Origin of the sequence: Pseudomonas sp. BSw22131 (assembly GCF_026810445.1) — a bacterium.
In the GTDB taxonomy this organism is placed as follows: Bacteria; Pseudomonadota; Gammaproteobacteria; order Pseudomonadales; family Pseudomonadaceae; genus Aquipseudomonas; species Aquipseudomonas huanghezhanensis.
Genome location: NZ_CP113949.1, coordinates 3,785,365 through 3,900,707, shown reverse-complemented (window position 1 = coordinate 3,900,707; position 115,343 = coordinate 3,785,365). Strand labels below are relative to the sequence as shown.

The window sequence follows — 115,343 nt, the reverse complement described above, 5'->3', positions numbered from 1 at the left end:
TCGGTCCGCAGTTTTTCATCACCAGAATGCTGTTGGCGTCGACGTCCAGCTCCGGGTCATTGATCCGCGCCTTATACATGTCGAAGTTCTCGAACACCACGGCGCGCCCACGGTGCTGCATCAATGCAGGCGTCGCGGCCGAGGGCTTGAGGACCGCACCCAGTGGCGCCAGATTGCCGCGCAGTACGCAAATGCCGCCGTCTGCGCGGATCGGATTGTCCAGCGCGCGGATCACTTCATCTTCGCCATAGATCGGCGAGTTCTTCACGTTTTCACGCAGGCTCTTGCCGTTGGCGGTCAACGCATTCGGGTGCGGCAGCAGATTGGCCTCGTCCATCCGGCGCAGCACCGCTGGCAGGCCGCCCGCGTAGTAAAACTCTTCCATCAGGAAACGCCCGGACGGTTGCAGGTCGACAATGGTCGGCATGCCGCGACCCATGCGCGTCCAGTCATCAAGCTCCAGATCGACACCGATTCGACCGGCGATGGCCTTCAAATGGATCACCGCATTGGTCGAGCCGCCGATGGCGGCGTTGACGCGAATGGCGTTTTCGAACGCTTCCTTGGTCAGGATTTTCGACAGGCGCAGATCCTGTTTGACCATCTCCACGGCGCGCATGCCCGACATATGCGCCAGCACATAACGGCGCGAATCCACTGCCGGAATGGCGGCGTTGTGTGGCAGCGAAGTGCCCAGTGCTTCAGCCATGCAGGCCATGGTCGAGGCTGTGCCCATGGTGTTGCAGGTGCCTGCCGAACGAGACATGCCGGCTTCTGCCGAGAGAAATTCATCCAGGCTGATCTGGCCGGCTTTATAGGATTCGTGCATTTGCCAGACGATCGTCCCGGCGCCGATGTCCTTGCCTTTGTGTTTGCCGTTGAGCATCGGCCCGCCGGTTACGACGATGGCCGGGATGTCGCAACTGGCCGCGCCCATCAGCAGGGCAGGGGTGGTTTTGTCGCAACCGGTGAGCAACACGACGCCGTCGATGGGGTTGCCACGAATCGCTTCCTCAACGTCCATGCTCGCCAGATTGCGGGTCAGCATGGCGGTAGGGCGCAGGTTGGATTCGCCGTTGGAAAAGACAGGGAATTCGACCGGAAAACCACCGGCTTCGATCACGCCTCGTTTGACGTGGTCGGCGATGGTGCGGAAGTGAGCATTGCAAGGGGTCAACTCAGACCAGGTGTTGCAGATGCCGATAATGGGTTTGCCGAACTGGTGGTCGGCGATGCCTTGGTTCTTCATCCAGCTGCGGTACATAAAGCCGTTTTTGTCGGCAGTGCCGAACCATTGGGCAGAACGCAGGTTAAGTTTTTTCTCGGAATCAGACATAAATCAGCACTCTTATTGTAAGACTAAAGGCTTTGTGTACTGACTAAAATAGGCTGAAATTCACTGAAGTGGAAGAGTTGTCACGTCAAATAGTAATACTATATAGTCGATCCCACTGAGGGACGACCCTGCTAGTCGGCAACGACATTCACACGCGCAGCAGAGGCGATCCCCGTAGCGTCCATAACAAAAACAAACATGGAGAACGCACACATGAGCCAGGAACTCAGGCTTATTCGACGCATTACCCTGAAACTTATTCCCTTTCTGATCCTGCTCTATCTCATCGCTTACGTGGACCGTTCGGCCGTCGGTTTCGCCAAACTGCACATGGGCGCCGACGTCGGCATCGGCGACGCTGCATACGGTCTGGGTGCGGGTCTGTTCTTCATTGGTTACTTCCTCCTTGAAATCCCCAGCAACCTGATGCTCGAACGCTTCGGCGCTCGACGCTGGTTTGCGCGAATCATGCTCACCTGGGGCGCGATCACCATGGGCATGGCCTTCATTTCCGGGCCGACCAGCTTCTACGTGATGCGCTTTTTGCTGGGCGCCGCCGAGGCGGGCTTCTTTCCCGGTGTTCTGTACTACATCACCCAGTGGTTTCCGGTGCGCCATCGCGGCAAGATCCTGGGGCTGTTCATCCTTTCGCAACCCATCGCCATGATGATCACCGGGCCGATTTCCGGTGGCCTGCTGGGCATGGAAGGGGTTGGTGGTCTGCATGGCTGGCAGTGGTTGTTCCTGTGCATCGGCGCCCCGGCGATTCTGCTGACCTGGCCGGTGCTGCGCTGGCTGCCGGACGGCCCCAAAAACGTCAAGTGGATGGACCCGGTAGAAAAGGAGTGGCTGGCTGGCGAGCTTAAAAAAGACCTCGAAGCCTACGGCCAGACCCGTCATGGCAACCCGCTGCACGCCTTGAAAGACAAACGCGTGTTGCTGCTCGCGCTCTTTTACCTGCCTGTGACGCTGAGCATTTACGGGTTGGGCCTGTGGTTGCCGACGCTGATCAAACAGTTCGGCGGTACGGATCTGGTGACAGGCTTCGTATCTTCGGTGCCGTACATTTTCGGGATCATCGGTTTGCTGATTGTGCCGCGCAGCTCTGATCGCCTGAACGACCGTTATGGGCATCTGGCGGTGCTGTATGTGATCGGCGCCATAGGTCTGTTTTTCAGTGCCTATTTGACGATGCCGGTGCTGCAACTGGGTGCTTTGTGCCTGGTGGCGTTTTCGCTGTTTTCCTGCACAGCTATTTTCTGGACCTTGCCGGGCCGCTTCTTTGCAGGCGCCAGTGCGGCGGCCGGCATTGCGTTGATCAACTCGGTGGGCAATCTGGGCGGTTACATCGGCCCGTTTGTAATCGGCTGGCTGAAAGAAATCACCGGCAATCTGGCAAGCGGCCTGTATTTCCTCTCATGCGTGATGGTGTTCGGACTGGTCCTGACCGGGATCGTGTACCGGGTGCTTGAGCGCAAGCATGTGTTGCCCGAGTCACAATTTGCCGCGAGTGCGCGTTCTCGCTGAAGAGCCTGCGTCGTTTTCCTGTAGGAGCGCGCTTGCCCGCGAAGGCGGTGCGTCAGACATGAAGAGGATTTAGATAGATCGTTATCGCGGGCAAGCGCGCTCCTACAAGGGGCGTGGATATTTTGGACATTGATGCAAAACCTGTAGGCGCGAATTCATTCGCGAAGCGTGCGCAATGACACTGCGCGATTTGCTGGCCAACAACTTGGCTCCTGCAGAGTCGTGGAAAATTTCAAAAAGGAGAACCCCATGCATTTAGTACAGTTCGAATTGAGCAGTGGTGAACGTCGCGTCGGTCTGGTGGACGGCGCGCTGGTGCGTGAGATACAGGGCGCAACCAGCACCCGTGAGCTGGCACTGGCAGCCATCGATAAAAAAATCTCCCTGGCCGAACAGGTCGACAGCCTCGGACTGGGCGACGATCACGACTACTCGCGACTGCGCGCAAACCTGCAGATTCTGCCACCGCTGGACCATCCCGACCCTGCCCATGTGTTGGTAAGCGGCACCGGTTTGACCCACCTCGGCAGCGCGTCGGCCCGCGACAAGATGCACCAGCACGCAGGTGACGAAGCGGGGATGACCGACACCATGCGCATCTTCAAATGGGGCCTTGAAGGCGGCAAGCCAGCGGCTGGTCACGCGGGCGTGCAGCCGGAGTGGTTCTATAAAGGTGACGGCAGCATCGTCATCCGCCCGGGAGAGTCCTTCCCGCAGCCGCCGTTTTCCGAAGACGCTGGCGAAGAGCCCGAGCTGAGCGGCCTGTACGTGATCGGCCATGACGGCAAGCCTTATCGACTGGGTTACGCCATCGGCAACGAGTTCTCTGACCACGTCATGGAGCGCAAGAATTACCTGTACCTGGCGCATTCAAAATTGCGCGCCTGCAGCTTTGGTCCGGAACTGCGCGTCGGCGATCTGCCGCAGCATCTGGCGGGCACCAGCCGCATCCTGCGCGACGGCGAAGTGCTGTGGGAAAAGGAATTCCTGAGCGGTGAGGGCAACATGTGCCACAGCCTGGAAAACCTCGAATATCACCACTTCAAGTACGCCCAGTTTCTGCGCGCAGGGGACGTGCATGTGCATTTCTTCGGCACCGCGACGCTGTCATTTGCTGATGGCATCAAAACTCAACCGGGCGATCGCTTCGAAATCAGTCAGGCCGAGTTTGGTGCGCCGCTGGTGAACGGTATTGCTGCGACCGAAGCCGTGTTCCAGCCAGGCGGGATCACCCAGCTTTAAGTCCCGGGTTTGTAGGAGCGCGCTTGCCCGCGATTGCGGTCTCCCTGTGACACTTTTCGCCCGGAACATTGATCGCGGGCAAGCTCCTACAGGTTCAGTGCAGTTCTGATTCACCAGACACCCCATAAAAACAAACGAGGTGCGCCCATGACCACCACTGCCATCCCGATCGGACACGTCGATGCCGACGCGGTAGAAGCAGCCATTTATCGCAAGGTCAGTTGGCGCATCGTGCCGCTGTTTATCGCCTGCTTCCTGTTCGCCTACCTGGACCGCGTCAATATCAGCTTCGCCAAACTGCAAATGGCGAGCGACCTGGGGTTCAGCGAAACGGTCTACGGCCTGGGTGCGAGCCTGTTCTTTGTGGGTTACTTCCTCTTTGAAGTGCCCAGCAACATCCTCCTGCACAAGATCGGCGCGCGCATCTGGATAGCACGGATCATGGTGTCCTGGGGCATTGCATCGGCCTGCATGATGTTCGTGCAGACCGAGTTCTGGTTCTACACGCTGCGGTTTTTGATTGGTGTGATGGAGGCCGGCTTCGTCCCTGGCGTGCTGTACTTCTTCACCCAGTGGTACCCGAGCACACGACGTGCGCGGGTCAACTCCTATTTCAAGAGTTCGATCTGCCTGTGCGGCATCGTCGGCGGGCCGATTGCCGGCCTGATCCTCGGTCATTTCGACGGTGTGATGGGCATGGCCGGCTGGCGTTGGTTGTTTCTGCTGGAAGGCGTCCCTTCGGTGTTGTTGGGCGGCGTGGTGTTCTGGCTGGTCAAAGACCGCATTCAGGATGCAACCTGGCTCAGCACCCAGGAAAAACAAGTGGTGCTGGACCGCATGGCCAAGGAGTCCAGCCCCGAGACCCCGCAAACCTTCAAAGACGTCTGGAAGGAACCGACCACCTACGTGATGTCCGGCATTTACCTGTGCCTGGTGATGGCCCTGACAGGTTTACTGTTCTGGATGCCGCAACTGATCAAAAGCGCAGGGGTGGCCGACACGCTGGACATTGGTCTGTTGACCGTTATTCCGTACGTCGGCGCGGTGATCGGCAACCTGCTGATTGGCGCCAGCTCCGACCGTCACGGCGAGCGGCGCTGGCACATGGCAAGTTGCGCCACGCTGACAGCGGCGGGGTATCTGGTGTGTGCGCTGTTTCCGGGGCAGTTGCTGCCGTTGATGATCGGCATGACCATGATCATGACCGGGATCATCGCCTGGATGCCGATCTTCTGGACCATCCCGCCGCGCTTTCTGACAGGTCTTGCGGCAGCGGCGGGCATCGCCCTGATCAACTCGCTGGGCCAGCTCGGCGGCATCATTGCGCCGTTCATGGTGGGCCGCATCAAAGACCTCACCGGGACTGCAACGCCTGCGCTGTTTGCGCTGTGCGCCGTGAGCGTGCTGGCGGTTGCGCTGATCGTCTGGGGCATTCCCAAGCGTTTTTACGTGCGCGAAACCACCCACGACTGATCGTCCGAAACCTGCACGACCGACGCCTGCGGCCACATGCAGGCGTCTTTTCGCCTATCATTCGCTCTTTCACTTACTCGAATGACTGCCATGACCACAACGCCTGAAAATCTGCTCGCTGCGCTGCAAACGTCCGACATGCTGGAAATCGACGGCCTGCACGCCTTCGAGTTCACCCTGACAGAGGAGCAGTTGAACATCGAAAGCATGGACGGCCGCGAACGCAAGGTCTGGCGCTTTACCCAGGCGCAAATCGGCGCATCCCGCTTCGATGAGGCCCTGCAAAGCTGGGTCATCAACGACGGTAATGCCGATCACCGGATTGTCACCATGAGCGCGTTCGCGGCCCGTGATGAGGATGATGAAGAGCAGGATTGAGTAGCTCTCATTGTAGGAGCGCGCTTGCCTGCGATGGCGCCGTGTCGGAACCAGCCATGTCGTTTGACACACTGAGATTCGCGGGCAAGCGCGCTCCTGTAACGTACCGAAACACCTCAGGCAACTCCGGGCCGCTATAGGCTGTCATACCCAAGATCTCCGTGTTCAGCGATGAAGTTCAGCGATGAATCAACGGCAAACAATCGACAAAGAGAACTGCCCATGACTCGTAAAATTCTGCCTTGGCTGCTGATGGCCAGCAGCATCAGCGCATTTCCTCTTCAGGCCAAAACGATGACCGAATACGACCTGTTGGTGGGGTCTTACACGGCGGGTGCCAGCGAAGGCATTTATCGTTTCGGCTTCGACGCTACTACCGGCAAGCTTGACGCCACGCCGCGTCAGGTGATCAAAAGCGAGAACCCTTCGTGGCTCACGCTTTCCAAAGACCAGCGCCGCTTGTACGCCGTGAACGAAAACGGCCCCGGTCAGACCGATGTGGTGGGCAGGGTCAGCAGTTTCTCGATTGATCCCAAAACCCACGTTGTGTCCTTCATCAATCAGGTCGAGAGCAAGGGCGAAGAGCCTACGCATTCGAGCCTGAGCAACGACGGTCGTTTCCTGTTCATCGCCAACTACGCCGTCAAACCCGATCCGGGTGGCGTGTTCGCTGTCATGCCAGTGGGCAAGGACGGCACGTTGTCTGAGGTCGTCCAGACCAGCACTCATCCTGCCAGCAACGTGAATCCTGAGCGTCAGGCCTCATCCCATGTTCACTCGGCTGTTTCTTCACCGGATGGCAAGTACGTGATCGCCAGCGATCTGGGCGCCGACAAGTTGTTCGTGTACGCCTACGACGGCAAGAAAACGCAGCCATTGCAGCCAGCGACGATTCCTTCGGTGGACTTGCCAGCGGGCAGCGGCCCCCGGCATCTGCTGTTCAGCAAAGACGGCAAACACGCCTGGCTGACCACTGAAATGAATGCGCAAGTGGCGGTGTTCGATTACCGCGATGGCACCTTCAAACGCACGCAACTGGTTGATCTGGCCAAGGGCGAAGGTCAGCAACAGCGTGCCGCAGGTGGCTTGCACACTTCACCTGACGGCAAGTTTCTCTATGTCGCCAACCGGGGCGCTGTGAACGAACTGCTGGTGTTCAGCATCAATCAGTCCACCGGACAGTTGAAAGAAATCCAGCGCCGCTCGGTTGAAGGCAAGGAGCCCAGGGAGTTCAGCTTTGACCCGAGTGGGCATTTCGTGCTGATCGCCAATCAGAAAAGCAACCAGATCGTGACGGTCCGCGTGGACCCGAAAACTGGCCTTTTGGGCGAAACGGTTCAGACCCTGGACTTCGACTCACCCTCAGACCTGCACTTTCTGACCTCCAAGTGAGTGCCTGAAAAATCCTCCAGCCCTTCATTTGTACGGGCTGGAGCGATGTATTAATTAAATTGATAAGGGCTAGTGCTACAAAACATTTCTGCTGTAAGTGCCTCGGGCGTACTTTCAATTCACGGCCAAGACGGTCAAGACTTGAATCGACACACTGCACCGGGGTACACAGCATGAATTTCAATATCTTCTCCATCATCGCCGCGTCTGCCATCTCCGCCACTGTTGCTTTGCCTGCCAATGCCAGTGTTGATGTGGCCGATAAAAAAATCAGCTCGACCCAGACTTACACGCCGAAGTATCTGCAACAAAGTGCCAACTTCTACGCCGCGCTGGATCATAAGACTCAGTAATGAATGGAACTTTCGACGTAAATTCATTCCCCGTTAGCGTGACTGACGATACCGGGGAATGAATTTTCCGAATCATGTGTTTAGTTTCAAACACCACTGATGTTTAAACGCTTTCGCGAGCAACTTCGTCTTTAGCAGGTTGGTACGACCTCTGACCCGTACGTGTCAGGCCATGTGCCAAATGCAAGACGAGCTTGTTCGCGAAAGCGTTGATTCCCTCCCCTTGATCCCCGTCTGCTGAATAAGCGATGGGGATTTTTTTGCACGGGTTTTGAGAGTGGTGGTCAGGTGCAGGTAGTGATCGGCCTTATCGGTTATCGGCAGGCTCGCTCGCTTTTGCTTTTGGTTCTGCCAAGGTCTGTAGGCGTGAACGTGTTCGCGATCTGGCGGATACCGGCAGTAAATCCTGCATATGCGGTGTGTCAGGTTTTCCGGGGGTGTCTGGTTTTAGGGCCGCTGCGCAGCCCATCGCGGCCTCGCGTTGCTCGTGCGCTCCTACAGGGGGGCGGGGTTTTAGCTTACGAGGCGGGGTGTTTCTGCATCGTTTCAATAAACAGTGCGGACTCCAGAAACCTGGTTAACCACTCGCGCAGCTTCGGATATGGGCTCTGCCAGAACCACTGGGGATCAACCGAGCAAAACTGCCGAACGAACGGCGCCAACGCAACATCCGCCAGCGTCAGGCGGTCGGTGACAAGAAAGGGATGTAACTCAAGCCGACGTTCCAGGTCACTCAGAAATACTTCGCCTCGCGCTCGGTATTCATCCTGGGAACACTCCGGGTATCTCACCGCGTATTTATAGCGATCAAGGTTAACTTTGAAGTCCTCATCGTTTTGCGCGATGAGTTCGGCGATCTGCCGTTGTGCATCGGGGTTGCCGTGTAGCAGCCAGTCCTCGGGATCCTGTTGCGCCAATGCCCAGTGCATGATGTCCAGGCTTTGTTCCAGCACTTGGTCGGCGAGTACCAGCACGGGGACCGTGCCCTTTGGCGAGCGCTTGAGCATCTCGGCCGGCTTGTCTTTCAGACTGACTTCGACGGTCTGCACCTCGCACCCCGAAACCCTTATCGCCATGCGCGCTCGCATGGCGTAAGGGCAACGACGAAACGAGTAGAGCGTCGGTGCCGCGCGGTCAGCAGCGATCACCGACACTGAATCAGGCTTCGGTCAGCTCGCCGCAATCGGCGATGGTGACTTTCTTGCTGGTGCGGCCGGACTGCGAGCCCAAGGCTTCGATGGCGCGGACGACTTCCATGCCTTCGACGACTTTACCGAACACCACGTGTTTGCCATCCAGCCAGCTGGTGACGATGGTGGTGATGAAGAATTGGCTGCCGTTGGTGTTTGGGCCGGCGTTGGCCATGGACAGGTCGCCTGGCTCGGTGTGCTTGAGATCGAAGTTTTCGTCTTTGAATTTTTCGCCGTAGATCGACTTGCCGCCAGTACCGTTGTGGTTGGTGAAATCACCGCCTTGCAGCATGAAGTCGTTGATCACACGGTGGAAAGACGAGCCTTTGTAGGTCAGGCCGTCCACTTCGCCAGTGCACAGGGCACGGAAGTTTTCAGCGGTTTTCGGCACCACGTCGTTGCGCAGTTCCATGACGATGCGGCCCATAGGCTCGTCGTTGGCAGTGATGTCGAAAAATACTTTTGAGTTGGACATGAAATTACCTTTCTCTTTGGTTCTGCGCGACGAATCGCGCGGTGGGTATTGCGTTGCACCCGTCACATTGAGGCGTCGGGTGCCTGACAAAAATCCGGATTATCCGTTATTGACCTCAACAGTGCTAAGGCCGTTGCCTTGGCGACGCACCTGAATCTGCACCGGGATGCGTTCATGCATTTCCTGCACGTGGGAAATCACCCCGACTTTACGGCCTTGAGCCTGCAAACCGTCCAGCGCATCCATCGCCAGTTGCAGTGATTCCGGGTCGAGGCTGCCAAAGCCTTCGTCGATGAACAGCGATTCGATTTTCAGCGTGCTGGACGCCATCGAGGCCAGCCCGAGGGCCAGCGCCAGCGATACCAGAAACGTCTCGCCACCGGACAACGAATGCACCGAGCGCAGTTCGTCGCCCATTTCGGTGTCCATCACCAGCAGGCCGAGCATGCTGCCCCCGCGTTTCAGACGATAGCGGCGCACCAGTTGCTTGAGTTGCGTGTTGGCATGGTGCACCAGCAGGTCGAGGTTATAGGCCTGCGCGATTTTGCGGAATGTGTCGCCAGTGGCCGAGCCAATCAGGGCGTTGAGACGTCCCCAGCGCTGATATTCGGCTGTCGCCTGCGTGATGCGCGCCTGCAATTCGCTGTTGGCAGTGCGTCGACGGTCGTCTTCGCTCAATTGCGCGCGCAGTTGCGCACACTGTTGTTCGTGCATGGCTGCCTGCGTCTGCGCGTCTTGCAGCGCCGCCGCCAATTGCTCGGCATCGCCAACATCACTGTGCTGCGCCTGATGCTGCTGCACCTGCGCTTCACGTTCCTGCACCAGCACACGGGATTGTTCGAGGGCTTTCTCGCTGTGCTGCAATTGCTGGCGCAACTGGCTGACGGCGTCCTCGTCACACCCGAGCAAGGTGTCCAGCGCCGCATCGTCCAGCTCGGGGTGAGCGCTGCGCCACGCCAGGACTTGCTGATCGAGTTCGGACACTTCCCGCTCAATGCCTTGCAGCCGCTGGCGCTCGGCGTCCAGTTCGGCGGCCAGTTTGATCAACTCGCCACGCGCCTGCTGCAATTGCTCGCTCGCCGTACCCTGCGCCGTGCGGGCCTGTTCCACCGCGCGCTCAAGCTGCTGCTGCCAGTGATCGGCGCTGGCCTGTTCGCCCAGCAACTCACTCAAACGTTGCTGGCCGGCCAGTTGCTGAGCCTGGCTGCTTTCAAGGCGCTGTTTGAGCTGCTCGTGCACTTGCTGACGATTGAGCTGGGCGAGCTGCTCCATCTCGATCTTCTTGGCGCGGTCGCTGTGTTCCTGCTGCTCGTCCTTTTGCTGATCAAGCTGCTGAAGTCGCAGGGCGATGTCGTTGTCCAGTTGCATGAAGCTTTCAGTGGCCGACTCGCGCCACAGCGGCAGACTCTCGGCGGGCAGTAACGCTTCAAACTCTTGCAGCTCGGCTTCGAAGGCCTGGTTGTCGAGGGCGATGTTGCGCTGTTGGTCGTCGAGCAACTTCATCGCCTGAGCACTGGCGTCACGCGCCGTCTGCACGTGTTGCTGCAACGCTTCGGCCTGCTGCTGAACCTTGAGCAACCGGGTCTGACGCGTCTCGCTGGCCAGAATGTCCTGGGCCAGCGTGTGCAGCCGCTCGCTAAGCCAATCCCCGCGTTGTTGCTCCGGCTGCTCCTGCAAACGCGGATACAGCGCATGCGCCTCAAGCTGCGGGGTGAGGGCCTGCAACTGCTCGCCGAGCTGTTCGACTTGCGGTCTGGATTGCTTGAGCTGGTTATTCAGCTCGGTCACTTCGACCCGCAGTTCGGTGAGCTTGTCGCTCAACTGACTGACCTTGAGCCGCGCCGCGTTCTCCTCGTTGTCGTCATGCCCGGACAACGCTTGCATCAGCACGTCCGACTGGTGATACGGATGCTCTTGGCTGCCGCACACCGGGCAGGGTTGCTGGTCGACCAATTGATCACGCAGTTGCTCGACACTGGCGCTGCGGGCCAGGCGCTGGCGTTGCAGTAAATCGACAGTGACCTGCAGCGCCTGGGCTGCCGCGTCGTGTTCGGTCTTGAGTTGCAGCCCCTGGGCAATGCTCTGTGCTCGCCGTTCAGTGGCCTGATGCTGTTGAAGTTGAAGGTTTTGCAGTCGGCCATCGATGTCCTGATGCCGCTGCCATAACCGATCAAGCGCATCGCTGGCGCTGTGTTGCTGGCGGTTGTCTTGCAGCAACTGGCCCAGGCGCTGGATCTCTTCGTTGACGGCGTCGGCCTTGACCTCCGCCTCCCTGTACAGCGTGTCCAGGTCGCTACGGCGCTCGGTCAGCTGTTGCTCGGCACGGGTGGCGCTTTGCTCCAGCGCAGGCAGTTCGGCGCGTCCTTGTTTGAGCCGCGCGCTGAGCTTCACGGTTTGCTGCAAACGGGGGCGATACGCAGGCCAGGCCTGGCTCAACGGCGCCAGTACAGCGCTGTGTTCAAGCTGAGTGGCGATGGCGTGCAGGCGTTGATCACGCTGGCGCTGTTGCTCGCTCATCTGCTCAAGGGCGGCGGCGCCCTGAACGCTGGCCTGCTCGGCGGCATGCGCCTGCTGGCGGACATCCTGCAACGCGTCGTTCAGGTGAGTGAGGTTGCTTTGCTGATCAAATGCCTGACGCAGCAGGGGTGCGGCAGCCGTCTGTTGTTCCTGCGCGCTGACCAGTCCGCGTTGAGCCGCCTGTTGAGTCTCTTCCAGCGCTGCCTGATGGGTGTGCAATTCGGTTTGTCGCTGTGCGTGTTGCTCGATCAGCCCCTTGAGCGGCGTGATTTGCCCGTCTAGTCGCGTGCGCAGGGCAAACAGGTGGCGCTGCGGCGCCAGGCGCTCCAGTTGCCCGAGCATGTGGCGCTGCGTGGCGTGGTTGTCCCAGGTTTGTTGCGCGCTGTTCAGTTGCTCGGTGGCGCTCAGATGTTGATCGCGAAGACGCTGCAACTCAGTCAGCCATTGCTGTTTGAGCTCCAGCTGGCGCTGCTGCGTTTGATGAAGTTTCAGCTGTTGCTGTGCGTCGTTGAAGCGCTGTTCGAGGTCGGTGCGTTGCTCAGGCTCCATGGGAATGACGCCCGTTGCCAGCAGGTTCAGGTCGTCGCAGGCTTTCTTCGCTTCGCTGGCCTTGCTGTAGGCGCGGCGGCCAAGCTGGCTGTAGATCGCGGTGTCGGTGAGCTTTTCCAGCAGCTCGCTGCGCTCCCGGTCGTCAGCCCTGAGGAAAGCGCTGAACTCACTCTGCGCCAACATCACCGCGCGGGTGAACTGCTCGAAATTCAGCCCCAGCCGCGCTTCGAGCAACGGTTTGTAGTCGGTCTTGTTCTGGCTGAGGATTTGCTCGCTGTCCAGATCGGTCAGCGTCTGGCGGCTCGCTTGCAGCTTTTTGCTGGCGTTGTCGCGGGCGCGGTTGGTTTCCCAGCGCGCACGGTAACGGCGCTTGTCGATGCCGACAAAATCCACCTCGGCGTAACCGCTGCCAGTGCCACGACGCAGCAGATTGCGCGGGTCACTGGTGCCGATGTCGCCATCGATCTCCGGGACTTTCGATTGACCCACATTATTCAAGCGCGGAATCGCCCCGAACAGCGCCAGGCACAGCGCATCCAGCAGCGTACTTTTGCCTGCGCCGGTCGGCCCGGTAATCGCAAACAAGCCAGCGCTGGCCAAGGGCTCGGCGGTAAAGTCGAGTTCAAACGGCCCGGCCAGCGAGGCGAGGTTCTTCAGGCGGATGGCAAGAATTTTCATGGCTGTTCGCTCTCCAGCTGGACGTCCTGCAACAGCTCGGCAAAGTCCTTGAGCGTCTGCTCGTCGACCTCGTTGCCATAGCTGTCGAGCCAGGCGCGGCTGAACAATTCCTGAGGGCTGAGTTGATCCAGCTCGATCAAGCCCTCGCCATCGTCATCCCGGCCATTGGCGCCCTTGCCGGCGTATTCGGCGGCGATCCGCACCAGCCGGACGGCTTTGCCTTGCAGGGCCAGCTCGATCTGATTGCGCAGGTCTGGCTGCGGCTCGTCCAGACGCACGCGCACTTCCAGCCAGGGTTGGCGGTCGATGTCGGCGAGCAGGTCGATGTCCGGCAGGTCTTTGAGCTGCACCAGCAGTTCGGCCAAGGGCGCGGTGCCGACGCGTTGCAGGTTGACGGCACGCGGGATGAGCAGGGTGTCGACGCTGGTCAGCTTGTCGCCTTTGCAGTTGATCTCGAGGATCTGGTGCTGGTAGCCGATTTCCGAAAATGACAGTGGGATGGGCGACCCGCTGTAACGAATGCGATCTTCACCGTTCACCCGCTGCGGCTTGTGCAGATGGCCGAGGGCAACGTACGTGATGCTCTCGCCAAACAGGCTGGCGGGCAGGGCTTCGGCGTTGCCGATGATCAGGCTGCGCTCGGACTCTTCGGACACCGAGCCCCCGGCCATGTGCGCGTGGCTGATGGCGATCAGGGCCTGGCCCGGTTCACGCTTGAGGTTGGCCGCTTCTATCAGCATTTCGTGAACGCGACCGATGCCGCGCAGGTAGTTGTCGCCCAGGGCCAGGCCCGTGACTTCGGCAGGGCGCAAAAAGGGCAGGGCCAGGCACCATGCGCGGATTTTGCCTTTGGCATCGGGCAGCGGCAGCAACAGGCGCTCGACATCGAGGGTGCCGTCGTCCAGCCACAGCACACGGCCCAGGGCGTGGGTGCGCAAGCGGCGCATCAACGGCGCGGGCAGTTCGATGCGCGAGCCGGAGTCATGGTTGCCGGCGATCATGACGATGGTCAGTTTGGGCTGCTGCTCATGGGCGTTGACGATGAAATCATACAGGCGCTCCTGGGCTTTGACCGGCGGGTTGACGGTGTCGAAGATGTCACCCGCGATCAGCAGTACATCCGGCGTGCGTTCGGCCAGACGCGCCAGCAGCCAGGTGAGGAAGCTTGCGTGTTCAAAGTCTCGTTCCTGGCCATGAAGGTTCTGGCCGAGGTGCCAGTCGGAGGTGTGGAACAGACGCATCAGGGGTCCTTGTTTAAGTGCGATCAGGCAGCTGATTCTGTAGGAGCCAACTTGTTGGCGAGAAGGTCAGCGCGGTGTATCAGTCATATTGCATCGCGAACAAGTTCGCTCCTGCAGGGACCGCGATGATTCACGGACCACGTTTTCTTACTTCGGATACAACGGCGGCAGGCTGTTGTCGCCGCTGGGGTCATGAGGGCGTTCGATGGCAGGCAGCGCTTTGACGGCCCGCCACAGGTCTTCACCCAGCCATAGTTTTCCGGTTTCGCTGTACAGCGCGCCGTTCAGGCCATCCAGTGCGTCTGATAGCGGAATGAAGCGCGCGGCCATGTCGGCCAGGGTTTCCGGTTGCTGCCGCGCCCACGCGTCCAAGGCTTGACGGGTCGCGTGCGGATCGTTGGCAAGGCTGGCGCGTTTGAGGTCGTCCAGCACCGAACGCGGGCTGGGACCGGCTTGTGCCACTCGGGCCAGCGCCGGTTGCCAGCGTGCCCGCCACCACAGCCCGAACCCCAGCAGCGTTGTGAAACTGAGCAGCACGGTCGCCAGTTGCCACGGCCAGACCGGCGGCCCGATGACTACCAAGCCACCGTTGTCGTTGACAGGCATGTCCACTGCCAACGTCGGATTGTTGCTGATCTGCAAGGTGCGAGCGGGCAAAGAGCTGTGTTCGAGGTGATCTTCATGGGTGTTCCACCAGACGATGTCTACCGTTGGCAAATCAATGGAGCCGGCACGATTGGGCACCAGCGCTTCACGCTCCTCACGGGTGCCGATCAGGCCTCGTTCGCTGGCGAGATTGGCCAGTTGCGGCTGATCGGGGTAGCGCCGCAGCGCACTCACGTTTGTGGCGGGCAGCGGTGGCAATTGCGCGCTGGACAAGCCTTCGACCTTCAGCGTCAAGGTGCGGGTCAGCGAATCGCCTACCTGGCTGTGGCCGGGTTCCGGGCTCCAGCTTTCAGTCAGATTGACGCTGCGCGCCGGCAACCACGGGGTGTTCGCCGGGTAGTTGGCCGGCTGTGGCTTGACGGTCAGCGTCAGCGGCTCCGAGGTCACGCGTAGCAATTTGCCGGGTTTTGGGCCCAACGTATTGACGTCGCTGGTTTGCCCCTGACCTTGGCTCGCGGTTGGCGCGGGCAGGTCCTGAACCAACGTGGCACTGAAGGCCTGAGGCGGGATCACCAGATCGCCGCTCTTCTGGGGGTAAAGCGCATAGCGCATCTCGATCACACCGTGGCGAACGTTATTGATGAGCTTTTCGTAGGTGCGGGTATCGCCCAATTTTTCTATTCGCGTGTCGGGGATCTGTAGCGGGATCAGGTTGCTGTCATCGAACAGCGACACTGAATGGTAGATCCGTAGCGTCAGGATGGCCTGCGCCTGAACGTAGACAGTGGGTTGATCAAGGCTGACCTCGATGAACACTGGCGCCAGTTGCGCCTCTTGCGGGTTGCTGGCGGGCGCGACGTCCATCACTTGCAGGGTGATGGGTGTGCTTTTCATTTCGCCCAGTTGCAGTTCGGGGATCACCAGCGAGCCGCTGCGCCTGGGCATCAAGGTTATCTGCCAGCGAGTAGTGGCCTGGGCCGTCCCGTCCAGCGTGGTCGAGCGATTGACCTGACGGGTGCCCTGAACCTCGAAATCAGCATCAAGCACGCTGAGGTCCGGTTTGCCAAACAGCGTAGGGTCATTGGATTCGAGGGTCAGCTCGACGGTTTCCCCGCTATTGAGCCGCGTACGGTCCACGCTGGCAAGCAACGCAGGCGCTGGCGTTTCGGCCTGTGTCGACAACGCGAAGAGGCACAGCAGCCAAGCGATCACCAACCTGTGTAGACGACTCATCGGGTCTTTTCCTGATGCAGCTGTTGTTCGTACCAGAATTTACGCCGCAGCAATTCTCCGGGTTCGTCCGGGATCTGCCGCAGCCATTGCTCGAGGGCCTGTTTTTGCTCGCCGCTCAATGTGCCGTCGGCGGGCTTGCCGGGGGCGCGGGTGGTATCTTCATCGTCCAGCGGCGAACCGGGTGTCTCGTTGCCGCCTGAAACCTGTTGCTGGCTGCCGGGGCTGTTTTCCTCACCGGCCTGAGGCGGTGTCTGCTGGCTTTTGTGGTCGTCGACGGCTCCGCTGCGCGGGTTATCGCCATCGTCGTCACCTTCGGTCTTGCCCTGGTCGTTGTCTTCGACCGTGGGCTGTGTGTTCTGCTCACGCATTTTCTGCACCAGCGCGCGGTTGGCGATGGCGGCAGGAAAGTCAGGTTGCCGGTCCAGCGCCTGATCGTAGGCATCAAGTGCGGCGTCCAGTTCACCGCTTTTGGCCAGGGCGTTGGCGCGATTGTAGTGGTCGGTTGCACTGCTGCCCTGGGCGAAACGCTGGGCGGCGCCGGCATAGTCACCCGCTTCGTAAAGCGCGATGCCTTGCCATTGCGGGTCCTCGAAATGCCGTGCGGCCTCGAGCGGCCGGTGCCGCTCAAGCAAGCGCTGGCCCTGTTGATCGGGACGCTGCCAGAGGTCCCTGAAGTCGAACGCATAACTGTTTTGCGGCAGCATGAACAGGAGCGGCAGGCACAACACCCAGCCGCGCCGACCGGCGCACGCGGCCAGTAACAATAATGGCAACAACAGCCAGTAACCCTGATCGGCCCAGGTGTCGAGCTGTACTACCTGGCCGTCGCTGCGCAGCTTTTTCGGGCTGTCCAGCAGGCCAAGTTCGGCCAGGTCCTGATCGTCCATGCGCAAGGCGCTGTAGCGGCCGTTAAATTGCTCGGCGAAATCCTTGAGGCTGGCGCTGTCCAGGCGTGGCAGCAGGATGGCGCCTTGGGCGTCTTTGAGGAACCCGCCTTTTTCCTGGGCGACCGGTGCGCCTTCGGCCGTGCCTACGCCCAGAATGAGCAATGGTTGGGAGTGATCGCTCATGGCAAGACGAATGCCCTGACGTTCCTGCTCGGTCAGCGAGCCGCCAATCAGCAACAAACGGCCCTTGCCCAACGCGCCTTGTTTGAGCAACTGAAGGGCTTTCTTCACGGCCAGATCAGCCCGTTGACCGCTCTCGGGCATGATCGACGGTTTGATTGCATCCAGCAGGTTTTTACTGGTGGCCAGATCGTCTGAAAGCGGGACGAGCGTGTGCGCGCTGCCTGCGTAGACGATGATCGCGGTTTGCGAGTCGCTGCGTGCCTGCAGCAAGTCCATGATTTTTCGCCGGGCCTGTTCGAGCCGGGTGGGAGGGCTGTCGGTGGCGAGCATTTCCGGGGTCAGTTCCAGCATCACCACCAACGGGTCCACCGGTCTCTGGCTGGTCTGTTCGACGCGCTGCCAGCTTGGGCCGAGCAGCGCCAACAGCCCCAGCGCCCAGCCAAAACTCAAGGCGATCCAGGGCAATTTGCTGTCGCGCCCACTGCCGCCATTGAGCAGCACGGAGTGAAACGCCACGGGCAGAATCATCTGCCAGCGACCAATGCGTTTTTGTCGGTTCCACAGCCGCCAGAGCAGCCAGCCCAGCAGCGGCAAGATCACCAGCCAGCCCGGACGAAACCAATGTGGCCACAGCGCCATCATCGACGCCTCCACAGCAGCTTGAAGCGCTGTCGCCAGCTCGGCGAGACTTTCAGCGCAGGTCGGCGCGACAACAGCCGATAAAGCGCATTGTTCGGCCAGCGCTCGTGAATCACCAGCACCACGCTCAGCAGCAGGGCAGTGCCCAAAGGCCAGTGATACAAGGACAGCGCGGGGCGAGCCTGGGTAGGCTGTTGCGCCACAGGCTCCAGTTCGTCGAGCGCTTCGCCGATTTTTGCCAGTTGCACGCCATCGCGCGCCCGGAAGTACTGGCCACCGGAGATGTTGGCCAGTTCTTTGAGCGAGGCTTCGTCCAGGTCCAGCGTCGGATTGAGCCCAAGCACACTGGCGGCACCTTTGTCGGGGTCGGCGCCAATGCCGATCGGGTAGATCTTGACGCCTTCCTGGGCGGCCAATCGTGCTGCGGTGGCGGGATCGATCTGTCCCCCGTTGTTGGCGCCGTCGGTGATCAGGATCAGCACGCGGCTCTGCGCCGGACGCAGGCGCAGGCGTTTGAGGGCCAGGCCAATCGCGTCGCCAATCGCGGTGTTTTTACCGGCGATGCCGATACGTGCCTCGTCCAGCCAGACCCGCACCGTGTGCCGGTCGAAGGTCAACGGCGCTTGCAGATAAGCCTGGCTGCCAAACAGGATAAGTCCGACGCGGTCGCCCTCGCGATGTTCGAGAAAGTCGCCCATCAGCATTTTGACCAGCGTCAGGCGGCTGACTTCGTCGTTTTTCCAGGTCATGTCGGGATAGTCCATCGACCCTGAAACGTCCACGGCCACCAGCAAATCCCGGCCGCTGGCGGCAATCGGCAGTGGGTCTCCCAGCCATTGCGGGCGCGCGGCGGCCGCCAGCAGCAGTAGCCATAGGCAGATAAACGGCAATTGCCGACGCCAGCCCGGCAGATTGGCGCGGGCACGGCGTCCGGCCATGCCTTCGAGTTCATTGAGGAAGCTGACCTTGAGCGCGGCTTCTCCGCTGTCGGCGGGCGGCAGCAGCAAGCGCATGACCCACGGCAATGGCAGGGCCAGAAAGACCCAGGGCCAGGCGAACTCAAACATGCTTGCGAATCCAGGTCTCGACCGATTGCGTCAGACCGTTGATGGCTTTGTCATCGAGTTTGCACTCGGGCTTGTAGGCGCCTTCGACGAGGATCATCCACCGTGTCAGGCCGGCAGCCGGGCAGCGATTGTCCAGAAATGCCAGCCATTTGCGGCCGTTGAGGGTGTGGCTCTGGCTGTAGGGGTAGTGGTTGCGGCACAGGCGTTTGAGCAGGCCGTTGATTTGCTGCAACCAGGCACCGGCCGGCGCGCCGTCGTAGGGTTTGGGCATGCGTGCCAGTTCTTCGAGTGCGGCTTGACGCAGCGGATCGAGGGGCTGTTCGACTTTTGCAGTGCGGGCCTTGCTCGGCAGCAAATGCCGAGCGCGCCACACGCCATAGATCAGCGCTGGAATCAGCACCAGCAGCAGCCACCAGCCGGGAGCTGGGGGCCACGCGCTCACCGCCTGCGGAGGGACCAAGGGCTGTAGCTGATCCAGCGGGTTCATTTCTGCTTCACCGGATGCTGCGCATTAAGGTATTCGCGCAGTTGCTCGACCATCTCGCGCTGAGTGCTCAGCGGCATCATCAGTACCCGAAGTTTTTGGGCCAGCCGTTCCCAGCGCGCCACTCGGGCTTCACCCTGGGCACGGTATGTCTGTCGCAGCTCGGGGTTTAACGTGTCGAGTTCCAGTTGCGCGCCGCGCTCGGTAAAACGCAGCAGGCCCGCTGCGGGCAGGGCGTGATCGAGGGGGTCGGAAATGGGCAGTAACAGCAGGTCGCAGTGGCGTGACAGCAGCGACAGTTGTTGTTCGGCCGAATCGGACAACGCCCGCTCGTCGCACAAAATGATCGCCAGACTGCCCGGCCTCAGCACTTCGCGGGCACGCCGCAGGGCGATGCCGAACGTATCGCGGTCAGCCACCGCTTCGGTGTGCAACGACTGATTGACCCGCACCAGACGGTTGAGCAGCTGCAACAGGCTTTGTTTGCTGCGTCGGGGTTTTATCTCGTAATGCTCGTTGTCGCCAAACACCAGCCCGCCGACGCGGTCGTTGTGCCCCAGCGCCGCCCAGCCCACCAGTGCAGCAGCTTGTGCGGCCATGACCGATTTGAACACCAGCCCGGAGCCGAAAAACAGCCGGCGGCTTTGCTCGACCATGATGAAGATTGGCCGCTCGCGCTCCTCGTGAAACAATTTTGTGTGCGGCTCCTGAGTGCGTGCGGTGACGCGCCAGTCAATGGTGCGCACGTCGTCGCCGGCCTGGTACACGCGCACCTGATCAAAATCCACACCGCGCCCGCGCAGCTTGGAATGGTGCAGGCCGATCAGCGGGCTGCGGCGGCTGGGGGTCGAAAAAAGCTGAACCTCCCGCACGCGATGGCGCATTTCGATCAGCTCGGCGAGGCTGACGCGAATACCCGGTTGGGAGATCAGATAGGGCTGCATGGGTCAGGCGACGGCAACGACGTCGAGAATACGTTGAATCACTTTGTCCTGATCAACGCCCGCCGCTTCGGCTTCAAACGACAGGATCACCCGATGGCGCAGGACATCGAACAGCACTGCCTGAATGTCTTCGGGGCTTACGAAGTCTCGACCTGCCAGCCAGGCGTGAGCGCGGGCGCAGCGGTCCAGAGAGATTGAGCCGCGTGGGCTGGCGCCGTAGGCAATCCACTCGGCCAGCTCAGGGTCGAATTTGGCCGGGGTGCGGGTCGCCATCACTAGTTGCACCAGGTATTCCTCCACCGCATCGGCCATGTACAGACCGAGGATTTCCTTGCGTGCGGCAAAAATGGCTTGCTGGCTGACACGGCGTTCAGGCTTGGTCTCGCCATTGAGTGCCTCGCCGCGGGCCTGCGCGAGAATCTTGCGCTCCACCGATGCGTCCGGAAAGCCGATCTTGACGTGCATCAGGAAGCGGTCGAGCTGGGCTTCGGGCAGCGGATAGGTGCCTTCCTGCTCGATAGGGTTTTGCGTCGCCATCACCAGAAACAGCGGCGACAGGTCGTAGGTGCTGCGTCCGACACTCACCTGGCGCTCGGCCATGGCTTCGAGCAGCGCTGATTGCACTTTGGCTGGCGCACGGTTGATTTCGTCGGCGAGGACCAGATTGTGGAAGATCGGCCCTTGTTGGAAGACGAAGCTGCCGGTTTCCGGGCGGTAGATTTCAGTGCCGGTGATGTCGGCGGGGAGCAGGTCGGGAGTGAACTGAATGCGGTGGAACTGTGCCTCGATGCCTTCTGCCAGCTCTTTGATCGCTTTGGTCTTGGCCAGCCCCGGTGCACCCTCGACCAGCATGTGGCCATCTGCGAGCAGGGCGATCAGGAGTCGCTCAACCAGTTTCTCCTGCCCGAGAATCTGTGTTGAGAGAAAGGTTCGCAGCGCGATCAACGCTTCACGATGTTCCATCGGTGACGGTTCCTGGCAGGGTTCGCAGCAGCGCCAAAACGGCGCCGACGCTGGGGGCGTTACTTTAATCCATCCAGGGGCTGGCGACTAACGGGGAAGGGGACTTTTGCAGGAAATTCAGGGAATGGTGTCGCAAAGCTGTGAATTGTCTGACAGATATGAAACCTGTAGGCGCTGACGAGCCCGAGCGAGGCTGCGATCGCGGTGGGTCAGACAGACCGCATCGGTCGAGCGCGACCCCGGAGCCTCGTCGGGCTTGTCAGATCCTACAAGGAATGCGCGTAGCCCTTAACCCACTTCGCTCACAAATGTGCCTACGTCCTGGAGGATGATGCGCAGCGTTTGCGCCAGATCGGCCAGCTCGCTCTCCGGCGTGCTGTGGGTGATTTCGTAGATGCTGTCGCCGCCGAGCGCAGTCGCGTCTTTGGCAGATATTTCCAGCAGCAGGCGGGTGGCACTGAAGGTCACGATGATTTTCTCGTCGACGTGGACGGTGCCGTCGCGAAAGGTGATGTCGACTTCGTCCTCGTCGGGGAAGCGCGCCAGCATGAACAGGTCGCCGTTCAGGCCATGGCAGCATGCCAGCGCCATGTCATCTTCTTCCTCGTCGCAGGGGTTATAGATGAAGCTGTCGGTGGTCATCTGCATGATGCGGTTCCTGGTGAGCGCTGGGGTTGAACGCGATTTTGCCAGTGTTCAGAGATTTTTGCCTGTGCCTTGCAAAACGGACCGTGGCTATTGCGCATGATTGTTGGAGCGAGTGGGCATTCCGGTTTGCCCGCGAGGCTGTTGACGGTAGACGGGAGCATCCGGTGACCGAAATTGACTCTTCGCGGACAAGCCTCCAACAGGGTTTGGGGTTGGCAGTGCGATGGAGGTTGCGCTTTCAGCTCCTTTGCAACATTCGGTAGCAACGCGATGTCCGAATATGTCGCCGCACCGCAAGCACGCATTGCGCCGCTGTCGTTAAGCTGCGAAGCAGATGAACGGCTATACAGCCAAGCCTGCCTGGGTAACGCGGTACTGCAGTTCATTCAGTCAAACAGATGTGACGACGCACACACGACAAGCGTTAGTACTTAAGCAAAGCGATACGCATCGCTCGCTGTCACGTTTTGCTGACTATCATCGAACAGGCGCAAACGAGACACTCGACCCAGCACCACGCATCTCTCCTAAGACCGTATATAAAAGCCCAAGCGGAGTACCAAAGATGGCGTTCTTCACCGCAGCCAGCAAGTCTGACTTTCAGCACCAACTGCGAGCGGCACTGGCCCAGCACATCAACGAGCAGGCACTGCCACAAGTGGCGCTGTTCGCTGAGCAATTCTTCGGCATCATTTCACTGGACGAGCTGACCCAGCGTCGGCTCTCCGATCTGGCAGGCTGCACCCTTTCTGCCTGGCGTTTACTTGAGCGCTTTCAGCACGACACCCCGCAAGTGCGGGTCTACAACCCCGATTACGAACGCCATGGCTGGCAGTCCACCCACACCGCCGTGGAAGTCCTGCATCACGATTTGCCTTTTCTGGTCGACTCGGTACGCACCGAGCTCAACCGTCGCGGCTACAGCATCCACACCCTGCAAACCACCGTATTGAGTGTGCGTCGCGACGCCAACGGCCAACTGGTCGAGCTGCTGCCCAAGGGCACGGCTGGCGAAGATGTGCTGCAAGAATCCCTGATGTACCTGGAAATCGACCGTTGCGCGAAGGCCGCCGAGCTGAATGTGCTGGCCCGCGAACTGGAGCAGGTGCTGGGTGAAGTAAGGGTCGCGGTACAAGACTTCGGCCCCATGAAAGCCAAGCTCAACGAATTGCTGACCGGTGTCGACAGCACCGAATTCAACGTCGATGCCCAGGAAAAAGCCGAGATCAAGGCGTTCCTGGAATGGCTGGAAGACAACCACTTCACGTTCCTGGGCTACGAAGAGTTCACTGTCAGCGGCGATGGCGACGGCGGTCAGTTGACCTACGACCCTGCCTCGTTCCTGGGCCTGACCCGACTGCTGCGCGCCGGACTCACCGCTGAAGACCTGCAAATCGAAGGCTACGCGGTCAAATACCTGAACGAGCCGACGCTGCTGTCGTTCGCCAAGGCCGCCCATCCAAGTCGCGTTCACCGTCCGGCTTATCCGGATTACGTGTCGATTCGTCAGATCGACGCCAGCGGCAAGGTGATCAAGGAAAGCCGCTTCATGGGGCTTTACACCTCGTCGGTGTATGGCGAGAGCGTGCGGGAAATCCCGTACATCCGCCGCAAGGTCGCCGAGATCGAACACCGCTCCGGTTTCCATCCCAAGGCTCACCTGGGCAAGGAACTGGCTCAGGTGGTTGAAGTATTGCCGCGCGACGACCTGTTCCAGACACCGGTGGACGAGCTGTTCAGTACCGTGATGTCCATCGTGCAGATCCAGGAGCGCAACAAGATTCGCGTGTTCCTGCGCAAAGATCCTTACGGACGTTTCTGCTACTGCCTGGCCTATGTACCGCGCGACGTTTACTCGACCGAAGTGCGCCAGAAGATCCAGCAAGTTCTGACGGACCGCCTGAAGGCCAGCGATTGTGAGTTCTGGACCTTCTTCTCTGAGTCGGTGCTGGCCCGTGTGCAACTGATCCTGCGCGTGGACCCGAAAGTCGCACTGGACGTCGACGCGCAACAGCTGGAGAACGAAGTCATCCAGGCCTGCCGGTCGTGGAAAGACGACTACGCCAGCCTTGTCGTCGAGAGCTTCGGCGAAGCCCATGGCACCAGCGTTCTGGCTGACTTCCCGAAAGGGTTCCCGGCAGGTTATCGCGAGCGTTTCGCCGCGCATTCGGCCGTGGTCGACATGCAGCACTTGCTCAACCTGAGCGAAGCCAATCCGCTGGTCATGAGCTTCTATCAGCCGCTGTCGGGCGACAAGGCACAGCTGCATTGCAAGCTGTACCACGCCGACACGCCGCTGGCGCTGTCCGACGTGCTGCCGATTCTGGAAAACCTCGGCCTGCGCGTGCTGGGTGAATTCCCGTATCGTCTGCGTCACAAGAGCGGCCGCGAGTTCTGGATCCATGACTTTGCGTTCACGGCCGGCGAAGGCCTGAACCTGGACATCCAGCAACTCAACGACACGTTGCAGGACGCGTTTGTCCATATCGTCAGCGGCGATGCCGAGAATGACGCGTTCAACCGCCTGGTATTGACCGCAGGCTTGCCGTGGCGTGATGTGGCGCTGCTGCGTGCCTACGCGCGTTACCTCAAGCAGATTCGCCTGGGCTTCGATCTGGGTTACATCGCCAGCACGCTTAACAACCACACTGACATCGCCCGGGAGCTGACGCGTCTGTTCAAGACCCGTTTCTATCTGGCGCGCAAGTTGACCAGCGACGATCTGGAAGACAAGCAACAGCGTCTCGAACAGGCAATTCTGTCGGCCCTGGACGACGTTCAGGTCCTCAACGAAGACCGCATCCTGCGTCGTTACCTGGACCTGATCAAAGCCACCCAGCGCACCAACTTCTACCAGACCGACGCCAACGGGCAGAACAAGAGCTACTTCAGCTTCAAGTTCAACCCGCGTCAGATTCCCGAACTGCCCAAGCCGGTGCCGAAGTTTGAAATCTTCGTCTATTCACCGCGCGTCGAAGGCGTCCACCTGCGTTTCGGCAACGTTGCCCGTGGCGGCCTGCGCTGGTCCGACCGTGAAGAAGATTACCGCACCGAAGTGCTCGGCCTGGTTAAAGCCCAGCAAGTGAAAAACTCGGTCATCGTGCCGGTGGGTGCGAAGGGTGGCTTCCTGCCGCGTCGCCTGCCATTGGGCGGTGGACGCGACGAGATCCAGGCAGAAGGCATCGCCTGCTACCGCATCTTCATTTCCGGTCTGCTGGACATCACCGACAATCTGAAAGAAGGCGAGCTGGTGCCGCCGCTCAACGTGGTCCGTCACGATGATGATGACCCGTACCTGGTGGTCGCCGCCGACAAAGGCACCGCGACGTTCTCCGACATCGCCAACGGCATCGCCATCGACTACGGCTTCTGGCTGGGTGATGCATTTGCCTCGGGCGGCTCCGCCGGTTACGACCACAAGAAAATGGGCATCACTGCCAAAGGCGCGTGGGTGGGTGTGCAGCGTCACTTCCGCGAGCGCGGCATCAATGTCCAGCAAGACACCACAACGGTGATCGGCATTGGCGACATGGCGGGCGATGTGTTCGGTAACGGCTTGCTGATGTCCGACAAGCTGCAAATGGTGGCTGCGTTCAACCACCTGCATATCTTCATCGATCCGAATCCGGACCCGGCCAGCAGTTTTGCCGAGCGTCAGCGTCTGTTCGACCTGCCGCGCTCGTCGTGGACCGACTACGACATCGGTCTGATGTCCCCGGGCGGCGGTATCTTCCCGCGCAGCCTGAAAAGCATCAGCATCACGCCGCAGATGAAAGAGCGTTTCGACATCCAGGCCGACAAACTGACCCCGACCGAACTGATGCACGCGCTGCTCAAGGCGCCGGTGGATCTGTTGTGGAACGGCGGCATCGGCACGTACGTCAAGTCCAGTGACGAAACCCACGCTGATGTCGGCGACAAGGCCAACGACGCGTTGCGCGTCAACGGCAACCAGTTGCGCTGCAAAGTGGTGGGCGAGGGCGGCAACTTGGGCATGACGCAGTTGGGGCGTGTCGAGTTCGGCCTGAATGGCGGCGCGACCAACACCGACTTCATCGATAACGCCGGTGGTGTGGACTGCTCCGACCACGAAGTGAACATCAAGATCCTGCTCAACGAAGTGGTCCAGGCCGGCGACATGACCGAGAAGCAGCGCAACCTGCTGCTTGAAAGCATGACCGACGAAGTGGGCAGCCTGGTGCTGGGTAACAACTACAAGCAGACCCAGGCGCTGTCTGTGGCGGCGCGCCGTGCTTACGAGCGGATCGCCGAATACAAGCGCCTGATGAGCGATCTTGAGGCACGCGGCAAACTGGACCGTGCCATCGAGTTCCTCCCGGCCGAAGACCAGATCGCCGAGCGTGTAGCCGACAAGAAAGGCCTGACACGCGCCGAGCTGTCGGTGCTGATTTCCTACAGCAAGATCGACCTCAAAGAAGCGCTGCTGGAGTCCCGCGTACCGGACGACGATTACCTGGCTCGCGACATGGAAACTGCGTTTCCGCCTTCGCTGGGCGCGAAGTATTCTGAATCCATGCGTCGCCATCGCCTGAAGCGCGAAATCGTCAGCACTCAGATCGCCAACGATCTGGTCAACCACATGGGCATCACCTTCGTGCAGCGGCTCAAAGAGTCGACCGGCATGAGCGCAGCCAACGTGGCCGGTGCCTATGTGATCGTGCGGGACATCTTCCACCTGCCGCACTGGTTCCGTCAGATCGAGGCGCTGGACTACAAGGTTCCGGCTGAAATCCAGCTGACCTTGATGGACGAGCTGATGCGCCTGGGTCGCCGCGCAACCCGCTGGTTCCTGCGCAGCCGTCGCAACGAGCTGGATGCGGGGCGTGATGTGGCGCACTTCGGTCCACACATCGCGACGCTGGGCCTGAAGCTCGACGAGTTGCTCGAAGGCCCGACACGCGATCTCTGGCAGGCGCGCTACGAAGAGTACGTAGAAGCCGGTGTGCCTGAGTTGCTGGCACGCATGGTCGCGGGTACCAGCCATTTGTACACGCTGCTGCCCATCATCGAAGCCTCCGACGTCACCGGGCAGAATGCTGCCGACGTGGCCAAGGTTTACTTCGCCGTAGGCAGTTCGCTCGACGTGACCTGGTACTTGCAGCAGATCAGCTCACTGCCGGTGGAAAACAACTGGCAGGCGCTGGCACGTGAAGCGTTCCGTGACGATATCGACTGGCAACAGCGTGCGATCACGGTCTCGGTGCTGCAAATGGCCAACGGTCCGGCAGACGTAGAAGAACGCCTGAACCTGTGGCTGGAGCAACATCTGCCGATGGTCGAGCGCTGGCGTGCGATGCTGGTCGAGTTGCGTGCAGCGAGCGGTAATGATTACGCGATGTATGCGGTCGCTAACCGTGAGTTGCTGGACCTGGCCATGAGCGGGCAAACCGCTGTGGTGTGATGGTTTTAGCTGAGCTGTAACAAGAGCCCTGCATCGAGAGATGTGGGGCTTTTTTATTGCCAAAAGGCCGACAGGTTGAAGCGTTTACACAGCGTTTAAAACACACCGTCATCGACGCCTGAGCGGGGCGTTTCGCTATCAAAGGTGGGATCCAGAACATCAGTTTGTAGTCCTCTTCTGAAAAGCGCGAAGTCCGCGCTTATTGTGTTTCTGCGCTCGGACACACGCTTTCATCGCCCGTAGATTGCGCCGCTTTTCAAGCGCGGATCACGGAATGTCGGATGCACTTTGGGCCGCTCGCCAGGGCGATGCCCTCGCTCACACGTCAGCAATGGCCGACGTCCTGGGTGGCGTGATGGAGATCGCGGCCGGGATCGCCATCGCCGTCGCACTTAAGGCTGCGATTGTCGCTGCTGCAGAATTCACGGTTGTCACCGGCGGACTTGGCGCTTGTGTGCTGGGCCTGGTCATAAGTGTCTCCGTCGGCGTAGGCATGCAGGCCACCGGCACTAATGAGAGCATCCATCAATTTTGCGAGGCGTTTGCCAACGACCTCTTTGCGCCGACGATCTGCGCGCACATCAGCAGCGGCTCGCCCAACGTATTCATCAATGGCCTGCCTGCCGCGCGTGCGGCGGGTGTTGTCTCTTCGAATCCCTCCGGTCTTTCGGACGACCCTGCTCCGGAAGGCACCTTCCTCGATATCGTCAAAGGCTTCTTCGTGGAGCTCTGGCGACCCACGATGGCATCGCCTGTCGAAGGCGCATCGCCCAGGCCGCTGGATCAGGTGACCTGTGAGCGCCATGCGCCGATGCCTGTCCAGTACATCGCTGAAGGCTCGGACCGGGTTTTCATTAACGGCCAGCCCGCCGTGCGCAGTGGAGACCGCAGCACCTGCGAAGCAACAGTAGTTTCTGCGGTGCATATCTCCCCAAACGTGCGCATCGGCGGCAACAAGCTGGTGGTGCGGACGATCCGCAGTGGCAAGACGCCCGGTGTAGCACTGGCGGTCAACGTGCTGATGATGCTCCGGGGTGGGCCTGCGAAGTTCGTCAGTAATCTGCCGTGCATGCTGGCTGGCAGTGTCAACGCATATGGCGTCAGTCAGGTAACGGGGGCGCTAAGTCGGGCGGTTTCCGGGGCGCCGCATCCTGTGCATGCGGCGACTGGCGCGAAAGTGCTAGGTGGTGTCGAGGACCTGGATTTCGCTTTGCCGGGTGTCATGTCCATCGAGTGGCAACGCTTCTACAACAGTCGGGATGATCGATGCGATGGTCTGTTTGGCGCGCGCTGGAGCGTCCCGTTTGAAGTCAGCGTATGTATCGAGTTGCATCAGGGCGGTGGCGAGCGGCTGATCTATACCGACGAGCAGGCGCGACAAATCGACTTGGGGTCGATTTCTCCGGGCGGTGCAGTGTTCAGCGCTGGCGAAGGGCTCGCAGTGCGACGGCACGACGACGGACGATTGTTGGTCGAGAGCGAAGACGGGCTTTATCGACTGTTTGAACTCACGTCGCCCGATTCATGCCGTTTGCGTCTGAGCCAATTGGGCGATCGCAACGACAATCGGATTTATCTGGATTACGACGCCGAGGGTCGCCTTGCTCAGTTGCGCGACACCTTCGATGTGTTACGCGTGGCGTTGACTTATTCGCAGCGGTGGTCAGGCCGTGTCGAGCGCGTCGAGCGTTTGTTTCCAGACGATCCTGCTGAAGTGCTGGCGAGCTATGCCTTCGACGATGCGGGTGACTTGATAGAAGTCAGCGATACCTGCGGGCATGTTCAACGCCGATTTGTCTATGACGGCGCCCGGCGTATGGTCGAGCATCAATTGCCCACCGGTTTGCGCTGCTTTTATGAATGGGGTCCGGTTGCTGAGCTGGAATGGCGGGTCATTCGTCACTGGACGGATGAGGGCGAAGAGTACGGTTTTGATTACGATTTGAGTTCCGGCAGCACGGTTGTCACCGATGGCCTGGGCCGGCGAAGCACACGATGCTGGAACCCTCAGCATCAAGTTACGGAATACACGGACTGCCTCGGACAGGTGTGGCGCTTTCGCTGGAACGACGAGCGGCAGTTGCTCGGTGCGACCGATCCTCAAGGTGGTCAGTGGCACTACACCTATGACGAGGCGGGAAATCTCAGCACCACTGAAGATCCGCTTGGCCGAATCGAACTGACCGATTGGCTGGAGCTCTGGTCTTTGCCTCGTGTGGAAACAGACGCCGCGGGCAATAGCTGGCACTACCGCTATGACGCGCGGGGTAACTGCACCCGGCAAGTTGATCCTCTGGGGCATGTCACCCAGTACCGCTATGACGAGCGCGGTCAGGTGGCACAGGTCATCGACGCCACCGGTAAAACCAGAAAAATGCGCCGGAACGGGTTGGGTCAATTGACCGAATACGCCGACTGCTCCGGTTATCCCACCCGTTTCACTTACGACCATCGTGGCTGGCTGCAGGTCGTCACCGATGCACTGAACGAACAAACCGTTTACCACCGTGACGCTCAGGGTCGAGTCGTGGGTAGACGGCTGGCAGATGGACGGGTTGAACAGTATCAACGCGATGGCTGCGGCTTGGTCATCGGCTATACCGACCCCGCAGGCAGCACAACGCGATTCACCTACGACCGCCATGGACGCGTACGAAAGCGTTCTGATGCTCTCCGGCGTCAGGTGGAGTCAAGTCATGATGCTTATGGGCGCTTGCAGACGCTGAGTAACGAAAACGGCGAATGTTATCGATTTTTTTGGGATGCCGGGGATCGGTTGGCGGCGCAGCAGGGACTGGATGGCGGTCAGCTTCGCTATAGCTATGACGGGCTCGACAATCCTGTTCGTGTGGAGCAACTGGCTGCGGTCCATCAGGATGAGCCCGCTGTCGATTCCATCGTCTACTCGCTGGAGCGCGATGCCATCGGCAGGTTGCTCGCGAAAACGACAGCAGACGGTCGCACGGAATACCGCCATGACGACCTGGATCGATTGATCGGTGTCAGCTTTACCGATTCGCAGAACCGGCAGCAACGCGTCGACTTTGCCTACGATCCCCTCAGCCAGTTACTGGCCGAACACACTGCCGCTGGCACTTTGCAACATCGCTACGACGAACTGGGCAATCTGAGCCAGACACGGTTGCCCGATGGCCGCTGGCTCAACCGTCTGCACTACGGCAGTGGGCACCTGCACCAGATCAATCTCGACAGTGAGGTGATCAGTGATTTCGAGCGTGATCAGCTGCATCGTGAAGTATTGCGCACACAGGGCCAGGTCAGTACCAGCAGCCAGTACGACCGCAGCGGCCGACTGCGATCAAGGGCGCGCCGAGTTGTCGCAGGTCAATATCGATCCCCGGCTGAAGGCTCCCGAGAATACGAATACGACCTCGCTGACAACCTGATTGGCCGGCTGGATAAAAACAGTCAGAACGAGCGGAGAACGCTGCTGCACTACGACGGCACCGCACGCATCATGGCCAGTCAGGAAAACCCTGGCGGCCAGCACGAAATGTTCGCCTACGATGCCGCCGCGAATCTGCTGGAAGGCTCGCCGTCGAGTGCCGGGCCGGTCCAGCACAACAGGCTGATGGTCTACGAGGACAAGCGCTTTCGCTACGACGGCTTCGGCCGAATGATCGAAAAACGCAGCATTCGTCATGGCACGCAGCAGTTCGCCTATGATGCCGAAAGTCGCTTGATCGAAGTCCGCAATCCGAACGGCAATATCGTGCGCATGACCTACGACCCACTGGGTCGGCGCATCGGCAAGACGGAACACACCCGCGACGGCTACCTGACAGGCGAAACCTCATTTGGCTGGGACGGCTTGCGTCTGTTGCAGGAAACTCGAAGCTCCCTCATCAGCCTGTACGTCTATGGCGATAACGGTCATGAGCCTCTGGCCCGAGTCGACGGCAGCGGCGAACATCAAAAAATTCGCTACTACCATAACGACCTCAACGGCGCGCCGGAACGCCTCACTGAAACCGACGGCGATCCCGTTTGGCTGGCGCGCTACAAGGTGTGGGGCAACACCCGCGAAGAGCACCGCAAACCGCATTTCATCGAGGAGCAAAACCTCAGATTCCAAGGCCAATACCTGGATCGCGAAACCGGGTTGCACTACAACACCTTCAGATTCTACGACCCGGATGTAGGGCGGTTTACCACGCCCGATCCGATTGGGTTGGCGGGGGGATTGAATCTATATGCATACGCTCCCAACCCTGTAGGTTTGGCTGATCCATTAGGACTCGCCTGCGGGCCGGCAACCAGACAAAACTCCAGTGGTCGATGGATTGACGCGCATGGCAAGTATGCTAATCAGCCAAGTGTTTCCAGACTGCCGTCACTTAGCGGGAGGTCAGTAGGTCACGTCCAGTCTGTTCTGCAAAACAGCGGTTTCGTCCTGACCAACCCCGCAAACCCACGTAATCAGCGCTGGAAACACGCCGATGGGTCAGAGGTACAGATTCATGCTTACGGTGGCGTTAAAAATACCCGTCATAAGGAAGGGAATAATGCACATGCGCACAAGTCGATGAGGAAACATGGAGATGCTACAGCTATAGATTTGGCTAATGATGGGAAGACTATTGTTAGTCGCTATTCGTCTGCAGCTCATATAGGTATGAAGAATCCGATGGATTTTTCATCGATATCAGGTCGCTCGCACGGCCAGTAGGAGCAAACAGTTATGTCCGCGGAGTTCTACATCACCTTCTGTAATCGAGACTGGTACACCTCGAACAGAAAAGTTCTAGAAGATAAAATTTCATCCTTGAGTACTTTTTCCAACAGGGATGGTCCTGCAGAGTTCTGGTTAACGGGCACTGAGCCACGACGCATTGATTGTTGGGAGTACGATGTGAGGTTATTCCTCGAGCCGCAATCTGTATTTCTCGAAATAAGCAGCCGCCCTCCTAGTGTAGAAATAGATTTGCAAGTTTTGTTTTTATGGCTAAGGCAGTTCACCGAAACCCATGTTGACGACGAGGACGGTGAGGCAACGAATTGGTGAGCAGGATAAAACTCTAAAACTGCTTGCGGTGGAATAAGAATGTTCGTTTTCAAGGTCGACTTGTCAGAACAGTTCTGAGCTCTGTCCCATCGGGCAGAGGCGGACTGTGTCGGATCTACGTCTGGCAGAAGCGATAGAAACTAAATCAAGGAGTTTTTCAAGTGTATACGCCATACCCAGGAAAATTGTTGAGTGATGAACTCGGGTTTCGAGTCTTAAAGTGTTACATCTATAAGTTCATAAAAAACAGAGTGGAGAAAAGACCAAGATTTGATGTGGGTATCATGGGATTCACTTCGAAAAAATATTTTTGGTTCAAAACGGCTCGGCCTCTGTTTGGAGACTATCATGCCATTTGTGAGTTGATAAGTTTAGATGCTCTCAAGAGGGAGGGTTTTCTCTCCGGCGAAAAAAAAGTTTATTTTATGCCTCAGTATACGCAAGGGGTGTCTAGAGGTAAGCGCAAGTCTAATGTGTATTGCAGTACTGGGATCGATGTAGTTGGCTATCTGTCTTCAATGAATATTAATGATTTGCAAAATATAACCATCTTCAGTAGTCGCTTCACGTGGGCGGTTGATTTGTATGAAGATACTCTTCCTCGGACTGAGAATGATATGGATATATTGATCTATATCAAACGGCCTTGAATTTATGAGATCGTTTTTTTCAGCTAAAGTCCAAGTCACACCTTCGGTAGTGGTACACGTCAAACAAAAGGTTACCCGCATCAACAGGTTTACTGCCGCTGCGCGCCAGATCGCGGGACAAGCCGCGCTCCTACGCCCTTCGGGCAGAAGCGCAATGTGGCGACCCCTAGATTGATTTCTGTCTTGGCCGTCATGGGAGCGTTATTGAAACTCATCACTACCGTTCAGCATGTTTAACAAGTTTCTCGACGTCTGACGTGTTAGGGATCAAAGCTTCTTAGAGGATTAAAATTGTATGTGGACGCCCTATCCTGGAAAACTTATAGATGACGACCTCGGATTTCGGATTTTAAAATGTTACATCTATAAATTTGTAAAGAGGAACGTAGAGAGAAGGCCTAGATTTGATGTGAATACCATGGGTTTTACTTCAAAAAAATATTTATGGTTTCATACCTTGCAGCCATTTTTTGGCGACTACAATCTTCCTGGAAATATCGAGAAACTAGAAAGCCTAAAAAGTGCGCGTTTTATATCCGAGGAAAAGAAAGTTTATTTCATGCCTCAATATATTCAGGAGATGGTCAAAGGCAAACGTAAGTCTTGTATCTATTGTTGTTCCGGCGTGGAGGTGAAAAAGTACCTTTGTTCGATGAGTGTCTACGACTTGCAAAATCTTGTTATATTCAGTAGTCGGTTAAACTGGGCGATTGATATTCTCGATGATACGCTTCCGGGCTCTGATAATGATTTGGATGTGTTGATCTACGTTAAGAGGCCCTAATTTGGCTGATTGCTCTTGATATAAAATGATAGTACTGATGAGAAGAGTATCTATGTCAGCTGAATTTTACGTCACGTTTAATAATCGGTGCTGGTTAAACTCTAACAAAGGATTAATAGAAGAAAAAATCTCGTCACTAAGTACCTTTTGTAAAAAAATGGTGAAGCAGAGTTTTGGTTGATGGGTACCGAGCCACGACGCGTTAAAGATTGGGATTTCGATGTAATATTTTACATGGAGCCCGAGTTTATTTTTTTTAATCTGAGTAGTCGTCCCGTAAGTGTAGGGCGAGATCTGAAGAGTCTATTCGCTTGGTTGAGAGAGGTTACAGACATCCATATAAAGGATGAAGACGGAGAGCCATCGGGGTGGTGAAGGTGCTCAAACGGAGTTGTTTCCTTTCCGCAGTCTGACGACGAAGCCTGTATCGGCCGCTAGAACTTCTGTCGCTATTGGGTCTAGTAGGAAATCCGTAGACGATTCTTGTAGGGACTTGTAGAAGGTTTACTCGTATTCCTGCGTCATGCAGGGTCCATAACACTCATTTTGGAGTCGGTCTGAATGTGTACACCTTATCCCGGGAAACTGTTAGCCGATGAGCTTGGGTTTCGTGTTCTGAAGTGTTACATCTACAAATTTACAAAGCGTAATATACTGAGAAAGCCAAGGTTTGACGTGGAGACCATGAGTTTCAGCGGAAAGAAGTATTTTTGGTTCAGGACGGGCCGTCCTTTGTTAGGAGACTATCATTTTGCTGATAGCTTCATAACGTTGGAAGATCTAAAAAGAGAAAGTTTTCTTTCCTGTGAGGAAAGAGTTTACTTTATGCCTCGTTATATCCAGGGGGAGGTGAAAGCCAAGCGCAAGTCCCATGTGTATTGCAGTTCTGGTAGGGATGTCGTCGGCTATCTCTCTGTGATGAATGTTGATGATTTGCAAAATATAACTATTTTCAATAGTCGTTTCACGTGGGCAGTTGACTTGTATGAGGACACCCTTCCGGGCTCTGATAGAGATATGGATATCTTGATCTATATAAAAAGACCCTAGAGAGTTTGGGTCGCTTATTTAAAAGATACTTCGAAATCAGGTGGCTTTTCAAAAAGAAAAGACGCAGTGGAGCCATGTTGGTGTCGTAAACCCTTTATGCCCCTTGAAGCAGTACGCCGGCTTTGCCACACCATTGAGGGCTAGGTCATCCATGATGACGGCCCTCAGTTTTAGCCAGGCTCCCCGGCAGATCGGACGGTCTGTTTGTTCTGATAATTTACACTCCCCATCCCTCCCGTACCGCCCTTCGAATCCCCTCCAGCAACATCGCAAACGCCGGATTGTCATTGTGCTCGTGCCAGATCAAATGCAGCTCGCTCTGGACACCTTCGCCCAAATCGATATCGCGAAACACCACGTTCTTGAACACCACGCTGGTGGCGCAGCGAGGCACCAGGGCCAGGCCCATTCCGGCGTTAACCAAGGCCAGGATGGTCAGCGATGAGCCGAGCCATTGCACGTATTCCGGGGCGACGCGGGCAGAACGGAGCATGCCGGTCAGCAGTTCGTTGAACGGCGGGTAGGCGGCGTGGGAGTACATCAGAAAAGGCTGCGCATCGAGGTCTTTGACCGAGACAGTTTCAGCGCTCGCCAGCCGATGACGGCTAGGCACCGCCAATACAAACGGTTCACGCACCAGGCATTCGGTGGCGTATCCCCGCTCCAGCAACGGCGCGCGAACGATACCCAGATCGATACGCCGCGAACGCAGCGCTTCATGCTGCTGGTAGGTGTTCATCTCCGTCAGGTCGATTTTCACATGCGGCTGTTTGAGCCGTGCTTCGGCGATGACCTTGGGCAGGAACTCGTACACCGCGCTGCCGACGAAGCTGATATTGACCGAGCCAATGTCGCCCTCGGCAAAGCGGCGGGCGCTAACGGCGGCTTGCTGGGCGCGCTCCAGCAGGTTTTGCGCTTCGATGAAAAATGCGCGGCCGGCGGCGGTCAGGGCGACGCTGCGGGTGGTGCGGGTTAACAGTTCTACACCCAGGTGATGTTCCAGAAGTTGAATCTGTCGACTCAGGGGCGGTTGGGTCATGTTCAACCGTTCGGCGGCCCGGCGGAAATTCAGTTCCGTCGCCAACGTGGTGAAACAGCGCAGTTGAGTCAGCTCGAACATTGATCTAATTCCGGTATCAATAGAATGCCAATTTAGATTAGACGGGATCAATCTGCGCGTCCATGATCGGCTCGCCCCTAAAAAAATAATGAACGGGAGTGCCCCTTGAATACCCTTCAAAGTCCGCCTGATCCGAATGTGCTCGCCCGCGCTGCTGCCAAGGTGAAGCGTCACGTGCTGCCGCTATTCGTGGTGATGTTCATCGTCAACTACATCGACCGGGTCAACATTGGTTTCGTGCGCAGCCACCTGGAAGCCGACCTCGGTATCGGCGCAGCCGCCTACGGCCTGGGTGCCGGGTTGTTCTTTATCGGTTATGCGATATTCGAAGTCCCCTCCAACATGCTGCTGCAGCGTTACGGTGCCCGTGCCTGGCTGACGCGCATCATGTTTACTTGGGGCGCGGCGGCGATGGCAATGGCGTTTGTGCGCGGGGAAACCAGCTTCTATGTGCTGCGTTTTGTCCTCGGTGCAGCCGAAGCAGGCTTCTTTCCCGGCATCATTTACTACTTCACCCAATGGCTGCCGTCGACTGAACGTGGAAAGGCCATGGCGATTTTCCTCAGCGGTTCGGCCATCGCCTCGGTGATCTCCGGTCCCGTCTCCGGCGCACTGTTGAACGTCAGCGGCTTTAGCCTGCATGGCTGGCAGTGGATGTTCTTGATTGAAGGCTTTGCCTCGATCGTACTCTGTGGATTTGTGTGGTTCTGGTTGCAATCCCATCCGCGCGAGGCGAAATGGCTGAGCGCCGAGGAAAAGGACGCGCTGGTTGACGCCATCGCCCTGGAACAACGGGCCCGCGAAGCCACACAGACAGTCAAACCGTCGATGTTCAAGCTGCTGGCCGACAAGCAAATCGCGCTGTTCTGCTTCATCTACTTCTCCATTGCCCTGACCATCTACGGCGCCACGTTCTGGCTGCCGAGCATGATCAAAAAAATGGGCAACCTCGGTGATTTCCAGGTGGGCCTGTTCAACTCGATTCCGTGGATCATTTCGATCATCGCGATGTATGGCTTCGCCGCCATGGCCAGCAAATGGAAACACCAGCAAGCCTGGGTGGCCTTGACCCTGGTGATCGCCGCGTTCGGCATGTTCATGTCCACCATTGGCGGGCCGATCTTCGCCTTCGTCGCCATCTGTTTTGCCGCCATTGGGTTCAAAGCGGCCTCGGCATTGTTCTGGCCGATTCCGCAAGGCTATCTGGACGCTCGCATCGCCGCCGCCGTGATCGCCTTGATCAATTCCATCGGCAACCTCGGTGGCTTCGTCGCCCCGACAGCGTTCGGTTTCCTGGAGCAAAAAACCGGCTCCATCGAAGGCGGTCTCTACGGTTTGGCGGCCACTTCACTGGTCGCGGCTGTGGTGATCTTTTTTGCCCGCACCGCACCGCGTGGCGACGTCGCAACGCCTGAAAAATCCATCAGCCATCAAGCCTCGAGTTCAGGTTCGAAGGGAGCAGCCTCTTGAAAATCAAACGAGTCACCGTCACCCCAATCGCTTTCCGTGATCCGCCTCTACTGAACGCCAGTGGGATTCACGAACCTTTTGCGCTGCGCTCGATCATCGAGATCGAAAGCGACAATGGCTACATTGGCCTGGGTGAAAGCTACGGTGACGCCCCGGCGCTGTTGATCCAGCAGCAACTGCAAGACCAGTTAATCGGCCTCGACCCCTTCAACCTCAATCAACTGCGCCGCATCGTGCAAGCTACCGTGGCGGCGAACAAACCGACGAGCATTGCCGGTGCGGAACTGGCGCCGGGATCCCATGCCAGCAAAGCGGTGAGCAACGCGTATTCGGCGTTCGAAGTAGCTTGCCTGGATTTGCAGGCGCACTCGTTGAACGTGCCGTTGGTGGACTTGTTGGGCGGTGCGATTCGCGACGAGATCCCGTTTAGCGCCTACCTGTTCTTCAAATACGCCCAGCATGTCGATTCACCCTACAAACCCGACAGTTGGGGCGAAGCTCTAAACGAAGAGCAGATCGTCGCCCAGGCCCGACGCATGATCGAAGCCAACGGTTTCAAGAGCATCAAACTCAAGGCCGGCACGCTGCCACCGGAACACGAAGTGTTGTGCATCAAGGCGCTGAAAAAGGCTTTTCCCGGTTACCCGCTGCGCATCGACCCGAACGGCAATTGGTCGCTGGAAACCTCGATTCGCATGGCTGAATTGTTGGGTGATGACCTGCAATATTACGAAGACCCGACACCGGGCCTGGACGGTATGTCCGAACTGCACAAGCGCACCGGCATGCCGCTGGCGACCAACATGGTGGTCACCGATTTCGATGAATTCCGCCGCAGTGTTGCGTTAAACAGCGTGCAAATCGTCCTCGCCGACCATCACTACTGGGGCGGCCTGCGCGACACCCAGACGCTTGCGAAAATGTGCGACACGTTTGGCTTAGGCGTGTCGATGCATTCCAATTCCCATTTGGGCATCAGCCTGATGGCGATGGCGCATGTCGCCGCCGCGGTGCCCAATCTGGATTACGCCTGCGACACGCATTACCCTTGGCAGGAACCGGATGAAGAAGTGATCAAGGGCGGCAAAATACCCATCGTCGATGGCTGTGTGAAGATCACCCGTGCGCCCGGATTGGGTCTGGAGCTGGATCACGATCAACTGGGCAAGTTGCACGACCAGTACCTGACGTGCGGCATTCGTCAGCGCGATGACGTGAAACAGATGCAGCGTTACAAGCCGGAGTGGAAGGCGGTCAAGCCGCGCTTTTGAACGCTTCTTTCGTGATATCACCGTGTACCTGCGTGACGTTGGGCCGGTCTCATTACTGGATAAGATGAACCGGCTTCGCCGCATAACTTGAACCGCCGTATGCGCAGCCGTACGTGCGTTGGTGTGAGAGGACGGCGGGTGCGAACCCGCTTCCCACTCGATCGCGTTGCCTGAGCCGGTAAGTTGACGTTCTGCCGAGCGTCGTATTCAACTGAGCAAGCCCGTGCTCACCGCCACAATCAGGAAAATCCCCAGCGCTGCGCGATAGATCACGAACGGCCAGGTCGAGAAGCGCTCCAGAAATTTCATCAGCCCCCAGATCGCCAGGAACGCCGAGACACTGGCAACTACCAGACCAAACAGCAAGTGCGGCCAGGCGTTGGCCGCAAGTTCGGTATGGGACAGTACCCACAGTTCTTTCAAGCCCGCCAAGGCGATCGCCGGTAACCCGAGCAAAAAGGAAAAACGGGCTGCTTCCTCGCGCTTGAAGTTGAGAAACAGAGCGGCTGTCAGGGTCGAGCCCGAACGGGAGACCCCGGGAATCAACGCGCCTATCTGCGCAATCCCGACAATTAATGCATCGCGCAGGCGCATGTCGCCGACGGTACGGCGATGTCGCGCCGTCAGTTCTGCTGCGGCCATCAGCACCGCCATCAGCACGCAGGAAATACCGATCACCATCAGCCCACGCAACGGCGAGTTGCAAGCGTTCAGGGTTGACGACAACGCCACGCCAGCAATGCCGATGGGGATAGTTGCGAGAATGATCGCCACCGCCAACTTGAACCACCGGTTGTCGTAGTCTTTCTGGCGCAACGCTTGAACGCTGCCGGTCGCCACCTGGCGCACATCCTTCCAGAAATAACTGACCACTGCAGCCAATGCGGCCAATTGCATCGCTGCTGAAAACGCAGAACCAGGGTCCGGCCAGCCCAGCAGGGCGGGGACCACGCGCATGTGCGCGGTGGAAGATATGGGCAACAGCTCAGTGATGCCCTGAATCACGCCAAGGATGCCGATTTGCAGGTAATCCAGGGAGGCGAAGCCTACGTCAAGGCCGTTGGTACATGCGTTCGTCAAAGTACTTGCCTTGAAAATCATGAGGAGGAGGTGCGGCGGATTCTAGTGCAGGTGTATGCCCATTTCTGCGGCGCCAGGAAAAATACGCGATTGGTTCAGCAAACAGAAAGGTCGGGGGCGGGGGTAGGGCGACTCACTCATGCTTTGAGGTGGGAACGTGCTTGAGGCAAGCACGCGGATCATGAGCGCTGAGCCGGGCAGACGGGACAAACCCATGATCGCTGCTGCCCGCTCACGCGTTCGCAAAGGTCGGGTTGCGGCGAATGATCAGCGTGATGTTCTACACAGTGACTGGACATTTGGCGGGTGACTCAGCCTCAGGGCAGGAAGGCGCTTGATGAAGAGCCAAGCAGGTGTCGACGCCCATCGACAGGCAATAAAAAACCCCGCCGAAGCGGGGTTCTCATGACGCAGATTTCAGCGATTAAGCCTGAACAACCGGGATATTGGCGTTCGCAGCGGCTTCACGGAATTCGGCGATCTGGTCGAAGGACAGGTAGCGGTAAACATCAGCCGCCATGCTGTCGATCTTGCCCGCGTATTCCATGTACTCCTCGACGGTCGGCAGGCGACCAAGGATCGAGGCAACGGACGCCAACTCAGCCGAAGCCAGGTAAACGTTCGCGCCGTCACCCAGACGGTTCGGGAAGTTACGGGTCGACGTAGACACTACAGTGGCGTTCGGTTCTACGCGTGCCTGGTTGCCCATGCACAGCGAGCAGCCCGGCATTTCCATGCGCGCGCCAGCCTTGCCGTAGATGCCGTAGTAGCCTTCTTCGGTCAGTTGGTGAGCATCCATCTTGGTCGGCGGCGACAGCCACAGACGCGTTGGAAGCTGACCTTTGACTTGTTCGAGCAACTTGCCCGCAGCGCGGAAGTGGCCGATGTTGGTCATGCACGAACCGATGAACACTTCGTCGATCTTCTCGCCGGCAACGCTGGACAGCAGACGCGCGTCGTCCGGGTCGTTTGGCGCGCAGAGCACAGGCTCTTTGATGTCGGCCAGATCGATCTCGATGATTTCTTCGTACTCGGCATCAGCGTCCGCAACCATGAGTTCCGGATTGGCAACCCAGGCTTCCATCGCTTGAGCACGGCGCTCCAGAGTGCGCGGATCGCCGTAGCCCTGTTCGATCATCCAGCGCAGCAGGGTGATGTTCGAGTTCAGGTACTCGGTGATCGACTCTTTGGACAGCTTGATGGTGCAACCTGCGGCGGAGCGCTCGGCCGAGGCGTCGGAGAGTTCGAATGCTTGCTCGATGCTCAGGTTGTCCAGGCCTTCGATTTCCAGGATGCGACCCGAGAAGGCGTTTTTCTTGCCTTTTTTCTCGACGGTCAGCAAACCCTTCTGGATCGCGAAGTAAGGAATCGCGTGAACCAGGTCACGCAGGGTGATGCCCGGTTGCATCTCGCCCTTGAAGCGAACCAGGATCGATTCCGGCATGTCCAGTGGCATCACGCCAGTCGCAGCCGCGAACGCAACCAGACCGGAACCGGCCGGGAACGAAATCCCCATCGGGAAGCGGGTGTGCGAGTCGCCGCCGGTGCCGACGGTGTCCGGCAGCAGCATGCGGTTCAGCCAGCTGTGGATGATGCCGTCGCCCGGACGCAGGGAAACGCCGCCGCGGGTCATGATGAAGTCAGGCAGCGTGTGGTGCGTGGTCACGTCTATCGGCTTTGGATACGCCGCGGTGTGGCAGAAAGACTGCATCACCAGATCGGTGGAGAAGCCCAGGCACGCCAGGTCTTTCAGTTCGTCACGGGTCATTGGACCGGTGGTGTCCTGAGAGCCGACGGTGGTCATCTTCGGTTCGCAGTAGGTGCCAGGACGCACACCTTTGCCTTCCGGCAGACCGCACGCCTTGCCAACCATTTTCTGCGCCAGGGTGAAACCTTTGCCGGTGTCGACAGGAGCTTCTGGCAGCTTGAACAGGTCTGTTGGGCCCAGACCCAGCTCAGCACGCGCCTTGTCGGTCAGGCCACGGCCGATGATCAGCGGGATACGGCCGCCAGCGCGGACTTCGTCCAACAGCACCGGGGTCTTGAGTTCGAAGGTGGTGATGACTTCTTCGCTGTCGTGCTTGCAGACTTTGCCAGCGTACGGGTAGACGTCGATCACGTCGCCCATGTTGATGTTCGAGACATCGAATTCGATTGGCAGAGCGCCGGCATCTTCCATGGTGTTGTAGAAGATCGGGGCAATCTTGGTGCCGAAGCAGAAACCGCCAGCGCGCTTGTTCGGTACGTTCGGGACGTCGTCGCCGAAGAACCACAGCACCGAGTTGGTAGCCGACTTACGCGAAGAACCCGTGCCGACCACATCGCCGACGTAGGCGATAGGGAAACCCTGGCCGCGCATTTCTTCGATCTGTTTCATCGGGCCGATAGAGCCCTGAACGTCGGGCACGATGCCTTCGCGGGCCATCTTCAACATCGCAAGGGCGTGCAGCGGGATGTCTGGACGCGACCAGGCGTCAGGCGCTGGCGACAGGTCGTCGGTGTTGGTTTCGCCGGTAACCTTGAATACGCGCAGGCTGATCTTGTCGGCCAGCGTCGGGCGCTTGCTGAACCACTCGCCGTCAGCCCAGGACTGCAGAACGCCTTGGGCGATTGCATTACCGGTTTTGGCTTTTTCAGCGACGTCGTGGAATGCGTCGAACATCAGAAGGGTGTGCTTGAGTTGGTCGGCAGCGACCTGACCCAGTGCAGCGTCGTCCAGCAGGTCGACCATGGTCACAATGTTGTAACCGCCCTGCATGGTGCCGAGCAGCTCTACAGCGTGTTTACGGTCCAGCAGAGGGGAGGTGATTTCGCCCTTGGCCAGAGCGGACAGGAAACCGGCTTTGACGTAGGCAGCTTCGTCGACGCCAGGTGGAACGCGATTGGTGATCAGATCAAGCAGGAAAGCTTCTTCGCCAGCCGGTGGGTTTTTCAGCAGCTCGACCAGGCCTGCAGTTTGTTCGGCGTTAAGCGGCTGGGGCACGATACCCAGAGCGGCACGCTCTTCGATGTGTTTACGGTAGGCTTCAAGCACAGTATTACCCTCATCAGTGGTCCCAAATGGGTGTCCGGGACGCTCATCCGAAGAAAGTCCGCATCCAAGTGCGTTAAAACTTTTCGAGTTTTTTGGCAGGAAGCTGACGATCTCCAACAGAAGCTGTTTTCAAAGTTTTACGCCTGCATGGAACGGTTTGGGAGGGGAACGCAGGGCAAACCTGCGTTAAACCGGACTGCGGGGTTGGGCTCCCTACAACGGTAGACAGCCCTGACTGTGCTCGTGACGCTTTGAAAACAGCTTCCAACGGACATTGGCGCCTTAAAAGGCCCGGTGATTCTACGGTAAAAAAAAACTAAAGGTAAGTTAGCCCCTACATCTTCAGGGGTGTACCCCGTTAGACAAAGGGCTAACATGCGGGCTTGTTTCGTCCTCTGCCGTGTTTGTGTGCCATGCCCAATCAGACCATCAAAACGCCTTGCGTCGGCCTTTGCTCCACTGTTTACGGAGATCTGGTGTGCCGTGGCTGCAAGCGCTTTCATCACGAAGTCATTCACTGGAACGGCTATAACGAGGCGCAAAAGCGCGCCGTGTGGCTGCGTCTGGAGCAATTGCTGGTGCAGGTGATGAACGCCAAGCTCGAAGTCTTCGACAAAGACAAGCTGCGCCTTCAACTGGAGCAGCGCAAGATCCGTTTCGTGCCGCACCAGTCCGAGTATTGCTGGGCCTATCAACTGATTGCCCGTGGCGCACGCGTCATCAATCAGCTTGAGGCGTACGGCATGGTGCTGATGCCTGAGTTTCGCGACTGGGCCCTCCCAGAATTGCGTGACGCCATCGACAGGGAGTTTTTCCTGCTGTCCGAAGCGCACTACGAACGCTACATCGCACCGGGCTTTTTGAAGGATGCTTTCGGCGCACAGGGCGTCTAACGAGCATCACCGGTGAGCGCCTCAAGAATCCGATACGCCGCTGCCACGCGCTCCTCATTGGGGTAATTCTTGTTGGCCAGCAGCACAATCCCCATGCGCTTCTCCGGCACAAACGCCACATAAGTGCCGAAACCATTGGTAGAGCCGGTTTTGTTGATCCAGACGTCGTCACGCGGCGTCATTGGCGGCTGTATCTCGCGCACTGGCTTGGGTTTGAGGATCATGTCCGCCGAGTTTCCCTCTTGCAGGTCTTTCAGTGGGACCGGGTAAGGGTATTGCTCCCAGATCAGGTCTTGGGTCATGCCGCCCGCCGCGTAATAGCCGGTATGCGTGTCGTTGATCGCTTGCTCGTAAGCTTTGCCCAGTGTGATCTGCTTCATGTTGGCCTGCATGAAGCGCGTCAGATCGACGACATTCGACTTGATGCCATACGCCTCGGCCGACAACACGCCGGGCGATACGCGGATCGGTTTTTCGTCTTTGGTATAGCCCTGCGCGTAGTGAGTCATCTGCGGCGCGGGCACATCAATGTACGTGTTGCTAAGGCCCAGCGCGGGCAACAGGCTTCCCTCCATCAACGTTTTGAAATCCTGCCCCATGGCCTTCGCGGTAATCAGCCCCAGGGTGCCGATGCCCGGATTGGCGTAGGTTCTGAACGTGCCGGGTGCTGACGCAGGTTGCCACTGCTCGAAGTAGCGCGTCAGTTGGTCATTGTTGGTGATGTCTTCAGGCACCTGTAACGGCAAGCCGCCGGGCGTATGCGTCCCCAGATTAATCAGCGTCACGTCACCAAACGGGTGCTGCTTGAGCGAGGGGAAGTACTGGCTGGTTTTGTCTGACAGCGAAAGATCGCCCTTTACCTGCGCATAGGCGGCGAGGGTTGCGGTGAACGTCTTGCTGACCGAACCCAGTTCAAACAGGGTGTCGGATGTGACGGGCTGACCTGTTTGCCGTGAAGCGACGCCGTAGCTGAACAGGTAAGGCTTGCCTTCGAAGACCACGCCGACCGCCATGCCCGGGATGTTGTATCGGGCCATCATCGGGGCGAGCACTGCGTCCACTGTTGACTCAATGCGGGCGTGCAGGGCGTCTGCGGCGGCTGATGCGGTCGTGCACAAGGTCAGAAAAATGGCTGCTGCGCCGTGGGAAAGACTGATGCGCATAGCGAGTACGTCGTCCTTTTCAATCGGACGCCGAGTTTAATCGTTCAGCTGTTTGTGCGACACGGCGGTGTGCCTCATGCGCTTGGGCACCCAAGGTACGACCAGGCTGACGACGGCGTCCGTTTCTGCGCTTTTCTTCTCCACGGCACTGTTCCTGCGCAACAGCCCTCGTATAATGCTGCGCCTTGCCCACCCAGCCATTGTGAACTCATGCAGATCTATCCTGAAATCGATGCTTTCCTGCTTTGCCGCACCCCTGACAGCTGGGTTCAGGCAGCCTTGCACAATCTGGATATCTTGTTGATCGACCATGCCAACAACGAGAAGAAGGCGGCGGGCGCGGCGTTTCAGTTCATGTTCCAGTACAACGACAAGTTTGATCTGCTGAGCAAGATGTCGCGTCTGGCACGCGAAGAGCTGCGTCACTTCGAGCAGGTGATCAGCATCATCAAAAAGCGCGGCATCCCGTTGGTCAACATCAGCTCGGCGCGCTATGCAGGATCGCTGCGCAAGCTGGTGCGCAACCACAATCCCTACAGGCTGACCGATGCGCTGGTGGTGGGCGCCATCGTCGAGGCCCGCTCGTGCGAGCGTTTCGCCGCGCTGGTGCCTCATCTGGACGAGGACCTGGCGAAGTTCTACGCCAGCCTGCTCAAGTCCGAAGCAAGGCATTTTCAGGACTACCTGAAGCTTGCATACACCTACGGCGACGAAGCCGACGTCAGCGCCAAGATCGAAGAAGTGCGCCTGGCCGAGCGTGAGCTGATCGAAAGCCCGGACGTGGATTTCCGCTTCCACAGCGGCGTGCCGACCTGATCAGCGGTTGGCACCGTCCGATGCTTGCCGATTAGCGACTTTCCTCCACACACCCACGTCACGGGGACAGTGCCGCTGCGCAGCCCATCGCGGCCTCGCGTTGCTCGTCCGCTCCTGCAGGGGCGTTGGAGTCATCGGCAAATGTGTCATGCCCCAGCCTTTTTGTAGGCGTTGACGCGCCGAAGCGAGGCCGCGATTACGCCTACAGGGCCGGTGGCGTCACTCGTGTTTCCGGAGCGCCCCATTCTGGTGTAGCTGACGACCCGCGGCCAGGCCGCGATTGCGGTTATCAGGCAAAGCCCATCACCCAGAGCCCCGCATCTGCTAAGCCCCCCCCACGCTCGTCTGAAAGCTCAAATGTTAAATAATGTTTCATTGAAAAGATAACTGCCTAGGCAGTAATATCCCACCAACTCACTGCCTAGGCAGATAATTGGTGATTCATGGCGCATTTCACACCCGATAATTTTCACAGCAGTCTGCTCGGCATGTTGCTGGGCAGAACCGAGCAGCTGAAAAACCGCATTCTCGAGGCGCATCTCACCCCTTACTGCGTCTCCGCACCGCAGTTCAAAGTGCTGGTGATGATCGCGCAGTTTGGTGCCGACACACCCGCTGAGCTGTGTCGCATGCTGTCACTGGACAGCGGTTCGATGACCCGCATGCTTGATCGACTGGAGCAGAAGGCGTTGATCGAGCGCACCCGCTCGGACGCCGACCGGCGGCAGGTTCGTCTGGTGCTGACGGAAGAAGGCAAAAAACTTTCGGACTTGCTGCCGCACATTGGCGCCAAGGCCATGAACGAGATGGTCGGCATGCTCGAGGTCGAAGAGCTTGCGACACTTGAGCAGCTGCTTACCCGGATTCTGGTGGCCGCCGAAGATCCCATCACCCTGGCGCGGATCGCAGCAAAATGAACACATTCCATAGACACACATCAGCCCTGCGAACTCCTTTGAGCGTGATCATGGTCGCGCTGATGCTCGCCGGTTGCGCCAGTTCCAGTGGCCTGAACACCGAAGGCGTTGCCCTTGACGCCAAATCGCTGCGCGCCGAAAACAGCCTGCAGGGCGTCAACCTTTCGCCTGCGGCATGGCCTGCACGTGACTGGTGGAAAAGCCTGGGCGATCCGCAGCTCGACAGTCTGATCAACGAAGCCCTGCGCGACAGCCCGGACATGCAGGTTGCGGCGGCACGTACCCATCAGGCGAATGCCCAGGCCTACGGCGCCGATGCTGCACGCATGCCAACAGTGGATGCCGATGCCAGCATCTCCCGCTCGCGCCTTGATCGAGAGCAAGACCCGACCGGGCAGGGCGGTCGCTACGGCACCGTGCGCAGTCTGTCGGCCGTGTTCAATTACAACGTCGATCTCTGGGGCGGTCAGCGTGCTACCTGGGAAGCGGCGCTGGGCCAGGCGCGGGCTGCGCAGATCGATCAACAGGCCGCGCAGTTGACCCTCGCAGCCGACGTCGCCCGTGCCTACAGCGACCTCGGTCAGGCGTACATCGTGCGCGATCTGGCTGACGAAGACCTCAAGCGCACCACCCAGATGCTTGAACTGGGGCGCCGTCGTCTGACCTCCGGGATCGACAGCGAGTATCAATACCAGCAGACCGAAAGCCTGGCAGCAGGCTCGCAAGAGTCGCTGGTCGATGCAGAAAAGCGCCTGCGCACGGCAAAAATCCAGCTCGCGGTGCTGATGGGCAAAGGCCCGGACCGAACCAATGAACTGAGCCGCCCTGAGGTGTTAAAGCCTGCCGTTGTCGCGCTGCCATCGTCGTTGCCGGCCGAATTGCTGGGCCGTCGTCCGGACCTGGTCGCGGCACGCTGGCGTGTCGAGGCGGCGAGCAAAGACATCGTCGCCAGCAAGACCAACTTCTATCCAAACCTCAACCTGAGTGCGTCTGCGGGGGTGGAGTCGCTGCTCGGTGACGCCATGTTCGGTTCGGCGAGCCGCTTCTTCAACGTCGCGCCCACCATTTCATTGCCGTTGTTCGACGGCGGTCGGCGGCGTGCGGATCTGGACGCCCGAGATGCCGATTACGACCTCGCCGTGGCCCAGTACAACAAAAGCCTGGTGCGGGCATTGGGTGATGTCAGCGACAACATCAGCCAGTTGCGTTCGATCAGTGCGCAGATCGATGCGCGCCAGCACGCCACCGACGTCATCAAGCAATCCTATGGGACTGGCGCGCAGCGCTACGCCTCGGGCATCGGCAACTACGTCGATGTGCTGACCATTGAACAACAACTTCTGCAATCGCAACGCCAGCTGGCGGACCTCAATGCAGAGCGCATCGATTTGTCGATCCAGTTGATGCAGGCCCTGGGTGGCGGTTTCGCGCCCAGCGCCCCCGGCGAATCCGCCGCCCCGTCAACTGCGTCGCTGACTAAGTAAGGTAATCGTCATGGCCACTGCCTCCGAAAGTAACGCTTCACAACACTCTGCAACACCCGATCAGAAAGAAGTGCCCGATCAACACAAAGACGCAAAAGCGTCAGGTGGCGACAGCACACCCAAAGCCAATCCGCGCAAGCGCAAGCTGCTGCTGATCGGCCTGGCGCTGGTCGTCATCCTTGGCGGCCTGGGTGTGTGGGCCTGGTACGAGATGTACGGTCGCTGGTACGAAAGCACCGACGACGCGTACGTCAACGGCAACGTGGTGGAGATCACCCCGCAATCGACCGGCACGGTGGTCAGCATTGGCGCCGACGATGGCGATCTGGTGCGTGAAGGGCAGGTGCTGATTCAGTTCGATCCCAGCGATGCCGAAGTCGCGCAGCAAAGCGCCGAGGCCAATCTGGCCCGCACCGTGCGTCAGGTGCGCGGACTTTATAGCAACGTGGATGGCATGAAAGCGCAAATGGCCGCCCAGCGCGCGGAAGTGAAGAAGGCCCAGGACAACTACAATCGCCGGCGCAATCTGGCGGCCGGTGGCGCGATTTCCCAGGAAGAGCTGTCCCACGCCAAAGACGATCTGACCAGCGCACAAAATGCCCTGAACAACCTTCAGCAGCAGTTGGCGACCAGTACCGCTCTGGTGGATGACACCGAGGTGTCGTCGCACCCGGACGTGAAAGCGGCCGCCGCGCAGTTGCGCCAGGCGTATCTGAGCAGCGCGCGCAGCACATTGATCGCGCCAGTCACCGGTTACGTGGCCAAGCGCTCCGTGCAACTGGGGCAACGGGTGCAGCCGGGTATGGCGTTGATGGCGGTGATCCCGCTGAATCAGCTGTGGATCGATGCCAACTTCAAGGAAACCCAGCTCGGCAAAATGCGCATCGGGCAGCCCGTGGACATCGAGGCCGATCTGTACGGCAGCGACGTGAAGTACAGCGGCACGGTCGACAGTGTCGGCGCCGGGACAGGCAGCGCTTTCGCTTTGCTGCCGGCTCAGAACGCCACCGGCAACTGGATCAAGATCGTGCAGCGGGTGCCGGTGCGGATCCATATCAACCCGGATCAGTTGGCTCAGAACCCGTTGCGTATCGGTCTGTCGACGGTGGTCGACGTCAATCTGCACGACCAGAGCGGCCCGGTGCTGGCGCAGCAACCGCCGAAACAGGCCTCGTTCAGCACCAACGTGTATGAGAAGCAACTGGCCGACGCCGACACGCTGATCAACCGCCTGATCCACGAAAACAGCGCTGCCACCGGCAAAACCGCCCAGCGTTGATTCGCCAATCCGTACGCGGCGGCCTTCGGGCTGGCGCGACTTCAAAGTGTCAAAGGATTCGCGATGAGTAACGACGCTCCCGCTTCTTTCACGCCGCCCAGCCTGTTGCTTTGCACCATCGGGCTGTCGCTGGCGACGTTCATGCAGGTGCTCGACACCACGATTGCCAACGTCGCACTGCCGACCATCTCCGGCAACCTGGGGGTGAGTTCGGAGCAGGGCACGTGGGTGATTACCTCGTTTGCCGTGAGTAACGCCATTGCGTTGCCGCTGACCGGCTGGCTCAGCCGTCGTTTTGGTGAGGTGAAGCTCTTCATATGGGCGACGATCCTGTTTGTGATGGCGTCGTTTCTGTGCGGTATCTCGACCTCCATGCCTGAGTTGGTGGGCTTTCGCGTGTTGCAAGGGGTGGTCGCGGGGCCGTTGTATCCGATGACGCAGACGCTGCTGATCGCCGTCTATCCTCCAGCGAAAAGGGGGATGGCACTGGCATTGCTGGCGATGGTGACGGTGGTGGCGCCTATCGCCGGGCCCATCCTCGGCGGCTGGATCACCGACAGTTACAGCTGGCCGTGGATATTCTTCATCAACGTGCCCATTGGCCTGTTTGCAGCGTTCGTGGTCCGTCAGCAAATGGCTGAACGGCCGGTTACCACCAGTCGTCAACCGATGGATTACGTGGGCTTGATCACGCTGATCATCGGCGTCGGCGCATTGCAGGTGGTGCTCGACAAAGGCAACGACATGGACTGGTTCGAGTCGAACTTCATCATCATTGGCAGCGTGATCGCCGCGATTGGCCTGGTGGCGTTCGTCATCTGGGAAATGACCGACGAGCATCCGGTGGTCAACCTGCGGCTGTTTGCCTACCGCAACTTCCGGGTCGGGACCATCGCGTTGGTGGCGGGGTATTCGGGGTTCTTCGGGATCAACCTGATCCTGCCGCAGTGGCTGCAAACGCAAATGGGCTACACGCCGACTTACGCGGGGCTGGCGGTGGCGCCGATTGGCATTCTGCCGGTGCTGATGTCGCCGTTCGTGGGCAAATACGCGAACAAGTTCGACTTGCGGGTGCTGTCAGGGCTGTCGTTTCTGGGGATCGGCGCAAGTTGCTTCATGCGCGCAGGGTTCACCAGTCAGGTGGACTTCGAACACATCGCGCTGGTGCAGTTGTTCATGGGGGCGGGGATTGCGCTGTTCTTCATGCCGACGTTGAGCATTCTGATGTCGGACTTACCTCCGTCGCAGATCGCTGACGGCTCGGGGCTGGCGACGTTTTTGCGTAACCTGGGCGGCAGTTTCGCCGCGTCGCTGACCACCTGGATCTGGATTCGCCGTGCCGATCAGCACCACGCCTACCTGACCGAAAGCATCAGCGTATATGACCCGGTTACCCGGCATGCGCTGGACACCATGGGAGGGTCGAGCAATCAGGCTTACGCGCAACTGGACAGCCTCGTCACCAGCCAGGCGTACATGATGTCCACGGTGGATTATTTCTACATGCTGGGCTGGATGTTCGTTGCGCTGATCCTGGTGGTCTGGATGGCCAAACCGCCGTTTGGCGCCAAGGCTGCGCCGGGTGGCGGGCATTGATACGAAGACCCTGCCGGACCCTGTAGGAGCGCGCTTGCCCGCAATTGCGATTGTTCAGTCAAAGAAAGATGTCTGACACAAAGCCATCGCGGGCAAGCGCGCTCCTACAAGGATCACGCGTCCACAAAATCAAACGCGCTGAGCTGAAAGCCTTGCTCATCCACCTGCAACGTCCAGCCTTGCTTGTCCCAGTCACCCAACACGATGCGTTGCGCCGTGTCGTCGCCGATCTGCAGTTTGTGGATGGCTGGGCGGTGCGTATGGCCGTGGATCAGGGTTTTCACCCCGTACTCACGCATGATCCGCGGCACCTCTTCAGGCGTGACGTCGACGATGTCGTTGGTTTTCATGCGGGTTTGCGTCTTGCTTTCACTGCGCAGTTTGCGGGCCAGCTTGTGCCGGGTGCTCAATGGCAGGTGCCGCAAGACCCATAACGTAACCGGATTGCGCAAATAGCGACGCATGCGCTGGTACGCCTCATCGCGGGTACACAGGCTGTCGCCGTGCATCAGCAGTACGGCCTCACCGTTGAAGTTCACCACAGTGGGGTCACTCAACAGCGTGCAGCCTGCCGCTTTGCAGAAACTCTTGCCGATCATGAAGTCGCGATTACCGTGCATCAGAAACACCTGCGTGCCGCTGTCACTCAATGCCCGAAGCGCCTCACAGATGGAACGCTGAAAAGGCGACATCGCATCATCGCCAATCCAGGCTTCAAAAAAATCACCGAGGATGTACAAGGATTTCGCTTCGCGGGCGCGACCGCTCAGCAGATCCAGAAACGCCCGGGTGATGTCCGGGCGCTGTTCTTCCAGGTGCAGATCGGAGATCAGCAATATCACTCAATGATCTCGGCTTTTTCGATGATCACGTCTTCGGCGGGCACATCCTGATGGCCGGCTTTGGACGTGGTGGGAACGCCTTTGATCTTGTCGACGACATCAGTGCCCTCGATCACTTCGCCAAACACCGCATAACCCCAGCCCTGAACAGTCTTGCCGCTGTGATTGAGGAAGCTGTTGTCGGCAACGTTAATGAAGAACTGCGCGGACGCCGAATGCGGCTCCATGGTGCGGGCCATGGCGACGGTGTACTTTTTGTTCGCCAGGCCGTTGTCGGCTTCGTTCTGAATGCTCGGGCGCTTGTCTTTCTTTTCTTTCATGCCCGGCTCGAAACCGCCGCCCTGGACCATGAAGTTACCGATGACGCGGTGAAAAACAGTGTTCTCGTAATGTCCGGCGTTGACGTAGTCGATGAAGTTGGCGACGGTCAGCGGCGCTTTTTCGGCGTTCAGTTGCAGGACGATGTCACCGTGATTTGTGGTCAGCTTTACTTTTGACATGGGCGTGGTCGCTCTTCTGGAATTCGTGGCGGGCTGTTCTTTCAACCAGCCGGGGCAGTTTTGTCACTGCGTGCTGTCAGGGTCTTGACAGGTTCGGCTATGATAAGCGCTTTGATTTAGTCGGCCTACCCTGGCAGCCACTAGTAAGTTCAAGGATTTTATGAGCAAGCCCACTCAAGACGCCGCTGCGAATTCAAAGGCAGGCCCTGCAATTCCCACCAACTTCCTGCGCCCGATCGTGCAGGCAGACCTGGACTCGGGCAAGCACACCCAGATCGTGACCCGATTCCCGCCAGAGCCAAACGGCTACCTGCACATCGGTCACGCCAAGTCGATCTGCGTCAACTTTGGTCTGGCTCAGGAATTCGGCGGTGTGACTCATCTGCGCTTCGATGACACCAACCCGGCCAAGGAAGACCAGGAATACATCGACGCCATTGAGAGCGACGTCAAATGGCTGGGCTTTGAGTGGTCTGGCGAGGTGCGCTACGCCTCTCAGTACTTCGACCAGTTGCACGACTGGGCCGTCGAGCTGATTAAGTCCGGCAAGGCGTATGTTGATGACCTGACCCCCGAGCAGGCCCGTGAATACCGCGGCACCCTGACCGAGCCCGGCAAGAACAGCCCGTTCCGCGAGCGCAGCGTCGAGGAAAACCTGGACCTGTTCGCCCGCATGAAGGCCGGTGAGTTCGAAGACGGCGCCCGCGTGCTGCGCGCCAAGATCGACATGGCGTCGCCGAACATGAACCTGCGCGACCCGATCCTTTATCGCATTCGTCACGCGCATCACCACCAGACCGGTGACAAGTGGTGCATCTACCCGATCTACGATTTCACCCACGGTCAGTCGGACGCCATCGAAGGCATCACGCATTCGATCTGCACCCTGGAGTTCGAAAGCCATCGTCCGCTGTACGACTGGTTCCTCGACAACCTGCCGGTGCCGAGCAAGCCGCGTCAGTACGAGTTTTCGCGCCTCAATCTCAACTACACCATCACCAGCAAGCGCAAGCTCAAGCAACTGGTCGATGAAAAGCACGTGCATGGCTGGGACGACCCACGGATGTCGACGTTGTCGGGGTTCCGTCGTCGTGGATACACGCCTGCATCGATCCGCAATTTCTGTGAAATGGTCGGCACCAACCGCTCTGATGGCGTGGTCGATTTCGGCATGCTTGAGTTCAGCATCCGTCAGGATCTGGACCAGAATGCCCCGCGTGCCATGTGCGTGCTGCGCCCGCTGAAAGTCGTGATCACCAACTACCCTGAAGGCAAGGTCGATCACCTCGAACTGCCGCGTCATCCGCAGCAGGAAGAACAGGGCGTGCGCAAGCTGCCGTTCTCCCGCGAGATCTATATCGACCGCGATGACTACATGGAAGAGCCGCCCAAGGGTTACAAGCGTCTAGAGCCGAACGGCGAAGTGCGCTTGCGTGGCAGCTACGTGATCCGCGCCGATGAAGCGATCAAGGACGCCGACGGCAACATCGTCGAACTGCGCTGCTCGTACGATCCTGAAACTCTGGGCAAGAACCCCGAAGGCCGCAAGGTCAAAGGCGTTGTGCACTGGGTGCCGGCGGCTGAAAGCATCGAATGCGAAGTGCGTCTGTATGACCGCTTGTTCCGCTCGGCCAACCCTGAGAAAGCCGAGGACGGCCAAAGCTTCCTCGAGAACATCAACCCCGATTCGCTGCAGGTCCTGACCGGTTGTCGTGCTGAACCTTCGTTGGGCGAAGCTGCGCCGGAAGACCGTTTCCAGTTTGAACGCGAAGGTTATTTCTGCGCGGACATCAAGGACTCGAAACCCGGCCAGCCGGTATTCAATCGCACGGTAACGCTGCGCGATTCGTGGACTTGATGCGGTACAGGTAAGGGGCAGAACGTGCTTTCGATCTACAACACGCTCACCAAGAGCAAAGAAGTCTTCAAGCCGCTGGATGGCAACAAGGTGCGCATGTATGTCTGCGGGATGACGGTGTATGACTACTGCCACCTGGGCCATGGCCGCAGCATGGTGGCGTTCGATCTGGTCACGCGCTGGTTGCGTTTCAGCGGCTACGACCTGACGTATGTGCGCAACATCACTGACATCGACGACAAGATCATCAGCCGCGCCCATAAAAACGGCGAAGCGTTCGATGCTCTGACCGCGCGCATGATCGAGGCGATGCATGAAGATGAAGCGCGCCTGAACATCCTCAAGCCGGACATGGAGCCGCGTGCCACCGATTACATCGGCGGCATGCATGACATGATCCAGACGTTGATCGACAAGGGTTACGCCTACGCGCCGGGCAACGGCGACGTGTATTACCGCGTGGGCAAGTTCCTCGGTTACGGCAAGCTGTCGCGCAAGAAGATCGAAGATTTGCGCATCGGCGCGCGCATCGAAGTGGACGAATCCAAAGACGATCCGCTGGATTTCGTGCTGTGGAAAGGCGTCAAGCCGGGAGAGCCAAGCTGGGAATCGCCGTGGGGCGCCGGGCGTCCGGGCTGGCACATTGAATGCTCGGTGATGTCCACCTGCTGCCTGGGTGAGACGTTCGATATTCATGGCGGGGGCAGCGACCTCGAGTTTCCGCACCATGAGAACGAAATCGCCCAGAGCGAAGCGGCCACCGGCAAGACCTATGCCAACGCCTGGCTGCATTGCGGCATGATTCGCATCAATGGCGAGAAGATGTCCAAGTCCTTGAACAACTTCTTCACCATTCGCGATGTGCTGGAAAAGTATCAGCCGGAAGTGGTGCGTTATCTGTTGGTGTCCAGTCACTACCGCAGCGCGATCAACTATTCCGAAGACAGCCTGAAGGAATCGAAGTCGGCGCTGGAGCGGTTCTACCACGCGTTGCGCGGCTTGCCGCTGGCCGAGCCTTCGGGTGGCGAAGCGTTCGTCGAGCGTTTCACAGCGGCAATGAACGATGACTTCGGCACGCCGGAAGCGTGCGCCGTGCTGTTTGAGATGGTGCGCGAGATCAACCGTCTGCGCGAAAGCGATAAGGCCGCTGCTGCCGGTTTGGCAGCACGTTTGAAGCAGCTCGCCAGTGTGTTGGGCGTGTTGCAGCTGGAGGCAGACGATTTCTTGCGTGCAGGCGCTGAAGGCCGTGTCGATGCGGCAGAAGTGGAGGCGTTGATTCAGGCGCGTCTGCAGGCGCGTGCCGACAAGAACTGGGCAGAATCGGACCGGGTTCGCGACCAGCTCACCGACATGGGCGTTGTGCTGGAAGACGGCAAGGGCGTGACGACCTGGCGTTTGGCGGATTGATCATCGGCGTCAAACACCCATCGCGGGCAAGCGCGCTCCTACAAGGGATCGCATTCAACTGTAGGAGCTTGCCCGCGAAAGACGTCATTGCAGACGCCGCCGACCTCAAATCAAAACCCCTGCTCGCGCAGCCGCTTGTAAAGCGTATTGCGGCTAACGCCCAACCGCTTGGCCAGGTGGGAGATATTCCCGCCGCTCTCCTGCAACAACTCACTCAAATCCGCTGCCGAGGCCAGATTCGCTTTGGCATTCAGCGCTTCGCCGGGCTGTGAGAAATCGCTGCCCATCTCCATATCCGCGAAAAAATCCTCCGGCAAGTGCTCTGCCGAAATCACCTCGTCGTCAGCCAGCGCCAACGCCACCTGAATAACGTTGCTCAACTGACGCAAGTTGCCAGGCCACGGATGGCGTTCGAACAGTGCCATCACTTGCGCGTCGAATCCGGCTGTTTGCTCAGGTTCCCGATGTTGCTCCCAGATCCGTCGTACCAGCGCGGCTTTATCAGTGCGCTCGCGCAACGGCGGCAGCTCAAGGTTCAGCCCGCTGATTCGGTAATACAAATCCTGACGGAAGTGCCCGCTCTGCACCTGTTCGCGCAACGAACAATGGGTGGCGGAAATTACCCGAATGTCCACCGGATACAACTCGCTGCTGCCCAGCGGCTGCACGCAGCGTTCCTGCAACACCCGCAACAGTCTTGCCTGAACTGGCAGCGGCATGTCGCCGATCTCGTCCAGAAACAGAGTGCCTTTGTCGGCCTTGCGGATCAGCCCGATGCTGCCTTTGTGGTGAGCGCCGGTGAAGGCACCTTTTTCGTAGCCGAACAGCTCAGCCTCGACCAGTTCGGACGGAATCGCTGCGCAGTTGACGGCAATCAACGGCTGCTGCGAACGCGAGCTCGCCTGATGCAGGGCCTTGACGAAGACCTCTTTGCCGACACCCGTTTCGCCGTGAATCAGCAGTGGAATGTTTTTCTCCAGCAAGCGCTGCGCCTGACTGGCGGCCTTCGCGACTTTCTCGTCTCCCAATCCCATATCTGCAAGAGGCGAGGGCTCGTTGATCAGCGGTTTCCTGGCAGACGGTACGCTGCGCAGTTGGAGGACTTGAGCCTTGGGGCGCTTGAGCAGGCAATGAAAACGGTTATGCCCTGACGCCTGCAATTCGAACGGCTGGCCCTCGACCTGATCGAGCAGTTGCGAGACCGGCGCCTTGAACAGGTCTTCGATGTTGACCCGCAACAGGCTCACGCCCAGCAGATTGTCGGCGCGCCGATTGGCACAGAGGATGTGTCCGCTTTCGTCGAACACCAGCAAACCCGCCCATTGACTGTCGAGGTTATTAAGGCCGGTGTTGAACGTGAGCTGGAAATAGCTGTGGTGGAACTGGTCGAGGATTAGCCGGTTTTCGATGGTCTGGCTCATCATTTTCACCATGCCCAGCGTGTGGGATGGCGGCAGGAAGCTGTCGCTGGAGACATCGAGCACTGCGATCATGCGGCGGCTGGCATCGAAGATTGGCGCAGCAGAACCGGTCATGAAGCGATTGGCCTTCAGAAAGTGTTCGTCGTGCTCAATGTGTACAGCCTGCTCGCACGCCAGCGCGGTGCCAATGGCATTGGTGCCGGTGGCTTGTTCAACCCAGCTGGCACCGGCGACGAACCCCAGGCTTTGCTTCGGCTCGACGAAGCGTTTGGTGCCCCACGAGTTCAGCACCTGGCCTCGGTGGTCAGCCAGCAGGATCAGGCAATTGGAGTTACTGAGGATGTTTTCGTAAAAGGGCAGCACTTGCTGATGCGTGGTTTGCACTAACGAATGATTGCGCTCAAGCAACTGCGCAACCTGTTGTGCAGGTAACTGACCGAAGGCGGGGCGCGACTGATGGTCCAGGCCGAATTCGCGGCAGCGGGCCCATGAGTCCTGAATGATGGTGTCGTGATTACTGGAGACGCTGGGTAAGGCCATGGGTTGGAGTCCGCGCGGATGCTTTTATTTTTATGCTTTGTTTTTTATCAGCGGCTTGCATGAGCATCCGTGCCCGGAACCTACGTCCATTGTTGTTCAGGATTGTTCAAAGTCAATGTTCATTTTGTTCAGGTGTTCAGTGTTTACTGTTCATTTTTGTTCAGCAACGAATGTAAGTCTGATGCGCAACTCGTCGAGAAGGCTCTATTCCGTGGCTTGTGGCTGTTCAGGTGCGTGTGCGCGCGGATTGGCATGATTGTCGCTATCCAACAAGCGGGTCGACGAACGTGCGACCAGAACAACAAGCACCAGTCTTCTAATAAGAATCAGAACAGACAAAAGGGCACGCCATGTCTCTCACGCTTGAGCACGTCAGCCGCGCAGTCGACGGTCAGATCTGGATCGATGATGCGTCGCTGAGCTTCGAACCTGGCTCATTCAACGTATTGCTGGGGCGCACCTTATCAGGCAAAACCAGCCTGATGCGCCTGATGGCCGGCCTGGACAAGCCAGACAGCGGCCGGGTACTGATGAATGGCAAAGATGTCACCAAAGTTGCCGTGCGCCATCGCAACGTTTCAATGGTGTATCAGCAGTTCATCAACTACCCGAGCATGACCGTTTTCGACAATATCGCCTCGCCACTGCGTCAGGCCGGTGTATCGAAAGAAGAAATCCAGAACAAGGTTCTGGAAACCGCGAAAATGCTGCGGATCGAAAAATTCCTCTCCCGTTATCCCCTGGAACTCTCCGGCGGCCAGCAGCAACGTACCGCCATGGCGCGGGCGCTGGTCAAGGACGCTGAGCTGATCCTGTTCGATGAGCCCCTGGTCAACCTGGACTACAAGCTGCGCGAAGAGCTGCGTCAGGAGATGCGCCTGTTGTTTGAAGCGCGCCACACCATCGCGATCTACGCCACCACCGAGCCGAACGAAGCGCTCGCCCTCGGTGGTACCACGACCATTCTTCACGAGGGCCGGGTGATCCAGAGCGGTCGCACGCCTGAGGTCTATCACCAGCCGAAAACCGTGCTCGCCGCCGAGCTGTTTTCAGAGCCGCCGATCAACCTGATGCCGGGCCGCATACAAGGCAACGAAGTCAGCTTCGCCAACTTTGCACACTTCCCGCTCAACGTTGATCTGCGCAATATCGGTGATGGCGACTACCGCTTTGGCGTGCGCCCGAGCCACCTGAGCCTGGTGCCGTCCAACGACGACGATCTGGAACTGGCGGTGACTGTGGAGCTGGCCGAGATCAGCGGTTCCGAAACATTCCTGCATGTGCGCAACGAGCATTTCTCGCTGGTGCTGCATTTGCCGGGCGTGCATGCGTACGACGTCGATGCGTCGATCCGCGTCTACATCCCGACGCATAAATTGTTTGTATTCGATCAGCAGGGCGGCCTGATTCAGGCGCCGGGCCTGCGCATGGCGAGGGTTGCCTGATGGCTGAGATCCGTTTGCAAAACCTCGCCCATAGTTACAGCGCCACGCCAAGCGGGCCTGAAGACTATGCGATCCGCGAGATGAGCCACATCTGGGAGCAGGGCGGCGCTTACGCGTTGCTTGGCCCGTCCGGCTGCGGCAAATCGACCCTGCTCAACATCATTTCCGGCCTGCTGAGCCCGTCGGAAGGCAAGGTGATGTTCGACAGCACAGTGGTCAACGACATGTCCCCCGAGCAGCGCAACATCGCCCAGGTTTTCCAGTTTCCGGTGGTGTACGACACCATGACGGTGTTCGACAACCTCGCGTTCCCGCTCCGCAACCAGGGCATGGATGAGAAAAAGGTAGCGGCCAAGGTTCACGAAATCGCCGACGTACTTGACCTGCAACCGCTGCTTAAAAAGAAAGCCAAGAACCTCACCGCCGACGAGAAACAGAAAGTCTCGATGGGCCGGGGTCTCGTGCGCGATGACGTATCAGCGATCCTGTTCGACGAACCGTTGACCGTTATTGACCCGCACCTGAAGTGGAAGCTGCGGCGCAAGCTCAAACAAATCCATGAGCAGTTCAACATCACCATGGTCTACGTCACCCACGACCAGCTTGAGGCTTCGACTTTTGCCGATAAGATCGCCGTGATGTTCGGCGGTCAGATCGTGCAGTTCGGCACGCCCCGCGAGCTGTTCGAAAAACCACGTCACACCTTCGTCGGCTACTTCATCGGCAGCCCCGGCATGAACCTGATCGAAGTCACCCCGCAACCGGGTGGCGTAGGGTTCGGTGACATTCACCTGCCGCTGTCCGAAGGTTTGCAGCAACGCCTGGCGTCGACTCAGTGGACCAGCCTCAAGGTCGGCATTCGCCCTGAGTTCGTGCATCTCTGGGACGGCCCGTACGACGACGCCATGTGCGCTGACGTGACTTACGTCGAAGACCTCGGCACCTACAAGATCATTACGCTGAAACTGGCGGGCCAGTTGCTCAAGGTCCGCATTCAGGAAGACAAACCGGTGCCGCAAGGTCAGGCATGGATCAGTTTTCCCGGCCAGTGGTTGATGCTGTACGCCGACGACTATCTGCTGGAAGCCAACCCGGCGAGTGAGGTGCCCCATGAGTAAGGTGCAGAACAACAAAGCCTGGTGGTTGGTAATGCCAGTGTTTCTGCTGGTGGCGTTCAGCGCCATCATCCCGATGATGACCGTGGTCAACTATTCGGTGCAGGACATTTTCGACCAGTCCAGCCGCTACTTCGTCGGTACCGACTGGTTCCGCCAAGTGTTGCAGGACCCGCGCCTGCACGATTCGCTGTTGCGTCAGTTCATCTATTCGGCGTGTGTGCTGTTGATCGAGATCCCGCTGGGTATCGGTATTGCGCTGTGTATGCCGACAAAAGGGCGCTGGTCTTCGCTGTGCCTGATCGTGATGACCATTCCGCTGCTGATTCCGTTTAACGTGGTCGGCACCATCTGGCAGATCTTTGGCCGTGGCGATATCGGCCTGATGGGCTGGTTTCTCAACAACGTGCTGGGCATCAGCTACAACTACGCCGCGAACGCTTCGGATGCCTGGGTAACGGTGCTGATCATTGACGTCTGGCACTGGACTTCACTGGTGGCGCTGCTCGCTTATTCCGGCCTGCGGGCTATTCCGGATGTGTATTACCAGGCCGCGCGCATTGATCGGGCGTCGAGCTGGGCGGTGTTCCGTCACATCCAGTTGCCGAAGATGAAGAGCGTGCTGTTGATCGCGGTGATGCTGCGGTTCATGGACAGTTTCATGATTTACACCGAGCCGTTCGTGCTCACCGGTGGCGGTCCGGGTAACTCGACGACGTTCCTCAGCCAGACCCTCACCACCATGGCCCTGGGGCAGTTTGACCTCGGTCCGGCGGCGGCTTTCTCGCTGGTGTATTTCCTGATCATTCTGTTGGTGTCGTGGGTGTTCTACACCGCCATGACCCACGGCGAAAAGAACTGAGGAGCGGCCATGAACATGCGCGCAAAAGTTTCTCTGAAAACAATCATCCCGTTGTGGATCTATCTGGTGTTCCTGCTGCTGCCGATTTACTGGCTGGTGAACATGTCGTTCAAGACCAACACCGAAATCCTCGGCGGTCTGACGCTGTTCCCGCAGGACTTCACACTGGCGAACTACAAGGTGATTTTCACCGATGAAAGCTGGTACAGCGGCTACATCAACTCGCTGTACTACGTTTGCCTGAATACCGTGATATCGCTGAGCGTGGCATTGCCTGCGGCTTATGCGTTTTCACGCTATCGTTTCCTCGGCGACAAGCACCTGTTCTTCTGGTTGCTGACCAACCGAATGGCGCCACCGGCGGTGTTCCTGCTTCCGTTTTTCCAGCTGTACTCCTCCATCGGGTTGTTCGACACTCACATCGCGGTCGCATTGGCACATTGCCTGTTCAACGTGCCGCTGGCGGTGTGGATTCTCGAAGGCTTCATGTCGGGCGTACCGAAAGAGATCGACGAAACGGCGTACATCGACGGTTACAGCTTTCCCAAGTTCTTCGGCAAGATCTTCATCCCGTTGATTGGCTCTGGCATCGGTGTGACAGCGTTCTTCTGCTTCATGTTCTCCTGGGTTGAACTGTTGTTGGCGCGCACGCTGACATCGGTTAACGCCAAGCCGATCGCGGCCGTGATGACGCGTACAGTGTCGGCTTCGGGTATTGATTGGGGGGTGCTGGCAGCGGCCGGGGTATTGACTATCCTGCCGGGGATGCTGGTGATCTGGTTCGTTCGCAATCACGTGGTCAAGGGCTTTGCTCTTGGTCGTGTCTGAGGAGTCGCTGATATGGAATGGATGGCCTGGACACTGCCCACCGCAATTTTCTTTGGCAGCATCGCCGCAATCCTGGTCGGTATGACCGCTTGGGAGTTGCGTTCGGCGAGCATTGAGCGGCGAGGTTTCTTGCCGATCTCCACCACCCGTGGCGATCGGTTGTTCATCGGATTATTGGGCAGCGCCTACCTGCATTTGCTGGTAATCGGCGCGACCGACTGGAGCATCTGGGTTGCATCGGGGTTGTCCCTGTTGTGGCTGTTGGTGGTAATGCGTTGGGGTTGAAGATTGAGTCGTAAGAGCGCCGCTCAACTGTAGGCGCGCGCTTGCCCGCGATAGAGGACTGTCGGTCGATACATTCTTCGCAGACAGATCGCCCTCGCGGGCAAGCGCGCTCCTGCATAGAGTCGCTAGAGGTTTGAAAGCGGGACTAAATAAGAAAAAACACTGGAGGTGTCTATGTTCAATAAGAAAAACAAGCTGCGACATAGTGTGACATTGGCGACCATGCTGACGCTCAGCGGGTTGAGCGTGTCGGCGTGGGCTGATCAATACGAAGACGCAGCGAAAAAATGGGTGGGCAGCGAGTTCAAGCCTTCGACACTCACTGCCGAACAGCAGCTGGAAGAGTTGAAGTGGTTCATCAAGGCGGCTGAGCCATTCCGCGGCATGGACATCAAAGTGGTGTCGGAAACCCTGACCACTCACGAGTACGAATCCAAAACCCTGGCCAAGGCGTTCACTGAAATCACCGGCATCAAGGTGACTCACGACCTGCTCCAGGAAGGCGACGTCATCGAGAAGCTGCAAACCGCGATGCAGTCCGACAAAAGTATCTATGACGGCTGGGTCAACGACTCTGACTTGATCGGTACGCACTTCCGCTATGGCAAGGCCGAATCGCTCACCGACATGATGGCCAACGAAGGCAAGAACTTCACCTCGCCAACCCTGGACCTGAAGGACTTCATCGGCACCTCGTTCACCACCGCGCCAGACGGCAAACTGTATCAACTGCCTGACCAGCAGTTCGCCAACCTGTACTGGTTCCGTGCTGACTGGTTCGACCGTCCTGACCTGAAAGAGAAGTTCAAGGCCAAGTACGGCTACGAGCTGGGCGTGCCAGTCAACTGGTCTGCCTATGAAGACATCGCCAAGTTCTTCAGCGAAGACGTCAAGGAGCTCGACGGCAAGAAAGTCTACGGCCACATGGACTACGGCAAAAAAGACCCATCCCTGGGCTGGCGCTTCACCGATGCCTGGTTCTCCATGGCGGGTAGCGGCGACAAGGGCTTGCCGAACGGCTTGCCAGTGGACGAGTGGGGCATCCGTGTAGAGGATTGCCATCCGGTCGGGTCAAGCATCACCCGTGGCGGCGACACCAACGGCCCGGCAGCTGTATTCGCCACTCAGAAATACATCGACTGGCTCAAAGCCTACGCGCCACCTGAAGCCGCTGGTATGACGTTCTCCGAGTCGGGCCCCGTGCCTTCGCAAGGTAACGTCGCTCAGCAAATCTTCTGGTACACCGCGTTCACGGCCGACATGACCAAACCGGGTCTGCCGGTGATGAATGCCGATGGCACGCCGAAGTGGCGGATGGCGCCGTCGCCTAAAGGTCCATACTGGAAAGAAGGCATGAAACTGGGCTATCAGGACGTGGGTTCGTGGACGTTCCTGAAAGCGACGCCTGAGAAGCAACGTCTGGCGGCGTGGTTGTACGCGCAATTCGTGACGTCGAAAACCGTATCGCTGAAGAAAACCATCGTGGGCCTGACGCCTATTCGTGAGTCGGACATCAACTCGAAAGAGATGACTGCGCTGGCGCCGAAACTCGGCGGTCTGGTGGAGTTCTATCGCAGCCCGGCACGTGTTCAGTGGTCGCCTACCGGTACTAACGTGCCTGACTATCCGAAGCTCGCTCAGTTGTGGTGGAGCCACGTGGCCGAGGCGGTTACCGGCGAGAAAACTGCGCAGGCAGCGCTCGACGGTCTGGCCAAGGATCAGGACGCGATCATGACCCGTATCGAGCGTTCGAAGGTTCAGGAAGCCAGCGGTTGTGCGCCGAAGATGAACCCGGAAACCTCGGCTGAAGAGTGGTACAAGAAAGCTGAAGCCAGCGGCGGCAAGTTCCTCGCGCCACAACGCAAGTTGGCCAACGAGAAGCCGAAGGGCGAAACCATCAACTACAACGAGCTGCTGAAAAGCTGGGAAAGCGCCAAGAAGTAGAGACCTGTAGGAGCGCGCTTGCCCCCGATAATGAGGGTGCATCTAACCGTTATGGCACCTGACACACCGCAATCGCAGGCAAGCGCGCTCCCACATCTTCACATCTGAGCAACCCATAAAAAACGGCACCCTGGGGTGCCGTTTTTTGCTTCTCTGATCAGTCAAGCCGATCAGCCGTGCAGCGTTTGCGCTGCGTAAAGCGTGTTTTCCAGCAGACAGGCGCGGGTCATCGGGCCTACGCCGCCCGGTACTGGAGTGATCCAGCCAGCGCGGGGCAGGGCAGTGTCATACACCACATCGCCTACCAGCTTGCCGTCATCCTGACGGTTGATACCCACGTCGATGACGATGGCGCCTTGCTTGATCCATTCGCCCTTCACAAGCCCGGGTTTGCCGGCGGCGACCACTACCAGGTCAGCACGACCGACATGCCCGGCCAGGTCCTGGGTAAAACGATGCGTCACGGTGACGGTGCAGCCCGCGAGCAGCAGTTCCATGGCCATAGGCCGGCCAACAATGTTGGATGCACCTACAACCACCGCATCTTTGCCGTACAAATCCACACCCGTGCTTTCCAGCAGCGTCATGATGCCTTTAGGCGTGCAAGGGCGCAGAAGAGGAATGCGCTGGGCCAGGCGACCGACGTTATAGGGGTGGAAACCGTCCACGTCTTTATCGGGGCGAATGCGTTCAAGCAGGCTTGAGGCATCGAGGTGTTCCGGCAGCGGCAATTGCAGCAGAATCCCGTCGATGGCGGCGTCGTCGTTCAGGCGATCGATGAGGTCCGTCAGCTCGGTCTGGGTGGTGGCGCTTGGCAGGTCGTAGGCCTGAGAGATGAACCCGACCTCCTCGCAGTCTTTGCGTTTGTGTGAGACGTAAACCTGAGAGGCGGGATCGCTGCCGACCAGGATCACCGCGAGGCCTGGCGTTCGCAGGCCCTGCTCGCGACGCTCGGCGACACGTTTGGCGATCTGCTGGCGCAGGTTGGCTGCGATCGCTTTGCCGTCTATTAGTTTTGCAGTCATTACGCGTGATTAACCATCGGAAGGGAGGAAAAAAGAGCGCGCATTCTCGCATGACATCGCGCACGGGCAAAGGCGGTTGGTCTGCATAATCCCCTAACCCCTTTAATTACCTGAATTTTTTGGAAAAAAGAGTTGACGACCTTTTAGACCGTCTATAAGATTCGTCGCACTTGTCGGGCACAGCCTAGCACTGAGTAGCCAGAGATGGCTTGCGAAGTCGGTAGGTTGATTAAGTCAGGTGGAGTTCAGATCGACTCAGCATGATTGAAAGCTCTTAATTTGTAGTCGCAAGAATGCAAATTAAATAAGCGCCCGTAGCTCAGCTGGATAGAGCATCCGCCTTCTAAGCGGATGGTCGCAGGTTCGAGTCCTGCCGGGTGCGCCATTAACGGCAGCTTTGGCACAAGTAGTGTTCTTTACGAATGCGCCGGTTACAACGCAATATGGTGGGCGTAGCTCAGTTGGTAGAGCACGGGATTGTGACTCCCGTTGTCGAGGGTTCGATCCCCTTCGTCCACCCCATATTCGAAGAAGGCGCCAGACTTATAATCTGGCGCCTTTGCTTTGACAGCTTCAAACGCGGATGTGGTGGAATTGGTAGACACACTGGATTTAGGTTCCAGCGCCGCAAGGTGTGAGAGTTCGAGTCTCTCCGTCCGCACCAGTAAAAACCTCGAGAGTTGCCCCGGCAGCCTCAAGGATTAAAGAAAGCCGCCTAGTGCGGCTTTTTTTATTTCAGGGCGACGTCCGGCCATAATCGCTTCCTTTTATATAGGGCGATTCATGCCCGAGCCAGAAGCCTCGCGACGACGATTGTTGTCCGCGGTACATCCCTTGAATCATTCCACCGTATTTACCCTCACTCAGTAGGGTGACTTCTTGAGTTTGACCCACTAGAATGCTTGCCCTTGATTCTGGGGTCGGAAACGGCCGGCTAACGTCTGTGCAACGAGGAATATCCATGCAAGTTTCTGTTGAAAACACTTCCACTCTTGAGCGCCGCATGACTATTGGCGTGCCAGCTGAGCGCATCGAGACCGAAGTCAACAAGCGTCTGCAGCAGACCGCACGTAAAGCCAAGATCCCGGGCTTTCGCCCAGGCAAAGTGCCAATGAGCGTGATCCGCCAGCGTTACGAAGACGGTGCTCGTCAAGACGCACTGGGCGACCTGATCCAGGCGACCTTCTACGAAGCAGTGGTAGAGCAAAAGCTGAACCCGGCTGGCGCTCCGTCGGTCGAGCCAAAATCCTTCGAAAAAGGCAAGGACCTGGAATACGTCGCAACATTCGAAGTATTCCCTGAGTTCACCGTTGCCGGTTTTGAATCCGTTGCTGTAGAGCGTCTGTCTGCCGATGTGGCTGACAGCGACCTCGACAACATGCTGGAAATCCTGCGCAAGCAGAACGTTCGCTTTGAAGCAGCCGACCGTGCCGCTCAGAACGAAGACCAGCTGATCATCGATTTCGTTGGCAAGGCTGACGGCGAAGAGTTCGCTGGCGGCTCCGCTACCGGCACTCAACTGGTGTTGGGTTCGGCCCGTATGATTCCTGGCTTCGAAGACGGCCTCGTTGGCGCCAAAGCCGGTGAAGAGCGCGTCCTGAACCTGACGTTCCCAGAGGACTACCAGAACCTGGACCTGGCTGGCAAAGCTGCCGAGTTCACCGTCACGGTCAACACTGTTTCCGAGCCTAAGCTGCCTGAATTGAACGAAGCATTCTTCAATCAGTTCGGCATCAAGGAAACCGGCATCGAAGGCTTCCGCACCGAAGTTCGCAAGAACATGGAGCGTGAGCTGCGTCAGGCGATCAAATCCAAGGTCAAAAATCAGGTAATGGACGGCTTGCTGGCCGCCAACCCGATCGAAGTGCCTAAAGCGCTTCTGGAAAACGAAGTGAACCGTCTGCGCGTGCAGGCCGTTCAGCAGTTTGGCGGCAACATCAAGCCAGATCAGCTGCCGGCCGAGCTGTTTGAAGAGCAAGCCAAGCGTCGTGTCGAGCTGGGCCTGATCGTTGCTGAAGTGGTCAAGCAGTTCGACCTCAAGCCAGACGAAGATCGCGTTCGCGAGCTGATCAAGGAAATGGCTTCCGCTTACCAGGAGCCGGAGCAGGTCGTATCGTGGTACTACAAGAACGAACAGCAGATGAACGAAGTGCGTTCGGTTGTGCTTGAAGAACAAGTTGTGGATACTGTTTTGCAGAAAGCGAGCGTGACCGATAAAGCGGTCTCGTACGAAGAAGCGGTCAAGCCGGTAGAAGCTCCACAAGCCGACTGATTTCTCCTCTCGTTCGAAAACACCATAAGCCAGCCTTCGCGCTGGCTTATGCGTATTCAAGACATGACTATTTGGGAGTGAATGCCGGACATGTCCCGCAATTCTTATATTCAGCAGAACTCTGACATCCAGGCCGCAGGCGGCCTGGTCCCGATGGTTATCGAGCAGTCCGCCCGTGGCGAACGCGCCTATGACATCTACTCGCGTCTCCTGAAGGAGAGGGTGATCTTTCTGGTTGGTCCGGTAGAAGACTACATGGCCAACCTGATCTCGGCGCAACTGCTGTTCCTTGAAGCGGAGAACCCGGACAAGGACATCCATCTTTACATCAACTCACCAGGTGGTTCGGTGACTGCTGGTATGGCGATCTACGACACCATGCAGTTCATCAAGCCGGACGTGTCGACCACATGCATGGGCCAGGCCTGCAGCATGGGTGCTTTCCTGCTGGCCGGCGGCGCACATGGCAAGCGTTTTGCGCTGCCTAACTCGCGCGTGATGATTCACCAGCCGTTGGGCGGCTTTCAGGGGCAGGCGTCGGACATCGACATCCATGCCAAAGAAATCCTGTTCATTCGCCAGCGCCTGAATGAATTGCTGGCTCACCATACGGGTCAGTCGCTGGAAACCATCGAGAAGGACACCAACCGTGACAACTTCATGAGCGCCGAACGCGCTGCTGAGTACGGTCTGGTTGATTCGGTTCTCGATAAGCGTCAAATGGTTAAATGACTGCTTGATAGGCAGTAATCCCAGGTGGCCGGAAATCCGCACCACCTGCGGACTTGAAAAAGCCCGCAATTGCCTTCATCTTGTGTTGCAAGCCTACCGGATTGGATCGATCGAATGACTGACACCCGCAACGGCGAGGACAACGGCAAACTGCTCTACTGCTCCTTCTGCGGCAAAAGCCAGCATGAAGTGCGCAAGTTGATTGCCGGCCCCTCGGTATTTATCTGTGACGAGTGCGTCGACCTGTGCAATGACATCATCCGAGAGGAGGTGCAAGAAGCCCAGGCGGAAAGCAGCGCGCATAAACTGCCATCGCCCAAAGAAATCAGCGGCATCCTTGACCAATACGTCATTGGGCAGGAGCGTGCCAAAAAGGTTCTCGCAGTAGCGGTCTACAACCACTACAAGCGTTTGAACCAGCGTGACAAGAAAAACGACGACGTTGAACTGGGCAAGAGCAACATTTTGCTGATTGGCCCTACAGGCTCCGGCAAAACCCTGCTGGCTGAAACTCTGGCCCGCTTGCTCAATGTACCGTTCACCATTGCTGACGCCACCACCCTGACCGAAGCAGGTTACGTGGGTGAGGACGTAGAAAACATCATCCAGAAACTGTTGCAGAAATGCGATTACGACGTAGAAAAGGCCCAGATGGGTATTGTCTACATCGATGAGATCGACAAGATCTCGCGCAAATCCGACAACCCTTCGATCACCCGGGATGTGTCCGGCGAAGGCGTACAGCAGGCTCTGCTGAAACTGATCGAGGGCACCGTGGCTTCCGTTCCTCCGCAAGGTGGTCGCAAGCATCCACAGCAGGAATTCCTGCAAGTGGACACGCGTAACATCCTGTTCATTTGCGGTGGTGCGTTTTCTGGCCTTGAAAAGGTTATTCAGGCGCGTTCTACCCGCGGTGGTATTGGTTTCAATGCCGAAGTGCGGAGCAAGGAAGAAGGCAAGAAGGTGGGCGAGTCCCTGCGTGAAGTCGAGCCTGACGATTTGGTCAAGTTCGGTTTGATCCCGGAATTCGTTGGCCGTCTGCCTGTATTGGCTACGCTGGATGAGCTTGACGAAGCTGCGCTGATGCAGATTCTGACCGAGCCCAAGAATGCGCTGACCAAGCAGTACGGCAAACTGTTCGAAATGGAAGGCGTGGACCTTGAGTTCCGCCCGGATGCGCTGAAATCGGTTGCCCGTCGTGCGCTTGAGCGCAAGACAGGTGCTCGCGGCCTGCGCTCCATCCTGGAAGGCGTCCTACTCGACACCATGTACGAGATCCCGTCGCAATCGGACGTGAGCAAGGTGGTGATCGACGAGAGCGTGATCGAGGGAACGTCCAAGCCGCTGTTAATCTACGAAAATAGCGAGCCGCCAGCAAAAGTTGCACCAGACGCTTAAGTCTCGGTGTGACAACGCCAGCGATGTGGCGATGATGTAAAACGCAAAGGGGCCTTTCTGGCCCCTTTTGCATTCAGGTGCTTTTGCATTTCCTCAAACCGATGCTTGTTTTTTTGGGTATCTACCCCCATCTTGATTTTCAGCTCATATCTATCTGTCCATGGCCTTATGGCCGCTGTAGAGGCGAAATCATGAAGACGACCATTGAATTGCCTCTTTTGCCGTTGCGCGATGTTGTTGTCTATCCGCATATGGTTATCCCACTGTTCGTGGGGCGCGAAAAGTCGATTGAGGCTCTGGAAGCCGCAATGACCGGCGACAAGCAAATCCTGTTGCTCGCGCAAAGAAATCCCGCAGACGATGATCCTGGTGAAGACGCTCTTTATAGCGTGGGTACTGTTGCAACGGTGTTGCAACTGTTGAAGCTTCCTGATGGCACCGTCAAAGTTCTGGTCGAAGGTGAGCAGCGCGGCTCCGTGGAGCGCTTCATCGAGATTGATGGGCACTGCCGTGCCGAGGTCGTGCTGATCGATGAAGTCGATGCGCCTGACCGTGAATCCGAAGTGTTCGTGCGCAGCTTGCTCGCTCAGTTTGAGCAATATGTACAGTTGGGCAAGAAAGTCCCTGCCGAGGTTTTGTCTTCGCTTAACAGCATCGATGAGCCAAGCCGTCTGGTCGACACCATGGCAGCGCACATGGCGCTGAAGATCGAGCAGAAGCAGGACATACTCGAAATTATTGATCTGTCTGCACGGGTCGAACACGTTTTGGCCCTGCTGGATGCCGAAATCGACCTGTTGCAGGTCGAGAAGCGCATTCGCGGTCGCGTGAAAAAGCAGATGGAACGCAGTCAGCGCGAGTACTACCTGAACGAGCAGATGAAGGCCATTCAGAAAGAACTTGGCGACGGCGATGAAGGCCACAATGAAATCGAAGAGCTGAAAAAGCGCATCGATGCCGCTGGCCTGCCAAAAGACGCACTGACCAAAGCAACTGCCGAGTTGAACAAGCTCAAGCAGATGTCGCCGATGTCGGCAGAAGCCACGGTCGTGCGGTCTTACATCGACTGGCTGGTTCAGGTGCCATGGAAAGCCCAAAGCAAGGTGCGTCTGGACCTTGCTCGCGCCGAAGACATTCTCGATGCCGATCACTACGGTCTGGACGAGGTCAAGGAGCGCATCCTTGAGTACCTCGCCGTGCAGAAGCGCGTGAAGAAGATTCGCGGTCCTGTGCTGTGCCTGGTGGGGCCGCCAGGTGTGGGTAAAACCTCTCTGGCGGAGTCGATCGCTAACGCCACTAACCGCAAATTCGTCCGCATGGCGTTGGGTGGTGTGCGTGACGAAGCGGAAATTCGCGGTCATCGCCGGACTTACATTGGTTCGATGCCAGGCCGTCTGATTCAGAAGATGACCAAGGTCGGCGTCCGTAATCCGCTGTTCCTGCTCGACGAGATCGACAAGATGGGCAGCGATATGCGCGGCGATCCTGCTTCTGCGCTGCTCGAAGTGCTTGATCCTGAGCAGAACCACAATTTCAACGATCACTATCTTGAAGTCGATTACGACCTCTCGGACGTGATGTTCTTGTGCACCGCCAACTCCATGAACATTCCAGCTGCACTGCTGGATCGCATGGAAGTCATTCGTTTGCCGGGTTACACCGAAGACGAAAAGATCAACATCGCGATCAAGTACCTTTCGCCCAAGCAGATTGCGGCAAACGGTCTGAAAAAAGGCGAGATCGAGTTTGATGTCGAGGCCATTCGCGACATTATCCGGTATTACACGCGTGAAGCCGGGGTGCGAAGCCTTGAGCGTCAGCTCGCCAAAGTCTGCCGCAAAGCGGTCAGAGAACACGCCCACGAGAAGCGTTTTTCGGTGAAGGTCACTGCAGAAATGCTCGAGAATTTCCTGGGCGTACGCAAATTCCGCTACGGATTGGCCGAGCAACAGGACCAGATTGGTCAGGTGACGGGCCTTGCATGGACTCAGGTAGGTGGTGAATTGCTGACCATCGAAGCCGCTGTGGTTCCGGGCAAAGGTCAGTTGATCAAAACCGGTTCACTGGGTGATGTCATGGTCGAATCGATCACTGCGGCGTTGACTGTTGTGCGCAGTCGGGCGAAAAGCCTGGGCATTCCTCTGGACTTCCATGAGAAGCGCGACACGCACATCCATATGCCAGAAGGGGCGACGCCCAAAGACGGTCCTAGCGCAGGCGTAGGCATGTGCACGGCGCTTGTTTCAGCGCTTACACAGATACCGGTGCGTGCAGACGTGGCAATGACCGGCGAAATCACCCTTCGCGGGCAGGTTCTGGCGATTGGCGGACTCAAGGAAAAACTGCTCGCCGCACACCGCGGTGGGATCAAAACAGTGATCATTCCCGAGGAAAACGTTCGCGATTTGAAAGAGATTCCTGACAACATCAAGCAGGACCTTCAGATCAAGCCCGTTAAATGGATTGACGAAGTCCTGCAAATTGCGCTGCAATACGCGCCGGAGCCCTTGCCGGATGTGGCTCCGGAGCTGGTTGCGAAGGATGAGAAACGCGAGTCTGACTCAAAGGAAAGAATTAGCACGCATTAGTCTGAGTGGCTTCCTTGACAGCTTTTTAGAGCCCTTGTTATAAAGCGGCTCTTCAAGCTCAGGCAGTCAATATAGCCGGGCCACTCAGCGTTCGTTTGGCCACACCAAAAAACTTAGAAAATACTCAAATATAGATATAAGGGGACTTAGAGTGAACAAGTCGGAACTGATTGATGCTATCGCTGCATCCGCTGATATCCCGAAAGCTGCTGCTGGCCGTGCGCTGGACGCAGTAATCGAGTCCGTCACTGGCGCTCTGAAGGCTGGCGACTCCGTTGTACTGGTTGGTTTTGGTACCTTCTCCGTGACGGATCGTCCTGCTCGCGTAGGTCGTAACCCTCAGACCGGTAAGACTCTGGAAATCGCTGCTGCCAAAAAGCCAGGTTTCAAAGCTGGTAAAGCGCTGAAAGAAGCTGTGAACTGAGTTTCATTTTTGCCTTTACCCAGCCAGAGCAGCCTGACGCTGTTCTGGTTGCGAAGCGGCAAGTGCGGTTGGTTGTAAGCTGGCCTGTCACCTCGGGGGACGCAAATTCGAACCCTGTCCGCTTCGCAAGTTACGAGAAGGCGCATCTTCGGATGCGCCTTTCTTCTATCCGGATTCTACCCACGCTCCGCGGTTGGTGAGTCAAACACAACCGTTTCTGGGGGACGCATGCTGCAGAATATCAGGGACAATTCACAAGGCTGGATTGCCAAAACCATTATCGGAGTGATCATTGCTCTGATGGCCCTGACGGGTTTCGATGCCATTTTCAGAGCGACCAGCCACAGTCAGGATGCCGCGAAGGTCAATGGCGAGGAAATCAGTCAGAACGAGTTGTCTCAGGCGGTTGACATGCAACGCCGGCAACTCGCGCAACAACTGGGCAAGGATTTCGATCCTGCGCTGCTCAATGATCAAATGCTCCGCGATTCGGCCCTCAAGGGTTTGATCGACCGCAAGTTGCTGCTGCAAGGTGCTGCTGATTCGAAGTTTGGCTTCTCTGAAGCCTCGCTTGATCAACAAATCCTGATGACCCCCGAATTCCAGGTGGACGGCAAGTTCAATGCCGACCGTTTTGATCAGGTGGTTCGTCAGCTGGGCTTCACCCGTCTGCAATTCCGCCAGATGCTTGGGCAGGAAATGCTGATCGGTCAGGTGCGTGCCGGGATCGCTGGCAGTGCATTCATCACGGATGCGCAAGTCGATGCTTTCGCCCGTCTTGAAAAACAGACGCGTGACTTCGCGACCCTGACGCTTCCAGCCGATGTATCCAGCGTTAAAGTCACCGACGACGAAATCAAGGCCCATTACGACGAGCATGCCAAGGAGTTTCTCAGCCCTGAGCAAGTCGTACTCGATTACATCGAGCTGAAGAAGTCCTCGTTCTTCGACAAAGTGTCGGTCAAGGATGAAGAGCTTCAGGTTGCTTACCAGAAGGACATCGCCAACCTGGCTGAGCAGCGTCGTGCGGCGCATATCCTCATCGAAGTCAACGACAAGATGAACGATGCCCAGGCCAAGGCGAAGGTTGAAGAGATTCAGCAGCGTCTGGCCAAAGGTGAAGATTTCGCGGCCCTGGCCAAGGAGTTCTCGCAGGATCCGGGTTCGTCAGCCAAAGGCGGTGATCTGGGTTACGCGGGCAAGGGTGTCTATGATCCGGCTTTCGAGGACGCACTGTACGCGTTGAACAAGGATCAGGTGTCGGCACCGGTTCGCAGTCAGTTTGGCTGGCACTTGATCAAGCTGCTGGGCGTCGAAGCGCCTTCAGTACCGACGTTTGCAAGCCTCAAGGACAAGCTGACCAACGACCTCAAGTCGCAACTGGTCGAGCAGAAGTTCGTGGAAGCCACCAAGCAACTGGAAGATTCGGCGTTCGAATCCTCCGATCTGGCGCAGCCTGCGCAGGATCTGGGTTTGAAAGTTCAGACCACTGCTCCGTTTGGTCGTGAAGGTGGCGAAGGCCTGACCGCCAACCGCGCAGTCATTCAGGCGGCATTCAGCCCCGAAGTGCTGGAAGAGGGTTCCAACAGTTCGGCGCTGGAACTCGACCCTGAGACTGTCGTGGTGGTACGTGCCAAGGAACACCGTCAGCCTGAGCAGTTGCCTCTTGCAACGGTCTCCAGCGCTATTCGTGCGCAATTGGCCAAGCAACACGCCAGTGAAGCGGTGAAAGCCAAAGGCGAGGCGCTTCTTGCAGGTTTGCGTGACGGCAAGACGCCGTTGGCAGACAAGCAGGCCGGCCAGAGCTGGAAGGTCGTTGAAGCGGCTTCACGCGGGCAGGAGGGTGTCGATCCTCAGGTCTTGCAGTCGGTGTTCCGTATGCCCAAGCCTGAAGGCCAGGACAAGCCTGTTTATGGCAACCTGACCGCCGCTGACGGCAGCTTCGTGATCGTGCGCCTCAACGGCGTCAATCAGGCAGCGGCGCCAACCGATGAAGAGAAAGCCCAGTACCGTCGCTTCCTCGCTTCCCGTGAAGGGCAGCAGGATTTCGCCGCATACCGTGCTCAGTTGCAGAATGCCGCGAAGATCGAGAAGTACTGATCGATCAAGCGGACATACAAAAAGCCCCGGCTCGTGAGAGACCGGGGCTTTTTCATGGGTGTCAGCCTGATGGCGGTTGCCCTGATTGCAAAGCGCTCAGCACACGCAGAGAGCAGTGCAAAATCGCGCTCCTCAAGCTTTTTATGAGCAAAGTGTCTTTGCCAATGAGCTAAGTTTATCCTTCTCTTGTTGCAGTGCGAGTGAAATATTGGCACGCATGATCAACAGCTCCGCGTGCCGTTTGCAGCTTTGATTGAAGAGCGCCGGGTTTATCTGCGCGAGGCTGAGGAGAGCCTTTAGCAGACGAAGGTTAACTTCAAGCAGGCCTGCGCCGTCCCTGCTGATTGGGGCGAAAAAATCGTCGAACAAATCATCAACCGTCAATCCTTTCAGGTACACCAGGTCGCAACCCGGGTTGTTGTTCGGCGTAGACGCGTGCGGTTTACCCCAGCAGGTCAAGGTTCTGACTCCCCGGCCAATGACGTCAATGGCAGTGCCTGGGTCGTTGACCGCCGGCGACAACGCGCGTGACGCAATCTCGGAGAGTACGGAAAGTCCAAAACGCGGGTCGTGTTCAAACGTTCTCCTGATACCTATGCTCAAGGTCGCCAGGATCTTCTCCTTGATAGCCTGGTCATCCTCATCCTTGCCGTTCAATGCAACAATACGCACGAGGGGCATGCCCAGATGCACAAAGCTCCCTGGAAGAATTTCTAGATAGATCTGGATCTGACACTCCTCGGCAACGATACCCAAGGCATGCACATCGATATGCTGGACGTAGCCAGTGTGTTGACTGGACAGGGTCCGCGCGCAAGGCGCGAGTACAAGATCATGCGGGTAAGCTGAGCCGCCCAGGTACGGCCACTGAACGCGTTGGTTGATAGCCTCTATCGCAGCTTTTTCGACCCGGTCGATGGTTTCTCCTACACGCCCGAGTTTGGACAGGTGATCGATCCAGCGCAGCAGGGTGTAAACAATCAGGATCACAACCACTATCGTCACCGCGAACAGCAAGACCCGACCCTGTGTTCCGTAGGCGCCGGTACTCAATGCAATGATGCCAACCAGGCTGAAGAGAAACGAACCGATAAAAGTGGCCAGTGCGTTCTGCGTCGTGGTGTCTTCCATGACGAGAGTGGTGGCACGAGGCGTCACTCCGCTGCTTGCGGCACCGTATGCCGTAACCATGGTGCTTAACGAGAAGGTTGTGACAGCGAGCATGCTGGAAGCAATGATCCCGAGGATCTTGTCCACTGCATCCGCGCCAATGAGCGCTGGCAATGTTTCCGGGATGAAGTCCTTGAAGATCACGGCGAGCAACGCCGTGGCTACACCAAGAATCGAGAACAGTGAGGCTCTGAACCAAAGCCGCTTGGTGAATTGATTCGCTATCCAACGCCAACGCGCGATCATGTGCATTACCTTAAATGGCTACGGCTGATGGAGTAATTGACAAGGTAGAAGTTTCATCGCGGCATGCTGGATTGCAGTTTGCATCTTATCGGCCAGCTACTTATGATCGCCGCGGGTGCGCTGCGGCATAAAGCACAGTGCAGGTTAAAGCTCAAGCGTTGGTCGGGCCGCCAACGGAGAGTAAATGTGTCTGATAAAAAAATGGCGTCCGCTTCCATTCCCCGTCCTCAGGTGTTGACCGAGCGCGCGCTGTCAGCGCTCGAACGGTTCTCTCACATCGAAGCCGTCAGCGGCATTGTCCTGCTTCTGGCTGCAATGATCGCCCTGATCTGGGCCAATAGCCCGTTTGCCGATTCCTACGAGCATTTCTGGAATACCCAGCTTACGTTGGGGTTGGGTGATTTCTCGGTTTCGCGTTCACTGCATTTTCTGGTCAACGACGGGCTGATGACGATCTTCTTTCTGGTCGTCGGCGCGGAGATTCGTCAGGAAATCAGGGACGGCGCGCTGGCAAATATGAGACTCGCCACCCTGCCGCTCGGCGCTGCGCTGGGCGGCGTCCTGATGCCAGCGATCATTTACACGCTGCTCAACCATGGTAGCGAGGCCAGTGCTGGCTGGGCTGTCCCGACCGCCACCGACATCGCATTCGCCGTTGGCGTCCTTGCCCTGTTGGGTAAGTCGATTCCAAGCGGTGTGCGCATTTTGCTGCTGGCTTTGGCCATCATTGATGACATCGTTGCGATCCTGATAATCGCGGTTTTCTACACGGTCAGTCTGGATTACCTCGGATTATTGGTCGTGGTTGGCGGACTTCTGTTGGTTCTGATCTTCCAGCGGATGGGGATCGGCAAGGCTTACGCCTACGTTTTACCCGGCGCGATTGTTTGGTTTGGCCTGTTGAAGACCGGAGTGCACCCTACACTCGCGGGTGTGATTTTGGGTCTTATGGCTCCAGTCAATTCCAAGCCTGCGGTTGAGCGCCCGCTGGACACGATCGGTCGTACTTTCCATGAATTGATGGAGCGTTTTTCCCAGACAGGCGATAACCCGCAAGCGGTTGCCAAACCCCTGAAGCAACTACGCCACGCCGAACGGGAGGTGCTGCCACCGGTACAACGCATACAAGTTGGCCTTCACCCTTGGGTCGCTTACGGTGTGATGCCGCTGTTCGCACTGGCTAATGCCGGGGTCAGTCTTGGGGGGGCCAACCTTGACGAGGCGGTTTCGCAAAGTGTCTTTGTGGGGATTATTCTGGCGCTGGTACTGGGCAAACCGCTTGGCGTGATTCTCGCAAGCCTGGCGTTGGTTAAACTCAATATCTGCACGCTGCCGGACGGCGTGACATGGAAAGGCGTTGTGCTGGTGGGGCTGCTGGCAGGTATTGGATTCACCATGTCCATTTTCATTGCCGCACTGGCGTTTTCTGATCCGGCTCTACTGTCGTCCGCAAAGCTCAGCGTACTGGCTGCGTCGACTATTGCAGCGATGATTGGATTGATCTGGGGCAAGGTTAAATTTTGAAGGGGCCAAACATACAAAACGCCCGATGCAGTGCATCGGGCGTTTTAAGGCTCAAACAGATGTAAACCTGTTTAGGGCCAGGAAGCGATGGAAGGTATTACCCTCCATCACATCACTCTTCGAGATTGCCCATTGCGGTGGTGTTGAAGCCGCCGTCAACGTACATGATCTCGCCGCTGATGCCCGAAGCCAGATCGGAGCACAGGAATGCACCGGCATTGCCGACTTCGTCGATGGTGACGTTGCGACGCAGAGGTGTCTGCGCTTCGTTGGCTGCCAGCATTTTGCGGAAGTTCTTGATGCCGGAGGCCGCGAGGGTGCGGATCGGGCCGGCGGAAACGGCGTTGACGCGAGTACCGTCCGGGCCGAGGCTGCCTGCCAGGTAACGTACGCCCGCTTCCAGGCTGGCTTTTGCCATGCCCATCACGTTGTAGTTCGGCATGGTGCGTTCTGCACCCAGGTAAGACAGGGTCAACAGGCTGCCATTGCGGCCTTTCATCATCTCGCGACCGGCTTTGGCCAGTGCCACGAAGCTGTAGGCGCTGATGTCGTGAGCGATGCGGAAGCCTTCACGGGTGGTGGCTTCGGTGAAGTCGCCGTCCAGTTGATCGCCTGGTGCAAAGCCGACCGAGTGAACGATCACGTCCAGGCCGTCCCACTTTTTGCTCAGCTCTTCGAAGACTTTGGCGATTTCTTCGTCGCTGGCGACGTCGCAAGGGAAGCACAGCTCAGGGTTGGAGCCCCAGCCCTGCGCGAACTCTTCGACGCGGCCTTTGAGTTTTTCATTCTGGTAGGTGAAGGCAAGCTCAGCGCCCTCGCGATGCATGGCGGCGGCGATGCCGGATGCGATGGACAGTTTGCTTGCGACACCGACGATCAGGACGCGCTTACCGGCGAGAAAACCCATGTGTTGTTCCTCTATCAGGTTAATCGACAGCTGCCGGCGCCAAAAAGGCGGCTTCCAGCAGCTGCTGTGTATAAGGATGTTGCGGTGCGGCGAAGATATCTTGCGCTGCACCCTGTTCGACCACTTGGCCTTGCTTGACCACCATCAGTTGGTGGCTCAGCGCTTTGACTACCGCCAGATCATGGCTGATAAACAAATACGTCAAATTGTACTTGGCTTGCAGTGAACGCAGCAGCTCCACCACTTGGCGCTGAACGGTGCGGTCGAGCGCGGAAGTCGGCTCGTCCAGCAAAATCAGCGCCGGTTTTAACACTAATGCCCGTGCGATGGCGATTCTTTGCCGCTGCCCCCCGGAAAACTCATGTGGATAGCGGTGTCGGGCGTCCGGATCCAGCCCGACCTCCTTGAGCGCTTCGACCACCGCCGATTCCTGCTCCACCGCCGTGCCCATCTTGTGGATGCGCAGGCCTTCGCCAACGATGTCGCAGACCGACATGCGCGGGCTCAGGCTGCCAAACGGGTCTTGAAACACCACCTGCATCTGTCGCCGTAGCGGGCGGACCTGCTGCTGCGTCAGGGAGTCTAGCGGTTTGCCCTGAAAGCGTATGTCACCGTCGCTACCGATCAGCCGGAGAATCGCCAGACCCAGTGTCGACTTGCCAGAACCGCTCTCACCCACGATGCCAAGGGTTTGACCCTTTGGCAGGCTGAAGTGAATGCCATCCACCGCTTTGACGTGATCGACGGTGCGTTTGAAAAAGCCCTTCTTGATCGGAAACCAGACTTTCAGGTTTTCAACCTCCAGCATGGGCGCGCCCGGAAGGTTATCTGCAGGGCCGCCCGTAGGCTCGGCGCTGAGCAATTCCCGGGTGTAAGGATGCTGTGGTGAACGGAACAGCTCTTCGCACGATGCCTGTTCGACGATGCAACCGCGCTGCATGACACATACTCGGTTGGCTATTTGTCGAACCACGTTCAAATCGTGGCTGATCAACAGCAATGCCATCCCCAGGCGGCGTTGTAATTCCTTGAGCAGTTCGAGGATTTTCAGCTGCACGGTGACGTCCAGCGCGGTGGTCGGCTCATCCGCAATCAGCAGTTCGGGCTCGTTGGCCAGCGCCATGGCGATCATCACCCGTTGCCGTTGCCCGCCAGAGAGCTCGTGAGGCAATGCTTTAAGGCGCTTTCGCGGCTCGGGGATGCCAACCATGTCGAGCAACTCCAGCGTGCGCTCAGTGGCTGCCTTGCCCGTCAGGCCTTTGTGCAGGCCGAGCACTTCGTTGATCTGCTTTTCGACCGATTGCAGCGGATTCAGCGAGGTCATCGGCTCCTGAAAGATCATCGCGATGCGATTGCCACGAATCGCCCGCAAGCGTTTTTCGCTTGCGGTCAGCATGTCGTGGCCGGCGTAACGAATCGTGCCCGTCGGATGAGAGGCCAGCGGGTAGGGCAGCAGGCGCAGGATCGAGTGCGCGGTGACGGATTTTCCCGAACCGCTCTCGCCAACCAGCGCCAGGGTCTCGCCCTTGCGAATGTCGAAGCTGATGCCCTCGACCACGCGCTGCGTTTTGTCACCGCTGACGAACTCGACGGACAGGTCACGGATTTCGATCAGATTGTCCTGCTTCATCTCATTTCCTTGGGTCGAACGCATCGCGAGCGGATTCACCGATGAACACCAGCAGGCTGAGCATCAGCGCCAGTACAGCGAAAGCACTGATGCCCAGCCAGGGCGCTTGCAGATTGGATTTGCCTTGCGCGACCAGTTCGCCCAGCGAGGGCGATCCGGCGGGCAGGCCGAAGCCCAGGAAGTCCAGCGCAGTCAGGGTGCCGATCGCGCCAGTGAGAATGAACGGCATGAAGGTCATGGTCGAAACCATGGCGTTGGGCAGAATGTGGCGGAACATGATTGCGCCGTTTTGCATGCCCAGAGCCCTCGCTGCGCGCACGTATTCCAGGTTACGCCCGCGCAGAAACTCGGCCCGGACCACGTCCACCAGGCTCATCCACGAGAACAGCAGCATGATGCCCAGCAGCCACCAGAAGTTGGGCTGCACGAAGCTCGCGAGGATGATCAGCAGATACAGCACCGGCAGGCCTGACCATATCTCCAGAAAGCGCTGGCCAACCAGGTCTACCCAGCCGCCGTAGAACCCCTGTAGCGCGCCAGCGATCACACCGATGATCGAGCTCAGCACGGTCAGCGTCAGTGCAAAAAGTACCGAGACCCGGAAGCCATAAATCACCCGCGCCAGTACGTCGCGGCCCTGATCGTCAGTGCCCAGCAGATTTTCCCGGGACGGCGGGGCCGGGGCCGGGACTTTCAGGTCGTAGTTGATGCTCTGGTAGCTGAAGGGGATCGGCGCCCACAACGTCCAGCCGCCTTTGGCCGCCAGCAGCTCCTTGATGTAAGGGCTTTTGTAGTTGGCTTCCAGCGGGAATTCGCCGCCGAAGGTGGTTTCCGGGTAGCGCTCTATCACTGGGAAATACCACTGGCCGTCGTAGCGCACGGCGAGCGGTTTGTCGTTGGCGATCAATTCGGCGCCCAGGCTCAGGCCGAACAGAATGAGGAACAGCCACAACGACCACCAGCCACGTTTATTGGCTTTGAAGCGTGCGAAGCGGCGTCGATTGAGAGGGGACAACGTCATATCAATGATCCCTGCTTTCGAAGTCGATACGCGGGTCAACCAGCGTGTAGGTCAGGTCGCCGATCAGCTTCACAACCAACCCCAGCAGGGTGAAGATGAATAGCGTGCCGAACACCACCGGATAATCGCGGTTGATCGCGGCTTCAAAGCTCATCAGGCCCAGGCCGTCGAGGGAGAAGATCACTTCGACCAGCAAAGAACCGGTGAAAAAGATACCAATGAACGCCGACGGGAAGCCTGCAATGACCAGCAGCATGGCGTTGCGGAATACATGCCCGTAGAGCACGCGATGCTGTGAAAGGCCCTTGGCTTTGGCGGTAATCACGTACTGCTTGCCGATCTCGTCCAGAAAGCTGTTCTTGGTCAGCAGGGTCATGGTGGCGAAGTTGCCGATCACCAGGGCGGTGACGGGCAACGCGAGGTGCCAGAAATAATCGCCGATCTTGCCCAGCCAGCTCATTTGGTCAAAGTTGTTGGAGGTCAGGCCGCGCAGCGGGAACCAGTCCAGATAACTGCCGCCCGCGAACACCACGATCAGCAGGATCGCAAACAGGAACGCCGGAATGGCGTAGCCCACGATGATGGCCGAACTGGTCCAGACGTCGAAATGGCTGCCGTGTCGTGTGGCTTTGGCGATGCCCAGCGGGATCGACACCAGGTACATGATCAGCGTGCTCCACAACCCTAGGGAAATGGAGACCGGCATCTTCTCGACGATCAGGTCGATGACCTTGGCGTCACGGAAGAAACTGTCGCCAAAATCCAGTTGGGCGTAGTTCTTGATCATGATCCACAGGCGTTCCGGCGCCGACTTGTCGAAGCCATACATGTGTTCGATTTCTTTGACCAGGCTCGGGTCCAGGCCTTGCGCGCCCCGGTAAGTCGAGCCCGCGACCGCCACTTCCGCGCCGCCCCCGGCGATCCGGCTGGTGGCACCCTCGAAGCCTTCGAGCTTGGCAATCATCTGCTCGACCGGACCGCCCGGCGCGGCCTGGATGATCACGAAGTTGATGAGCAGAATGCCGAACAGCGTCGGAATGATCAGCAGCAAGCGCCGAAAAATATAGGCCAGCATCTTATCGCTCCGCGCTCGCAGGTTCTGGCGTTGTCGGCTCTGCTGGTTTAGGCGCAGCGTCCAGCGGAACGGCAGGTTTGGCGTCCGGTTTGACCCACCAGGTCATGTTCCCGACGTCGTACAGCGGCGAGACTTTCGGGTGACCGATATGGTCCCAGTACGCGACGCGCCAGGTTTTGATGTGCCAGTTGGGGATCACGTAGTAGCCCCACAACAAGACGCGATCCAGGGCGCGGGTATGGTCGATCAGGCTTTGGCGCGAATCGGCGTTGATCAAGCCGCTGACCAGTGTGTCGACCGCCGGATCCTTGAGCCCCAAAACGTTGTAGCTGCCCGGTTTGTCGGCGCTTCCGGAATCCCAGAATTCGCGCTGTTCGTTACCCGGAGAACTGGACTGCGGGAAGCTGCCCACGATCATGTCGTAATCGCGTGAGCGTCGGCGGGTGATGTATTGCGAAACGTCGACCCTGCGAATTTCCAGGTTGATGCCAAGGTCGCTGAGGTTGCGCTTGAACGGCAGCAGCACGCGCTCGAACTCGGTTTGCGCCAGCAGGAACTCGATGGTTACTGGCTTGCCTTCGGTGTCGACCATTTTGTCACCGACGATTTTCCAGCCCGCTTCCTTGAGCAGTTGGAAGGCTTTGCGTTGCTGCTCGCGAATCATGCCGCTGCTATCGGTGACCGGCAGTTTGAATTCTTCGGTGAAAACCTGCGGCGCAAGCTTGTCGCGAAGGGGCTCAAGAATCTTCAGCTCGGCAGGCGTCGGCAAGCCGCTCGAACCCATGTCGGAGTTATCGAAATAGCTTTTGGTGCGGGTGTAGGCGCCATTGAACAATTGCTTGTTGGTCCATTCGAAGTCCAGCAGCAGGCTCAACGCCTGACGCACGCGAACGTCCTGGAACATGGGTTTGCGCAAATTGAAAATGAAGCCCTGCATCCCCTGCGGGTTGCCGTTGGAAATCTCTTCGCGGATCAGGCGACCATCACGCACCGCTGGCGTGTCGTAGGCCGTGGCCCAGTTTTTTGCACTGTTTTCCAGCCAGTAGTCGAACGCACCGGCTTTCATTGCCTCAAGCGCTACGGTGTTGTCGCGGTAGTAGTCAATCGATAGCGTGTCGAAATTGTAGAAACCCTTGTTGACCGGCAGGTCTTTCGCCCAGTAATTCTTGTCGCGCTCATAGCGGATGGAGCGCCCGGCTTTGACCTCAGCCACCTTGTAAGGCCCGCTGCCGAGCGGGATGTCCAGATTGCTCTTGCCAAAGTCACGGCCTTCCCACCAGTGTTTTGGCAGCACCGGCAACTGACCAAGAATCAGCGGCAGCTCGCGGTTATCAGTGTGTTTGAACTTGAACAGAACCTTGAGCGGGTCTTCGGCGATGACTTGATCGACATCGGCGTAATAGCTGCGGTACAGCGGCGAGCCGTCCTTGATCAGCGTCTGGAAACTGAACACCACGTCTTCGGCACGCATCGGGTGGCCGTCGCTGAACTTCGCTTCCGGGCGCAGGTAAAAGCGCACCCAACTGCCATCCGGGGCCTTCTCGATCTTGCCGGCGACCAGCCCATATTCGGTAAATGGCTCGTCCAGACCCTGGCGGGCGAGTGTGTCGTAGATCAGGCCTATGTCGTCGGCGGGCACGCCTTTGTTGATGAACGGGTTGAGGCTGTCGAAGCCGCCAAACCCCGCCTGACGAAACAGCCCGCCTTTGGGTGCGTCGGGATTGGCATAGTCAAAGTGCTTGAAGTTCGCCGGATACTTGGGGGCTTCGTTGTAAAGGGTGATTGCATGTTCCGGGGCCGCCTGAGCAGCGCAGGCGACGCCCATCAGGAACACGGCGCCAGCCTGCGTCAGCAGGGAGCGAAAGGCAGTCATTGGGGTTTCTCCGAAGGCTTGAGCCACCACGCACGCAGGCCCAGGGTGTAGGGCGGGGTGGTGACCATGGCGAACCGGTTGTGGTACGCCAGACGGTGATTGTTGAGGTACCAGTTGGGGATCATGTAGTGCTGCCAGAGCAGGACCCGGTCCAGTGCTTTGGTTGCGGCAACCTGGTCGTCCCGGGTTTTGGCAGCCAGCAATTGATTGAGCAGGTTATCCACCACCGGATTGGCGATGCCCGCGTAGTTTTTGCTGCCTCTGATGCTGGCCTGGCTTGAGTGGAAGTACTGCCATTGTTCAAGGCCAGGGCTCAGGGTCTGGTTCAGGGTCATCAGAATCATGTCGAAATCGAACTGGTCCAGACGCTGTTTGTATTGCGCGCGGTCGACAGTGCGCAGCCTCGCATCAATGCCGATACGCGTGAGGTCTTCGATGTAAGGCTGCAGGATTCGTTCGAGGTTGGGGTTGACCAAGAGTATTTCGAAACGCAACGGCTGGCCGTTGCTGCCGGCCAGATGCCCGTCGGCATACTTCCAGCCCGCATCGGCGAACAGCCCCAGCGCCTTGCGCATGGTGTCCCGCGGGATACCGCCGCCGTCGGTTTTAGACACGTTGAAGGGCTGGGTGAAGAGGCTGGGCGGTAATTGTTCGCGGTACGGCGCCAGCGTCAGGAACTCACGACCAGCGGGCAATTCGGTCGCCGAAAATTCGCTGTTGGGGTAATAGCTCGTCGAGCGCTTGTAGGCGTCGTTGAACAGCGTGCGGTTGGTCCACTCGAAGTTGAACATCAAGCCCAGCGCTTCGCGTACCTTCACGTCGGCGAAGGTCGTGCGACGGGTGTTCATGAACAGGCCTTGGGTTTGTGTCGGAATCTTGTGGGTGATCTGCGCCTTGATCACGCTGCCGTTGGCCACTGCCGGAAAGTCATAGCCCGTGGACCAGTTCTTTGCCTGGTGTTCGATGTAGATATCAAACTCGCCCGCCTTGAATGCCTCGAACGCCACATCGGCGTCACGGTAGAACTCGACCTCGACACGGTTGAAGTTGTACTTGCCTCGGTTGACCGGCAGGTCTTTGCCCCAGTAATCCTTGACTCGCTCAAACACCAGACTGCGTCCCGGACGTACCTGTGTGATCCGGTACGGCCCGCTGCCCAGCGGCGGCTCGAACGTGGTGGCCTTGAAGTCGCGGTTTTTCCAGTAGTGCTGAGGCAAGACGGGCAGTTCGCCCAGCCGCAGTATCAACAATGGGTTGCCGCTTCGCTTGAGCACGAAACGAATGCGGTGGCGGTTGAGGATGTCCACCCGTTGCACTTCTTGCAGCGCGGTGCGGTATTGCGGATGACCGTCTTTGAGCAGCGTTCTGTAGGAAAACGCGACGTCATACGCAGTAATCGGCTTGCCATCGTGAAAGAGGGCTTCGGGACGCAGGTTGAACACCACCCAGCTGCGGTCCTCGCTGTATTCGACGGATTTGGCGATCAGGCCATAGCTGGACGTTGGTTCATCACCGGAGGGATCGTACTGGCCCGTGCCCACCATCAGTGGTTCGTTCAACTCACTGACGCCGTACTGACCGAAATTGGGCGTGGAGATCGGGCTGCTGCCCTTGAAGGTGTACGGGTTGAGGGTATCGAAGTTACCGAAGGCCATCATTCGCAAGGTGCCAGCCTTCGGCGCCTCGGGATTGACCCAGTCGAAGTGCGTAAAACTGGCCGGGTACTTGAGGGTGCCGAACTGTGCGTAACCGTGGCTTTCGCTGATGGTCGCGGTGGCTGTCGAGCTCAAGGCCAGGCTGAGGATCAGCAGGCAAGGGCGTATCAAATCAAGGTTCGATCCAGGCAGCGGTCGGTCACAGTAACAGCTTGTATCGGTTGGAAAAAGAGTCGTCAGGGCAGGTATCGATTACCTGTAGGAGCGAACGTGTTTAGCGAGGCGATGTATCTGATACACCGAATCAAACTCTCGCCAACAAGTTGGCTCCTACACATCGTGCGGTTTAACTTTCCACATCAATGCGGCAGGTAAACCGTCAAGGTCTGGCCTGGCTTCAACGCCTGACCACTGCGCGGGTTCCAGCGCTTGAGGTGCTGCATCTCGACATTGAACCGTTTGGCGACCAGATACAGCGAGTCGCCTTTCTGGATTTTGTACTGCATGGATTTCTGGTCGGCTTCTTTGCTGCTGGTGCCTTTGCTGGCAATGGCACGCGTGCTGATTGCGGCCTTGGCGGGTTTGCTGTTGTCTTGCATGATCAAGGTCTGACCGACCTTGAGATTTTGCCCGGACAGTTTGTTCCAGTGCTGCAGGTCCTTGACGTCAACCTTGTTGAGTTTCGCGATCTGGATCAAGTTGTCGCCTTTCTTGACCTTGTAAGCACGCGTGCGGACGGGCTTCTCGTCAACTTCGGCCACTTCCTCGAACACAGGGAGCGCCATTTTAATACCCGGCTGCACCGGAATCGTAATCGCCTGACCGGGCTTGACGCGGTTGCCGGGCAGCTTGTTCAAATCCCTGATCGTGTTGGCCGACACTTTATAGCGACTGGCAATGCTGGCCAGGCTGTCGCCGCGTCGGACTCGATATTGCTGCCAGTCGATCAGCTCTTCCGGCTTCATGTTCGAAAGGCTGGTGGTCAGCAACTGCGACTTGGAAGTCGGCACCAACAGGTGTTGCGGGCCATCAATGGTCAGCCGTTTTTTGAAGGCGGGATTGAGCTGGATCAGTTCGTCTTCATCAATGTTGGCCATCGCGGCGACCTTGGACAGGTCCATGCGCTGGTTGAGTTCGACGACCTGAAAATACGGCTTGTTGGCGATCGGGTTGAGGTTGACTCCGTACGCCTCGGGCGACATCACTACCTGCGACAGCGCCAGCAGCTTGGGCACGTAATCGCGGGTTTCCTGCGGCAACGGCAGGTTCCAGTAGTCAGTGGGCAGGTTCAGCTTATCGTTGCGCTCGATGGCGCGGCTGACGGTGCCTTCGCCTGCGTTATAGGCCGCCAGTGCCAGCAACCAGTCGCCATTGAACATATCGTGGAGCTTGGTCAGGTAATCCAGCGCTGCGGTGGTGGACGCCGTGATATCTCGGCGGCCATCGTAGAAATTGGTTTGGCGCAGGTTGAAATAACGGCCGGTGGACGGGATGAACTGCCAGATCCCGGCCGCATCACTGCGCGACAGGGCCATCGGGTTGTAGGCGCTTTCGATAACAGGCAGCAGCGCCAGCTCCAGCGGCATGTTGCGCTCTTCGAGACGCTCGACGATGTAGTGCATGTACAGGCTGCCACGCTCGCCTGCGGTTTCCAGGAAGGAAGGATTGTTGGCGTACCACAGGCGCTGTTGCTCGATGCGCGGGTTGAGGTCGTTGCCGCCCTGCAACTGGAAGCCTTCACGCATACGCTCCCAGACGTCGTGTGGCGGCGTCTGCGGAGTCGGTTTGCGGGCGAGGAAAACGGGTTGTTGCTTGATTTTAGCTGCGAGATTCGGTGCCGGGGTGGCGCTGCGAGACTCCAGACTGCTGGTGGTCTGGCAGCCTGCCAAAGTAGCGCTCGCGACAACCGCGATCGCTTGGGCCAACCGAGTCAATGCGTCGGTATTAAAGGTTCTGCGTATAGATGACGACATTGGCTGGGGGATAGTTCCAGTCGAAAATGTCGGGCGATTCTAGAAAGCGTCTTAACAACGGTCAACCTTTCAGAATTTCTGGACCAATCCGCCCTCACTTTAGAACTTATCTTTCCAGCCGCGCAGGGTCGCAAATACCGCCACAGGTGTGCGGTTATCGGTGCCACTCCGTTCGTCCGCTTTTTCCTTGACCGCCGGTATGTCGACCCGCAAGAAGGGGTTCGTCTTGCGTTCCAGCGCCAGATTGGAAGGCAGGCTGATGCGGTTCTCGTTGCGAAGTCGGGTCACGTCGTCAAAGCGCTGGAGCACATCGGGGTTGGCAGGCTCCACCGCTACTGCAAACCGCAGGTTGCTCAGCGTGTATTCGTGGGCGCAATAAACGAGTGTATTGTCGGGCAGCTCAGCGAGTCGTCCGAGGGAGCGGTGCATCTGTTCAGGCGTGCCTTCGAACAATCGCCCGCAACCTGCGGCAAACAAGGTGTCTCCGCAAAACAACAGAGGTGCCTGCGGGTCAGCATGATAGAAAGCAATGTGGCCCAGCGTATGGCCCGGCACCGCGTAGACGCCGAAGGTCAGGCCGAGTACGGTTAACTGATCGTTATCGTCGAGCGACACGTCGCGCACTGGCGTGTTCTCTGCGGCGGGCCCGTACACCTTGGCGCCGCTGACCTTTTTAAGCTGTTCGACGCCCCCCGTATGATCTGCGTGGTGGTGCGTGACCAGAATGTCGGTCAGTTGCCAGCCAGGGTTTTGCGCAAGCCACGTCAGCACCGGCCCCGCATCACCCGGATCAACTACCGCGCAGTGTTGAGTGGTCGAATCCTGTAACAACCAGATGTAGTTGTCGGAGAAAGCGGGAAGGGCTTGGACCTGTATCATGGCGCGCCTCGCTGTAAACAAAAATGCATCTTAAAGTTTCAATACGTTCCAGGCGAGCATCACTCGCGAGATCACTCATGGAGACCGCAAATGACCGATGAAGCGTTTGCCCAGGCCGATCCCGAATGGCTTGAGCTGATCAGCTCGGCGCGTGACTGGCTGTCCGGGCCGCTCGGGCAGTTGTTGCTGGAAGAAGAAAAACGCGTGCTCGAACAAGAGTTGGAGCGGTTTTTTGGGGGGTATCTGGTGCATTACGGTCCCTCGGCCGAGACGCCACCCGCTGCCAAGCAGGTCCAGCGCAACGTGCGACTGGGTGCGCCGCTGCCGGGGGTCGAAATCGTCTGTGAAGAACAAGCGTGGCCGTTGAGCGAGCATGCAGCCGACGTCGTGGTCATGCAGCACGGGTTGGATTTTTGCCTTTCGCCGCACGGTCTGCTGCGCGAGGCCGCGAGCAGTGTGAGGCCGGGCGGTCATTTGCTGATCGTCGGGATCAATCCATGGAGCACGTGGGGCATCCGTCATTTGTTCGCCCGCGATGGCTTGCGCCGGGCGCGCTGTATCTCGCCTTCCCGGGTCGGTGACTGGCTGAACCTGCTGGGCTTTGCGCTGGAGAAACGCCGCTTCGGGTGCTATCGTCCGCCGCTTGCTTCGCCGGCCTGGCAGCAACGTCTGGCAGGTCTCGAACGTCTGGGTGACGGCTGGCAAAGTCCGGGAGCGGGTTTCTACGTGCTGGTGGCTCGTAAACTGGTGGTCGGGTTACGGCCCCTGCGCATGCCCCGGCGCGAGCCCATGGGCCAATTGCTGCCGTTGCCGATGGCCAAGGTCAATCGGCGCAGTCCCGAGCCTTGAAGCCGTGATGCAGCGCCCAACTTTGAAAGTCGGCCCAGACGCCGAGAAGCCCCCTAAATGTGTGGAAAGTTGTCATGAGTGAAACCGTTGAACTCTTCTCAGACGGCGCCTGCAAAGGCAACCCTGGCCCCGGTGGCTGGGGCGCGTTGCTGGTGTGCAAGGGCGTGGAGAAGGAACTGTGGGGTGGGGAAGCCAATACCACCAATAACCGCATGGAGCTGACCGGTGCCATTCGCGGTCTTGAAGAGTTGAAACGCTCCTGTGAAGTCACTCTCGTCACGGACTCCCAGTACGTGATGAAGGGCATCACCGAATGGATGCCCAACTGGAAAAAACGTGGCTGGAAAACCGCCGCCAAGGAGCCGGTCAAAAATGCCGATCTCTGGCAACTGCTTGACGAGCAGGTCAATCGCCACAAAGTGAGCTGGCAATGGGTTCGCGGTCACATCGGACACCCCGGCAACGAGCGCGCGGATCAGCTGGCCAATCGTGGCGTTGATGAGGTACGCGGTATCAAGCGCGGCTGATCGCCTCTTGGGACCGCGCTTGCCCTCGATTGCGATTTGCCTGCCACCGAGCTCATGACAGGTATATCGCTATCGCGAGCAAGGTCCCTGCCACAGGGGCGAGACCCGATTGACCCATGCTAATATCCGCGCCTGACGTTGAGGCGGTAAGCAATGACTGTACAAAACACCCTTGAACGAAAAATAGTCCTCGATACCGAGACCACCGGCATGCCCGTGACCGATGGTCACCGGGTCATCGAGATCGGTTGTGTCGAGCTGATTGGCCGACGCCTTACCGGGCGCCATTTCCATGTGTACCTGCAACCGGACCGTGAGAGTGACGAAGGCGCCATTGGCGTCCACGGCATTACCGATGAGTTCCTGATTGGCAAACCACGCTTTGCCGAGGTTGCAGACGAATTTTTCGAGTTCGTCAAAGGCGCGCAACTGGTCATCCATAACGCAGCGTTCGACGTTGGCTTCATCAACAACGAATTTGCGCTGATCGGTCAGACCGACCGCACCGATATCACCACTTACTGCACCGTGCTCGACACCCTGGCCATGGCCCGCGAGCGGCATCCGGGGCAACGTAACAGCCTCGATGCGCTGTGCAAGCGCTATGGCGTCGACAACTCCGGGCGTGAGTTGCACGGCGCGTTGCTCGACTCCGAGATCCTGGCGGACGTCTATCTGGCGATGACAGGTGGTCAGACCACGCTGTCCCTGGCCGGCAACAATGACGGCGAGGGCGGGGCTGACCGTCCCAGCGAGGTTCGCCGGATTGCCAATCGCACGCCGGGCCCGATCATTCGGGCCAGTGACAGCGAAATGGCCGAGCACGAGGCACGCATGACGGTCATCACCAAATCCGCTGGCGCTCCCGCGCTGTGGGTGCAATTGCTTGAAGCCCGGCAGCAAGCCACTTCAGCCTGAGGAATGGCGTGCCTGGGCGCGCCTCCTTACTGATCCTCTCCACTCATCGACGGTGCAGGCCCGACATGACTGACTCTCCCGCCGCACCTCCTGTGCTAAGTGTTCGTGTTGCTGACGAATGTTTTGAGGACTACATCCTCAACAGCGAATTTACCTTCACGGTCAGCGGCTACGCACACGTGCAGATCGGCAAGCCGGTCGCACAGTGGCGCATCGATTCAGTCGAGCCTTATGTGAAAAACTACGGCATCGATTCGCAAGAGTTTTGCGACTATCGGGATCGCACAGACAGCACCGTGTTGGTGGCATGGATCGGCGAGGAGGCGGTAGGGCATATTGTGCTGAGCACGCACTGGAACGGTTTTGCGCACGTCGACGAACTGGCAGTGGATGCGACGGCAAGGCGCAATGGCGTTGCCCGTTCATTGCTAAACGTGGCGCAGTTCTGGAGCCGCAAACGCAACCTTCCCGGCATCATGCTGGAAACCCAGAACAACAATCCGGCCGCATGCCGACTCTATGAGAGCTACGGATTTATCGTGGGAGGGGTCGACCATCTGCTGTATCGCGCGATCGATCCGACAAGTGAAGAAGTGGCGATTTTTTGGTATCTGATTTTTGATGACGACGGGTCGTCTGAAAGCTGAGGGTTTCAAGCTTCAAAATCCAGGCTTCAAGCTTCAAGCTTCAAGCTAAAGGCTGTAACTCCGCTAGCCTTGTTGCAGCTTGCAGCTTGCAGCTTGCAGCTTGCAGCTTGCAGCTTGCAGCTATCCGCTTTCAGCTTTCAGCTAACCCGCGTGATCTTTGTTCCAGACTGAAGCAACTCGAAATCATCGCCGCCAAGATGGTTCACGCGATCACCAATTGCCAGTCGATAGGTGGACTTAGGCTCCGTGCCGTCAGCCTCGACAGGCTGTGATTCGCGGAACTCATGCACAGGGTAGACGCGGCCTTCTGCGTCTCTGGCATGAAATTGTCCAACTAGAACTGAAGCCATTTGCTTTGTAACCTCTGGAAATAACTACTCGTTTTCACTCGCATCGTACCACTGCGCGCCGACAATCTGCGGCCGCTCGTAAGGTAAGTCTGAAAGATATGTCGCCCTGCTCGCGGTTATGCCTTAAGACCGTCGATTTGAAGGGTAGTTTTCGTCAGTGAAAAAAATACACGGAGCCCATCTTGTCTCCAGGGTTCGCAGGGGCAGGTGGAGCATCTATCGGCCAGTCCGATGGGAATGACCGCACATTCTGAGCAGAACAAATCCGGGGTTTCATCTATAACTGTCAGCTCATCAATCAGCACAAGAGACACGTAAATGAGCCAGGTCCATACGATTGCAGTGATTGTCGGTAGCTTGAGAAAAGACTCTATCAACCGCAAAGTAGCCAACGCCATGGCCGAGCTCGCGCCCAGCAGCCTGAAACTCAAGATTGTCGAAATTGGCGACCTGCCGCTTTACAACGAAGACATCGACCATGAGACCCCACCTGAGTCCTACACTCGTTTCCGTCAGGAGCTGCAAGGCGCAGATGGCTTTCTCTTCGTTACACCGGAATACAACCGATCCGTTCCAGGGGCGCTGAAAAACGCCATTGACGTCGGCTCGCGCCCCTACGGCAAAAGCGCTTGGGGCAGCGCCAAGCCTGCGGCAGTGGTCAGCGTATCACCGGGCGCCATTGGCGGGTTTGGCGCCAACCAGCACCTGCGTCAGTCGTTCGTGTTCCTCAACGTGCTGTGCATGCAGCAACCCGAAGCGTACTTGGGCGGCGCGGGCACGTTCTTCGACGAACACGGTAAGTTGAACGAGAAAACGCGGCCGTTCCTGCAAGGCATCATCAATGCCTTCGCCGGGCACGTCGAGAGCACGCTAAAGGGCTGAAGGGCTGATAGATCTGAGCCAACTTGTTGGCGAAGCGACGTCAAGGTTGAATCAGATCTGCCGCCTCGCGAATACATTCGCTCCTACAGCTGATGGCGCCTGCGATGCGCCAACACAGCCGCCTCTACAGGCGGGGTTTTGTCACTGATCGGTCAGCGCAAACTGTGTCAGGCAGAACGTCGGGATCGACATGTCTTCAAGCCGTTGCGAGCCGCCAAGCTCGGGCAGGTCAATGATGGCAGCGGCTTCGTGTACCTTCGCACCCATGCGGCGGATCAGGTTGGCGGCGGCTATCAGTGTGCCGCCGGTGGCGATCAAGTCATCGAACATCACCACTGAATCGCCATCGCACAGACTGTCGGCATGCACTTCCAGAAGCGCTTCGCCGTATTCGGTCTGATAGGCCTCGGCCAGCACATCGGCGGGCAGCTTGCCTTGCTTGCGAAACAGCACCAGCGGTTTATTGAGTTCGTAGGCGATGACCGATCCGATCAGAAAGCCCCGCGCGTCCATGGCACCTACGTGGGTGAAATCCGAGTCGATGTAGCGCTGCACGAAGCTGTCCATGACCAGCCGAAGGGCTTTGGGCGACTGAAACAACGGCGTGATATCACGAAATATCACCCCGGGCTTAGGGAAGTCCACGACCGGGCGGATCAGGGATTTGAAGCTGAACTCATCGAAAATCATCGAAAGTATCCTGGGCAGGAAGGTAAACCAAAGCCGCTAGTCTAAGCCTGCCGAACCCCTCACGCATCAGCTTTCCAGCGAGCCGCCCGCCAGCGCGCACAGCTGAATGGGGTCAATGATGTGGATTTCCTTGCCTTCCGCGGCAATCAACTCGCTCTGTTGAAAGCGCGTAAATACCCGTGAAACCGTCTCGACGGCCAGCCCCAGGTAATTGCCGATTTCGTTGCGCGACATGCTCAACCGGAACTGGTTGGCCGAAAATCCGCGAGCGCGGAAGCGTGCGGACAGGTTGACGAGAAACGTGGCGATACGCTCATCCGCCGTCTTTTTCGACAGCAGCAGCATCATTTGCTGATCGTCGCGAATCTCCCGGCTCATGACCCGCATCAGTTGCCGACGCAGTTGCGGCAATTGTACGGACAGCTCGTCCAGGCGATCAAAAGGGATCTCGCATACGGACGTGGTTTCGAGCGCTTGTGCCGAGACCGGGTACGCTTCGGCGTCCATGCCAGACAGGCCGACCAGTTCGCTGGGCAGATGAAAGCCGGTGATCTGCTCCTGGCCACTGTCGCTCAGGCTGAAGGTTCTAAGGGCGCCGGAGCGTACCGCGTACACCGAATCGAACCTGTCGTTCTGGCGAAACAGGAATTCGCCTTTTCGCAACGGCCGGCCGCGTTTGACGATGTCGTCGAGTGCATCCATGTCTTCCAGGTTCAGTGAAAGCGGGAGGCATAACGGGGCCAGGCTGCAATCCTTGCAATGGGCCTGGGTGTGGCTGCGCAGTTTTACTGGCTCAGGCATCAGGTCAATCCTTGTAAGAAAACACACATAAGTCGTGAGGGTAACCCACGGTTTAACCCCCAGACCAGAAATAGCCTGCCTCGCGAGGAAAAGATTCCTGCAAGGTCACTCGCCGTTTCCTAGATCACTTGGGAAAATCGATAACGGTTGTTAACCGTCAGGTGCGCGTCGAACACCATACAAATCGCCCTGATCAACAGTTTTCCAGCGGGTTTGATCTGAATGCCTTCGGCGTCGATGTCGAGCAGCCCGTCTTCGGCCATCGTCAACAATTGAAGCCAGATATCGCTGAAGTAGTCCTGAAAGACGATGCTGAAGGCCGATTCTATTGGGGCGAATTTCAGGTTGAAGTTGCACATCAGTCGCTGAATGATGGCCCGACGCAGCCTGTCATCAGTGGTGCATCGCAGCCCGCGCCGGGTGGCCGGTTGACTGCTGGCCAGCAGGTTTTGGTAGTCGGTGAGGTCGTTGCTGTTTTGCGTGTAGAGATCGCCGATCTGGCTGATGGCGGAAACGCCCAGACCGATCAGGTCGCAGTGAGCGTGGGTCGAATAGCCCTGGAAATTGCGCTGCAGGGTGGCGTCTTCCTGGGCAATCGCCAGCTCATCGTCGGGCAGGGCAAAGTGGTCCATCCCGATGTAGCGATAGCCGGCCTGGCTGAGTTGATTCAGTGTGCGGCTGAACATCTCAAGCTTTTGCTCCGCGTCCGGCAGGTCGGCGGGATCGATACGGCGCTGAGGCATGAAGCGCTCGGGCAAGTGCGCGTAATTGAATACCGAGAGCCGGTCCGGCTGTAGCGCGATGATGTCGTCGAGGGTGCGGGCGAAACCTTCGGGCGTCTGCTTTGGCAGGCCGTAGATCAGGTCGATGTTCACCGAGCGAAATTGAAGGGTGCGTGCAGCGTCGACGATGGCCTGCGTCTCGTCCAGGCTCTGCAACCGATTGATCGCCCGTTGCACCACGGGATCAAGATCCTGCACGCCAAGGCTGACGCGATTGAAACCCAGGTCGCGCAGCATCCCCATGGTCGACCAGTCGGCTTCGCGGGGGTCGATTTCGATGCTGTAATCGCCAGAGTCGTCATCGAGCAAGTGGAAGCGTCGGCGCAGGTGGGCCATGAGCTGTCGCATTTGGGCGTGGCCAAGAAAGGTCGGGGTGCCTCCGCCGAGATGCAATTGTTCGACGACTTGCCTTGGGTCCACGTGACAGGCGAGCAGGTCGACTTCTTGCTCAAGGCGTTCCAGGTACAACTGCGCGCGGCCGCGATCCTTGGTGATCACTTTATTGCAGGCGCAGTAATAGCAGACGTTGGCACAGAACGGGATGTGCACGTACAGCGACAATGGGCGCAGGGCCTTGCGGCTTTCGCGCATGGCATGCAGCAGGTCGAACGCGCCGATTTGCGTATGAAACTGCACGGCGGTGGGGTAGGACGTATAGCGCGGCCCTGTCAGTGAATAGCGGCGGACGAGGTCAGAATCCCAACGAAAGTCGTCGAGCATGCGTGTGTTCCCGAAAAGTCTGGCGGTGGCGCCAGTTTAGGGAACGGCATGGTGGTCGCCATTGACCTGAGTCAATGGTCGGTCAGGAAGACACTTCGCCAGGTTTCGGCGCGACGCTCGGTATCGGGCAGGCGCGGAGTCAATGCCCCATCAGCCAGTGCTGGTGCGGGCCCGGTAAGGTCCAGAGGCCAAAAGCGATCACCAGAATGCCGCCCGCCATCCGCACGCCGCGTTTGCGCAACAGCGCAGTGGTACGCTCAGCCGCGAGCCCGGTTGCGAGCAACACCGGCCAGGTGCCGAGCCCGAACGCGAGCATCAGCACAGCACTGTGCAGCGCATCTCCCTGGCTGGCTGACCACAACAACGTGCTGTAAACCAGGCCGCAGGGCAGCCAGCCCCACAGTGCGCCCAGCAATAAGGCGCGGGGCAGGCTGGACACCGGCAGCAGTCGGCTGGCGACCGGCTGAATGTAGCGCCATAAACCCCGGCCCAGACTTTCCAGTCGAGTAAGGCCGCTCCACCAACCCGCCAGGTACAGCCCCATGGTGATCAGCAGCAGCCCGGCGAGCACCCGCATGAACATCGCCCCCGGACTGTTGGCGACTGCCCAGCCTGCCAGGCCGATTACCAGCCCTGCCAAGGCGTAGCTGACGATGCGGCCGACGTTGTAAGCCAGCAGCAGCCGAAACCGTCGGCTGCGTTGCTCTTTGGGAATGGCCAGCGTCAGCGCTCCCATCAATCCCCCGCACATCCCCAGGCAGTGGCCGCCCCCGAGCAGGCCGAGGATCACCGCGGAGGCGAGCATGGGCAGCAAATCACTCATGGGGTGGTTTCTCCTGTGCAGACGTTCTGACCTTGCCTGACGCCTCATCCACGCCTGCCTGATGATTGGGGTCCTGATCGTCGAACAGAATGCTGTGCGCCGGGCTGTCGAGGTCGTCGTACTGCCCGCTGTCCACCGCCCAGAAGTAGATGTAGATGGCGACCCCGACGATCAGCAGCGCGACCGGAATCATGATGTAGAGCGCGGGCATGAAGTCTCCGAAATACGTTGCGCATGCATGTCGGCAGCGCTCTGGCGGGACGCCTCGACTGGCGTGCCGTTGGCGTGGGTCAGGCGCAGCGCATTGAGCACCACCGTGAGCGAACTGACGGACATCCCGACTGCCGCCCAAAGCGGTGTGATCCAGCCGAGCGCTGCAAACGGCAGCATCAAGCCGTTGTAGAGCCCGGCCCACAGCAGGTTTTCAATGATGATGCGGCGTGTCCTTCGCGCCAGGCCGAATGCCTCGACCAGCGCCTGCAGGCGGTTGGACAGCAGCACTGCGTCGGCGCTGGTTTTCGCAAGGTCAGTGGCCGATCCCATGGCAATGCTGATATCGGCTGCGGCCATCACCGGCACGTCATTGACTCCGTCGCCGAGCATCAACACCTTGCGACCCTCAGCGCGCAACTGTTGCAGCATCTCCAGCTTGTCATCCGGGCGCAACCCGCCGCGTACCTCTTCGATCCCCAGTTCGGCGGCGACGCTGGCAACCATCGGCGAGCTGTCACCTGATAACAACAGCAATCGCCAGCCGCGCGCTTTGCAGGCGTTGACCAGGGCGGCGGCGTCTTCACGCAGCCGGTCGTCAAGCACCAGCCACGCCAGCGCCTGCCGATCATCCCCCAGCAGCAGCCATTGCCCCGGTTCGTCAGGCATTGGCGGCACCGGGCAACCGCTGAGCTGGCAGACGAAGGCGGGCTGGCCAATGCGCAACATGCGCTCGTCTGCCCGGCCTTCCAGCCCCAGGCCTGGCGTGCTTACCACGCAGTCAGCGGGGTACGGCGCCCGTCCAAAAGCACGTGCAATCGGGTGTTCCGAACGGCTTTCCAGTGCAGCAGCAAGGGCCAGGCATGTGTCGCTGTCGGCGTCGGCCAGCGGCTGGATAGCGCGCAGCGTCAGTCGTCCTTCAGTCAGTGTGCCGGTCTTGTCGAAAATCACTGTATCGATCTGGTTCAGGCCTTCGAGCACATGCCCGCGTGTCAGCAACAGCCCGAGCTTGTGCAGCGTGCCGGTTGCCGCCGTCAGCGCAGTGGGCGTTGCCAGCGACAAGGCGCAAGGGCAGGTCGCGACCAGCATGGCCAGGACAATCCAGAACGCCCTTGAGGAATCCAGTTGCCACCACAGCGCACCGATAACGACCGCGAAAATCAACGACGCCAGCAAAAACCACTGCGCAGCGCGATCAGCGATTTCTGCCAGCCGGGGTTTTTCCGATTGGGCGCGGTCAAGCAGCCGCACAATGCCCGAGAGCCGGGTGTCGTGGCCCAGCGCGGTCACCTCGATGATGAGGGCAGCTTCAACGTTCAAAGTGCCGGCCGTCACTGTGTCTCCGACGTGGCGCGTATGCGGCAGGTATTCCCCGGTCAGCAGCGATTCGTCGACGCTGGATTGTCCGTCGACGATCTTGCCGTCTGCTGGCACCACCGCGCCCGGCTGCACCAATACCCGATCACCGAGGCTCAACTGCGCAAGCAGGATGCGCTCGGTGCTGCCATCAGCACTGAGTCTCAGGCACGACGCGGGCAGCAGATTGATCAGTTGAGCGGTGGCGGCAGCGGTGCGTTCGCGGGCGCGTCGTTCGAGGTAGCGACCGGCAAGCAGGAACAACGCAAACATGCCGACAGCGTCGAAATACAATTCGCCTTCGCCGCTCATGGCGGTCCAGATCCCCGCAACATAGGCCGCGCCAATGGCCAGCGATACCGAAACATCCATCGTCAGGTGACGGGTGCGCAGGTCGCGCAGTGCCCCTTTGAATAAAGGTGCACAGCTGTAGAACACGATGGGTGTCGTCAGAAACATCGCTACCCAGCGCAGGATGATGTGCAGTTGCGGGCTGAGGTCGATGTTGAACTCCGGCCAGGTCGCCATGGTTGCCATCATCACCTGAAACCACAAAAGCCCGGCGACTCCCAATTGCCGAAGCGCCAGTCGATTGTCCCGGGCCAGTTTTTCGGCAGCCTTGTCGGGGTGGTACGGGTAAGCGGCATAACCGATGCGGCGCAGTTCGCCGAGCAGCGCGCTCAGCGGCAAATCGGCATGCGCCCAGCGCACATGCAAACGATGAGTGGACAGGTTCAGGCGTGCTTCGGCGACACCCGGCAGAGCGCGTAAATGCCCCTCGATCAGCCAACCACAGGCCGCGCAACTGATGCCCTCAAGCATCAGCGTGGTATCGGCAAACGCCTGATCATGGCGCACGAACGGCGCTTGTACGTCCGGGCGGTCGTAAAGCTTGAGTTCATCCATGAGTTGAGCAGGAAGGGTGTCGGGGTTGGGCGAGGCTTCGCTGCGATGCCGGTAGTAACTTTCCAGGCCGCCAGCGACTATCGCCTGCGCGACTGCCTGGCATCCGGGGCAACACAGCTCGCGGTCTTCACCGAGAATCGACGCAGTGAAGCGGCTGCCGGATGGCACGGGCAGCGTGCAGTGATAGCAGAGCGTGGGCGCTAAACGCGTGGTCAGGTGTTCGTTCATTACCGCTTCAAATCTTCGGCACCCTGGAGCGGCTCGTCGCCCAACACCAGATCGTGGTCGTGACTGACCGCTTCCTCCTCAAACATCCGCCACGTCTTGCCGTTCTCGACGCCCAGCAGTTCGACAAACCGTCGGCCTTGCACCTTGTCGTTGAGTTGGCCCACGTAGCGGTCCGTTTGCGATTCGCTGCGGGTCAGCAGGATGCGCCGGTCTTTCTCGGGCTGGGTCGGTGAGATCAGGTTCAGCTCGAGCGTTTGCGGCTGGGTGTTGCCGCTCAGGCGCAGATCCACTTCGCCGGTGATGTCATCCAGATGCACCGCCGCGCGCAGTTTCAATACCTGCGCCAGCCGTTCGCGGTCTAGCGAGCGGTTAATACCTTTGCCTGCTTCGTAATAGTTGTCGTTGACCAGGTTGTCAGGGTTTTTGACCGCAATGGTCACCATCGCCAGGGTCAGCGTGACCGAGCAGGCGAGAATGCCAATGATGATCCACGGCCAGAGGTGTCTGTACCAGGGGCTTGAGGCGATCGCTGCGGGCATGTCCGTGTTCTCTCGGTACGGGTGACTCAACGTACTTGTGGGCCGATGAATCGGCTTTTGGCCTGGATGTGTGTACTGCTGTCATCGGTGTCCCTGAGCATGAATGTCACCTCATTGGTACTCGACGGCAGTTGCTCCGGCGCGACCGACAATTGCACCGGTTGCGCGATAATTTCGCCAGCCGCCACTTTGATCTCACGTCGGCCTTGAAGCGCCATGTCAGGCAGCCCGCTGGCCTCCAGCAAATAAGTGTGATCAACCTGGTCCTTGTTCATGATTTTCAGGCTGTAGACGTTTTCGATCCGCCCCTGGGCGTTCTCGCGGTACAGCACGCGGTCTTTGCTGACGTCGAACCCTACCAGCGAGCGCATCAAAAACGCCCCGACCAGCAAGCCCGACATCAATAGCAGCACAACTGCATAGCCGATCAGGCGCGGGCGCAGTTTATGCGTGATCTGCCCGGAAAGGGTGTGCTCGGTGGTGTAACTGATCAAGCCCCGTGGATATTCCATTTTGTCCATGACCGCGTCGCAGGCATCGATGCAGGCCGCGCAGCCGATGCACTCGATTTGCAGGCCGTCGCGGATGTCGATCCCGGTCGGGCAGACTTGTACGCACAGCGTGCAGTCGATGCAGTCGCCCAGCCCGTGCGCTTTGTAGTCCAGGTCCTTTTTGCGAGGGCCGCGTGTCTCGCCTCTGCGTGGGTCGTAGGAGACGATCAGCGTGTCCTTGTCGAACATCACGCTCTGGAAGCGCGCATACGGGCACATATAGATGCACACCTGTTCGCGCAGCCAGCCAGCATTTGCATAAGTTGCCAGGGTGAAAAAGCCGATCCAGAAGTACGCCCAGCCATCGGCCTGGCCGGTGAAGAATTCGACGACCAGTTCGCGTATGGGGGAGAAGTAGCCGACGAAGGTCAGCCCGGTGACGAATCCGATGATCAGCCAAAGGCTGTGCTTGGCCAGTTTGCGCACGAATTTGTTGGCGCTCATCGGCAGTTTGTCGAGCTTGATGCGCTGATTACGGTCGCCTTCGGTGACTTGCTCGCACCACATGAAAATCCATGTCCAGACGCTTTGCGGGCAGGTATAGCCGCACCAGACACGACCGGCGAAGACTGTGATGAAGAACAACCCGAAGGCGCTGACGATCAGGATGCCGGACAACAGGATGAAGTCCTGAGGCCAGAACGTTGCGCCGAAAATGTAGAACTTTCGCTCCGGCAGGTTCCACCAGACTGCCTGATGTCCGCCCCGGTTGAGCCAGACAGTGCCGAAATACAGCAGCAGCAACAGTGTGCCACCGCCCATGCGCAGTGTGCGAAAAATGCCGGTGAACGCGCGGGTGTAGATCTTCTCCCGCGACGCGTAGAGGTCGACCCGGTCATCGTCTGTTTTAGCCTGCGGTGTGACGTTGTGTACCGGGATCTGGTCGCTCATCGGTGCATCTCACGGCGGTGGCGTTGGTTTTTGTGGTTCGGCCCGATCACTGGGGCTGCTGCTTCTGCTCTCCGTGCGACAAGCTGTAAACGTACGCCGCCAGGATGTGAACCCTGTCGTTGCCCTGCAACTCCTGCTGCGCAGGCATTTGGCCCTGGCGGCCATAGCGGATGGTTTGCTGGAGTTGAGCAAAACTTGAGCCGTAGATGAACGCTGCGGGATGCGTCAGGTCAGGCGCGCCCATCGCCGGGTTGCCTTTGCCTTCCGGGCCATGGCAAGCCACGCAAGTGGTGGCAAAAATTTTCTGGCCATTGGCAAGATCGACGTTGGCGTCTGCGGGGAGTTTGCGGCCGTCCATCAGCGTCAGGACATAAGCCGATACGTCCTTCACGCCTTGTTCCTGAATCACCTCAAGCCACGCCGGCATGACAGCGTGGCGGCCGCCCATGATCGAGGCCTTGATGGTTTCTGGCGCGCCACCCCAGCGCCATTCAGCGTCGGTCAGGTCAGGGAAACCATAAGCGCCTTTGGCATCCGAGCCGTGGCACACCGAGCAATTGGACGCGAACAGGCGAGCGCCCATTTTCAAGGCCTGCGGATCGCGTGCGACCGCTTCGATGGGCATTGCGGCGAATTTGGCGAAGATCGGTCCGAATCGTGCGTTTGAACGGGCCATTTCCTTCTCCCATTCGTGCACGCCGGTCCAGCCTTGCTGGCCATCGGAAAACGCTACCTTTTTGTCGTTATCGGCGTAGTCGTAATCCGGTAACAGGCCCTTCCAGTTGCCGAGACCGGGATAGAGCGCCAGGTAACCCACGGCGAAAACGAGGGTGCCGATGAACAGCATGAACCACCATTTGGGCAGCGGGTTGTCGTACTCCTCGATGCCGTCGAAAGAGTGACCGACCGTTTCTTCGGTCACGTCGGCGCGCTGGCCTTTGCGGGTCGCCAGCAACAGCCAGGCCAGGCAAAAAATCGTACCCAGGGTGAGCACCGCAACGTACAGACTCCAGAACGTACTCATTGTCTGCGGCTCCTGGCAGCTTTTGCCTGCTGCATCTGCTTGATCGCCTCCGGGTCATCGGCAAACGGCAGCATGGTCGCATCGTCGAACTCGGCTTTGCGCCGTGGACTGAAGACCCATAGCGCCAAACCGATAAAGGCCACCATTACCACCAGGGTGCCGAGGCCTCGAATCATTCCGATATCCATGGCAATCACCTTTTGCTTCTGATGAGAGTGCCCAGGCCTTGCAGATAGGCGACCAACGCATCCATTTCTGTTTTGCCTTTGACTGCGGCCGTGGCCCCGGCGATGTCTGCGTCGGTATACGGCACGCCTAATGTGCGCAGGACTTCCATCTTCCTGGGCGTGTCCTTGCCGTCGAGACGGTTCTCGACCAGGAATGGATACGCCGGCATTTTTGATTCAGGCACCACATTGCGCGGGTTATATAAATGCGCCCGGTGCCAGTCATCGGAGTAGCGACCGCCGACCCGTGCAAGGTCCGGCCCGGTGCGTTTCGAACCCCACAGAAACGGGTGATCCCAAACGCTTTCACCCGCCACCGAGTAGTGGCCGTAACGTTCGGTTTCGGCGCGCAAGGGACGGATCATCTGCGAGTGGCAACCCACGCAACCGTTGGCAATGAATACGTCACGGCCTTCCAGCTCCAGCGCCGGGCGTGGCTTCATGCCTTCTACCGGTTTGTTGGTGACGTCCTCAAAGAACAGCGGCACGATCTGGGTCAATCCGCCAATCGCAACGGCGATGACCATGAACAATGACAACAGGCCGATGTTCTTCTCAAGGGTTTCGTGTTTGATCATCAGTGGGCTCCCACGACAGCGATCTGCGCGGCGGCTTCTGCTTCTTCAGCGCTGGAGGCGTGAACCGTGCGGAACACGTTGTAGGCCATGAACAGCATGCCGCTGGCGAAGATCGCACCGCCCAGCGCCCGGACGATGTAGCCCGGATGGCTGGCTTGCATCGCTTCGACGAACGAGTAAGTCAGCGTGCCGTCATCGTTGATCGCTCGCCACATCAAGCCCTGTGTAATGCCGTTGACCCACATCGAGGCGATGTAGAGAACGGTGCCAATGGTTGCCAGCCAGAAGTGCGTATTGATCAGGCCGATGCTATGCATCTGCGGCCGGCCGAAGATTTTCGGAATCATGTGGTACAGCGAACCGATGGAAATCATCGCGACCCAACCCAGCGCCCCGGCGTGTACGTGGCCGATGGTCCAGTCGGTGTAGTGGGACAGTGAGTTGACGGTCTTGATGGACATCATCGGCCCTTCGAAGGTCGACATGCCGTAGAACGCCAGCGAGACCACGAGGAAGCGCAGGATGGGGTCGGAATGCAACTTATGCCAGGCGCCTGAGAGGGTCATCATGCCGTTGATCATGCCGCCCCAACTGGGTGCCAGCAGGATGATCGACATTGCCATGCCCAGCGATTGCGCCCAGTCGGGCAGCGCAGTGTAGTGCAAATGGTGCGGGCCGGCCCAGATGTACAGCGTGATCAACGCCCAGAAATGCACGATGGACAGGCGATAGGAATAGATCGGGCGTTCGGCCTGTTTGGGCACGAAGTAATACATCATCCCGAGAAAGCCCGTGGTCAGGAAAAAGCCCACGGCGTTGTGCCCGTACCACCATTGGATCATCGCGTCGGTGGCGCCTGAATAGGCGGAATAGGATTTGAAAAAGCTGACCGGCAGAGCGATGTGGTTGACGATGTGCAGCATGGCCGTGACGATGATAAAGGCGCCGTAAAACCAGTTGGCGACGTAGATGTGTCTGGTTTTGCGTTTGGCGATGGTCCCGAAAAACACCACCCCATAAGTGATCCAGACCACCGCCAGCAGGATCGCGATTGGCCATTCCAGCTCGGCGTATTCCTTGGTGGTGGTGTAGCCCAGCGGCAAGGTGACGATGGCGCCGACGATGACCGCTTGCCATCCCCAGAAGTGAAATGCTGCCATGCCGTCCGAGATCAGCCGCGTCTGGCAGGTCCGTTGCACGACGTAGTAAGACGTCGCGAACAAGGCGCAACCGGCAAAGGCGAAGATCACAAGGTTGGTGTGCAGCGGGCGCAACCGTCCAAACGTGGTCCACGGCAGGCCGAAATTCAACTCCGGCCACACCAGCTGGCAAGCGATGAAAACGCCGAGCCCCATGCCAAGAATCCCCCAGACGACCGTCATGATGGCGAATTGGCGAACCACCTTGTAGTTATAAGCAGTCGGGATGGTTGCTGTGCTCATTCTAGGGTTCCACGGTCTGGATATTTATTAGAGGTAACCATTGGCCGCACAATGGAATAAGAGCAGACGTTTCGCTGCGCGCCTGGCGCTCAGCGTGTCATGCCGATACTGATCATGCAGCCGCGAAGCACAGTCCCGACGCTGTAACGCGCAAAGAGAAAATGCCCGGGCGGACCGAAAGGCCGGGGAGACAGGTCGAGTGTGAGGGTCGCACATCCGGTCCCGCATTCTGGATACAGTCAGGCTTCGATGGCCGACCGAATGCGGTGCTAAAGCTGCACCGTGAATGCCGTACACAATCTTTCACCAGGCCTGTGGCCAGCTGCTGCCAGTCCATTACCCGCGCAGCTTAGTCGTGAAATGAAAGCGTTGGAAGTCGTATACATAACGGCTGCGACATTTCGTCGCGCAGCAGCGCTGAAACACCGCACCTCATTGCAAGGTGCGGGGTCTTGGGGTTTCAGGCCATGCTGAAACGATACTGCGCCTACTTTCCATGAACTTTAGGCGGAGCCTTTTTCGATAAATGTATACAAAAGACGTAGCAAATTGCACTCATCACTGCCCATAAAAATGTGGCCCGAGCAGGCAAATGACCCTCGCGACTGCAACGATAGTCTGCGATGGCGGAGCAAAGATCATCCAGTGGAGCCGCCCGGTTGCGTGAGGTTTGGGGCGTCCAGAGCCTGGCTGTCTCTTTCCGAAGTGCCAAAGCAGCGTACTCAGGCCTGGCTGAACCTTTGCTGTCCGCAGGCGGCATTGGCTGGGCATAATCGCCGCTTTGGGTGGGGGGTTGCCCATCGCAACACACAGTCATCAATAAAGAGGCAGGCGTGGTTAAAAAGAACAGCAGTGATATGGACCAGTGCGCGACATTGGCGACTCGGCAGGGTTGGCTCTGGAGCGCGCCCAAGGCGCTAGCGGGTCATCAAGCGACGTTGATCCTGGCCCATGGCGCTGGCGCCCCAATGGACAGTGAGTTCATGAACGACATGGCGCAACGCCTCGCTGAACAGGGCGTAGGTGTCATGCGCTTTGAGTTTCCTTATATGGCTCAGCGACGGATCGATGGCAAAAGGCGTCCGCCCAATCCGCAGCCCAGATTGCTGGAGCATTGGCGCGAGGTGTACCAAACCCTGCGGGATAACGTAGGTGGGCGATTGGCGATTGGCGGCAAGTCTATGGGCGGGCGGATGGCCAGCGTGATCGCAGACGAGTTGCAGGTGGACGCGCTGGTGTGTCTTGGCTACCCGTTTTACGCTGTGGGTAAGCCTGAGAAACCTAGGGTTGCGCACCTCGAGCCGTTGCAAACGCCGACGCTGATCATTCAGGGCGAACGGGACGCATTGGGTAATCGAGAGGCGGTTGAGGGCTACATATTGTCGAGTGCGATCACTGTGCAATGGGTGCCGACAGCCAACCACGACCTCAAGCCCCTGAAGGTCGCAGGTGTCACTCAGGATGAGTGCCTGCAAAGGGCTGCTGAACAGATCGCCCGCTTTTTACGGGATTAACGACGCCCACGTTCACTGGTGAGCGTCGCTCAGTATTCCGGATCTGAACATTCCCCGCACTTACCCATGACGCCGGCACCTGGGGGAAGCTGACCAGTTCAGCCGGCCAGACGCTGAGTCAAAGACCCGCGTTTATCGAATGGCAACGCCCAGTGCGGCATTGATGTGGAGGTATTTGAAGTCCTTTCCGGTGGCCAGGTCTTTCGCGTAATACCACTTGGCGCCCAGCACATTTTTGGCGACCGTCGAAGACCAGTAAAGGCCATTACCCATGGGCCACCGCCCTTTGTAGGCGTTATAGATTTCAATCAGCGCCTGAATGCTGGGGATCTGCGCGTTGATGTTGGACGCCGCATTGGACAGCTGTGTCAGGTTACCTGCGCCCACGCCGATGCAGTGGATCACGCCTGTCACTGAAACACTGTAGGCCTTGGTTTCACCCGCTGCGTCCGTGGCGGTAATCGAAGCGCCGCCATTACCTCGTACCGATACCAGACCGTCGGTGTCGACATGCACAACTTTGGTGTCCGATGAGCTATAGACGTAGGGCGGTCGACCGCCTTCGGCCATGCGCTTGACCGTGGTGCCTTGCGGAAAGGTGGGCAGCAGATCGGGATTGCCCGGCAACAGGTAAACCTTGCCACCCAGCACCACTGGCGAGGTGTCGAACACCAGTGCAGATGACACGGTCACGGCCAGCTTTTCGGATTCACGGTCCGCACCCTGGCGCTGTACAAAATAGCTCACTACCGCAGCACTGCCTTCGGAGGCCAGGATCGCTGCCTTCGATACGCTAAACGTCAGCGTCGTCTCGGTCCCGACCGTTTGCGCAGGCGTGCTCTCCAGCGTATTGCCCATCCAGCGGACCATGACCAAATCTCCTTCGGTCATGCCCGGATAGTTGACCCGCACAGTTGCGCCCGAATCGGGAATCAACGAAGGCCGAACGATGCCATCGGGCCCCACCGTGTCCATTGTCGGTGCCGGCAGTTCCAGCACAGCGCTCAACACCTTCAGCGCCACGACGGCCGACTCTTGAACGATGCCACTGGCGCGAGTCACGCTGTAAGACACCTGCACCGTTTGCCCGTCGTTGACACTGACCAGGGCGCTGGCGAAAACCACTTCCAGCGTCTGGCCGGCCTCGGTGGGGGTGATGACTTTTTCTTTTTGGTCGCTGCCTTTTGGGCCGTTCCAACTTACCTGAAGGGTGTCGCCAATTTTGAGCATTGCGCTGGCGTCAATTACCACCGTTGCTCCGTCGATGGTGTTTGCAGGGTCGAGGGTGTAGCCATCGGACTCTTTTACCGTCGGATCCGGAATATCGGGGTAAACGATATTGCCCACGGAAAACTGCAACTGTTCAGACACGAACTTTTGGTTGTTACGGTCTACCTCGTACCACACTACAACGCTGTTGTTGATGTTGGCGTCGACGTACGTCTTATTAACTCGAAAAACGACTTGTCTGCCTACCGTGCCGCTGTTGATTGTCGTCGAATCACTGTAAGTGCCGCTGGAGCCTTGCCCGTCCCAATAGAGCGAAATTTTGTCTCCGACAGACATGGCGTATGGCTCTATTCGGACTATCGCCTCCAGCACAATGTCGCTGGGATCTAGCACGCCGCCGCTTTCGACGCCGTCAACGGTTGGGGCTTTCAGCGGAACGCTGCTGTCATCACTAACGGTCAGTTGCAGGACTGGCGATTTGAAGAAGGCGCGAGAGAAGGTGGTCACGTTGTAATAAATCTCAAGTGTCCCTCCCGCGAGAGCGCTGACTTTTTGATCGGGAATCAGAAAGCTCACGGATTTGCCAACGTCGCTGTTGTTGAGGTTCTTCACCTCTTCGTGCATGACGTTTGCGCCACTGGCATTTTTACCCATCCATACCAGTGTCACGTCATTGCCACTGCCCATAAAATAGTAAGGCGGCACTTCAACGATCACATTATTGGTCGTCGGGTCCAGTACGCCGTTATTCATTTCTACGACAGGCACACGGGGCAGCGCTAATTCCATGGCACTGCCAATGACTTTTAGCGGCAGACTCTTTGAACGCAGCGCTTCCCCTGAGGGTTTGTTAACGATGTACTTGAGCAGTGCCCGGCCTTGAGTGATGGGTTGGAATTGTTGGTTAGGGATCAGGAAGTCAATGAAGCTTGACGTATTCTCAACCCGTTTTAAGTCTGTGTAGGGTTCCAGCGGCAGGCCTTCGGCGGTGCTTCGCGATACAACTAGGGTGATTTCATCGCCTATGGCGATTTCCGGTTGGGACAAGATCAATGCCTGTACGGCGTTCCCATGTATCCTGTCAAGGTCTAGTTCCATATTTGGTGCTTGGGGGACTACTGGCGCGGATAGAGCAGATTGTCCTGCCTCAACGTCCACGTAGGTCGCCAGTGACCATCGAGACCAGTTGTTGACTAGGTCCCGGACCTCATACCGAACTTCGATCATGTCGGAGTCGCCTGCGCGCTCAATAATTTCCTTGCTAACAGGGATAACAATTGGCTTGCCCAGATCGTCCTCGTGCTCAATTGCCTTCATGATAAGTTCGCCATGCCAGGAAAGTGTGACTCGGTCGCCGACACTCATGTTCACATAGGCCGCCAACTCAACAGTCACCCTTTCTGGTGAAGTGATGATGCCTGCGGGGTATACGGCCGGCAGGGCCAATGCTTCATTCTCCCACGGTGTAGATGGGTTGATGTCGGTGCCGCCAGGCAAGGTCAACTTCACATTCACCGAGAGCTGCGATGATTGATTCTGTAGCCCTCCGATCGGTTCGGTAACGTTGTAGTGCAGGTTTATATTCGTCGGACTAATAAATTTTTGATCAAGTTGGAGAACAACGAAAGAGGGTGTTTCTGGGGTCAGGTCATCAAGTTTAACTGTATAGTTAGCCGCAATTTGGCCGTTACAATAAAGATCAATAATGTCGCCTTCTGCGATCGTCACGTAAGGTCCAACACGTACTGATAGGGGCACGTGCGGGTCAAGCGTATCGGCGTAACCGATGCCACTTGGGTCGTGAAGGTTCTGCATCGCAGGTGCAGGCAAAAGTGTTTTATCTATATTATTCATAAAGTGTTTTTTCAATTTGGTTGTTATTTTATTGAAAGCGAGCCCTCAGGCCCGCTTCCTTTCAGTTAGCAGCCTTGGCCAGGCGTAGCCATGCGGATAAGCACCGGGGCAGTCTTGGAATTGACTGGCCCATTAGGGCCTTCGACGCGGTAGTAAGCCTCAGCACGACCTGTGCAAATCAATCGAAGTTGTCTGTCCGACACTCGGAAACTGTAGCCGCTGATCATTTCGAACTCATCAAGTACATGAGTCTCTTCGAGGCTTGCACCTGGAACCGGTACGTTTCCATTTGCAGCGTTATAACCATGGAAGACCAGAGTGACTCGCGGATACTTATCAATATGCTCGTATGGCATAATTTTAATAGGTGTGCCATCTGGACTTAGAATCGGGCTAATTGCGTTATTAGCGTTGGCATTGGAGAAAATCGGAGCAGCTAAGCCGTCGACACCCCCCGGTAGGTCGCCTTTAGCATTTACGACAACACCTTGTTCCGCAGAGCGGGAGGTATTTGGATTGCCGTTGTGAGTCACTGTGTAGAAGACCTTGATCAAAGCACCTGATCCTTCGTTCGCCATCAGCTGGTTCGGAATAGTGAGTACTAAATCTTTATTAAGGTCGGTCGATTTAATCGGAAATACAACGGGCGCGGTTTGTGATCCCCAGTACAAGCGAATAACGTCGCTGACGGCAAACTCATCGTTCCATTGAACAGTTGCATGAGCCTCCAGAAGAAAATCGTCTTCATCAATAACGTTGTCTTCATTGTTAGCATTGTCGCTGCTTCCTTTGATGACAGGTAGTGCCAGGGCTTCATTTTCTGGAGTTTCTGGGTCCGGATCTTGGGGCCCTGGCAGCTCAAGATAGACGTTTACATCGAGCAGCAGCGAGCTGCCAATCAGCACGCCATTGCGGCGGGCCTCGTAACGCAGGGATACTGGGCCGTCGCCTGGCAGGGCAATGATTGCGTAACGCACATTTATCCCTAACATAGGATTTTGAGTTTCATCACCACTCAATAACGTAGCCTCGGGCATCGCTGTTTCACCCCAATACAGCATGACTTTGTCGCCGGGTTGAGCATCCGGGTAATGAGGGATCTCCACCAGGACAGCAGCACGTGCATCGGAATCATCAATGACTGAGTCATCGGCCTGGGCACACAGAGGGGCCGGGAAGTCCTGGGGAACATCGCGCAGGAATAAGCGGAATCGCTTGGGCAGCGAATGAATTGATTCATTGCCTGCACGATCTGTCACGGTGTAATAGACCGGATCTGTGACATCACCCAGGCTTTCAAGAAACGCACGCGAAAAGTTCAGCATCACCCGATTCATGGTGACTTCTTCTTCAATAACCGTGTGCTCTGGCCCTGGAACTGCTCCCCAGAACGACCGAATCTGGTCGCCCCAGGCGATACCTGTATACCCGGGTACCTCTGCCGTGAGCACGTTGCCCAAAGCCTTCAGCTCTTCAGATGTAAGCATTCCGTCTTGCGTTACAGCAGGAAACACCAACGCTGCTAGCAGATCCCCGCCAGGAGCCGTGCGATCTACAATCACCGGAGTATCCGGCGACTCGCCTTCCTGACCGCCATCGGAACTGCGCGCGGTGTATCCCGCCTGATGGACGCCATCAACCAGTAATGATGCGGGAATTACCAACGACAATAGATCGCCAGGCAATTCGTCGTCCGCAATCGACTTAAAGACATTGGTGGGTTCGTTATTCCACCGGAGCTTATACGTATCGCCCGGCAGGGCGTCGTCCCAAACAGTCAGAGACAGAGTGACCTGTTGCTGCAAGTCTTCCAGAGTCAATAATCCATCAATTGGATCAGCCAATGGGATGGTCGGTGGGTTCAAATCACGAGGCTTTGATTTGCGAGGACGTGTAATCAGTAAACGGGGGTTGCGTGAGTTGCACATAGCCTTTCTCCATATTTAAGCAGCCGAGAACTTCGGCCTGAAAAGTGGTCGCTTTTATTAAGTTTTTTGTGACGCCCGGTGATGGCGTGCCTTAAGTTTCATTTCATCGATCAGATATTGTTGATTCTCATCAATCGCTTTTCTGATCGCTTTTTCAAGTAATATCAGTATTAGGGTTGTGTCAATGCCTGGTGTTAAATAATTATTAATGAAAGTGTTGTCAGCGAGGATTTTCCAACTTGGCTTTTAAAAAGTTCTCGGTTTTTGCGGAGGATCAAATCTGGTATGGCGGTGATCTGAGTTGTCAGAGCATTGAGGCTGGATTCGATTTGTTCGGGCGCTTTCCAGTGTCTGTCATGTAGGATGAGTACGACGTAAATTTAGGAAGTGGCCGATAGCTTATGCCGTGGAAAGTACTCGTTAACCCAAAATGCCAGTCCACACTGATCATTCATTTGAATGTCATCAGGGTAATGGAATGAGTGGGTACTGTGATTTAAGACGTATGACGAAAGTGACCGTTATCGGCATAATGGGCGGTTTTTTTTCAATTGAATATGCAATGGGAGAAGAACCGACGCGTACCACAAGTCTTGAGTATGTACATGTTGCTTCCGGTGAAACGCTGAATGTAAATGAGTCGACTTGGATGTTGTATCGCTTGCTACCTCACTCGATTTTGAACGTCGAAGGTGCTGAAGTGAGTGGTGTTGCGGGGAATTTTGCAACTGTTTACCTGAGTGAGGCAGTTGTGGACGATGCGCGAAATAATTCCATCTATTCTTCTCCTGCATTGACTTTGACCGGTGGCAAGCTCATCGCAAACAAAACTCGAATTAGCAGTTCGCGTAGCACAGGTCTAAGACTGGAGGCGGGAAGCCCCGGGGCTGTCTCGGTAGGGTCCGAAGTTATCATTTCCGATAGTCTCATTTCGGGGGTTGGAACCGGTCTGTTTTCGGCCAAGGGCCTGCTGTCTTTGAGTGGTAGCAATGTCACAGCATCGCGTGGTGCTGTCGGTGAAGCTATGGGGGTTGACACAAATACCTCAAGGATAACGATTAAAGAGAAAAGCTTGATCACAGGTGAAGATATCGGCCTCAGAATTCGGCCAGTGGGTGCTTTGCCTGGCGGCGGACCCCAGCATAATTTGCCCACTTTCGTCGATATTGACGACTCAATTGTTCAAGGGATCAACGGCCCGTCCATCAAGGTCCTTGGTGTATCAAGCAAAGGAGCAATTGCGGCCATTACCGTTAAAAACAATGCTTCATTGTTGTCCGGGAATGGAAACCTGGTGGAGGTCTCTGGTGAAAGTGAACTGGATCTCGCCGTCGACGGCAGCCGGCTTATGGGTAATCTAATCGCCGATGGCGGTAGCAAGCTGGATTTAGAATTGGGAAACAACACTCTGTTGACCGGTAACGTCTCCAATGGGAATGACATGGCGGTATCCACTGGCGCCCATTGGCAACTGATCGGTGACAGTGATGTGAAGAAACTGACCTTGGAAAGAGGTCGAGTCAGCTTTTCCGGCAACGCCTTTCACACCCTCTCGCTGAATGAACTCGCTGGCAACGGCACCTTCGACATGCGCATCAACCTGGACAATGCTCAAGGCGACCTGCTTCAGGTAGACGGGCAAGCCACAGGACAGCACCTGTTGAATGTGCAGAACACTGGCGTTGAAGCGGTACCCGCTGAGTTTGAACCGCTACGAATCGTCCACACCGAAGGCGGTGATGCTCAATTCGGCTTGATCGGCAATCGTGTCGACCTCGGCGCTTATTCCTACTTGCTCGAGAAGCAGGAAAACGACTGGTTCATCGTGGGTGAGGGCAAGACCATCAGTCCGTCGACGCAAAGCGCGTTGGCGTTGTTCAACGCGGCGCCTGCGATCTGGAACAGTGAGTTGACGACGTTGCGCAGCCGCATGGGTGAGGTCCGTGGGCAGGAGCAGGGGAGTGGCTGGATCAGAGCCTATGGCAATCGTTTCAATGCCAATACGGGCACAGGGGTCGATTACCAGCAGAAGCAGCAAGGGTTGTCGTTGGGTGCCGATGCGCCGATTTCGGTCGGCAACGGCAGTCTGGTGTTGGGTGTGATGGGCGGTTACAGCAAATCTGATCTGGATTTGAGCCGTGGCACAACCGGCCAGGTGAACAGTTACTACTTCGGGGGTTACGGCACGTGGTTGTCCGACGACGGTTACTACGTCGACGGCGTGCTCAAACTCAACAAATTTCGCAATGAAGCGAAGGTTGCGATGAGTGACGGCAGCAAAACCAAAGGTCGCTACGACAACACCGGCGTGGGTGGTTCGGTGGAGGTTGGCAAGCACATCAAACTGGCGGATGACTACTTCGTCGAACCGTACACTCAGCTGTCCGGCGTGCTGGTCGGCGGGGACAGCTACCGGCTGGATAATGGTTTGAAGGCTAGCAACAGTGGCGCGAAGTCTCTGCTGGGCAAAGTCGGGACTACTGCGGGTCGTAACTTTACGCTTGAGGATGGCAGCGTTGTTCAGCCGTACGTTCGTGTTGCCTTGGCGCATGAGTTTGCTCGCAACAATGATGTGAAAGTCAATGAAACCCGGTTCGATAACAACCTGTCCGGTTCTCGCGTAGAACTTGGCGGCGGGATTGCCGTATCGCTTTCCAAGCGAATTCAACTGCACGCCGACCTTGATTACATGAAAGGCGAACATGTCGAGCAACCCTGGGGCGCTAACGTCGGTCTGACGCTAGCCTTCTAAAACCTCTATCGAGCGCTGATGAATCCCAGCCACGTCATGTGGCTGGGATTTTTTGTCTAAAAGCCTTTTCGTCCTACTGATCTGCGGCGCCTTGGATTCCGAGGCCTGCCTTTACCTCCCAGCGTGATAATAAGTCGCTCGGAAATCCCCACCAGTCTTGAACGACGCACAACCTCGTAATGGACGTGAACTACGCCACTTTGATAATTGGTTAATTGTTCGCTGTTCATGTATTGGATCAGTCTTGGCGCATCACGATGAGGATTCGCGTCTAGCGTCGTATAAAAAGTGTTGTAGCCCCAGACCGTTTTTATCAGGTCGCCTCTCCATAAATTCCTCGACCGCGGAATGTTGATATACACGCCTTCGACGATTTGCTCAGGCGTCACTATGTCGCTATCCAGCCCGGTCAAGTAGGGTGCCAGGAAAATTGCAGGCTTTCGGTCTCTAGGGCCTTCGGTTGCCCATGGGAAACCGGGGGCGCGTTTGAGTACTTCCTTGTAAATATCAACTGACTCGCTATCTTCCGGGAGTTCTATTGATCCCGGTTGCATGGGGGTCTCTTGAACAGGCAATAACAGGGCAGTTGGCTGCGCTGACGCTTCACTGTCACAAGTGGCTATGTTACGTGCGTCGATATAGTGCCAGGTATCTGAATTTTTGTTTTTGTCATCATTTCCCATAGGTGCTCCCTGAGTTTTGTTAGGCATGTTCGAAGCGCTCGGATTTCTCGGTTTTGGCTGTAGGAGAAGTGTTTGCGAGACCTATGTTCAGTTCGAAATTTCTTGATGTCAACTTTCGAATTTGCACAGCTTGACGCGATATCGGTTGAAAACACTACTCATTATTCAAAACCGCTGTGTGTCTGGAATTTCAGATTGGGCCAATGATTACGGGCATTGCTGGAAGCGCCATCTTTACAAAAGGTCCAATATGTCAGACGGGTATTACAGACGATTCCCAAGATGCTGTGAGGCGTCAGATTGGCTATTGCGAGATCGGGCTCATAAAATCATTGATATATTTTTAATTTTATTTTCTATGGTGGTCAAACGGGTGTCATAATTTATAAGGTAAGTCCAAATGGATAGGGTGCTTTTCGTGTCACACATTCAGAATCAGCCTTGCAAGTAGCGATTTAGTCGACGTTTTACCTGCTCGATCTGTGACGCCGTACTCGATTTCCACAGTCCTGGCGTCCTCGCTTTCGAGAAAAGTCCATGCAAAAGGTATCGTTATGGCTTGGTTGATATCATCCTTGTGGATTGTTTTTTAGCTCCCTGTACTCTGGGGAAATTCGTATGAATGGTATCTACGGCGTCACCGCAGCGTATCCGGGCATGACGCATCAAGTTCTTGAATCCACGTTGACGGTCGCAAGCCGCGTGAGTCTGCCCGGAAACGGAATCGCCAAATCCTGGCAATCTTTAGAAGGTCATGCTCAGTCAGATATCGAATAGTCAGACATTCATCGTCAAAACCACCGGCATCGACATGACTGAAACATTACCGGCCCTGTCTGTGA

General features: G+C 57.9%; 87 protein-coding genes and 3 tRNA genes (2 of these 90 only partly in view). 44 read left to right on the top strand and 46 right to left on the bottom strand.

The window, feature by feature from the left end; genetic code table 11:
- Window positions 1–1,336, bottom strand: partial view of an IlvD/Edd family dehydratase gene (locus tag OYW20_RS17460; protein ID WP_268797190.1) — the 5' portion only. It extends 404 nt beyond the left edge of the window; only the first 1,336 of its 1,740 coding nucleotides appear in the window; the start codon lies at window positions 1,334–1,336; its stop codon lies beyond the left edge, outside the window.
- Between the two features lie 213 nt (window positions 1,337–1,549).
- Here OYW20_RS17460 and OYW20_RS17455 point away from each other — a divergent pair, with 213 nt between their 5' ends.
- From OYW20_RS17455 to OYW20_RS17430, 6 genes are all read left to right on the top strand, one after another.
- The gene (locus OYW20_RS17455; protein WP_268797188.1) at window positions 1,550–2,863 is read left to right on the top strand and encodes an MFS transporter; all 1,314 of its coding nucleotides are present in this window, start codon (window positions 1,550–1,552) and stop codon (window positions 2,861–2,863) included.
- Window positions 2,864–3,112: 249 nt separating this feature from the next.
- On the top strand, window positions 3,113–4,105 hold the full coding sequence (gene araD1, locus OYW20_RS17450) for an AraD1 family protein (RefSeq protein WP_268797187.1): 993 nt from the start codon (window positions 3,113–3,115) through the stop codon (window positions 4,103–4,105).
- A 147-nt stretch (window positions 4,106–4,252) separates the two neighbouring features.
- Window positions 4,253–5,578: an MFS transporter gene (locus OYW20_RS17445; RefSeq protein WP_268797186.1), complete on the top strand. Its 1,326-nt coding sequence runs from the start codon at window positions 4,253–4,255 to the stop codon at window positions 5,576–5,578.
- 90 nt (window positions 5,579–5,668) lie between these two features.
- Window positions 5,669–5,956: a DUF5629 family protein gene (locus tag OYW20_RS17440; protein ID WP_268797185.1), complete on the top strand. Its 288-nt coding sequence runs from the start codon at window positions 5,669–5,671 to the stop codon at window positions 5,954–5,956.
- Between the two features lie 222 nt (window positions 5,957–6,178).
- Window positions 6,179–7,348, top strand: coding sequence for a lactonase family protein (locus OYW20_RS17435; RefSeq protein ID WP_268797184.1), 1,170 nt, complete (start codon window positions 6,179–6,181; stop codon window positions 7,346–7,348).
- Window positions 7,349–7,521: 173 nt separating this feature from the next.
- A complete protein-coding gene (locus OYW20_RS17430; RefSeq protein ID WP_268797183.1) occupies window positions 7,522–7,701 on the top strand; it encodes a hypothetical protein in 180 nt (59 codons plus the stop codon).
- 518 nt (window positions 7,702–8,219) lie between these two features.
- Here the strand turns inward: OYW20_RS17430 and OYW20_RS17425 are convergent.
- The 11 genes from OYW20_RS17425 to OYW20_RS17375 form a co-directional block, all read right to left on the bottom strand.
- Entirely contained in the window at window positions 8,220–8,789 is a 570-nt protein-coding gene (locus OYW20_RS17425) for a glutathione S-transferase (RefSeq protein ID WP_268801171.1), read from the bottom strand.
- 70 nt (window positions 8,790–8,859) lie between these two features.
- Window positions 8,860–9,366: a peptidylprolyl isomerase gene (locus OYW20_RS17420; protein ID WP_268797182.1), complete on the bottom strand. Its 507-nt coding sequence runs from the start codon at window positions 9,364–9,366 to the stop codon at window positions 8,860–8,862.
- Between the two features lie 99 nt (window positions 9,367–9,465).
- Window positions 9,466–13,110 carry an AAA family ATPase gene (locus OYW20_RS17415; RefSeq protein ID WP_268797181.1) on the bottom strand — a complete coding sequence of 1,215 codons (3,645 nt, stop codon included), beginning with the start codon at window positions 13,108–13,110 and terminating at the stop codon, window positions 9,466–9,468.
- Window positions 13,107–14,351: an exonuclease SbcCD subunit D C-terminal domain-containing protein gene (locus tag OYW20_RS17410; RefSeq protein WP_268797180.1), complete on the bottom strand. Its 1,245-nt coding sequence runs from the start codon at window positions 14,349–14,351 to the stop codon at window positions 13,107–13,109. The genes OYW20_RS17415 and OYW20_RS17410 overlap by 4 nt, the downstream gene beginning before the upstream one ends.
- Window positions 14,352–14,498: 147 nt before the next feature.
- Window positions 14,499–16,190: a BatD family protein gene (locus OYW20_RS17405; RefSeq protein ID WP_268797179.1), complete on the bottom strand. Its 1,692-nt coding sequence runs from the start codon at window positions 16,188–16,190 to the stop codon at window positions 14,499–14,501.
- Complete coding sequence (locus OYW20_RS17400; protein WP_268797178.1) at window positions 16,187–17,902, bottom strand: VWA domain-containing protein; 1,716 nt, start codon at window positions 17,900–17,902, stop codon at window positions 16,187–16,189. Before OYW20_RS17400 ends, OYW20_RS17405 begins: the two co-directional genes overlap by 4 nt.
- On the bottom strand, window positions 17,899–18,966 hold the full coding sequence (locus OYW20_RS17395; RefSeq protein WP_268797177.1) for a vWA domain-containing protein: 1,068 nt from the start codon (window positions 18,964–18,966) through the stop codon (window positions 17,899–17,901). Before OYW20_RS17395 ends, OYW20_RS17400 begins: the two co-directional genes overlap by 4 nt.
- A complete protein-coding gene (locus OYW20_RS17390; protein WP_268797176.1) occupies window positions 18,959–19,453 on the bottom strand; it encodes a DUF4381 domain-containing protein in 495 nt (164 codons plus the stop codon). Before OYW20_RS17390 ends, OYW20_RS17395 begins: the two co-directional genes overlap by 8 nt.
- Window positions 19,450–20,394: a DUF58 domain-containing protein gene (locus OYW20_RS17385; RefSeq protein WP_268797175.1), complete on the bottom strand. Its 945-nt coding sequence runs from the start codon at window positions 20,392–20,394 to the stop codon at window positions 19,450–19,452. The genes OYW20_RS17390 and OYW20_RS17385 overlap by 4 nt, the downstream gene beginning before the upstream one ends.
- A 3-nt stretch (window positions 20,395–20,397) precedes the next feature.
- Complete coding sequence (locus OYW20_RS17380; protein WP_268797174.1) at window positions 20,398–21,357, bottom strand: AAA family ATPase; 960 nt, start codon at window positions 21,355–21,357, stop codon at window positions 20,398–20,400.
- Between the two features lie 288 nt (window positions 21,358–21,645).
- Window positions 21,646–22,005, bottom strand: a complete 360-nt coding sequence (locus OYW20_RS17375; RefSeq protein ID WP_268797173.1) for a hypothetical protein — start codon at window positions 22,003–22,005, stop codon at window positions 21,646–21,648.
- A 565-nt stretch (window positions 22,006–22,570) separates the two neighbouring features.
- Between OYW20_RS17375 and OYW20_RS17370 the strand changes: the two genes are divergently transcribed.
- From OYW20_RS17370 to OYW20_RS17355, 4 genes are all read left to right on the top strand, one after another.
- Complete coding sequence (locus tag OYW20_RS17370; protein ID WP_268797172.1) at window positions 22,571–27,427, top strand: NAD-glutamate dehydrogenase; 4,857 nt, start codon at window positions 22,571–22,573, stop codon at window positions 27,425–27,427.
- A gap of 274 nt (window positions 27,428–27,701) precedes the next feature.
- Window positions 27,702–32,117, top strand: coding sequence for an RHS repeat-associated core domain-containing protein (locus OYW20_RS17365; protein ID WP_268797171.1), 4,416 nt, complete (start codon window positions 27,702–27,704; stop codon window positions 32,115–32,117).
- Window positions 32,118–32,641: 524 nt separating this feature from the next.
- Complete coding sequence (locus OYW20_RS17360) at window positions 32,642–33,103, top strand: hypothetical protein (protein WP_268797170.1); 462 nt, start codon at window positions 32,642–32,644, stop codon at window positions 33,101–33,103.
- Between the two features lie 418 nt (window positions 33,104–33,521).
- Window positions 33,522–33,887, top strand: a complete 366-nt coding sequence (locus tag OYW20_RS17355) for a hypothetical protein (protein WP_268797169.1) — start codon at window positions 33,522–33,524, stop codon at window positions 33,885–33,887.
- A 1,267-nt stretch (window positions 33,888–35,154) separates the two neighbouring features.
- On the opposite strand, the gene OYW20_RS17350 is transcribed toward OYW20_RS17355, so the two are convergent.
- Window positions 35,155–36,057: a LysR family transcriptional regulator gene (locus OYW20_RS17350; RefSeq protein WP_268797168.1), complete on the bottom strand. Its 903-nt coding sequence runs from the start codon at window positions 36,055–36,057 to the stop codon at window positions 35,155–35,157.
- A 105-nt stretch (window positions 36,058–36,162) separates the two neighbouring features.
- On the opposite strand from OYW20_RS17350, the gene OYW20_RS17345 reads away from it, so the two are divergent.
- Window positions 36,163–37,527 (top strand): MFS transporter, encoded by a 1,365-nt coding sequence (locus OYW20_RS17345; RefSeq protein WP_268797167.1) that lies wholly within the window; start codon window positions 36,163–36,165, stop codon window positions 37,525–37,527.
- Window positions 37,524–38,798: a glucarate dehydratase family protein gene (locus tag OYW20_RS17340; RefSeq protein ID WP_268797166.1), complete on the top strand. Its 1,275-nt coding sequence runs from the start codon at window positions 37,524–37,526 to the stop codon at window positions 38,796–38,798. Before OYW20_RS17345 ends, OYW20_RS17340 begins: the two co-directional genes overlap by 4 nt.
- 207 nt (window positions 38,799–39,005) lie before the next feature.
- Here the strand turns inward: OYW20_RS17340 and OYW20_RS17335 are convergent, their stop codons facing one another.
- The gene (locus OYW20_RS17335) at window positions 39,006–39,878 is read right to left on the bottom strand and encodes an undecaprenyl-diphosphate phosphatase (protein WP_268797165.1); all 873 of its coding nucleotides are present in this window, start codon (window positions 39,876–39,878) and stop codon (window positions 39,006–39,008) included.
- Between the two features lie 424 nt (window positions 39,879–40,302).
- On the bottom strand, window positions 40,303–42,912 hold the full coding sequence (acnB, locus tag OYW20_RS17330) for a bifunctional aconitate hydratase 2/2-methylisocitrate dehydratase (protein ID WP_268797164.1): 2,610 nt from the start codon (window positions 42,910–42,912) through the stop codon (window positions 40,303–40,305).
- 413 nt (window positions 42,913–43,325) lie between these two features.
- Between acnB and OYW20_RS17325 the strand changes: the two genes are divergently transcribed.
- Entirely contained in the window at window positions 43,326–43,805 is a 480-nt protein-coding gene (locus tag OYW20_RS17325; protein ID WP_268797163.1) for a DUF1289 domain-containing protein, read from the top strand.
- Here OYW20_RS17325 and ampC read toward each other — a convergent pair.
- Window positions 43,802–44,968 (bottom strand): class C beta-lactamase, encoded by a 1,167-nt coding sequence (ampC, locus tag OYW20_RS17320; RefSeq protein ID WP_268797162.1) that lies wholly within the window; start codon window positions 44,966–44,968, stop codon window positions 43,802–43,804. The two genes, OYW20_RS17325 and ampC, sit on opposite strands and share 4 nt — an antisense overlap.
- 210 nt (window positions 44,969–45,178) lie before the next feature.
- Here ampC and miaE point away from each other — a divergent pair, with 210 nt between their 5' ends.
- From miaE to OYW20_RS17295, 5 genes are all read left to right on the top strand, one after another.
- Window positions 45,179–45,784, top strand: a complete 606-nt coding sequence (gene miaE / locus OYW20_RS17315) for a tRNA-(ms[2]io[6]A)-hydroxylase (RefSeq protein ID WP_268797161.1) — start codon at window positions 45,179–45,181, stop codon at window positions 45,782–45,784.
- Window positions 45,785–46,227: 443 nt separating this feature from the next.
- The gene (locus OYW20_RS17310) at window positions 46,228–46,701 is read left to right on the top strand and encodes a MarR family winged helix-turn-helix transcriptional regulator (RefSeq protein WP_268797160.1); all 474 of its coding nucleotides are present in this window, start codon (window positions 46,228–46,230) and stop codon (window positions 46,699–46,701) included.
- On the top strand, window positions 46,698–48,185 hold the full coding sequence (locus OYW20_RS17305; protein ID WP_268797159.1) for an efflux transporter outer membrane subunit: 1,488 nt from the start codon (window positions 46,698–46,700) through the stop codon (window positions 48,183–48,185). Before OYW20_RS17310 ends, OYW20_RS17305 begins: the two co-directional genes overlap by 4 nt.
- Window positions 48,186–48,195: 10 nt before the next feature.
- A complete protein-coding gene (locus OYW20_RS17300; protein WP_268797158.1) occupies window positions 48,196–49,464 on the top strand; it encodes an efflux RND transporter periplasmic adaptor subunit in 1,269 nt (422 codons plus the stop codon).
- A 63-nt stretch (window positions 49,465–49,527) separates the two neighbouring features.
- Window positions 49,528–51,060 carry a DHA2 family efflux MFS transporter permease subunit gene (locus tag OYW20_RS17295; protein ID WP_268797157.1) on the top strand — a complete coding sequence of 511 codons (1,533 nt, stop codon included), beginning with the start codon at window positions 49,528–49,530 and terminating at the stop codon, window positions 51,058–51,060.
- Between the two features lie 113 nt (window positions 51,061–51,173).
- Here the strand turns inward: OYW20_RS17295 and OYW20_RS17290 are convergent, their stop codons facing one another.
- Window positions 51,174–51,902, bottom strand: a complete 729-nt coding sequence (locus OYW20_RS17290; protein WP_268797156.1) for a UDP-2,3-diacylglucosamine diphosphatase — start codon at window positions 51,900–51,902, stop codon at window positions 51,174–51,176.
- On the bottom strand, window positions 51,899–52,402 hold the full coding sequence (locus OYW20_RS17285; RefSeq protein ID WP_268797155.1) for a peptidylprolyl isomerase: 504 nt from the start codon (window positions 52,400–52,402) through the stop codon (window positions 51,899–51,901). The genes OYW20_RS17290 and OYW20_RS17285 overlap by 4 nt, the downstream gene beginning before the upstream one ends.
- A gap of 160 nt (window positions 52,403–52,562) precedes the next feature.
- Here OYW20_RS17285 and OYW20_RS17280 point away from each other — a divergent pair, with 160 nt between their 5' ends.
- Window positions 52,563–54,260: a glutamine--tRNA ligase/YqeY domain fusion protein gene (locus tag OYW20_RS17280; RefSeq protein WP_268797154.1), complete on the top strand. Its 1,698-nt coding sequence runs from the start codon at window positions 52,563–52,565 to the stop codon at window positions 54,258–54,260.
- Between the two features lie 24 nt (window positions 54,261–54,284).
- On the top strand, window positions 54,285–55,667 hold the full coding sequence (gene cysS / locus OYW20_RS17275; RefSeq protein ID WP_268797153.1) for a cysteine--tRNA ligase: 1,383 nt from the start codon (window positions 54,285–54,287) through the stop codon (window positions 55,665–55,667).
- A gap of 110 nt (window positions 55,668–55,777) precedes the next feature.
- Here the strand turns inward: cysS and OYW20_RS17270 are convergent, their stop codons facing one another.
- Window positions 55,778–57,628, bottom strand: coding sequence for a sigma-54-dependent Fis family transcriptional regulator (locus OYW20_RS17270; protein WP_268797152.1), 1,851 nt, complete (start codon window positions 57,626–57,628; stop codon window positions 55,778–55,780).
- Between the two features lie 350 nt (window positions 57,629–57,978).
- Between OYW20_RS17270 and OYW20_RS17265 the strand changes: the two genes are divergently transcribed.
- The 6 genes from OYW20_RS17265 to OYW20_RS17240 all read left to right on the top strand — a co-directional run bounded on the left by OYW20_RS17265 (window position 57,979) and on the right by OYW20_RS17240 (window position 64,107).
- Window positions 57,979–59,073 carry an ABC transporter ATP-binding protein gene (locus OYW20_RS17265; protein WP_268797151.1) on the top strand — a complete coding sequence of 365 codons (1,095 nt, stop codon included), beginning with the start codon at window positions 57,979–57,981 and terminating at the stop codon, window positions 59,071–59,073.
- A complete protein-coding gene (locus tag OYW20_RS17260; protein ID WP_268797150.1) occupies window positions 59,073–60,191 on the top strand; it encodes an ABC transporter ATP-binding protein in 1,119 nt (372 codons plus the stop codon). Before OYW20_RS17265 ends, OYW20_RS17260 begins: the two co-directional genes overlap by 1 nt.
- The gene (locus OYW20_RS17255) at window positions 60,184–61,050 is read left to right on the top strand and encodes a carbohydrate ABC transporter permease (RefSeq protein WP_268797149.1); all 867 of its coding nucleotides are present in this window, start codon (window positions 60,184–60,186) and stop codon (window positions 61,048–61,050) included. The genes OYW20_RS17260 and OYW20_RS17255 overlap by 8 nt, the downstream gene beginning before the upstream one ends.
- A 15-nt stretch (window positions 61,051–61,065) precedes the next feature.
- The gene (locus OYW20_RS17250; protein ID WP_268801170.1) at window positions 61,066–61,878 is read left to right on the top strand and encodes a carbohydrate ABC transporter permease; all 813 of its coding nucleotides are present in this window, start codon (window positions 61,066–61,068) and stop codon (window positions 61,876–61,878) included.
- Window positions 61,879–61,890: 12 nt separating this feature from the next.
- Complete coding sequence (locus OYW20_RS17245) at window positions 61,891–62,163, top strand: DUF2160 domain-containing protein (protein WP_268797148.1); 273 nt, start codon at window positions 61,891–61,893, stop codon at window positions 62,161–62,163.
- 174 nt (window positions 62,164–62,337) lie between these two features.
- A complete protein-coding gene (locus OYW20_RS17240) occupies window positions 62,338–64,107 on the top strand; it encodes an ABC transporter substrate-binding protein (RefSeq protein ID WP_268797147.1) in 1,770 nt (589 codons plus the stop codon).
- Between the two features lie 170 nt (window positions 64,108–64,277).
- Here the strand turns inward: OYW20_RS17240 and folD are convergent, their stop codons facing one another.
- On the bottom strand, window positions 64,278–65,132 hold the full coding sequence (gene folD / locus OYW20_RS17235; RefSeq protein ID WP_268797146.1) for a bifunctional methylenetetrahydrofolate dehydrogenase/methenyltetrahydrofolate cyclohydrolase FolD: 855 nt from the start codon (window positions 65,130–65,132) through the stop codon (window positions 64,278–64,280).
- Between the two features lie 308 nt (window positions 65,133–65,440).
- Between folD and OYW20_RS17230 the strand changes: the two genes are divergently transcribed.
- The 9 genes from OYW20_RS17230 (at window position 65,441) to OYW20_RS17190 (ending at window position 74,646) form a co-directional block, all read left to right on the top strand.
- Window positions 65,441–65,517, top strand: a tRNA-Arg gene (locus OYW20_RS17230).
- Window positions 65,518–65,578: 61 nt separating this feature from the next.
- Window positions 65,579–65,654: transfer RNA gene (locus OYW20_RS17225), tRNA-His, on the top strand.
- A gap of 57 nt (window positions 65,655–65,711) precedes the next feature.
- Window positions 65,712–65,796 (top strand) — tRNA-Leu (locus OYW20_RS17220).
- Between the two features lie 297 nt (window positions 65,797–66,093).
- A complete protein-coding gene (gene tig / locus OYW20_RS17215) occupies window positions 66,094–67,404 on the top strand; it encodes a trigger factor (protein ID WP_268797145.1) in 1,311 nt (436 codons plus the stop codon).
- Window positions 67,405–67,494: 90 nt separating this feature from the next.
- The gene (clpP, locus tag OYW20_RS17210; RefSeq protein ID WP_268797144.1) at window positions 67,495–68,136 is read left to right on the top strand and encodes an ATP-dependent Clp endopeptidase proteolytic subunit ClpP; all 642 of its coding nucleotides are present in this window, start codon (window positions 67,495–67,497) and stop codon (window positions 68,134–68,136) included.
- Window positions 68,137–68,250: 114 nt separating this feature from the next.
- The gene (gene clpX, locus OYW20_RS17205; protein WP_268797143.1) at window positions 68,251–69,534 is read left to right on the top strand and encodes an ATP-dependent Clp protease ATP-binding subunit ClpX; all 1,284 of its coding nucleotides are present in this window, start codon (window positions 68,251–68,253) and stop codon (window positions 69,532–69,534) included.
- A gap of 191 nt (window positions 69,535–69,725) precedes the next feature.
- Window positions 69,726–72,122: an endopeptidase La gene (lon, locus tag OYW20_RS17200; RefSeq protein ID WP_268797142.1), complete on the top strand. Its 2,397-nt coding sequence runs from the start codon at window positions 69,726–69,728 to the stop codon at window positions 72,120–72,122.
- 151 nt (window positions 72,123–72,273) lie between these two features.
- Window positions 72,274–72,546, top strand: a complete 273-nt coding sequence (locus OYW20_RS17195; protein ID WP_096822334.1) for an HU family DNA-binding protein — start codon at window positions 72,274–72,276, stop codon at window positions 72,544–72,546.
- Window positions 72,547–72,774: 228 nt separating this feature from the next.
- Window positions 72,775–74,646, top strand: coding sequence for a SurA N-terminal domain-containing protein (locus tag OYW20_RS17190; protein WP_268797141.1), 1,872 nt, complete (start codon window positions 72,775–72,777; stop codon window positions 74,644–74,646).
- A gap of 141 nt (window positions 74,647–74,787) precedes the next feature.
- On the opposite strand, the gene OYW20_RS17185 is transcribed toward OYW20_RS17190, so the two are convergent.
- Window positions 74,788–76,062: a DUF2254 domain-containing protein gene (locus tag OYW20_RS17185; protein ID WP_268797140.1), complete on the bottom strand. Its 1,275-nt coding sequence runs from the start codon at window positions 76,060–76,062 to the stop codon at window positions 74,788–74,790.
- A gap of 201 nt (window positions 76,063–76,263) precedes the next feature.
- Here OYW20_RS17185 and nhaA point away from each other — a divergent pair, with 201 nt between their 5' ends.
- Window positions 76,264–77,586 (top strand): Na+/H+ antiporter NhaA, encoded by a 1,323-nt coding sequence (gene nhaA / locus OYW20_RS17180; protein ID WP_268801169.1) that lies wholly within the window; start codon window positions 76,264–76,266, stop codon window positions 77,584–77,586.
- 112 nt (window positions 77,587–77,698) lie between these two features.
- Here the strand turns inward: nhaA and fabI are convergent, their stop codons facing one another.
- The 8 genes from fabI to gloB all read right to left on the bottom strand — a co-directional run bounded on the left by fabI (window position 77,699) and on the right by gloB (window position 88,599).
- Complete coding sequence (gene fabI, locus OYW20_RS17175; RefSeq protein ID WP_268797139.1) at window positions 77,699–78,493, bottom strand: enoyl-ACP reductase FabI; 795 nt, start codon at window positions 78,491–78,493, stop codon at window positions 77,699–77,701.
- Between the two features lie 19 nt (window positions 78,494–78,512).
- Window positions 78,513–80,123 (bottom strand): ABC transporter ATP-binding protein, encoded by a 1,611-nt coding sequence (locus tag OYW20_RS17170; RefSeq protein ID WP_268797138.1) that lies wholly within the window; start codon window positions 80,121–80,123, stop codon window positions 78,513–78,515.
- Window position 80,124: 1 nt separating this feature from the next.
- Window positions 80,125–81,144, bottom strand: a complete 1,020-nt coding sequence (locus OYW20_RS17165) for an ABC transporter permease (protein ID WP_268797137.1) — start codon at window positions 81,142–81,144, stop codon at window positions 80,125–80,127.
- 1 nt (window position 81,145) lies between these two features.
- The gene (locus OYW20_RS17160; protein WP_268797136.1) at window positions 81,146–82,219 is read right to left on the bottom strand and encodes a microcin C ABC transporter permease YejB; all 1,074 of its coding nucleotides are present in this window, start codon (window positions 82,217–82,219) and stop codon (window positions 81,146–81,148) included.
- Between the two features lies 1 nt (window position 82,220).
- On the bottom strand, window positions 82,221–84,092 hold the full coding sequence (locus OYW20_RS17155) for an extracellular solute-binding protein (RefSeq protein ID WP_268797135.1): 1,872 nt from the start codon (window positions 84,090–84,092) through the stop codon (window positions 82,221–82,223).
- Entirely contained in the window at window positions 84,089–85,918 is a 1,830-nt protein-coding gene (locus tag OYW20_RS17150) for an extracellular solute-binding protein (RefSeq protein ID WP_268797134.1), read from the bottom strand. The genes OYW20_RS17155 and OYW20_RS17150 overlap by 4 nt, the downstream gene beginning before the upstream one ends.
- 188 nt (window positions 85,919–86,106) lie before the next feature.
- Window positions 86,107–87,720: a lytic transglycosylase domain-containing protein gene (locus OYW20_RS17145; protein ID WP_268797133.1), complete on the bottom strand. Its 1,614-nt coding sequence runs from the start codon at window positions 87,718–87,720 to the stop codon at window positions 86,107–86,109.
- Between the two features lie 99 nt (window positions 87,721–87,819).
- Window positions 87,820–88,599 carry a hydroxyacylglutathione hydrolase gene (gene gloB, locus OYW20_RS17140; protein ID WP_268797132.1) on the bottom strand — a complete coding sequence of 260 codons (780 nt, stop codon included), beginning with the start codon at window positions 88,597–88,599 and terminating at the stop codon, window positions 87,820–87,822.
- Between the two features lie 90 nt (window positions 88,600–88,689).
- Between gloB and OYW20_RS17135 the strand changes: the two genes are divergently transcribed.
- The 4 genes from OYW20_RS17135 to OYW20_RS17120 all read left to right on the top strand — a co-directional run bounded on the left by OYW20_RS17135 (window position 88,690) and on the right by OYW20_RS17120 (window position 91,540).
- Complete coding sequence (locus OYW20_RS17135; protein ID WP_268797131.1) at window positions 88,690–89,448, top strand: class I SAM-dependent methyltransferase; 759 nt, start codon at window positions 88,690–88,692, stop codon at window positions 89,446–89,448.
- 74 nt (window positions 89,449–89,522) lie between these two features.
- The gene (gene rnhA, locus OYW20_RS17130; RefSeq protein ID WP_268797130.1) at window positions 89,523–89,975 is read left to right on the top strand and encodes a ribonuclease HI; all 453 of its coding nucleotides are present in this window, start codon (window positions 89,523–89,525) and stop codon (window positions 89,973–89,975) included.
- A gap of 153 nt (window positions 89,976–90,128) precedes the next feature.
- On the top strand, window positions 90,129–90,893 hold the full coding sequence (dnaQ, locus tag OYW20_RS17125) for a DNA polymerase III subunit epsilon (RefSeq protein WP_268797129.1): 765 nt from the start codon (window positions 90,129–90,131) through the stop codon (window positions 90,891–90,893).
- Window positions 90,894–90,958: 65 nt separating this feature from the next.
- Window positions 90,959–91,540 carry a GNAT family N-acetyltransferase gene (locus OYW20_RS17120; RefSeq protein ID WP_268797128.1) on the top strand — a complete coding sequence of 194 codons (582 nt, stop codon included), beginning with the start codon at window positions 90,959–90,961 and terminating at the stop codon, window positions 91,538–91,540.
- Between the two features lie 137 nt (window positions 91,541–91,677).
- Here the strand turns inward: OYW20_RS17120 and OYW20_RS17115 are convergent, their stop codons facing one another.
- Window positions 91,678–91,890 carry a hypothetical protein gene (locus OYW20_RS17115; protein ID WP_268797127.1) on the bottom strand — a complete coding sequence of 71 codons (213 nt, stop codon included), beginning with the start codon at window positions 91,888–91,890 and terminating at the stop codon, window positions 91,678–91,680.
- Between the two features lie 318 nt (window positions 91,891–92,208).
- Between OYW20_RS17115 and OYW20_RS17110 the strand changes: the two genes are divergently transcribed.
- Complete coding sequence (locus tag OYW20_RS17110; protein ID WP_268797126.1) at window positions 92,209–92,772, top strand: NADPH-dependent FMN reductase; 564 nt, start codon at window positions 92,209–92,211, stop codon at window positions 92,770–92,772.
- A gap of 141 nt (window positions 92,773–92,913) precedes the next feature.
- On the opposite strand, the gene OYW20_RS17105 is transcribed toward OYW20_RS17110, so the two are convergent.
- From OYW20_RS17105 to ccoN, 12 genes are all read right to left on the bottom strand, one after another.
- Window positions 92,914–93,462, bottom strand: a complete 549-nt coding sequence (locus OYW20_RS17105; protein WP_268797125.1) for an adenine phosphoribosyltransferase — start codon at window positions 93,460–93,462, stop codon at window positions 92,914–92,916.
- A gap of 66 nt (window positions 93,463–93,528) precedes the next feature.
- The gene (gene fnr / locus OYW20_RS17100) at window positions 93,529–94,263 is read right to left on the bottom strand and encodes a fumarate/nitrate reduction transcriptional regulator Fnr (protein WP_268797124.1); all 735 of its coding nucleotides are present in this window, start codon (window positions 94,261–94,263) and stop codon (window positions 93,529–93,531) included.
- Window positions 94,264–94,382: 119 nt separating this feature from the next.
- Complete coding sequence (gene hemN / locus OYW20_RS17095; RefSeq protein ID WP_268797123.1) at window positions 94,383–95,765, bottom strand: oxygen-independent coproporphyrinogen III oxidase; 1,383 nt, start codon at window positions 95,763–95,765, stop codon at window positions 94,383–94,385.
- 139 nt (window positions 95,766–95,904) lie between these two features.
- Entirely contained in the window at window positions 95,905–96,588 is a 684-nt protein-coding gene (locus OYW20_RS17090; protein ID WP_268797122.1) for a sulfite exporter TauE/SafE family protein, read from the bottom strand.
- Entirely contained in the window at window positions 96,581–96,799 is a 219-nt protein-coding gene (gene ccoS / locus OYW20_RS17085; RefSeq protein WP_268797121.1) for a cbb3-type cytochrome oxidase assembly protein CcoS, read from the bottom strand. The genes OYW20_RS17090 and ccoS overlap by 8 nt, the downstream gene beginning before the upstream one ends.
- A complete protein-coding gene (locus tag OYW20_RS17080) occupies window positions 96,778–99,288 on the bottom strand; it encodes a heavy metal translocating P-type ATPase (RefSeq protein WP_268797120.1) in 2,511 nt (836 codons plus the stop codon). The genes ccoS and OYW20_RS17080 overlap by 22 nt, the downstream gene beginning before the upstream one ends.
- Entirely contained in the window at window positions 99,288–99,827 is a 540-nt protein-coding gene (locus OYW20_RS17075) for a FixH family protein (RefSeq protein WP_268797119.1), read from the bottom strand. The genes OYW20_RS17080 and OYW20_RS17075 overlap by 1 nt, the downstream gene beginning before the upstream one ends.
- 26 nt (window positions 99,828–99,853) lie before the next feature.
- Window positions 99,854–101,269, bottom strand: a complete 1,416-nt coding sequence (gene ccoG / locus OYW20_RS17070; RefSeq protein WP_268797118.1) for a cytochrome c oxidase accessory protein CcoG — start codon at window positions 101,267–101,269, stop codon at window positions 99,854–99,856.
- A gap of 46 nt (window positions 101,270–101,315) precedes the next feature.
- Window positions 101,316–102,293 carry a cytochrome-c oxidase, cbb3-type subunit III gene (gene ccoP / locus OYW20_RS17065; protein ID WP_268797117.1) on the bottom strand — a complete coding sequence of 326 codons (978 nt, stop codon included), beginning with the start codon at window positions 102,291–102,293 and terminating at the stop codon, window positions 101,316–101,318.
- A complete protein-coding gene (locus OYW20_RS17060) occupies window positions 102,290–102,481 on the bottom strand; it encodes a cbb3-type cytochrome oxidase subunit 3 (protein ID WP_268797116.1) in 192 nt (63 codons plus the stop codon). The genes ccoP and OYW20_RS17060 overlap by 4 nt, the downstream gene beginning before the upstream one ends.
- Window positions 102,482–102,486: 5 nt before the next feature.
- Window positions 102,487–103,098: a cytochrome-c oxidase, cbb3-type subunit II gene (ccoO, locus tag OYW20_RS17055; RefSeq protein WP_268797115.1), complete on the bottom strand. Its 612-nt coding sequence runs from the start codon at window positions 103,096–103,098 to the stop codon at window positions 102,487–102,489.
- On the bottom strand, window positions 103,098–104,540 hold the full coding sequence (gene ccoN, locus OYW20_RS17050) for a cytochrome-c oxidase, cbb3-type subunit I (protein ID WP_268797114.1): 1,443 nt from the start codon (window positions 104,538–104,540) through the stop codon (window positions 103,098–103,100). The genes ccoO and ccoN overlap by 1 nt, the downstream gene beginning before the upstream one ends.
- Before the next feature lie 857 nt (window positions 104,541–105,397).
- On the opposite strand from ccoN, the gene OYW20_RS17045 reads away from it, so the two are divergent.
- Window positions 105,398–106,054 carry an alpha/beta family hydrolase gene (locus OYW20_RS17045; protein WP_268801168.1) on the top strand — a complete coding sequence of 219 codons (657 nt, stop codon included), beginning with the start codon at window positions 105,398–105,400 and terminating at the stop codon, window positions 106,052–106,054.
- A 132-nt stretch (window positions 106,055–106,186) separates the two neighbouring features.
- Here OYW20_RS17045 and OYW20_RS17040 read toward each other — a convergent pair whose 3' ends face one another.
- Both OYW20_RS17040 and OYW20_RS17035 read right to left on the bottom strand, forming a co-directional pair.
- The gene (locus OYW20_RS17040; protein ID WP_268797112.1) at window positions 106,187–109,138 is read right to left on the bottom strand and encodes a hypothetical protein; all 2,952 of its coding nucleotides are present in this window, start codon (window positions 109,136–109,138) and stop codon (window positions 106,187–106,189) included.
- A gap of 65 nt (window positions 109,139–109,203) precedes the next feature.
- On the bottom strand, window positions 109,204–111,066 hold the full coding sequence (locus tag OYW20_RS17035) for a hypothetical protein (RefSeq protein WP_268797111.1): 1,863 nt from the start codon (window positions 111,064–111,066) through the stop codon (window positions 109,204–109,206).
- Window positions 111,067–111,571: 505 nt separating this feature from the next.
- Here OYW20_RS17035 and OYW20_RS17030 point away from each other — a divergent pair.
- Window positions 111,572–113,818, top strand: a complete 2,247-nt coding sequence (locus tag OYW20_RS17030; RefSeq protein ID WP_268797110.1) for an autotransporter outer membrane beta-barrel domain-containing protein — start codon at window positions 111,572–111,574, stop codon at window positions 113,816–113,818.
- A 56-nt stretch (window positions 113,819–113,874) separates the two neighbouring features.
- On the opposite strand, the gene OYW20_RS17025 is transcribed toward OYW20_RS17030, so the two are convergent.
- Window positions 113,875–114,501 (bottom strand): hypothetical protein, encoded by a 627-nt coding sequence (locus tag OYW20_RS17025; RefSeq protein ID WP_268797109.1) that lies wholly within the window; start codon window positions 114,499–114,501, stop codon window positions 113,875–113,877.
- Between the two features lie 618 nt (window positions 114,502–115,119).
- On the opposite strand from OYW20_RS17025, the gene OYW20_RS17020 reads away from it, so the two are divergent.
- Window positions 115,120–115,278, top strand: coding sequence for a hypothetical protein (locus tag OYW20_RS17020; RefSeq protein WP_268797108.1), 159 nt, complete (start codon window positions 115,120–115,122; stop codon window positions 115,276–115,278).
- On the opposite strand, the gene OYW20_RS17015 is transcribed toward OYW20_RS17020, so the two are convergent.
- Window positions 115,279–115,343: the final stretch of a hypothetical protein gene (locus tag OYW20_RS17015; RefSeq protein ID WP_268797107.1), read on the bottom strand. It continues 601 nt past the right edge of the window; only the last 65 of its 666 coding nucleotides appear in the window; the start codon falls outside the window, past its right edge; its stop codon occupies window positions 115,279–115,281.

Coding starts and splice junctions, on each gene's coding strand:
- OYW20_RS17455 (WP_268797188.1), top strand. CDS start 1,550: ATGAGCCAGGAACTCAGGCTTATTCGACGCATTACCCTGAAACTTATT.
- araD1 (WP_268797187.1), top strand. CDS start 3,113: ATGCATTTAGTACAGTTCGAATTGAGCAGTGGTGAACGTCGCGTCGGT.
- OYW20_RS17445 (WP_268797186.1), top strand. CDS start 4,253: ATGACCACCACTGCCATCCCGATCGGACACGTCGATGCCGACGCGGTA.
- OYW20_RS17440 (WP_268797185.1), top strand. CDS start 5,669: ATGACCACAACGCCTGAAAATCTGCTCGCTGCGCTGCAAACGTCCGAC.
- OYW20_RS17435 (WP_268797184.1), top strand. CDS start 6,179: ATGACTCGTAAAATTCTGCCTTGGCTGCTGATGGCCAGCAGCATCAGC.
- OYW20_RS17430 (WP_268797183.1), top strand. CDS start 7,522: ATGAATTTCAATATCTTCTCCATCATCGCCGCGTCTGCCATCTCCGCC.
- OYW20_RS17425 (WP_268801171.1), bottom strand. CDS start 8,789: ATGCGAGCGCGCATGGCGATAAGGGTTTCGGGGTGCGAGGTGCAGACC.
- OYW20_RS17420 (WP_268797182.1), bottom strand. CDS start 9,366: ATGTCCAACTCAAAAGTATTTTTCGACATCACTGCCAACGACGAGCCT.
- OYW20_RS17415 (WP_268797181.1), bottom strand. CDS start 13,110: ATGAAAATTCTTGCCATCCGCCTGAAGAACCTCGCCTCGCTGGCCGGG.
- OYW20_RS17410 (WP_268797180.1), bottom strand. CDS start 14,351: ATGCGTCTGTTCCACACCTCCGACTGGCACCTCGGCCAGAACCTTCAT.
- OYW20_RS17405 (WP_268797179.1), bottom strand. CDS start 16,190: ATGAGTCGTCTACACAGGTTGGTGATCGCTTGGCTGCTGTGCCTCTTC.
- OYW20_RS17400 (WP_268797178.1), bottom strand. CDS start 17,902: ATGATGGCGCTGTGGCCACATTGGTTTCGTCCGGGCTGGCTGGTGATC.
- OYW20_RS17395 (WP_268797177.1), bottom strand. CDS start 18,966: ATGTTTGAGTTCGCCTGGCCCTGGGTCTTTCTGGCCCTGCCATTGCCG.
- OYW20_RS17390 (WP_268797176.1), bottom strand. CDS start 19,453: ATGAACCCGCTGGATCAGCTACAGCCCTTGGTCCCTCCGCAGGCGGTG.
- OYW20_RS17385 (WP_268797175.1), bottom strand. CDS start 20,394: ATGCAGCCCTATCTGATCTCCCAACCGGGTATTCGCGTCAGCCTCGCC.
- OYW20_RS17380 (WP_268797174.1), bottom strand. CDS start 21,357: ATGGAACATCGTGAAGCGTTGATCGCGCTGCGAACCTTTCTCTCAACA.
- OYW20_RS17375 (WP_268797173.1), bottom strand. CDS start 22,005: ATGCAGATGACCACCGACAGCTTCATCTATAACCCCTGCGACGAGGAA.
- OYW20_RS17370 (WP_268797172.1), top strand. CDS start 22,571: ATGGCGTTCTTCACCGCAGCCAGCAAGTCTGACTTTCAGCACCAACTG.
- OYW20_RS17365 (WP_268797171.1), top strand. CDS start 27,702: ATGTCGGATGCACTTTGGGCCGCTCGCCAGGGCGATGCCCTCGCTCAC.
- OYW20_RS17355 (WP_268797169.1), top strand. CDS start 33,522: ATGGGTTTTACTTCAAAAAAATATTTATGGTTTCATACCTTGCAGCCA.
- OYW20_RS17350 (WP_268797168.1), bottom strand. CDS start 36,057: ATGTTCGAGCTGACTCAACTGCGCTGTTTCACCACGTTGGCGACGGAA.
- OYW20_RS17325 (WP_268797163.1), top strand. CDS start 43,326: ATGCCCAATCAGACCATCAAAACGCCTTGCGTCGGCCTTTGCTCCACT.
- ampC (WP_268797162.1), bottom strand. CDS start 44,968: ATGCGCATCAGTCTTTCCCACGGCGCAGCAGCCATTTTTCTGACCTTG.
- miaE (WP_268797161.1), top strand. CDS start 45,179: ATGCAGATCTATCCTGAAATCGATGCTTTCCTGCTTTGCCGCACCCCT.
- OYW20_RS17310 (WP_268797160.1), top strand. CDS start 46,228: ATGGCGCATTTCACACCCGATAATTTTCACAGCAGTCTGCTCGGCATG.
- OYW20_RS17305 (WP_268797159.1), top strand. CDS start 46,698: ATGAACACATTCCATAGACACACATCAGCCCTGCGAACTCCTTTGAGC.
- OYW20_RS17300 (WP_268797158.1), top strand. CDS start 48,196: ATGGCCACTGCCTCCGAAAGTAACGCTTCACAACACTCTGCAACACCC.
- OYW20_RS17295 (WP_268797157.1), top strand. CDS start 49,528: ATGAGTAACGACGCTCCCGCTTCTTTCACGCCGCCCAGCCTGTTGCTT.
- OYW20_RS17285 (WP_268797155.1), bottom strand. CDS start 52,402: ATGTCAAAAGTAAAGCTGACCACAAATCACGGTGACATCGTCCTGCAA.
- OYW20_RS17280 (WP_268797154.1), top strand. CDS start 52,563: ATGAGCAAGCCCACTCAAGACGCCGCTGCGAATTCAAAGGCAGGCCCT.
- OYW20_RS17270 (WP_268797152.1), bottom strand. CDS start 57,628: ATGGCCTTACCCAGCGTCTCCAGTAATCACGACACCATCATTCAGGAC.
- OYW20_RS17265 (WP_268797151.1), top strand. CDS start 57,979: ATGTCTCTCACGCTTGAGCACGTCAGCCGCGCAGTCGACGGTCAGATC.
- OYW20_RS17260 (WP_268797150.1), top strand. CDS start 59,073: ATGGCTGAGATCCGTTTGCAAAACCTCGCCCATAGTTACAGCGCCACG.
- OYW20_RS17255 (WP_268797149.1), top strand. CDS start 60,184: ATGAGTAAGGTGCAGAACAACAAAGCCTGGTGGTTGGTAATGCCAGTG.
- OYW20_RS17250 (WP_268801170.1), top strand. CDS start 61,066: ATGCGCGCAAAAGTTTCTCTGAAAACAATCATCCCGTTGTGGATCTAT.
- OYW20_RS17245 (WP_268797148.1), top strand. CDS start 61,891: ATGGAATGGATGGCCTGGACACTGCCCACCGCAATTTTCTTTGGCAGC.
- OYW20_RS17240 (WP_268797147.1), top strand. CDS start 62,338: ATGTTCAATAAGAAAAACAAGCTGCGACATAGTGTGACATTGGCGACC.
- folD (WP_268797146.1), bottom strand. CDS start 65,132: ATGACTGCAAAACTAATAGACGGCAAAGCGATCGCAGCCAACCTGCGC.
- tig (WP_268797145.1), top strand. CDS start 66,094: ATGCAAGTTTCTGTTGAAAACACTTCCACTCTTGAGCGCCGCATGACT.
- clpP (WP_268797144.1), top strand. CDS start 67,495: ATGTCCCGCAATTCTTATATTCAGCAGAACTCTGACATCCAGGCCGCA.
- clpX (WP_268797143.1), top strand. CDS start 68,251: ATGACTGACACCCGCAACGGCGAGGACAACGGCAAACTGCTCTACTGC.
- lon (WP_268797142.1), top strand. CDS start 69,726: ATGAAGACGACCATTGAATTGCCTCTTTTGCCGTTGCGCGATGTTGTT.
- OYW20_RS17190 (WP_268797141.1), top strand. CDS start 72,775: ATGCTGCAGAATATCAGGGACAATTCACAAGGCTGGATTGCCAAAACC.
- OYW20_RS17185 (WP_268797140.1), bottom strand. CDS start 76,062: ATGATCGCGCGTTGGCGTTGGATAGCGAATCAATTCACCAAGCGGCTT.
- nhaA (WP_268801169.1), top strand. CDS start 76,264: ATGGCGTCCGCTTCCATTCCCCGTCCTCAGGTGTTGACCGAGCGCGCG.
- fabI (WP_268797139.1), bottom strand. CDS start 78,493: ATGGGTTTTCTCGCCGGTAAGCGCGTCCTGATCGTCGGTGTCGCAAGC.
- OYW20_RS17170 (WP_268797138.1), bottom strand. CDS start 80,123: ATGAAGCAGGACAATCTGATCGAAATCCGTGACCTGTCCGTCGAGTTC.
- OYW20_RS17165 (WP_268797137.1), bottom strand. CDS start 81,144: ATGACGTTGTCCCCTCTCAATCGACGCCGCTTCGCACGCTTCAAAGCC.
- OYW20_RS17160 (WP_268797136.1), bottom strand. CDS start 82,219: ATGCTGGCCTATATTTTTCGGCGCTTGCTGCTGATCATTCCGACGCTG.
- OYW20_RS17155 (WP_268797135.1), bottom strand. CDS start 84,092: ATGACTGCCTTTCGCTCCCTGCTGACGCAGGCTGGCGCCGTGTTCCTG.
- OYW20_RS17145 (WP_268797133.1), bottom strand. CDS start 87,720: ATGTCGTCATCTATACGCAGAACCTTTAATACCGACGCATTGACTCGG.
- gloB (WP_268797132.1), bottom strand. CDS start 88,599: ATGATACAGGTCCAAGCCCTTCCCGCTTTCTCCGACAACTACATCTGG.
- OYW20_RS17135 (WP_268797131.1), top strand. CDS start 88,690: ATGACCGATGAAGCGTTTGCCCAGGCCGATCCCGAATGGCTTGAGCTG.
- rnhA (WP_268797130.1), top strand. CDS start 89,523: ATGAGTGAAACCGTTGAACTCTTCTCAGACGGCGCCTGCAAAGGCAAC.
- dnaQ (WP_268797129.1), top strand. CDS start 90,129: ATGACTGTACAAAACACCCTTGAACGAAAAATAGTCCTCGATACCGAG.
- OYW20_RS17120 (WP_268797128.1), top strand. CDS start 90,959: ATGACTGACTCTCCCGCCGCACCTCCTGTGCTAAGTGTTCGTGTTGCT.
- OYW20_RS17115 (WP_268797127.1), bottom strand. CDS start 91,890: ATGGCTTCAGTTCTAGTTGGACAATTTCATGCCAGAGACGCAGAAGGC.
- OYW20_RS17110 (WP_268797126.1), top strand. CDS start 92,209: ATGAGCCAGGTCCATACGATTGCAGTGATTGTCGGTAGCTTGAGAAAA.
- OYW20_RS17105 (WP_268797125.1), bottom strand. CDS start 93,462: ATGATTTTCGATGAGTTCAGCTTCAAATCCCTGATCCGCCCGGTCGTG.
- fnr (WP_268797124.1), bottom strand. CDS start 94,263: ATGCCTGAGCCAGTAAAACTGCGCAGCCACACCCAGGCCCATTGCAAG.
- hemN (WP_268797123.1), bottom strand. CDS start 95,765: ATGCTCGACGACTTTCGTTGGGATTCTGACCTCGTCCGCCGCTATTCA.
- OYW20_RS17090 (WP_268797122.1), bottom strand. CDS start 96,588: ATGAGTGATTTGCTGCCCATGCTCGCCTCCGCGGTGATCCTCGGCCTG.
- ccoS (WP_268797121.1), bottom strand. CDS start 96,799: ATGCCCGCGCTCTACATCATGATTCCGGTCGCGCTGCTGATCGTCGGG.
- OYW20_RS17080 (WP_268797120.1), bottom strand. CDS start 99,288: ATGAACGAACACCTGACCACGCGTTTAGCGCCCACGCTCTGCTATCAC.
- OYW20_RS17075 (WP_268797119.1), bottom strand. CDS start 99,827: ATGCCCGCAGCGATCGCCTCAAGCCCCTGGTACAGACACCTCTGGCCG.
- ccoG (WP_268797118.1), bottom strand. CDS start 101,269: ATGAGCGACCAGATCCCGGTACACAACGTCACACCGCAGGCTAAAACA.
- ccoP (WP_268797117.1), bottom strand. CDS start 102,293: ATGAGTACGTTCTGGAGTCTGTACGTTGCGGTGCTCACCCTGGGTACG.
- OYW20_RS17060 (WP_268797116.1), bottom strand. CDS start 102,481: ATGGATATCGGAATGATTCGAGGCCTCGGCACCCTGGTGGTAATGGTG.
- ccoO (WP_268797115.1), bottom strand. CDS start 103,098: ATGATCAAACACGAAACCCTTGAGAAGAACATCGGCCTGTTGTCATTG.
- ccoN (WP_268797114.1), bottom strand. CDS start 104,540: ATGAGCACAGCAACCATCCCGACTGCTTATAACTACAAGGTGGTTCGC.
- OYW20_RS17045 (WP_268801168.1), top strand. CDS start 105,398: ATGGACCAGTGCGCGACATTGGCGACTCGGCAGGGTTGGCTCTGGAGC.
- OYW20_RS17040 (WP_268797112.1), bottom strand. CDS start 109,138: ATGAATAATATAGATAAAACACTTTTGCCTGCACCTGCGATGCAGAAC.
- OYW20_RS17035 (WP_268797111.1), bottom strand. CDS start 111,066: ATGTGCAACTCACGCAACCCCCGTTTACTGATTACACGTCCTCGCAAA.
- OYW20_RS17030 (WP_268797110.1), top strand. CDS start 111,572: ATGACGAAAGTGACCGTTATCGGCATAATGGGCGGTTTTTTTTCAATT.
- OYW20_RS17025 (WP_268797109.1), bottom strand. CDS start 114,501: ATGGGAAATGATGACAAAAACAAAAATTCAGATACCTGGCACTATATC.
- OYW20_RS17020 (WP_268797108.1), top strand. CDS start 115,120: ATGAATGGTATCTACGGCGTCACCGCAGCGTATCCGGGCATGACGCAT.